The following is a 115,343-nucleotide window of genomic DNA, read 5'->3' as shown; positions in this document are numbered from 1 at the left end:
CGAAGTCGAGGAGCTGGGCATCCCGATCTACCCGTTCGACCTGGGCCGTACCGGTGTGAACCCGATTGAAGACCTGCGCACGACCTTCGCCCTGACCCAACTGATGCGCCGCCTGCGGCCGGAGGCCGTGTTCAGCTATACCGTGAAGCCCGTGGTGTACGGTTCTCTGGCCGCCCGCTGGGCCGGGGTCCCGCGGGTCTACGCGATGATTACCGGTCTCGGGCATGCCTTTACCACCGAGTCCTGGCGCACGCGCATCCTGCGCACGATCAGTTCCGGCCTGTATCGCCAGGCCCTGGCCCGCTGCGATCGCGTGTTCTTCCAGAACCCGGATGACCTCCAGGATTTCCTCGATCGAGGTGTGCTGCCGGATACCGAGCGGGTCGTCCGCATTAACGGCTCCGGGGTGGACGTGGACCGCTTCGCCCAGCATCCCCTTCCCGAAGGCGACCCGCTGTTCCTGTTTGTCGGCCGGCTGCTCACCGAGAAGGGCATCCTCGAGTTCGTGGAGGCCGCGCGCCAGGTTCACACGCAACACCCCAATGCCCGCTTCGTGGTGGTCGGCCCCCATAACCCGGACCTTCCGCACACGATCTCGGCGGAGCAGGTCGAGTCCTGGAAGCGCGAAGGCATCGTCGAGTTCGTCGGCGGCGTGGCCGATGTTCGACCCTGGCTCCAGAAAGCCTCCGCGTTCGTCCTGCCCTCCTACCGCGAAGGCACCCCGCGTTCGGTGCTGGAGGCGATGAGCGTGGGCCGCCCGATCATCACCACCGATGCCCCGGGCTGCCGCGAGACCGTCGTCGACGGCGAGAACGGCCTCCTCGTCCCGCCCCGGACCTCCGCGCCCCTGGCGGATGCCATGCAGAGGCTCCTCGACCACCCTGAGCTGCTGCCCCGCATGGCCCGGGCCTCGCGCGATCGGGTGGAGGCAAAGTACGAGGTGGGGCAGGTCAACCGCGTCATTCTTCGAACGATGGAGCTCGCATGAACGCCACCCTCAAACGCCTGTTCGACATCCTGTCCAGCATGGCGGTGCTGCTCGTGCTGGCCCCGTTGCTGCTGCTGATCGCCATTGCGATTCGCCTCGACAGCTCCGGGCCGACCCTCTTTCGTCAGCGACGCATCGGCTTCAACGGACAGCCGTTTCGGGTACTGAAGTTCCGCACCATGGTGGATCGCGATCCGGACGCGATCGACCAGCACCAGGAACAGGTGGTCAGCACCGGGGTCGACCCGCGCATTACCCGCGTAGGGCGCTGGCTGCGGGCGACCAGTCTCGACGAACTGCCGCAGCTGTGGAACATCCTGCGCGGCGACATGAGCGTGGTCGGTCCCCGCCCGATCCTGCCGGAACAGGTAGAGGTCGTGCCCCCCTCCTACGCCTCCCGGTTTTCGGTGCGTCCCGGCCTGACCGGACTGGCCCAGGTCCGCGGTCGCCGCACGCTGGGCTGGATCCAGCAGCTCGAGGCCGACACCGAATACGCCGCGCAGCACAACCTGCTGTACGACCTGGGGCTCATCATCAAGACGGTCTACGTCGTCCTGACCGGCCAGGGGATCTACGGCGAGGCCGGGATCAACTGGCGTACCTATCGCGATTCGTTGCGTAACCGACAGCAAGGGAACATGGAATGACTTCCACCCTGAAACACATGTTCATTACGGCCTCCGCCGATGTGGCCCGGCAGGCCGAGGCAGCGGGGATCGCACGGATCTTTGTCGACATGGAGACCCGCGGGAAGGCCGAACGCCAGGGCCATCTGGATACCCACAAGGCGCGCCACACGCTCGACGATGTCCGGCGCATCTCCAGCGTGCTCACGAGCGCAGAGCTGATGGTCCGCATCAATCCGCCGGCACCACAAACGCCCTCCGAGGTCCGTCAGGCGATCGAGGCCGGCGCCGACCGGCTGATGCTGCCGATGTTCACCCGCATCGACGAGGTGCAGCATTTTCTCGACGCCGTCGGCGGACAGGTGCCGGTGACCCTGCTGGTCGAGACCCCGCAGGCCCTGATCCGACTGCCGTCCTACCTGCCCCTGCTCGGGCCACAGGACCAGATTCATATCGGCCTGAACGATCTCAGCCTGGCGTCCGGGCTCGATTTCCTGTTCGAACCGCTGGCCGGCGGCATGCTGGAGGTGCCGGCCGCCCTGTGCCGCGAGGCGGGCATCGCGTTCGGGTTCGGGGGTGTCGGCGCGGTGGGCAAGGGCGAGGTCCCGGCCGAGTCCATCCTGGGCGAACACGTGCGCCTTGGGTCCGAATGGGTCATCCTTTCGCGCGCTTTCCGCGAGGTGGTCAGCCAGGAAGACCCGGCCACCGGGACGGCGCGCCTGCGCGGCGAGCTGGAGCGGCTACAGGCCGCGGAACAGCAGTTTCGCGCAGCCCCCGCGGAAGCACTGCTGAAGAACCGCGACGAGGTCCGCACCCGCATCTTCCGGCTGGCGGCCCGCATGCACAATCGGAGCCGTGCATGCGCCTGAGCCACACCCTGTTCCTGCAGAAACCGGAGGTTCTGGAGAAGCAGCAGGACACGATCGAGGCCCGCCTGCAGCAGGCGTTGCCCGGCACCACGCTGACCTTCGCCGGCCAGCCCGAGGCCATACCCGAGGGGCTTGAGGTCGATGCCGTGATCGCCCCCACCCTGCCCTGGCTGCCCGACGCCCTGGACCGCCTGTCGCGCTATGGCTGGGTGCACTTTCTGTCCGCCGGGGTCGAGAAGATCTGGGACATGCCATTCCCCAAGGATGGCCTGCTGATGACCAAGAGCAGTGGCGTCCACGGCGCCCCGATGAGCGAGTATGCGATCGGGGCCATGCTCTATTTCGCCAAGCACTTCGACCGCTTCAACGCACAAAGCCGCGAGAAGCGCTGGGAGCGCTGCTGGCTCGGGGAGCTGACCGGGCGCACCGCCATGGTGCTTGGCATGGGGCATATCGGTACCCAGGTGGCGCGCCGGGCCCGGGCGTTCGACATGCGCGTGATCGGTGTCCAGCGCAACCCGCGCCCCCATGACTGCGCCGACGAGGTCATTGCCCTGGATAGCGTGGAGGACCGCCTGCCGGAGGTGGACGACCTGATCGTATGCCTGCCGCTTACCCGGGACACCCGGCACCGGATCGGCGAAGCCCAGTTCCAGCGGCTCCAGCCGGGGGCCGTGCTGGTGGACATCTCGCGCGGCGGCGTTGTGGATCAGCAGGCGCTGACCCGGGCGCTGGATGCCGGACACCTGCGCGGTGCGGCGGTGGATGTCTTCGAGCAGCAGCCTCTTCCCGCCCAGTCACCGCTGTGGAACCGGGAGAACGTCCTCGTCACACCCCATGTCTCGGGCACCTCGCCGCACTATATGGAACGTGCGCTGGAGATCTTCATCCGCAATGCCCGCGCGATGGCGCAAGGCGAGCCCCCGGTGACCCCGGTCGACCCGGTCGCTGGTTACTAGGTCGGCGGTTACCAGCTCGACGGTTACCAGCCAAGCGCTGGAGTCCCATCTCCCCTTCCCCCACAATGCGCGGCATCCGGCCCGGGGCGGCATCAATCCGATTGCCTGCCCGGGGCCGCCAGCCGGGACCCATGGGGGATGCCTTACGTGATCGAGACCATCGGATTGCTGACCGCCTTCGCGCTGGTGGTGGTAATCACGGGCTGGATTCGCCGCTACGCCCTGGCGCAGCAGCTGGTCGACATCCCCGGCGCACGCAGCTCTCACCAGACCCCCACACCACGCGGTGCCGGCCTGGCACTGGTACTGGTCTTTCTGCTCGGAATCCTGCTCTCCGCCGGGATCGGCTGGGTCGACCTGCCGACCGCCGCCGCCCTGATCGGGGCTGCGGGCGCCGTCGCCTGGGTCGGCTGGCTGGACGACCACGGTCACCTGGCCGCACGCTGGCGACTGCTGGTGCATTTTCTTGCGGCCTCCTGGGGCCTGGCCTGGCTAGGCGGGCTGCCAACGGTGGCGATTGTCGGCGTCCAGATCGATGCCGGCTGGATCGGCCATGTACTCGCGCTTTTCTACGTTGTCTGGCTGCTGAACCTCTACAACTTCATGGACGGCATCGACGGTCTGGCCGGCATTCAGGCGATCACGGCCTGTCTGGCCATGGCCGGCCTGCTCTTTGGGTGGGGGGATGCGCACGCATGGTGGCTGCCGGCGCTGCTGGCCGCGGCAAGTACGGGATTCCTCGTCTGGAACTTTCCGCGGGCGCGGATCTTCATGGGGGATGTCGGGAGTGGCACACTCGGATTGCTGCTGGGTCTGCTGTCGATGCAAGCAGCGGGGCTGGACACGAACTTCCTGGCCGCCTGGCTGATCCTGCTGGGCGTGTTCATTGTCGACGCCACCACGACACTGGCCGTACGCCTGTTTCGGGGAATGCGGGTCTACGAGGCCCATCGCAGCCATGCCTACCAGCATGCCGCCCACCGGTTCGGGTCCCATATCCCGGTGGCCCTGGGTGTCGCCGCGATCAACCTGCTTTGGTTACTCCCCATTGCGGTCCTGGTCGTTGCCAACCAGCTACCGGGTGCCGCCGGTGTCGTGATCGGCTACCTGCCCCTGCTCCTGCTGGCCATCGCCCTGCGCGCCGGACGCGACTGATCCGGGTTTCGCCCAGGGAAACCCGGATCATCCTCCCCTCCTCCAGAGGGCTTCGCTTGCCCTAGCGTGGAACCGAATCGGCCACCCGTGCATAGGCGACTGCCGCCGGACGCACGGTCGGGGCAGGAGCCGGACGGGGCCGACCGACCGGTGCGGGGGTACTATGCGTGGCCTCTTCGTCGCGGCCCGGCTCGTAGCCATCGACGATCTCGCGAAGCACCTCGAACGCGGCCTGGGCATTGCGCTCGCGGTCGGCCTTCTCCAGCGTGCGCAGGGCGCGGGCGAGAACCGCCGGCTCCGCACAGGTTTCGCGTGCACGCATAATCTTGCTGTGCGGGGTCTCTTCCACGTTATCCCCGATCAGCAGTTCCTCGTAGAGCTTCTCGCCGGGACGCAGGCCGGTACAGGTGATGGCGATGCCTTCCCCTTCGGCCTCGTCCTCCCGGACCTGATGGCCATGCAGACGGATCATGCGCCGGGCCAGGTCGATGATGCGCACGGGTTCGCCCATGTCGAGCACATAGACCTCGCCCCCCTGCGCCATCGCCCCGGCCTGAATCACCAGCTCGGCGGCCTCCGGGATCGACATGAAGTAGCGGGTAATCTCCGGGTGAGTCACCGTGACCGGCCCGCCTTCGCGAATCTGGCGATGGAACAGGGGCACAACGGATCCGGAAGAACCCAGGACGTTGCCAAAGCGCACCATGCTGAACACCGTTGTGTTCTGACGGCGTGCGCGGTCCTGCAGCACCATCTCGGCCAGGCGCTTGCTCGCGCCCATCACATTCGTGGGCCGCACAGCCTTGTCCGTGCTCACCAGGATAAAGCGCTCGACGCCGGCCGCGATCGCCGCATCGGCCACCACGGCGGTACCCAGGCTGTTGTTGCGCAGGCCTTCCAGCAGATTGCCCTCGACCAGCGGCACATGCTTGTAGGCCGCCGCGTGGTAGAGCGTCTGCACGCCATACTGGTGCAGGACCTCTTCGACTCGCGCCTGGTTGGCGACCGAGCCCAGCACCGCGTGCACCTCGACACCCGACTGCATGGACGACCGGCGCTGCGTGATCTCCTGTTCGATCCGGTAGAGCGCGAACTCGTTACGCTCGAACAGTACCAGGGCGGCCGGCTCGAGACTGAGGATGCGGCGGCAGAGCTCCGAACCAATAGAACCCCCGGCCCCGGTGACCATCACCACGCGTCCGCGAATGCTCCGCGCCAGCAGGGCCTCGTTGGGCGGCACCGGATCGCGGCCCAGCAGGTCGGCGACATCCAGGTCCTCCAGCTGATCCAGCGGGGCCCGGCCCGAGACGACTGCCTCCAGCGAGGGCACCGACTGCACATGCAGCGGATAGGGCTCCAGCCATTCGAGGATGCGCCGGCGGTCGGCACGGCTCGCCGACGGCACCGCCAGCAACACCCGGCCCACGCCACACTGCTCCACCAGAGTACCCAGGGACTCGCGGCCACAGACCGGGATGTCATCGATCGAGCGGCCCTGGACCGCCGGGTCCTCGTCGATGAAGGCCATCACCCGGAAACGCCCGCTGGACTGCAGCCCGGAGGCCAGCTGAACTCCTGCCTCGCCGGCGCCAAAGATGACCACGCGCTCACTGCCGGTACGCGCATCGGACACGGCCTGGTACCAGCTGCGCACCGCAAATCGGCCCGCCGCCACCAGGGCAAAGGCCAGCAGGGCGAAGTTCACCGCGACCGCCCCGAAGAATCCAGGCGTCTGCGTCAGCTCGGCGGAGGCCCAGATCATCAGCGCCAGCGCGGAGACCCCGACGATCACCGCACGTACCGCCCGGGCCCCCATGAAACGCACGACCGTTCGATACAGGCCGAGGCGCGCAAACACCAGCGCACCAACCGCCGGGACCAGGGCAAACAGCCACCAGGCCTCGACCATCATGGGCGGCAGCGGCTGTCCCGTGCGAATCACAAAGGCCAGCCACAGCGCCAGCGGCAGCATCACGATGTCCGCCAGCACCATCAATCCCTGCTTCTTGCCGCGCGGCAGTCGCAGCAAGTTCTCCAGACTACGATCCAGTACCGCCATGATTCAGGCCTCCAATGTGTCAGCAACCGGGCGCGGTGTACTTGCCGAACCTTTCGGCTCGCCTTGCACCGCAAACGTGTGGGGAGGCTAGCACCTGAATGGCAGGCTAATTGGGGGGGAAATCACGCTGTCAGACGAACGACTGAGGGCGCCATCACGCTGTCGGTAGATCGCTACGAAATCAGCCGAAAAAGGTTGACCGAATACCGCCCGATACACCCGACAATCGAGTGCGGGTCAGCACCGACAGGCACAGCCGGACCCAAACAGACGAGACCGCCCGAGGGAACACAAAATACGGACCAAACGCGGAAGGTCAGACTTGGAGATGGTGGGCCGTGTAGGAATCGAACCTACAACCAATGGATTAAGAGTCCACTGCTCTACCAATTGAGCTAACGGCCCCCAAGAAAAAGGGGATGGGGTGACCGATGGGACTCGAACCCACGACAACCGGAGTCACAATCCGGGACTCTACCAACTGAGCTACGGTCACCACCGTGTCACTGTCCAGGCAACTGCCACAGGGCGGCTCTGGCGCGCCCGGCAGGACTCGAACCTGCAACCGTCGGCTTAGAAGGCCGATGCTCTATCCGGTTGAGCTACGAGCGCGTTACCGCCGAACGTCGAGGTGCCACGCCTGATCTCGAGCCTGCCTGCAAACCATTGGCCGGGAGGGGTGGTCGGGGTAGAGGGATTCGAACCCCCGACATCCTGCTCCCAAAGCAGGCGCGCTACCAGACTGCGCTATACCCCGTCGAGCCGTCCCCGCTAAAGGGCCTACACAGCGAGCGCAGGATGGTAGCGCTGCCACCGCCCGCGGTCAAGGTACAAGGGGTTAGAAACGTTGTTCTTTCATACACGTTTCCGTGGTACGTTGACGCACGCAAGCCGGGATTGCGTGCAGGGGACAGGGACATGCTCAACTGGATCGCCAACGGGGCCATCGTGCTGGGTGCAGCAGGGCTGATATATGCCCAGTGGAACCTCGCCCGCCTGCTGCACGAACTGCCAGAGAGCCGCGTCCGTACGGGCTGGCTGCTGATGTTCCTGCTGATCCCCGTCTTCACCCTCGGCTATCTCGGGTACATCCCGCTGAACTGGGGGATGTACCAGGCCATCCCCGACCTGCTGGTGCCGATCATCTTCCTCCTCGGGGGCTGTTTCGTCTGCAGCGTGGTGCGTCTGTCCTACAGCTCGGTCGAGAGTATCCGCCGCATCACCCGACTCGAGCACGAGTCGATTACCGACCCCCTGACCGGCCTGTGCAACCGCCGCCAAATGGACCGGCGCCTGGACGACGAAGTCGCGCGCGCGCGGCGCTACGGCCAGCCACTATCGGTGATAATGCTGGACATCGACCATTTCAAGGCCATCAACGACCGCCTGGGGCACTTGGCGGGCGACTACATCCTCCAATCGATCGCCCTGCGCCTGCAGCAAAACCTTCGCCGCGTAGACCTGGCAGCACGCTTCGGCGGCGAGGAATTCGTCGTCATCGCCCCACACACCCACCTGGATGCTGCGCTGCAACTGGCCGAGAAGCTGCGCAACGAGATCGCCCGGACTCCGGTCGTACTCAAGGGCCATGAACATGTACCGCCCTGCGCCCCGGACGAACTGTACGTAACGGTTTCGGTGGGGACCGCCAGTCTCGATACTGCGCCCGACTCCCGCGACAACGCGGATTTCCTGATCCAGCGGGCGGACGATGCCCTCTACCGTGCCAAGGCCGGCGGCCGCAATCGCTGCGAAGCGGGCAATGACCGATCGAACCTCACGGCGGTCGGCTGAGGCCGCTCCGACGCGGTACACAACCCGCCCGGCTTGAGGCGCTCCCGCGCGCGTGGGATGATCGCGGCCAGTTTCCGAGACAGAGCCTCCCATGACCGCCCAGCTCATCGACGGCCGCGCGATTGCCCAGACCCATCGCGCCCGCATCGCCACCGAGATCGAATCCATGACCGCCCGCGACCTGCGTCCGCCGGGCCTGGCCGTGGTGCTGGTCGGCTCCGATCCCGCCTCCCAGGTCTATGTGCGCAACAAGCGCAAGGCCTGCGAGCAGGTGGGGGTGGTCTCGCATTCCTATGATCTGCCCTCGGGCACGCCGCAGACGGACCTGCTGGCCCTGATCGACCAGCTCAATGCCGACCGCACCATCGACGGCATCCTGGTGCAGCTCCCCCTGCCCAGCCATATCGATCCGGAGACGGTGATCGAGCGCATATCGCCCGCCAAGGACGTCGACGGGTTCCACCCCTACAACGTCGGCCGGCTCGTCGCCCGGATCCCGCGCCTGCGCCCCTGCACCCCCTGGGGCGTGATCCAGCTACTGCGCCACCTGGACGAACCGTTCAAGGGCCGCACCGCCTGCGTGATCGGCGCCTCCAATATTGTGGGCCGCCCGATGGCCCTGGAACTCCTGCTGGCCGGGGCCACCCCGACCATCTGCCACCGCTTCACACCGGATACCGCCGGCATCGCGCGCCAGTCCGACATCCTGATCGCGGCGGCCGGCAAGCCGGGCCTGGTCAAGGGTGACTGGGTCAAGCCCGGCGCCACGGTGATCGACATCGGCATCAACCGTCGCGAGGACGGCACCCTGTGCGGTGATGTGGAGTTCGACGCGGCCGCCGAGAAGGCCGCCTGGATTACGCCGGTGCCCGGCGGGGTCGGACCGATGACCGTGGCAATGCTGCTGGACAACACCCTGCGCGCCCGCGCCTTCGGCACCCACGAGGCGAGTTAAACACCCTCCGACGCGGCGCAGGTTACTGCACGTAGCGCGAGACCCGGGGGACGGCCTCCAGCAGGTGCCGGGTGTAATCGGCACGCGGATTGGCCAGCACCTCGGCGGTGTTGCCGATCTCCTCCATGCGGCCATCGTGCATCACCAGCATGCGATCGGAGAAATACTCGACCACCCCCATGTCGTGGGTGATAAAGATCAGCGCCAGGCGGCGCTCGACCCGCAGCCGTCCGAGGATCTGCAGGACCTCCGCCTGCACCGAGACATCCAGCGCGCTGGTCACCTCGTCGCAAATGATCACGTCCGGGTCCAGCACCAGGGCCCGGGCGATGCCGATACGCTGACGCTGACCGCCCGAGAACTCGTGCGGATAGCGCCACAGCGTATCCGGCGGCAGCGCGACCTGGTCCAGGGTCGCCCGGGCACGTTCGATGCGATCTTCCTGATCCTCGCCGATCCCGTGGACGGCCATCGGTTCGGTCAGCAGGGTCATCACATTCAGGCGTGGGTTCAGCGACGAGGCCGGGTCCTGGAATACCACCTGCAAATGACGGCGCAGCCGCCGCAAAGGCTTGCGCGGCATCCCGGTCAGCGGCTGGTCGCGATAGCGGATCTCGCCGCCGGTGGGTTCGATCAGGCGCAGGATGGCGCGGCCCAGTGTGGTCTTGCCGCAGCCGGACTCCCCCACGACGGCCAGCACCTCGCCGTTTTCGAGCTGAAACGACACGCCGTCCACTGCACGCACGACATCCACCTGGCGGCGCATCAGGCCCTTGAGCACGGGGAAGTGCACCTGCAAATCGTGCACGTCCAGCAGCGTCTCGCGCCCGGCCCCCGGCACGGAGGGCAAGGCCGGCAGGTTCTCCGGCAGGGCCCCGATCAGCTTGCGTGTGTAAGCATCCTGTGGATCGCGCAGCAGCGGGTGGCACTCGCCCTGTTCCACCAGCCGGCCCTTGTGCATGACCGCCACGCGATCCGCCACCGAGGCCACCACGCCGAAGTCGTGGGTGATCAGCAGCACGGCCATCCCGTTCTTTTCGCGAAGCTGATCGATCAGCTTCAGGATCTCGGCCTGGATGGTCACGTCCAGCGCGGTGGTCGGCTCGTCGGCAATCAGCAGATCCGGCTCCGCCACCAGCGCCATCGCGATCATCACGCGCTGACGTTGACCCCCGGAGAGCTTGTGCGGATAGTCGTGACGCCGCTGTTCCGGGTTCGGAAGCTGGACCTCGCGCAGCACTTCAAGCACCCGCGCCTCGCGCTCGGCCGGGGTCATCTGCGGACGGTGCAGGCGCAGGACCTCGTCGATCTGGTCGCCCACGGTCAGCACCGGATTCAGCGAAGTCATCGGCTCCTGGAAGATCATGCCTACCCGGTCCCCACGGACCTGCTGCATCACGCGGTCCGGCAGGCCCAGCAGTTCCTGACGAGTGCCGTGGCCGGCCAGCCAGACCTCCCCCGTGGAAGGCTCGAAGCCCCCATCCAGCAGCCGCATGATCGCCAGCGCGGTGATCGACTTGCCGGACCCCGACTCGCCCACCAGCGCGAACATCTCGCCCGCGCGGATCGAGAAGCTGATGTCCTCGACCAGCGGTGCCTCGCTGTCGCGATGCCGAATGCGGAGGTTGCGTACCTCGAGCATGGCCTAGCGCACCCCCCCGCTGGTGGCGCCCGAGGCGGCCGGGCGGGCTGGCGCGGCATGGCTGGCCGCCTTGGCAGCCGAGCGCGAGTGCGGATCCACCGCATCGCGCAGGGCCTCGCCAATCAGGTTGTAGGCAAACACGGTCAGGAAGATCGCGCCCCCCGGGAAGGCCGCCATCCACCAATTGAAGGTCGAGCTCTGCACCGCCTGGTTCAGCATCTGCCCCCAGGAGGGCTCGTCCACCAGCCCCAGGCCCAGGAACGACAGCGTGGCCTCGGCGAGGATCGCGGAGGCCACGCCAAAGCTGGCCGCCACCAGGATCGGCGCGATCCCGTTCGGCAGCATATGGCGGAACAGGATCGAGGGCAGCGACAGCCCGGAGGCGATCGCCCCCTGCACGAAGTCCTGCTGGCGCAGGCGCAGGAACTCCGCGCGCACATAGCGCGCATAGCCGGACCACGACGTCAGGCCGATGATCAGCATCATCAGGTACAGCGATCGCCCGAAGAAGGCGACAAAGGTCAGCAGCAGGAACAGCGTCGGGATGGCCTCGAAGATCTCCACCAGGCGCATGCCGATGATGTCCACGATTCCCGAGAAATAGCCCATCAACCCGCCCAGGATCACCCCGATCCCCAGTGCGATCCCGGTGGCGATGAAGCCGATGGACAGGGCGATGCGCGAGGCATGGATCATGCGCGAAAGGGCATCCGCGCCATTGTCGTCAGTACCGAACCAGTGCACGCGATCGGGGGCCTCGCGCGGGGCCTCGAGCCCGGTGTCCGCGTAATCCCGCAGGTAGTCGCGCGGCGAATACGGGATCGGCGCTCGGATCACGGTCTGGTATTCGCCCTGCGCCTCGGCCTCGCGGTACTGCTCGTAGATCACCAGCGAGGGGGACGAGACCGTCTGCCAGGCCACCGCCCCCAGAATCGCACTCAGCACCCCCCAGAGCACAAAGCGCCGCCAGGGCCGGCCGGGCAACAGCCAGAACACGCCCGCCAGTACCAGCATCCCGAACAGCGTGACATCCGCCGCGGTCAGGTAGCGCAGAAAGGGCATGGACCAGCCGTCCGCCGTCTGTACCAGCAGCGGGTGCGAGCTGGCCAGCACGGGCGCCAGGATCGCGACCAGCGTCAGCAGCGCGATCCAGCCGATCCCCAGCCGCGCCCCCCAGCGCAGCAGTACCTCTCCGACCACGCGGCGTGCCCAGGAGCGGCTGCGACGGCCCTCGACCTGCTGCACCGACTCAGTCATAGCTCACCCGCGGGTCGACAATGGCATAGGCCAGGTCCGCCAGTAGATAGCCAACCAGGGTCAGCACGCCGGAGATCAGGGTGATCGACAGCACCAGTTCACGGTCGCGGGTCTGCACCGCCTCCACCGCGAGCTTGCCCATCCCGTCGATCGAGAAGATTGCCTCCACGATCACCGAGCCGGCCAGCAGCGACGGCAGCAGGGTGGCCGAGACGGTGATCAGCGGTAACAGACTGTTGCGGAACACATGCCGCCACAGCACCTCGTGCTCGGGCACGCCCTTGGCACGCGCGGTGCGGGCGTAGTCCGAGTTCAGGTTTTCCAGCACCGACGAACGCGAGAGTTTGGCCAGGAAGGCGAGCCCCCCATAGGACAGGCACAGCACCGGCAGCACCAGGTGCCAGGCGCGATCGAGCAGGAAACCCGGGACCATGCTGCCCGGCGCCAGGCCCAGCGCTATCGCGAACCCCGCGGCCAGGCCCACCGTGCCCAGGTAGAAGCCACGCAGCACGCCCCAGTCACTGTGCGCCATCAGCCAGCCCAGCACCACACCGATCGCCATGGCAACCGTCGTGCTGATCCAGCCCGCAGGCGCCAGGTCACTGAACATCAGCCAACCGCAGAAGGCCCCGACAGCCGCACCGAGCCCGCCCCGGATCAGCGCCGGCAGGTAGCGCGCCAGATAAATGCCGAGCGCCGCCCCCAGAAACGGCAGCACCAGCAGCAGCGGTATGGCCCAGGCCACCTCCACCGTTGGCAGGAAGGTCATGTCCAGCGCCGCACGCTGGCTCAACCCCCCGGTCGGGAACCATTGCCAGAACTGATCGGAGGCGAAGAAACCGATCAGCAGAACGCCCGCCAGCATCGTGGGCACCGACCACAGGGCCAGCAGCACCACCCCGGACTGGGAATCGAAGGCCTGTCCCTGCTGGGTGGCCGCCCGCACCCCGACAGCCACCGCCACGATGTAGATCAGTGGTATCGACAGCACATTCAACAGCAGGGTGATCGGCAGACGTTCGGCAATCAGGTCGGACACCGGCCGGCCAAAGCGAAAGCTGGTCCCGAGATTGGGGGCCTTCAGCTTGGGCCAGCCGGTCAGCGAGCCGTCCTCATCCTGGGCAAAGCCGACCGGCGAGATGTTGTTCAACCAGCGCCCGTACTGCACCGGCGGTGGCTGGTCCAGGCCATAGAGGCGGTTGTAGTACTCCTCCATCGCCTTTTGCGCCTGCGGCTCCAGGCCCTGCCCCTCGATCAGGGTCAGCGCGCTGATGCCACCGGGCGCGGCCGCCATCACGGCAAAGACCACGATCGTGATGCCGAACAGCGTCGGCACCATCAGCATCAGGCGGCGCAGGATGTAGGTCAGCATGGCGTGCGCGGGTTCTCTGGCACTCCGGCCCCGGTTGGCATGCGGCTACTGCCCGTACCGCTGCTGGTCGAACGGGACGTAGATCTCCACCGGCACAAACCCGAGGTTCAGGCCGAGCGCCGTCTGCTCCAGGTTCTGGATGCGTCGGTCGATGAAGGCGAGGGTCTGGCGCCGCATCAGGAAGGTATACGGCTGATCCTCCACCAGAATCCGCTCGGCCTCGCGCCAGTGTTCCATGCGCGCGTCCTCGTCCACCTCGCCGCGCGCGGCCTCGATCACGGCATCCAGCTCGGGGTTTTCGTAGTTGATGAAGTTGTCACCACCTGAGACCGTCTGACTGGAGTGGAACATCTGGTAGATATCCACCTCCACGCCGCTGGTCCAGCCCAGGGTAATGGCATCGAAGTCCTGGCGGCTGAGCTTCTCCAGCATCACCGACCACTCGGTCGGCTGCGGCCGCATATGGACCCCTGCGCGCGCGTACAGATCGCGCAGGAACAAGGCAATGCGGCGGGTGTCCTCGTTGTCCTGGAAGTACACGAGGTCGAACGAGAACGGCTCACCCTCCTCGTTGACCAGCACCCCGTCGCGGTTCTTCTCGGAGTAGCCGGCCTCGGCCAGCAGCTCCAGCGCGCGATCGACGTCAAAGGGGATGTGCTCGAGGTCGGGGTTGTGCTGGTCACTGCGCGGGCTGAACGGGCTGATCGCGCGCTCGGCATACCCCAGCATCACCTGCTCGATCAGGCGATCGACATCCGTCAGATAGCTCATCGCCCGGCGCACACGGGGATCGGCAAAGCGGGTCGGCTCACCATTGCGCTTCTGGTTCCAGCCGATGTAGGAATACCCGGCGGTGGGGCTCATGTACTCATGGGTATCCGCCCGCTCGCGCAGGGCCTCGTCATCACGCAACCGGGCATATTCGCGCGGCCGGGCGCCGTAGACATCGATATCGCGGTTGCGAAAGGTCGTCAGGCGCGCCGAGTCATTCTGGATCACGCGCCAGACGAGCCGGTCGAACGAGGGCTCCACCGGCCCCCAGTAGCGCGGATTGCGCTCCAGTTCGATCCGCCCGGCATCCGGCGTCCAGCCGGTCGGGTCCTCGAGCCGGTAGGGGCCGGAACCCAGCAGGATCCCGCGCGACTCGTTGAAGGTCTCGGGCTCGTCAAGATAGCGCTGGTAGAAATGCTTCGGCAGGACATCCAGGCCACCGGCGACTCGCAGGGCGTCGAAGTACGGTTCCTCGAAGGTGAATACGACGGTGCGCTCGTCCACCGCTTCCACCTTCTCGACCTTCTCCAGAAACGCCCGCGCGCGCGGCACCGCAATTGCGTCGGTCATCAGGAAGTTGAAGGTGAACTCCACATCCTCGGCAGTCAGCGGCTCTCCGTCGGAGAACTGCAGGCCCGAGCGCAGCTGGAAGGTCAGCTCCTGACCGGATTCATCAAAGTCCCAGGACGCGGCCAGCAGGCCCTGCCATTCCAGTGTCTCCGGATGGCGTTGCACCAGCGACTCCAGAACGTAGTTCTGGACCTCGGAGGCATAGGCGTCGCTTGAGACGTAGGGCGTGATCGTCGCCAGCCCGGTACCGAAGGCCTGCACCAGCCAGTCGCCCTCCGCGTAATCCTCGCGCCCCGCCACCTCGGCCGCCCGCTCGAATGCCGAGGGCACTTCCGTAACCCGCGGTGCGCGTTCGCCGTCGCCGGTCGTAAAACGTCCCTCGGCCAGATCCGATTCCAGGCTCTGCAGACTGCGGCGGAGAGCGCGCAGGTCGCGCGCCTGCTCGCTCATCATGTTCTGCATGGCGGCCATGCGCTGCCACTGGCGATCCACCTGGACCATGACCAGCAACAGCAGGATGCCCAGCACGATCAGGGTGACAATCCAACCAAAATGACGACTCACAAGGCCTCCGCTCTTGAGTGGCACCGACGTCCGCACTCCCCCAGGGACAACCGATGCAGACCGCACTTCGCGCACTATAGCAATCCCGTCAGCCGGTCTCACCGGCGTTGTCCCATTCTTGCTGGCCCGACCCGCGGCACATCGGTATGATCCCGAGACAGTCGCGTCGGCACTGGGTTCCCGCCCGGTCCGGCCGCCACGGGGCGGTCCTTTAAAAGGGGGCCGGCACGAACCAGATTCAAGGAGATTCACATGGGTTTTCTGAAGGGCAAGCGCGCGCTGATTGTCGGCGTAGCCAGTAACCGCTCCATCGCCTACGGCATTGCGTCGGCCATGCATCGCGAGGGCGCCGAGCTCGCGTTCACCTATCAGAACGAGCGGCTGCGCGACCGTGTGGAGAAGCTGGTCGCCGATTTCGACTCCGACATTCTCGTGCCCTGCAACGTCGAGGACGACCGCGAGATCGAACAGGTCTTCGAGCGCCTGGACGACTACTGGGATGGCGTCGATATCCTGGTGCACTCGGTCGCCTTCGCCCCGAAGGAGCAACTGGACGGCGACTTCCTCGATAACATGACCCGCGACGGCTTCCGCATCGCCCACGACGTCAGCTCCTACAGCCTCGCGGCCCTGGCCAAGGCCGGACGCGGCATGATGAAGGACCGCGACGCCTCCATCCTGACCCTGAGCTACCTCGGCGCCGAACGCTCCATGCCCAACTACAACGTGATGGGCCTGGCCAAGGCCAGCCTCGAGGCCAATGTCCGCTATCTCGCCTACACCCTGGGCCCGGAAACCACGCGCGTGAATGCGATCTCCGCCGGCCCGATCCGCACGCTGGCCGCCTCGGGCATCGGCGAATTCAAGCGCATCCTCGACCACGTCGAGGCGAACGCGCCGCTGCGCCGCAACGTGACCACCGAGCAGGTCGGCAATGCCGGGGCCTTCCTCTGCTCCGACCTGGCCTCCGGCATCACCGGCGAGGTGATGTACGTCGACTCGGGCTACAACACCGTCGGCCTGGGCGCCGCCGAGATCGGACTCGACAAGGACAGTTAAGCTCCCGCCCCGGCCGGCTGGCGGGGTACGCGACCCACGAAAAAGGCCCGGCCCGCTTTCGCGGACCGGGCCTTTTTACGTTCGGCGGTTCCGGTGAACCGCCCGCTGGGCGCGACTAGTCCAGGTTCTCCGGATAACGCTTGATATCCGCCTCGGACTCCAGCCAGGCCAGATAGGCGCGGAACTCGGCGCTGGCATAGGCATTGCGCATCAGCTCGCGGGCCTGCTGGCGCATCGCCTCGTCCGCCTCCTGCTCGTCCAGCCGGACTTCATGCAGGATCGCGACGGCAAAGTCGCCACTCCCCAGCCTCGTGCCGCTGATCTCGACGGCGTCCTCGCCCGGAGCCGACAGGCGGAACAGGTGCTGCTGCAAGCCACCGGGCACGCCGTTATCGCCATCTACCGGCGAATCCCGGCGCACCTCGCGCTCCATCTGCCAGGCGTCGTCGTCCTCGATGGCATCCGCCCAGTCGTCGGCGTCGCGCAGCCGTGCGATCAGCTCCTCACCCGCTTCGCGGGCGGCATCGGCGGCCGCCTCCCGCCGCAGACGCTCGCGGATCTCGTCCTCGACCTCGGCCAGCGGACGGACCTCGGACGGCTCGTGCTCCTCGATGCGCAGCACGATGGTCGAACCATCCTGCAGGTCGATCGCCTCGCTGTTGTGACCATCCTCCAGCACGCGGGGATCGAAGGCCGCATTGCGGATCGAACGGTGCTGAGCGATACCGTCGCCGGAGCCGCGGGTAAACCAGTCGCTGGTCTGGATCTCCAGACGGGTCGCCTCGGCGGCCGGCTCCAGGCTGTCCGGATATTCGGCGGCCTGTCCCATCAGGTCATCCAGGGCGTCGATCTGCATCTGTTCGGCGCTGCGGTCGCGCAGATCGCGTTCAACCTCGTCCCGCACGTCCTCGAACGGTTGCGGGCGGGCCTCCTGAATCGAGGTCACCTCGAGGATGAACCAGCCCCGGTCGGTACGCACCGGGCGGCTGATCAGCCCCTCGGGCAGTGTAAAGATGATGGTCTCGAGCGTGCGATCCAGGTCGCCCCGGGCGATCTCGCCAAGGCTGCCGCCTCGGTCGGCACTGAGGCTGTCCTCGGAATACGCTTCGGCCAGCTCGGAAAAGTCCTCGCCGTCGTCCAGGCGATCGCGCAATTCGTTGATCTTCGCCTCGCCTTCCTCGCCGGTGTCCTGAATCCGGATCTGGCGCACCGCACGCAGCTCCGGTTCTTCGTAGCGGCTGCGGTTCACCTCGTAGTGCTGGCGAATATCGTCCTCGGACACATCCACCGCGTCTTCCAGGGACTCGGGGTCGAGCTGCAGGTAGGCGATGCGCACGCGCTCTTCGGTGGTGAAATCGTCCTGGTTGGCCTCGTAATAGGCCTCGATCGCCTCGTCGTCGACCACGTCCGGCTGGTCGAAGTCATCGACCGGGAAGACGCGCCAGCTGGCCACACGCGTCTGGTTGCGCAAGCGGCTGAAGTCGTCCACCACTGCATCGGCCGGGAAGCCGGTGGCCTGGATGCCACCCTGGAGCTGCGACAGGATGATCGACCGGCCGATGTCGCGCTCGAAGTCCGACGGGCTCAGGCGCTGGGCATTGAGCAACTGGGCATAGCGCTCGCGACTGAACTGGCCACCTTCCTGGAACACCGGCATCCCGCGAATCTCGCGCAAGATGCTGTCCCCTGCGGCCTTGAAGCCCGCCGAATCGGCTGCCTGGCGCAGCAGTTCCTGGCGAATCAGGGTCTCCAGCGCCTGCATGCGGATGCCCTCCTCGTCGAGCAGGTCATCCGGGATCTGGCCACCGAACATGCGGGCCATCTGGTCCCGCTGTGCACGCGCCTCGTTGTGCACGTCACGTACCTGAATATCGGTCCCGTTGACCTCGGCCGCGACGAGCGGGCCGGAGCCACCGAAATATTCCCCGAGCCCCCAGACAGCAAAGGGGATGGTAATCAGGCCGATAATCACATAGGCGAGCCAGCCGCTCGCCCGGTCGCGAATTGCTTGCAGCATGGTGGTCTCTGCGTGCTCCGGGGTCGCCCCGGCGCTTGGGGCCGGGGGTTTCAGAATCAATCAACGATGGTAGCAGGAGCGGCGCCCCAAGTCTGCGGAAACCCGGAGAATCCGTGGTCAGACACGCGCCCGCCCCGACAGCAGGGCATCTACCCGGTCTAGGTCCTCCGGGGTATCGACACCCGGCGGATGCGCATCGCCGCGACGGCCGACCTGGATCCAGGCACCCATGGCCAGGGCCCGCAGTTGCTCGAGTTGCTCGAGCTGCTCGAGTGCAGCGGGTGCCTCCGCACTCATTCGGCGCAAAAAGCCGGCACGGTAGGCATAGACGCCGAGATGCCGGGTCGCCTGATCCAGCGCCGGGGCACGGCCTTCCCGATGGGCCTCGCGATCCCAGGGGATCGGGGCACGCGAGAAATACAGGGCGCGCCCTGACGCATCGGTGACCAGCTTCACCTGGTTCGGGTCGGCCAGGTCTTCTGGGCGGACGATCGGAACGCCGAAGGTCGCCATGTCCGCGTCCGGGGTGTCGGCCAGCAGGCGGGCCAGGTCATCCAGCAGCGGCCCCGGGGTCAGCGGCTCGTCACCCTGCAGATTGACCACGATGGACTCGTCGCCCCAGCCCTCGGCGGCCGCCACTGCCGCGATGCGGTCGGTACCGGAGGGCAGATCCGCCTCGGTGGGAAACGCCTCGACCCCGCACTGGCGCGCGACATCGAGGATGCGCTCGTCGTCCGCCGCGACGATCACCCGCGAGGCCCGGCTCTCCTTCGCCCGGGCGATCACATGGGCGATCAGGGGGCGCCCGGCGACGGCTGCCAGCGGCTTGCCCGGCAGCCGGCTGGAGGCCATCCGGGCCGGGATCACGACGTGGAAGGCGGCCATGGAACCCTCAGGCCTCGCGCCAGCGTTCCTTTTCCTCGTCCGACAGCGCGCGGGCCTCGTCCTCCAGCATCACCGGGATCTCATCGCGGATCGGATAGGCAAGACCGGCGGAGACGGAGATCAGTTCCTGGTTCTCGCGGTCGTACTTGAGCGGGCCCTTGGTCACCGGGCAGACGAGAATATCGAGCAGACGCTTGTCCATGTAATACCCCAATAGTAGTTGCGACGCGGTCAGATCAGCGTCTTCTTGATTCGGGCGACCGTCTCCAGACGGGCCAGCAAAGCCGACTCGAAGGCGGACGGCACGCGGGCCGCAATCGGCCAGTACCAGTGATTCTCCTGCGCGAACGCCCGGCATTTTACGGCATCCTTCTCGGTCATCAGAACCGGCAACCCGTCACCGAAGCGGATCTGGTGCGAACGAAAGCGGTGATGATCCGGAAACGGGTGGCGGATGATGTCGATATGGGCCGCCTCGAGCATGCGAAAGAAACGCTCCGGGTCGGCGATGCCGGCAATCGCATGGGCATCGCGACGGGCAAAGCGGTGCGGCTTGTAGCCCTCGCCCTGGCCATCCACGCGCTGCAGGCGACTGGACGGCACCAGCTCCATCGCAAACTCGCCGGGGCCAGGCTCGCCACTGGTCACCAGCACAAAGTCCGCCCGCTCCCGTGCGGTCTTCGGCTCGCGCAACGGCCCGGAGGGCAGGCACAGACCGTTGCCCAGCCGGCGCTTGCCGTCGATCATCAGGATGGTAATGTCACGCGGCAGACGGTGATGCTGCATCCCGTCGTCCGCGATCACCACATCCACGCCCTGGTCGGTCAGCGCCTGAGCCCCGCGCACGCGATCGCGGTCGACCTGTACCGGAACCCCGGTGCGCTGTGCGATCAGCAGGGGCTCGTCCCCGACCACCACGGGGTCGGAAAGCGGGGTCACGCGAATCCCTGCGACGTCCCCGCGCCCGCCGTAGCCCCGGCTGACGATCCCCGGCCGATACCCGGCATCCGCCAGCCGTTTCGCCAGCCAGATGGTCATCGGGGTCTTGCCGCTGCCACCCACCGTCAGGTTGCCGACCACGATCACGGCCTTGGCCGGGATCGTGATGCCCCGCCGGGCCTGCTCCAGCCGATGGCGATTCCACTCCACCGCTCCGGCATAGGCCAGCGACAGCGGATACATAGCCGCCGCGAACGGCCCGCGATGACACCACTGATCCCAGATGCGGGCGCCCAGCCACGCCTTGAACCGGCCCATGGCTACCAGTCCCAGACCCGCCGCAGCACGGCATCGAAGTTGGCGTCCACCTGCCGGCGCTCCTCCCAGAAGCGCCGACGGGCCGCGTCACCCTGCTGGCGCCGGGCGGCGGGGTCGTCCCGCAGGCGCGCCCAGGCCTCCAGCACGGCGGAGGCATCTTCCAGCACCGGGCATGGCACCTCGGTGGCCGGCGCCTCTCCCAGACTCACGGCCGCACCCCCCGCCAGTCCCTGCCAGAGGGCCTGACGGTCGGGGGCGGCCAGGTGTATCGCATGCGCGGCGCTGGCCGCTGCCGCAAACCAGCGCCGGTCATCCAGATGCAGGACGGTCCCCGGCGCCAGAGCCGAGCGATCCCAGTCCGAGACCCGCAGCCCGGCCCCCGGGAGATCGCGCGCGGTCGCCGCCGCCCCACCCCGGCGGCTGGCCAGCAGGATATCGGTCGCCCCCATGCCGGATGCCACCCAGGCCGCGCGCCATGCCGACCACTGGTCGTCACGTCCATGCCACCACCAAAGCCGCTGCACCTCCCCGCCGACCAGGGCGCGCAGGACCACGTCCGCCTGGGCCTCGACAAAACGCGCCTGGGGGTCGGCGACCGGCAGGACATCGGCCGCCGCACCGTCCGCCCAGCTCGTGGATGTGTTCAGGGGCCAACACTGGTCCACTGGCCGCGCGGGTTGCCACTGCGGGGGTCGCGTATTGACTGCGGTCACCGGGCATCGGGCCTGTGCCAGCAGGCTGCGCGGGGCACCGCCCCCGGCCAGGAGGATGCCGTGGGGCTGGAAGCGATCCAGGACACGGCGCACCACGCGCGGGCGATCGCTGGGCCCATAGCCCACGCCGACCTTCTTGAATGGCTGCATGTGGCGCTCGAACAGCTCGGGGTAGTCCTGCTCGAAGGTCAGCACGATGCGCACGTCCTGACGCTTGTCGCGCACCGCACCCAGCAGCTCGATGCCCAGACGTACATCCTCGGCGGTGCCACCAGCCTTGATCCAGACCAGACGCCCGCGCTCGGCGGGCGGGCTCAGAAAACCGCGGCGCGCCCGCGCCCGCGCTCCGTTGCCCTGGCGATAATCGCGCCAGACGGCACGCCAGACCGGCAGCGGGCGATCACCGTAGCCCGCCGCCTCATCTCCCATGCGCAGCCCCGAAGGCGGCATCTTCGCGTGGCCCCTCAGTCATCGTCGTCGCGTTCACCCAGGGTCGCGATCGAGACCGAGGTAATGCCCAGGCGCCCGACCACGTCGAGCGCGCGCACCACCGACTGATGCGAGGTATTGGCGTCGGCGCGGATCAGCACGGGATCATCCTCGCGCCCCTCGCGCGCCTCGGACAGCACGCGTTCCAGGGTCTCGGCGCGGCGGTTGACCAGCTCCTGGCCGTTGACGAAGTAGTTGCCGTCGGCATCCACCACGATATCCAGCCAGGCCCGCTCGACCACTTCGGCCTCGCGGTCGGCCGAGGGCAGGGTCAGTTCGATGTCCGCATGCTGATCGAAGGTGGTCGAGACCATGAAGAAGATCAGCAGCAGAAACACCACATCGATCAGCGGCGTCAGATTGACGCCCGGCTCGTCATGGTGCGGCCTGCGAAAGTTCACGCGGTGACTCCGCCTTCCGGCGTGGCGGCGGTTGCGTCCCGCTCGCCGTGGATCACCTCGACCAGCTTGGTCGCCTCCTGCTCCATCTCCAGCACCAGCTCGTCAATGCGGCCCCGGAAGTAGCGATGGAAGGCCAGTGCCGGGATCGCCACGCCGATGCCGGCGGCGGTGGTGATCAGGGCCTGGGAGATGCCCCCGGCCAGATCACGCGGGCTGCCCACGCCGATCTCGGTGATCACGGTGAAGACCTCGATCATCCCGACCACGGTGCCGAGCAGGCCCAGCAGCGGGGTGATCATCGCGATGGTGCCCAGCGTATTCATGTAGCGCTCGAGTTCGTGGGCCACCCGACGGCCGGCCTCCTCGATGCTCTCCTGGGTGATCTGGCGCGCACGGTCATGGGTGGCAAGACCGGCGGCCAGGATCGCGCCCAGCGGCGAACCCGCGCGCAGGCGCTGGATGTCGTCGAGCTTGAGGCCCTGCGTGCGCATCTGCTCCCACACCGAGGTCAGCAGGCGCGGCGGGACCACGCGCGAGCGGCGCAGCGTCCACAGCCGCTCCAGCACGATGGCCACCGCGAGTACGGAACACAGCAGGATCGGCAGCATCAGCCAGCCGCCCGCCTGTACGATCTCCAGCATTCAGTCTCTCCCTCTTGGCTCGTCGGGCCGGCGCGTCAGTCGCGCCGGAACACGGCCATGGATTCCACATGGGCGGTATGCGGGAACATATCCATGATTCCGGCCCGCTCCAGGCGATAGCCATGATGATGCACCAGGCGCTCGGCGTCACGGGCGAGCGTGGCCGGGTTGCAGGAAACATAGACCATGCGCTCGATGCCCTGCGGCGCCAGCGCCTCGATCGCCGCAGCCGCGCCGGTGCGCGGCGGGTCCAGCAGCACGCGGTCGGCGCGCTCGTGCAGCCATGCGGCGTTCTTCAGGGCCTCCACGTCGTCCAGGTCGGCGCGTTCGTAGCGGGTGTTGGCGATGCCCTGGTCGCGGGCATTGGCGCGCGCCCGTGCCAGCATCGCGTCGTCCACCTCGACGCCAACTACTTCGCCAGCCACCTCGCCATCCAACACGCTGCGCGCCAGCGGCAGGGTGAAGTTGCCCAGCCCGCAGAACAGATCCAGCACCCGCTGGCCCGGATGCAGGTCCAGCGCGGCCAGCGCCTGCGGGACCATCTTGCGGTTGATCCCGGCATGCACCTGGATGAAGTCCGTCGGCATGAACGGGACCGACACGTCGTAATCCGGGTGGCGATAGACCAGCGGCTCGATCGGCCCGGCCAGCGGTTCCACCGTGTCCGGGCCGCCGGGCTGCAGATACACCTGAATGCCCTCGGCCTCCGCCCAGGCGGACAGGCGCGCGCTGTCCGCCTCCGACAGTGGATCCAGGTTGCGAAAGATCAGCGCCACGCGCTCGTCGTCATCCACCGCCACCTCGATCTGCGGCAGGCGATCGCGCGCCTCGAGGCCGCCAATCAGCTCGCGCAGGGCCCGGATGCGCTGCCCCACGGCCGGGTGCAGCACCTCGCAGTGGGTCATCTCGGCCAGATACGGACTGCCGCGCTCGCGAAAGCCGACCAGCACCCCGCCCTTCTTCGGCACGTACTTCGCCCCCAGCCGCGCGGTGCGGCGGTAGCCGAGGGTGGTGTCGGTCAGCGGCTCGAAACGGGCCTCGGGGGTCACGTGGCCGATACGCTCCAGGGCATCGAACAGGGCCTGCTCCTTGATCGCACGCTGGGTCTCGATCGAGGCATGCTGCAGCTTGCAGCCGCCGCACAGGCCGAAAAACTCGCAGGGCGGCTCGACCCGGCCCGGGGCCGGCTCCAGCACCTCTACCACCTCGGCGCTGTCGAAGCGGCGCTTGCGCCCGGTCTGCTGGGCCATCACCCGCTCGCCCTTCAGCGCCCCGTGGATGAAGCAGGCCTTGCCATCGCGGCGGATCACGCCCTGGCCATCCAGCGTGACCTCCTCGATGGTGGCCTCGAACGGGGTCTTGTCGATGCGTGCCATCAGTCCGCGCGTCCGGCCGGCTGCCAGGCGTCGAGGAATTCGCGGTGGTGGGCCGCGCCGCTGGCCTCCAGGTACTCGGCCAGCTGCTGCTGCCGGCTGGCCAGGGCCGCGTCGGTCAGATTGCCGCGCATGTACTCGAAGCGCAGCCAGACCAGATAGGTGTTCAGCACGTCGTGCTCCACGTAGTCGTGGATCTCGCGGGCGCGGCCGTCGCGCCAGGCCGGCCAGACCTGGGAGCCGTCCATGCCCAGCTTGCCGGGAAAGCCGAGCAGGCTCGCCATCATGTCGAGGCTGGTGACCGCGCGGCCCTGGAAGCCGGCCAGCACGTCCATCAGGTCCACATGGCGCCAGTGGAAGCGCGACAGGTAGTTGTTGTAGCGAAACTCGCGGTCGTCGTCGCCCTGCTCCCAGTAGCGCGGGGCCTGCACACCGTTGACCAGCGCGCGGTAGTGCAGCACCGGCAGGTCGAAGCCGCCGCCGTTCCAGCTGACCAGCTGCGGCGTGCGCTTGTCGATTACATCGAAGAACTGGCGCAGCAGCTCGGCCTCGGTCGGCGTCTGGCCGTCCTCGCCCTCGCGCCCGAACGCGGAGAGCTTCAGCGCGTCGCCCCCCTGGTAGAGCACGCCGATGGAGACGATGCGGTGCAGCGGGTGCTTCAGGAACTCCGTGCCGGCCTGCGCGCGGCGCAGGGCGAACAGCGCCTCGGCCACCTCGTGATCGCTCAGGCCCTCGAAGTCGTGCAGGCGCCGGGCGCCGTCGATGTCGGGGACGGTCTCGAGATCGAAGATCAGGATCGGGGCGCTCATACGGGGAACACGCCGGTGGAGATGTAGCGGTCGCCGCGGTCACAGATGATCGCGACGAAGGTGCCGCCCTCGGTCGCGGCTGCAAGCTTCAGGGCCGCGGCCACGGAACCGCCGGAGGAGACACCCGCGAAGATGCCCTCCTCGGCGGCCAGCCGGCGCATGGTGTCCTCGGCCTCCTCCTGGGTCACATCCACCGTCTGGTCGACCCGCGAGGCCTCGAAGATGGTCGGCAGGTACGCCTCCGGCCAGCGCCGGATGCCGGGGATCGACGATCCCTCAGTGGGCTGCACGCCGACGATCTGCACGCTGGGGTCGCGCTCCTTCAGATAGCGCGACACGCCCATGATGGTGCCGGTGGTCCCCATCGCCGACACGAAGTGGGTCACCGTGCCCTCGGTGTCGCGCCAGATCTCCGGCCCGGTGCCGATGTAGTGGGCATCGGGGTTGTCCGGGTTGCCGAACTGGTTCAGTACCCGGCCCTTGCCCTCGGCCTCCATGCGGTCGGCCAGGTCGCGCGCGCCCTCCATGCTCTCCTCGCGCGAGACCAGCACCAGCTCGGCGCCAAAGGCCTTCATCGAGGCGCGCCGCTCGGCGGACATGTTGTCCGGCATCACCAGGATCATGCGATAGCCCTTCATCGCCGCGACCATCGCCAGCGCGATGCCGGTATTGCCGCTGGTCGCCTCGATCAGGGTATCGCCGGGCTGGATGTCGCCGCGGCGCTCGGCCGCCTGGATCATGTTCAGCGCGGGCCGGTCCTTGACCGAACCGGCGGGATTGTTGCCCTCGAGCTTCACCAGCACGGTGGACGGCAGATCCGCCGCCATGCGCTGCAGGCGCACCAGCGGCGTGTTGCCGACAAAGTGCTCGAGGGTCGGGAAGGATTCAGGGTGCAGGCGTTTCTTCATGCGCGCAGAGTATAACGACCGGGCCCCGTCCCTGCCCACGCACGCGACGGTCCGGCGTCGGGGCTTCCCATGGAGATTGCTTCGTCGCGCTGCTCCTCGCAATGACGCGAAGGGGGCACCGTCATCGCGAGATTCCGCCGGGGGCGCGGCAACTTCCGTCCGGAACCACCGGAACCGAATTTCGGGCGCCCCGCAAGCGTCAGGCGATTGCTTCGTCGCTTGGTTCCTCGCAATGACACCAAAAGGGCACCGTCATCGCGAGGCGCGCAGTGCCGTGGCGATCGGTGTGATCAGGCCGCCTGCGCAAGCTTATCTCGCAACCTTCCGGCTTCCGGCCTAAGATCCAGTCATGCTCGTACTGCTGGAATACCTCGTCGTCACCTTCCTGGCGGTGTTCGTGATCGTGAACCCGCTGACCACAGCGTTCATCTTCACGGCGATGCTGCCACGCGCCTCTGAGGAGAAACGGCGCGCGATCGCACTGCGTTCGGTGAAGGTAGCCACCTCCCTGCTGTTCGCCTTCGCCCTGCTGGGCGGGGTGATCTTCCAGTTGTTCGGAATCACCCTGGCCGCGTTTCGCATCGCCGGCGGCATCATCCTGTTCGGCATCGCGATCGGCATGATTCGGCAGAAGGGAGCGACCGAAAAGGAGACCGCCGAAGAGGTGAAGGCCGACAAGGGGCACGTGACCGAGGATATCTCGGTGATCCCGCTGGCGATCCCGTTCATGAGCGGTCCGGGTGCGATCGCCACGGTAATGATCCTGACCAGCGAGGCCCCGACGGTCTATCACACGGGGCTCGTGTTCCTCGGCGTACTGGCCTGCATGGTGGCCTGCTACTACGCGATGATCTATTCGCGCTACATCGTCCAGTACCTGGGCGACACCGGGAAGGACATCCTGACCAAGGTCTTCGGCCTGATCCTGGCGGTACTGGCCGTGCAATTCGTGATCAACGGCATCAGCGACGCCGCAATCGGCTTCATGCTGGACACCGAAATGCTGGACGAAAACGAGGTGGAGGACCCGCGCATCCCGGCCCGTGACCACGATTAGGGCAGCGCGACTGCCCTTCGAGTCAGGCCGTATCGGGCTCGCGGTTGCGCCGGGCGAGATGCAACGGAATCGAGGCCAGCAGCGCGGCCACGAACAAGAACAGACAGAACAGGATCGCATTGGCCAGCCCCAGCCAGGCCTGCAACAGGCCAATCCCGACCAGGCCAAAGATCGCGGCCGCCCGCGCCGACAGCGCCCAGAAGCCAAACCAGCGCCCCGCCTCGCGTACCGGCACCATCATGCCCACCAGAGCGCGCCCGGCCGACTGTGCAGCCCCAAGACACAGCCCGGCAATAATCCCGACCCCGAGAAACACCATCTGCGCCTCGACCGGCTGGCCCAGCAACGCGCTCAGCCACTGTGCAATGGCCGAGGTGCCGAAGATCGCCAGCACCGCCAGCGCCCACAGCACGAGGGTGATGCGGTAGATACGCACCGGTCCGACGCGGTCCATCAGGAAGCCAAACCCGATCGCCCCAATGATCGCCGTGACCTGGGTGATCACGAACATCGCGATGCGCACCGACTCCTCCCACTGGATCACCTGCGAGCCGTAGATGAAGGTGAAGGAGATGATGATGTAAATCCCGGCCATCATGAAGAAGATGGACACATACAGCGCGCGCAGCTCGCGGCGCTGCCCCAGGGTCACCAGCGCCTCGCGCACGCGGCGCCAGCCAAGCCCCAGTTGCAGCCGTCGGCGCATGCGCCGACGCGTACCACGCTCTTTCAGGAACAGGAAGGTCGGGATCGCGGAGATCAGGAAGAAGGCCGCGGCGAACGGTCCCACCCAGCGGATGCGCTCGAAGTTCTCCTCGCTGACGTCACCCAGCAGACCCAGGGCAAAGGCGGTGGCAATCAGCCCGCCGACATAGCCCATGCCCCAGCCGAGCCCGGAGATCCAGCCAAGCTTCTCCGGCGGCCCGAGACTGGGCAGGAAGCTGGCGATAAAGGACTCTCCAATCGCGTAGCCAAAGTTGGAGGCGATGATCAGCGCCATGCCGAAGACCACCAGCCCCGGCTCGACGAAGTAGAGCATCGCCGTGGCGATCACGGTCAGCATCCAGGAGGCCATCAGGAAGCGCTTGCGCGAGGCCGTGGCATCCATGATCGCACCGGCGAACGGGGCAGCGATCACCACCATCCCGTAGCTGATCGCCAGGGCCAGGCTCCACAGCAGATTGCCCAGCCGGTAGTCCGGCCCGTCACCGACGATGATGCGGGTGAACAGATCGCCGAAGATCACCGTGATGATCAGCAGCGTGTAGGCCTGGTTGGCGAAGTCGAACATCGCCCAGCCAAAGATCTCGCGGCGCGGGGCGGGGGCATCGACGGGGTGACGCCGGATCAGCGGCATAGGGGACCGGAGGCATGGTTTGCCGCATCCTAACGCGAATCCACCTGGCAGGGAGCTTACGGCCGGATGGTGTAGGCCCCGCCGTCGAACTCGACCTCGAAGGCATCCAGGAACGCCTGACCCAGACGCGAGCGCGGCAGGTCCTCGTCGGCCAGGACGATCACCGGGACGTCATCACGGGCCAGGTGCCCCAGTTGCAGGCGATCAACACGCAGCGAACGACCCTCGATCCTTCCGCGGGCGCGTTCGACACGGACCGACTCCCCGCGATCCGGATCGAGACCCGCGCGCCGGGCATCGCGTTCGCGCAGCAGCACCCACTCGGCCTCGGGATCAATCACGAAGGTCACCGCCTGACCGTTGACCCCGCCGGTAACCGCGTGCTCGCCCGCCGAATCCCGATGTACGCTGACCCCGGCGCCACGCCGGTCGACCTGGGGCGCACCGGCGCCGCGGGGGCGTCTTTCCACCTGAAGTTCGCGACGCTCGCCGGCGCGCTCGACCACCGCGCCACTGCCGGAGATGCGCAGTACCCGCACCCCGCCCGGCCCGGTCTCGCCCTCGCCGACCAGCGCGCGCTCGCCGTCGACCGACAGCACGACCTGATTGCCGAACACGGCATGCAGTTGCCAGTCCTCCGCCGATATCGGCACAGCGAGCAGACAAAGGAGAATAATGACGGCGATGCGTGGCATGCCCCGGTTATACCCTGACCACCTGAACCGCACCAGAACGGCTTCTTCCTGCATCGCGCGACGCCCGCGCTTGCTACCATCGGGAGACATCCCTTGCGGAGTCACGCATGTCCGCCACTGCCCCCGCCGCCGCGGTGCCCACCCGGGCGCCGGCCAATGCCGCCCGCCAGCTGTTCACGCTGGTGCTCCTGCTGATGGGGCTGTGGCTGCTCCACCTGAACCTGCGCGTGGCGCCCGAAGCGGTGATCCTGGCCCTGTGGATCGGGGCGACCCTGCTGATCGGCTACGGCGGCTTTCGCCGCCACCGGTTGCGCCGGGCGGCGTTCCTGCGCGGCTATCTGGATGCGGGCAGCCCGTGGAGCGAACGCCTGCGCGGGGGCCCGCTGATGGCATTGCGCCACTTGGTCGTGGGGGCTCTGTTGGGCGGGCTGCTGGTCCTGGCCTTGGCCCGCATCCAGACCCCGGCGGTGTGGGCGGTCCTGGTCGCGGGCGCGCTGGCACTGGTCGTGCTGGAGGCCGCCTTTGCCCGGCTGATCGCCGGTCATGCGCACCCGCGGCTGGCCCCGGAGCTGGCCCGGCGCGGCGCCTTGTGGATCACCGGCGGCGGGCTGACACTGGCGTTGCTGGTGCTGGCCCTGCGTGGCTGGTATCCGGACCTTTCCGGCGCCTCGCTGGAACAGGTGATCTGGTTCATGGTGGAGCACGAAGGGGCCCGAAGCGCCGTGCTGGAGATCGGGCTGCAACTGGCCGCGGCCCAGGACGGGCTGCGCCTGTGGCTTGGCCAGCAGTGGCTGCCGCCCGGCGCCCAGCCCCTGCCGGTGCTGGTGGCCTGGTCGCTGCTATTGATCGAACAGGCATTTTTGGCCGCCGGCTTCCTGCTGCTGGCCAACGGACTGCTCCCGCCCCGTGATCCCGGCGATGACCCCGCGCAACCGTAGACTCCTGCGGACCCTGGTCTGGTTCGCGCTGACCGCCCTTGCGGCGGCCGCGTTCCTGGCCCAGGTCGATCGCCACGAACCGCGCCAGTGGGATGACCAGGCGCATGTCGAACTGAAGTTCGAGGGCGAGCGCTATCGGCTCGACCGCGACCGGCTGAGCCGCCTGGAGCGCTTCTCGCTGGAGTGGCTGGAGGCCGGTGACGAGCAGGTCCGAGCCCAGTGGCAGACTCGGATTGATCACGAACTGGACCAGCACTTCCAGACCTTGCACGACCGCGTGCCAGAGGTCGCGGACTGGTACTTCTCGCTGGGTGCGGAGTATCAGCGCCTGTTGCTCCGCGGCGCCCAGTGGCTGGGCACGGCCGAAGAAGACGCAGCCACGCGGGCCCTGCGCGATCAGCTCCTGCCGGAAGACCTCTGGGACGGCCCCCTGCAGGCGCTTGCCGAACGGGCGCAATGGGGCCTGGACGAGGATCAGCGCAAGGTCCGGGATGCCTGGCGCATCGCCCTGACGCGCGAGATGGCCGACGCCCGCGTACCCGCCACGCCGGCGGCCCTGCAGTCGCCGATCGAACAGCACGCACGCATCGAACGCGCCCAGCAACTGGCCAGTGCAATGGATGCGGATCTCGCCCGGCTGGAACAGCGCGCGGGCCTGGCAGCCACGGCCGCCGCCGGGACGGGGCTGGCCACCCCGCTGATCGCCCGTGCGGTCCAGGCCCGTCTGGCGGCCCAGGCGGCGCGCAGTGGCGGCGCGGCACTGACCCGGGCCGGGCGTGCGGGGGCCCTGGGCGCGGGGGTCTGCGCCTGGAGCGGCCCAGTCTCGCTCGGCTGCGGGATCGCGGCCGCCGGCGCGGCCTGGGTCGGGACCGACTGGGTGCTGCTGCGGATCGACGAGGCGCGCCACCGCGAGGCCCTCGAGGCCGCCCTGCACGAGGCCCTGGACGCCCTGCACACCGAGACCCGCCTGACCTGGCAGCAGGCCATCGCCGAGCATGTCGAGGCACGCCACACGGCCAGCCGCGAGGCAATCGACCGGACCTTTCAGCCGTGGAAGGCGGCCCTGAATCCGTGAACTGCAGCAGCTACGGCAACCCCGTGCCGCCTGCGGCGTCTCGGCAGCGGGCGGGGCCTGCGTTACACTCCGCGCACCGTTATACCGCCCCCGCATAGCTCAACATGAACACGACCCCCACCCGCCGCAAGACCGTCCCCGTTCGCATCGGCCCTGTCACCGTCGGTGGCGATGCCCCGGTGATGGTGCAGTCGATGACCAACACCGATACTGCCGATGCGCTGCGCACCGCCGTGCAGGTGGCGGAACTGGCACGCGCCGGCTCCGAGGTCGTGCGCATAACGGTGAATTCCGAGGACGCGGCAAAGGCCGTACCGGAGATCCGCGAGCGGCTGGAGACCATGGGGCTGGAGGTGCCGCTGGTCGGGGACTTCCACTTCAACGGGCACAAGCTGCTGACCAAGTACCCGCAGTGCGCCGAGGCGCTGGCCAAGCTGCGCATCAATCCCGGAAATGTCGGCCGCGGCTCGAAGCGCGACGCCCAGTACGCCGCGATGATCGAGACCGCGATCCGCTATGACAAGCCGGTGCGCATCGGCGTGAACTGGGGCAGTCTGGACCAGGCCCTGCTCGCGCGGATGATGGACGAGAACAGCCAGCGCGCCGAGCCGGCCGCACCCGAGGCGGTGATGCAGGAGGCGCTGATCGCCTCGGCACTGGAGAGCGCGGCCGAGGCCGAACGCATCGGTCTGGCCCACGACCGCATCATCCTCTCGGCCAAGGTCAGTGGCGTGCAGCCGCTGATCAGCGTCTACCAGGACCTGGCCGCGCGCTGCGACTACCCGCTGCACCTCGGGCTGACAGAGGCCGGCATGGGCGCGAAGGGCATCGTCGCCTCCACCGCCGCCCTGGCCGTGCTGCTGCAGCAGGGCATCGGCGACACCATCCGCATCTCGCTGACCCCGGAGCCCGGCGGCGACCGCACCCAGGAGGTCCTGGTCGCCCAGGAGATCCTGCAGAGCATGGGGCTGCGCAGCTTCCTGCCGTCGGTGGTCGCCTGCCCCGGCTGCGGTCGCACCTCCAGCGAGTATTTCCAGCACCTGGCACAGGACATCCAGTCCTACATCCGCCAGCAGATGCCCAACTGGAAGCAACAGTACCCGGGCGTGGAGGAGATGACCGTCGCGGTAATGGGCTGCGTGGTCAACGGCCCCGGCGAGAGCAAGCACGCCAACATCGGCATCTCCCTCCCCGGCACCGGCGAGCAACCCGTGGCCCCGGTCTACGAGGACGGCGAGAAGACCGTGACGCTCAAGGGCGAACGCATCGCCGAGGAATTCCAGGCCCGCGTCGAGGCCTACATCGAACGCCGCTACGGCCAGACCGCCTGACGCACCACTATCTCGAGGCGCTACAGGAACGCCGTTTCGTTGAAGGAACGCAGCTTGCGACTGTGGATTTCCTCGATGGGCATGTCGCGCAGCGACTCCATTGCGCGAATCCCGATCTGCAGGTGGCGCGACACCTGTGTTCGGTAGAAGCTCGACGCCATGCCTGGCAGTTTCAGTTCACCGTGAAGCGGCTTGTCGGATACGCACAGCAGCGTCCCGTAGGGGACGCGAAAGCGGAACCCATTGGCCGCGATGGTTGCGCTTTCCATATCCAGGGCGATCGCCCGAGACTGGCTGAGGCGCTGCACCGGCCCGGACTGCTCCCGCAACTCCCAGTTCCGATTGTCGATGGTGGCTACCGTGCCGGTGCGCATGATCTGCTTCAGGTCGTAGCCTTCGAGCTGCGTGATCTCCGCCACGGCATCCTGAAGCGCGATCTGAATCTCGGCCAAAGCCGGAATCGGCACCCATACGGGCAGATCGGCATCGAGCACGTGGTCTTCGCGCAGGTAGGCATGGGCGAGAACGAAATCCCCCAGCGCCTGAGAGCTTCGCAGCCCGGCGCAATGACCCACCATCAGCCAGGCACGCGGGCGCAGCACGGCGATATGGTCGGTGGCAGTTTTCGCATTCGATGGCCCCACACCGATATTGACCAGCGTCACCCCCGCCCCGCCCGGACGCTGCAGGTGGAAGGCCGGCATCTGCGGCAAGCGGGGCCGTGCGGGGATCGGCGCGTCAGGGTCGGTGATCACGACATCCCCCGGCGCCACGAGCGCGGTGTAGCCGCTGCCGGGATCGCTTAGCTGTGCACGGGCGAAGGCCTCGAACTCGTCCATGTAGAACTGGTAATTGGTGAACAGGACGTGGTTCTGGAAATGCTCGGGCGCAGTGCCCGTGTAATGCGCAATCCGCGCCAGCGAGTAATCCACCCGCTGCGCGCTGAACAGGGCCAGCGGCAGGGAGCCGTCCTCGCGCGCCACGGCGTCACCATTGGCGGCCTCGTCATTCATGGTGGCCAGATCCGGCACATCGAAATGGTCGCGCAGCGAGCGCTCCTGCCCGTCATGCTCCAGCGGCTTCACCTCACCCCTGCCGGCCATGGCAAATTGCAGGGGTATCGGCGTTGTGGAGGGACCCACGCTGACCGGGACGCCATGGTTCTGCATTAGCAACGTGATCTGCTGATGCAGGTAATCCCGGAACAGGTCCGGGCGGGTCACCGTTGTCGTATACGTTCCCGGCTCCGTTACGTGGCCGAAGCTCAGGCGCGAATCGATCGGATCGAAGCGCGAGGTGGAAAAACGGATTTCCGGATAGCAAGCCCTGAAACGGGCCGCCGGCAGCTCACCTCTGGAAACACCATCAAACGCTTCGACAAGAAATCGTGTTGCGGTCGCGTAGAGCTCTTCCAGGCAGGCGACCGCCTGGTCGGCATCCGTAAAAGAGCGAAACTCGGGCACCGCAGGGGCCTGAATTGGAGGCAAGCTGTTCGGCGTCATCCGGATTCTCCTTTCTGTTTGGCCAGTGCCTCGGTGCCTGAATCGCATCAGCTCGGTAACAAGCATACTTACGTGTCCAGCGCCTCGACCTCCGGTTCGTTGCGGCAGTAGACGTACGCGACACCGCTCAGACGGCGATTGAGCTGCTGGAAGTCATCGAGGATCTCCCAGACCGGGTACGGCAGGCCGATCTGCGTGCGCTTCGCCTGGATCAGCCAGCGGCTGTTCTCCTGCTTGCGTTCCAGGATCTTGCGCCCGAACTCGGGGCGCTCGCGCATCAGCATCCGCGCCACGGTGTTCATCTGCTGCGAGAGCCGCGTCGCGGCCTCGGCCAACACCGGGCGCGCGGCGTCCAGCGCGTTGGGATGTGTCCGCACGAGGCGCTCGACATCCTCGTAGAGGTTCGGACCCAGCGTGCGCACGATGACCGGCAGTTCGCGCATGAAGTCGTCCAGAGTCTCCTTCAGGACCTGGTCGTCCTCATCCAGCGCGTCGTCGGGGATGCCGTCCAGGAACTCCACCAGTTCGTCGCGAACCTCCAGGATCTGCCAGCGCCGATGATCCATCTCCGTCTTGAGCCCGGGCGGAAGCGCACCCTCGGACAGCGCGAGCATCGCCCGCTCGCGGATCAGGTGCAGCTGATCGAACACCTTCAGTGTCTCACGCAGCACGGCGTTCAGGGCCAGGGCTGGATTCTGCAGGAGCAGCGGGTCGAGACTGGTCGCCGCGGAGGGCTCGGCGGCGGGCTTGGGAACCAGGACACGGACCCAGCGCCCGAGCAGAGGCGCGAACAGGATCGCCGCACAGGCAGCCAGATTGAACAGGGTATGGCCCCAGGCCGCCTGCTGCGGGAGGGTACCGGGCAGCGACTCCAGCGATGCCAGCGGAACGGTCAGCAACACGGCGGTGAGCGCGACCACCAGCGGCCCCTTGACCAGAAAATTGGCCAGACCGAGCCGGCGCCCCTGGCGATCGCCCCAGCCGGCAACCAACACCGTCAGCACCAGACCGATGTTCGCGCCCAGTACCCACAGCAGAAGCATCGTCAGGTCCACCTGCCCGCTTGCGACCAGCGCAAGCGCGAGCGCAATCGACGCCGTGGCGCTCTGCATCAGCAGCGTCAGCAGCGCAGCGCCGATCAGAAACAGCAGGGGGAGCTGCCCCAGCGCGGCGAAGAGATTGACCACGGCGGGATCATTGCCCAGCGAGCGAGCGGCCTCGCCCAGCAGCCCCATCCCCAGCAGCATGAAACCGAACGCCAGCAGCGCCTGCCCGATTCCCCGCGGCCGTGGGGCCTCGACGTACAGGAACAACGCCGCGCCCAGGGCGACGAACAGGCCCGCGAATGCCTGCAGGTCGAAGGACAACACCTGGATCAGCGCCGTCGTGCCCAGTTGCGCCCCCAGCAGAACCGCGAGCACGTTTTCCCAGGCGACATTCCCGCGGCGGGTCATCTGCACCGAGAGCAGGGCCGCGGCCGTCGACGAGGGCATTACGACCCCGCCCGCGACACCACCGACCCATGCGCGGGGGCGAGTGCGGGTAAAGCCCTGCAGCCAGTCGATCAGGTCACCGCCCATCGCCCGCGCGAAGCCCTTGCGCAGGAAGCGCAGGCCGAACAGGATCAGCAGGACGCCTGCTACGAGATTGATCATTTCCATCGCGGCACCTGTGCAGCGGTTCGCGCTCAGTTTGTGTACTTGCAGGCTCCGGGGCCCTGTCCCGGAGCTTCGGTTTTGGGAAACGGGTCTGCTCACCGCTGCCAGGCGGCTGGTTATCTGCCAGCCGTTCGGGCAGCAGGGAACGCTGCGCAATCTGAACGGCAGCTACGGGCCCGCCCTGGCAGTCACAACGCTCCTTTCCGGACTCGGATCCTGCAAAAGAAAACGGGCCGCCTCCCGGCTCGGAGTCCCGGAAGACGGCCCGCTGGTCAGTGTCCGGAGCGGACGCGTCAGAAGCTCAGAGTGTAGCCGGCCACGAAGAGGTCCTGAGCACCGCTCTCGTCGCGCGAGGCGTAGGTGAGCGAGAAGGTGCCGAAGTCGGTCGCGTGCGCCGCGCCCAGTTCCCAGAACTTCGCGCCGTTGTCATCGGCCGGATCGTCATAGCCGAGCCCGCCGAAGAGCTCGGTACGCGGGGCCACCTCGTGCCCGGCCCCGACGAACCAGACGCGGCTGCCCTCGGCATCGCGATCGTCGGCGTGGGCGACATACGCCACCTCGGCGAATAGCGGCCCCCAATCGGCGCCCAGGAACAGCTCACCCTCGTCTTCGTCATCCAGGCTGGAGTAATGGGAGTACTCGTAGCCGAATTCGATGCCGATCGGGCCAGCGTCGAAGCCATAGCCGACGAACGGGACGATCTCGGTGCCACGGCCACTGCCCAGGCTGGAGGCCTGCACACCGGTGAACACGCCGGTGGGGAAGCCCAGCTCGAAGCCGCCCTGCACCACCGGGTCGTTGTCGGACTTGGACGCACCGTCGTCGATGTAGTCGGTGAACACGCCGATGTTGAATTCGGCCTCGGTGGCCTGGGCCGCCGAGATGCCGAAGGCGAATACACTGGCTGCGGCCAGCACGCCGCGATGGAAGTTTCGATGGTTCATGTCAATTCCTCTTCTATCAAACGTTCGTTACGGGCGTGTTGCCGGATTCTGTCTCCGGCAACACGGTTCGGATTCCCCGGCATTCAGGCCGGCATGTGCGCACTCAGCAGCCAGGCGGCCATGCCGAAGTACACGGCCAGCCCGGTGAAATCCTTGATGGTCGTGATGAACGGGTCCGCGCCTGGCGCATGGTCCACACCGATCTTCAGCAGTACCCACGGAAGCAGGAAGCCCAGGATCGACGCGGTAAACACCGAGACAAACAGTGCCACGCCAACCACGATGCCCAGCTCCGGGATGCCGTTCGGCGCACCCTGCCAGAAGTGGGCGATGGTACCGGCGATGACGGCCATCACAACCCCCATGGCCAGGCCTACGCCCCCCTCTCGGACCAGATGCGCGCGGAAGAAGCGGCCCAGGTTGATATGCCCCAGGGCGAGCCCGCGGGCGAAGATCGTGGTCGACTGCGTGCCAACGTTGCCGCCCATGTCCATCACCAGCGGGATGAAGATGGCCAGCGCGACCACCGCCGCCAGGGTGTCCTCGAAGAAGTCGATCACCCCGCCTACGGCCAGACCACCCGCCAGCGTCACCATCAGGAAGGCCATGCGCACCTTGACCGCATAGCCGATCCCGCCGGAGGTCAGCTTCTCCGAGCGCACGACATCCTTCTGGTGCAGCAGGTCGCCGATCCCGGCCTTCTTGTAGAAGTCCTCCGAGGTGTCTTCCTCGAGCACGTCCATCGCGTCGTCGATGCGCAGCACCCCCACCAGCACGCCGTCGGCATCCACCACCGGCAGATACGGCAGATCCGTGCGCTGCAGCAGGCGGGCGGCCTCGACCTTGTCGCCGTCGGGCGTGGTGCAGAAGTCCTCCAGTTCGATCAGATCCCCAACCGTCTGGCCGGACTCCGCGCGGAACATCCGGCCCAGGCGCACCAGCCCCTTGTAGTGGTGGTCGCGATCGGTAATCAGCAGTGCGGCCCCGACATCGTCCGGCATATTGCGATCGTCGCGCAGGCGGGCGGTGACCTCGCTGACGGTCTCTTCCGGGGTCACCCAGAACACCGGGCGACGCATCACACGAGCCACGGTGTCCTCGTCCTGACGCCACAGGGCGCGCACCTTGTCGCGCTTGGCCCCGGGGAGGGCATCCAGGAGTTCGTCCGCCAGGGACTTGCCCACCAGCGTCAGAGACCGCGCCAGGGTGTAGGCCGGCAGGCTCTGGACCAGCTCGCGGGCCTCCGGCTCGGGCATGTGCTCGAACAGGATCGCCTGCTCTTCGTCATCCATCGCCAGGAAGATGGCGCGACGTTCGTTGGTATCCACGCCCTCCAGGATCACCCAGCGCGAACGCGGGTCCAGCTCGGACAGGCGGTTGGCGGTAATGGCCGGGACCGGATGGATCACCTCGTCGCGGGCAGCACCCACGTCACCGGCATGAATCATTTCCAGAATCTTGTCGTTCATTGCAATGCTCCTTGTGCTTAAAAAATAAAAAACGCACGCGGGGCATTACAAAAGACAAAAGAATCTCGTGACCGCTGGTGGCGGTCTCTTACAAAACCCCCATCAGCGAGACGAACACACTTTTACTTTTCTCACTGCCCCGCAGTGATGTTCCGGGTCTAGACCCGGGGTCGTCGTCTTCAGGCGCTGGCATGGCGGCCTCCTGCTGGTTATTCATGGATACAGTCCAATCCGTTACGCGCACGGCAACGTGCGCATCGGCCCGGAATCCGGGCAGAGGCGGAATATCATCGAATGGCATGGGGCAGCGCGCCACGCGCAAGGGCGGGCGCAATACGGGCTGAGGGGCTGGGGGGGCACCCGCGAGGGGCGCAAGGGGAAAGGCTTTCTGCCACCCCCCGGAGTCACGCATATCGCTGACACCGGGGGACACCACCGCACTACCGGGTGGCGGGACCCCGCTGGCAACGATATGCATGCTCGTACCGGCTACCGGCCCGACGCTCATGCATCCATCGACAACAGTCCATTGACAGACCTCTGCTACTCAAGATGGGCGCGATTGTAGTGACGACCATTCACTTTCGCAACCCCGAAAATAAAATTCTTATACGGCCTTTTGTTCAAAACGCTGGATCAGCGCCTTGAGTTCGGCGGCCTCGGCCAGCATGCGCGCGCTGGCGTCGCGCGCATGTGCGGAGACCGAACCGGTTTCGCTGGCGACATCGCGGATGGAGGTCACGTTGCGGTTGATCTCCTCGGAGACCGCGCTTTGTTCCTCGACCGCCGTGGCGATCTGGGTGTTCATCTCGGTGATCTGGGCGACGGCCTCGCGGATGGTAGTCAACGAATCCCCCGCCGCACGGGCCTTTTCAACCCCGTCGGCCGCCTGTTCCTGGCTGGCGCGCATGGCGGACATCGCCTCGCGGGCACCGTTTTGCAGGCTCTCGATCATGTTGCGGATGGTCACCGTGGACTCGTCGGTGCGCTGCGACAGTGAGCGCACCTCGTCGGCCACCACCGCAAAGCCGCGGCCGTGCTCGCCCGCGCGCGCGGCCTCGATCGCGGCGTTCAGCGCCAGCAGGTTGGTCTGTTCGGCAATCTCGCGGATCACACCCAGGATCTTGTCGATCTCCTCGGTGCTCGCCTCCAGCTTGCCCAGCTTCTCGGCAGTCGATTCGACCTCGGCCGCCATGCGGTTGATCACGGCAACCGTGTCGTTCACGACCTCCTGCCCGGCCCCGGTCTCCTGCTCGGCGTGGTTCGCGGCCTCGGCCGCGCGCGCGGAATTGCCGGCCATCTCCTGGATAGTCGAGCTCATCTCGTTCATCGCAGTGGCGACCTGGTCGATCTCGTTTTGCTGGCGCTCCACGCCCGAGGCCGTCTGATCGACGCTGCTGGCCATCGCCTGCGCGTCACCGGCCACCGCATCGGCCTTGTCCTCGATACGGCCCAGCACCGTGCGCAGCTTCGCCTCGTTGAAATGCTGGATCAACTCCAGCGACGCGCTGTCGTCGCGACGCCCGGTATAGATCGCCTCCATCACGGGGTTGTCGAACTGTTCGCGGGCGCGGTTAACCGCCTGCCGGATACCCGAGGTCAACGCCAGCGACACCACCCCACCGGCGACGAAGACCAGCGCCAGCAGGCCGGCCAGGACCAGCGGTGAAGGCGCCAGAAAGACCGCGGCCAGCGCCAGCAGGAAGCCCGCGAGCCAGGTCCCCGAAAGACGCCAGGTGAGGCTGTGATACCAGCGCCGCGCAAAACTCCGGCCCCGGTTGAGCGCGGCATAAACCTGCTCCGCGCGGGCGACATGCTCGCGCTCCGGGATGGCCCGCACCGACTCGTAACCGGTCTTGCGGCCGTGCTCGTAGGCAGGTGTTACAAAGGCATCCACCCAGTAGTGGTCACCGTCCTTGCGCCGGTTTTTGACGATACCCATCCACGGGTGGTCCGCCTTCAGGGTCTCCCACATGTTCGCGTAGGCGGCCTCCGGCATGTCCGGGTGGCGCACGATGTTGTGCGGCGAATGCTCCAGCTCTTCACAGTCGAAACCACTGACCGTCACGAAGTCATCGTTGGCATAGCGGATCCGGCCCTTCTCGTCGGTGGCCGAGATCAGGTCTCCGTGGGCCTCCAGGGAATACTCGGTCTGAGTAACGGGAAGGTTCTTGCGCATAAGGGACGATGTCCTATTGTTCCAGTGTCAGGGTGGAGCCGAAGCGGCAGACAGATGGCCTCGCCTTCATGCGGGACCATATATGCACCACCCGATATAACGGCCAGGGCCGTCGTAGCTTGAGGCACGGGCCAATTGATCGTGTGCGAGAAAAGACTAACCGGCGCTCGAGGCTGCCTGCACCACGCGGCAAAAACCCTTGAACGCGCGGTCATCGAGGGCATGCTGGCGACTGCGGCGATCGGCATACACCAGACCGACCACCTGGCCCTGGTCCCGCACCGGCGCATAAAAGGCATCGACCCCTCCTGTCAGGGCCTGGACCGCCTCCGGCAGCGCCACGCCCGGGTAGTGGCGCCCCCACCAGGTCGGCATGTCATCCTCCAGCACGGCCTCCAGCGGGCCCAGGGCCGAACGATGGATCACGAAGTGACTAAATTCCGGCTCGTGCAGTGTGCCGACCATGTGCTCGGCTCGCAGTGATTCGCCATCACGCGCAAGCCGGGCGAACACCACCCGGTTCAGTCCCAGCCCGAACTGCATCACGCGCAATATGCGCCGCAGCCGCGACACGCGGTTGGTGTCCTGTTGTAGTCGCACCAGCCCCTCCTCCAGCACATCCGCACGTGGGCAAAGCGCGAGGCGCGTGCGGTGGCGCACGCCGAGCCAGACCGACCCGGGTGTCGCGGGATTCAGGGGCTCGATGTGATACAGGTCGACGTCGTCATTGAAGCGATCGATGATCTCCGACAGCCGGTCCGCGACGACCTTCTCGTTGACTCCGGTCAGGCCGGCCAACAGGCGCAGATCGCGATCGCCCCGCACCGTGTCCATCCCGCGCATGATCTGCCAGGCCACCGCACTGGCGACCATGACCTCAAAGGCGCGCGGATGCGCGGCGTTGACCGCGCGCTGAGTCCCCACGACCAGTTCGGGCAGCTCCATCGCCTCGGTCATCGCACGCGACAGGTCGTCGGTCGCGTAGCCCAGCGCGGTATAGCTGGCCTCGTCGGGAAGGGCGTTGAGCTCCAGCATGGCAAGCAGGCGGCCCAGGCGTGGCTCACCAGCCACCAGGAGACCGAGCAGGCCCAGCTGATTCAGCAGGGCGGCCAGACCGACTTCCGCCGGCTCGGAGTCGCGTCGACGCTGGGCCACGTCGGCCGCGATCATCGCCGCCAGCCGCGACTGGGCCGCCACCTGCCGATATCGCTGCGGTTCACGCACGACCTCACCAACCGGCGGGGCCGTGCGGACTTCATCGCAGACGTTCTGCAGACCGAGCATGGCGATGGCATCGGGCACCGAATGCACCTCCTGGCGCATACCGCGGCGCGAGCCGTTCGCCCGCAGGACCAGACGCAGTGCAAGGCCGGGGTCGCGCTCCGCCCACTGGCCCAAATCCCGCAAGGAGCGCTGCACCAGCGCGTCCGGCTGGGAAAAGGCGACTGCACTGGCTTCCAGAATCGGCCAGTCGAGTCCAGCCAGGCGACGTGCCTGGTCGCTATAGGGCGCGCCCTCATCCTTGGCCATGCTGTACCTCGCGCGGGGGAGTCGTTATCGTTATGGCCGTCACTATATCAACAGCGAAAGCGTGACCGGCGTCACTTTCGCCCATCGACCAGCTCGGGGTTCCCGTTTCGTGAAGTATTTTCTTGGCATCGTCGTCGTATTCTCGTCGGTCTTCGGGGGGTACTACTTTCATGGCGGCGACCTTCGGGTCATGTGGCAGCCATACGAATACTGGATCATCGGGGGTGCAGCGCTGGGCGCATTCCTGATCGCCAATCCGCCTCGAGTCGTCATCACCGTCTTCAAGTCCATCCCCAGCCTGATGAAGGGTAGCAAGTACAAGTCGGACGACTACCTCGACCTGCTCGCACTGATGTACAAGCTCTTCACCAAGGCCCGCAAGGAAGGGCTGATGGGGGTGGAGAATGACATCGAGGAGCCGGAGAACAGCGAGATCTTTCAGGCCCACCCGCGGATCCTGCAGGATCACCACGCGATGGAGTTCATCACCGATTACATGCGCCTGATCATCTCCGGCAGCATGAACCCGCATGAACTCGATGCCCTGATGGATCTGGACCTCGAGACCCATCACGAGGAATCCCACAAGCCCGCCCACGCCGTGCACCGCGTTGCGGAGGCCCTGCCCGGCTTCGGGATCGTCGCCGCGGTGCTGGGGATCGTAATGACCATGGGCAGGCTCGACGGCTCGATCGAGGAGATCGGCTCGAGCGTGGCGGCCGCGCTGGTCGGTTCCTTCCTCGGGATCCTGCTGGCTTACGGCTTTGCCGGACCGACCTCGACGGCGCTCGAGACCCGCGCCCAGGAAGAAGCCAAGTTCCTGCAGTGCATCAAGGCCTGCATCCTGGCCAATGTCCAGGGCTACAGCCCGCAGGTCGCCGTCGAGTTTGGCCGCAAGACCATGGAAGGCGCCATGCGCCCGAGCTTTACCGAGCTCGAGGAGCACGTGAAGGGGGCCTGACCGCCTCCGGATCAGCCACATGGGCGTCGAGGACAAGACCCAGCCGATCATCGTCAAAAAGAAGGTGGTCAAGGGCGGCCACCACGGTGGCGCGTGGAAGATCGCGTTTGCCGACTTCACCCTCGCGATGATGGGTTTCTTCCTGGTGTTATGGCTGCTCGTGGCGCTGGACGACGAACAACGCGCCGGCATATCCGAGTACTTCCAGAACCCTTCCGCATTCGTCGGCGAGGCCGCCGCGCCCGGCCAGGCACCGGGCGATGGGACCGGGGTCGATCCATCGCTGATCGACTTCGAGGGCATGCCCGAGCTGATCCAGGACCCCGAGGCCATGGAGGCACCCATGGGGCTGGATGGAGAGGCGTTGGACGAGCTGGCCGAAGCCCGCGACCGCGAGGCCCTGGAGGCACTTCAGGAAGCCTTGGAGGAAGCCCTGGGCCAGAGCCAGGCCCTGGAGCCCTACAAGGACCAGTTGCTGCTGGATATCACTCCCGAGGGACTGCGCATCCAGATCATCGACCGCGAGAATCGCCCGATGTTCGACACCGCCAGCTCCACTCCTCTTCCGCACGCCGACGCGATCCTGCGCGAGCTCGCAAGCCTGATCAACCAGGTGCCGAATCGCATCTCGATCACCGGCCACACCGATGCCCGCCCCTTGCTGCGTCCGGACTACTCCAACTGGGAGCTTTCGACCGACCGCGCCAATGCCGCACGCCGTGCGCTGATTGCGGGCGGGGCCGAATCGGGACAGGTCGCGCGGGTCGTGGGCCTGGCCGACAGCGTACCGTTCACCCGCGACGACCCGGAGGCGGCCATCAACCGACGCATCTCCATCATCGTGCTCAACCAGGAGGCCGAAGAAGCGATGCGCAAGAGCCTTGAGGGCGAGACCTACGCACCAGAATCCACCCCCTCCCCTGAGAGCGAGAACGGCCCGGGCACACCGATCGATCCCCAAGCGCCCATCGACGAAACTCGCCCAAGCGACACCTGAGCGCTACGGCTCCCTCTCGCGCGCGCCCCAAGCAAGGTGCGCTCGCAGCAACAGCGCCGACCGCGTACCGAGCTCAAGCCAGGCCGTATGCGCCGCGGCAGCCCCTCTTTCCCGTGCACCAAAAGACAAAGGGTCGCTTCTCGCGAACGGGTGGGGGGCGGCCTGGGCTGTACGACAGGCAAAGAAAAAGGCGCCCGAAGGCGCCTTTCTCAGATATGGCGGAGCGGACGGGACTCGAACCCGCGACCCCCGGCGTGACAGGCCGGTATTCTAACCAACTGAACTACCGCTCCAAATTTTCTTCATGCAGCCAGTCAGGCTGCATGGTGGGTGCTGACGGGTTCGAACCGCCGACATTCGCCTTGTAAGGGCGACGCTCTACCAACTGAGCTAAGCACCCGATAAAGCGCACTAGTTTACGCGATCCTTGAGCGCTTTACCAGCCTTGAAAGAAGGCGTTTTGGAGGCAGCGATCTGGATGGACTGGCCAGTACGCGGGTTACGGCCGGTGCGGGCTTCGCGCTCGCGGACGAGGAAGGTGCCAAAGCCCACCAGGGAGACCTGGTCGCCCTTGGCCAGAGTATCGCCCACCACGGTCACCATGGCGTCCAGCATGCGGCCGGCCTGGGCCTTCGGGACATCGGCTTCTGCGGCGATCGCGTCGATCAGTTCGGATTTATTCATGAAGCGCTTCCTTATCTCAGTGGTGACTCAGGCTTACGGCCCGATGAAGGCCAAGCTTACACCAGCGCGGGGAGGGTTCTCCATCCTGTCGCGGGCTTGCCCAGCCGGGAATCAAATAATGCGATTGGGGTTATATCAAGGGGCTCGAAAAAGTGTCAAACAAGCGTTACACAACCCCTGCGGTTCACTGTACGCCACGGCGCAAAAAAACCGCGGCCGAAGCCGCGGTTTTGATTGCAAATCCGTTGCTTAGTGGTGCCGGACCCGGCGTCGGCCCGATTCCTTGGCCGGCTTCACGGCCTCCTCGACCTTGGCCGGTGTCTCGCCGCCCTTGGCCTCCGGCAGGTGCGTGAGCGCCACCTCGAACACCTCGTCGATCCAGCGTACCGGGCGGATATCGAGCTTGTTCTTGATGTTCTTCGGGATATCCACCAGGTCCTTTTCGTTCTCCTCGGGGATCAGCACCGTGCGGATCCCGCCACGATGGGCCGCCAGCAGCTTCTCCTTGAGCCCGCCGATCGGCAGCACCTGACCCCGCAGGGTGATCTCGCCGGTCATCGCCACGTCGGCACGTACCGGGATGCCGGTCAGCGCCGAGACGATGGCCGTGCACATCGCGATACCGGCCGAGGGGCCGTCCTTGGGCGTGGCGCCCTCGGGGACATGGATGTGCAGGTCTTTCTTCTCGTGGAAGTTCTCCTCGACCCCCAGGGACTCGGCACGCGAGCGCACGACGGTCAGGGCCGCATGGATCGACTCCTGCATCACGTCGCCGAGCTTGCCGGTCTGCTGGGTCTTGCCCTTGCCCGGGACGACCGTCGCCTCGATGGTCAACAGTTCGCCACCGACCTCGGTCCACGCCAGGCCAGTCACCTGGCCGATCTGATCGTTCTCCTCGGCCAGGCCGAAGCGGAAGCGCCGCACACCCAGGTACTTGTCCAGGGTCTTCGGGGTGACCGACGTGGTGCGGTCACGCTCCTTGCCCTTGGCCAGGAGACGCTGCTTGACCACCTTGCGGCAGATCTTGGCGATCTCGCGCTCCAGGGCGCGCACACCCGCCTCGCGGGTGTAGTAGCGCACGACGTCGCGCACCGCGGCATCGGAGATATTGATCTCGTCCGGCTTCAGGCCGTTGGTCTTGATCTGCTTCGGTACCAGGTAGGTATGGGCGATGTTGACCTTCTCGTCCTCGGTGTAGCCGGACAGGCGGATGACCTCCATACGATCCAGCAGCGGACCGGGGATGTTCATCGAATTGGCCGTGGCCACGAACATCACGTCGGAGAGGTCGTAATCGACCTCCAGGTAGTGGTCGCTGAAGGTATGGTTCTGCTCCGGGTCCAGGACCTCGAGCATCGCCGAGGCCGGATCGCCGCGGAAATCCATCGCCATCTTGTCGATCTCGTCGAGCAAAAACAGCGGGTTGCGCACCCCGACCTTGGACAGGTTCTGGACAATCTTGCCCGGGAGGGAGCCGATATAGGTCCGGCGGTGACCGCGGATCTCGGCTTCGTCACGGACACCGCCAAGGGCCATGCGCGAGAACTTGCGGTTGGTTGCGCGCGCGATGGACTGGCCCAGCGAGGTCTTGCCGACCCCCGGGGGACCGACCAGGCAGAGGATCGGGCCCTTCAGCTTGCGCACACGCGACTGCACGGCGAGGTATTCAAGGATGCGCTCCTTGACCTCTTCCAGGCCGTAGTGGTCCTCGTTGAGGATCTTCTCGGCACGGGCCAAGTCCTTGCTGACCCGGGTCTTCTTCTTCCACGGGACATTGACCAGCCAGTCGATGTAGCTGCGCACGACGGTGGCCTCGGCCGACATCGGCGACATCATCTTCAGCTTGTTCAGCTCGGCGGTGGCCTTCTTCTTGGCCTCCGCCGGCATGCCGGCCTGCTCGATCTTCTCGGCCAGGTCTTCCTGTTCGTTTGGCGCATCCTCGAGATCGCCCAGCTCCTTCTGAATGGCCTTCATCTGCTCATTCAGGTAGTACTCGCGCTGGGACTTCTCCATCTGCTGCTTCACGCGGCCGCGGATCTTCTTCTCGATCTGCAGCACGTCCATCTCGCCCTCGATCTTGGCGACCAGGTGCTCGAGACGCGCACGCACGTTGGCGATCTCGAGGACCTGCTGCTTCTCCTCGAGCTTCAGCGACATGTGCGCAGCAATGGTGTCAGCCAGACGCGAGGTGTCGTCGATCCCGGCCAGCGAGGTCAGGATCTCCGGCGGGACCTTCTTGTTCAGCTTGATGTACTGCTCGAACTGATTGAGCGCGGAGCGGCCGAGGACCTCGAGTTCCTTCTCCTCGGTGTCGTACTCCTCCTCGATCATGCGGATATCGGCGGTGAAGTAGTCCTCTTCCTTCTCGGCATTGCCGGTCGTGGAGACATCCATCACGCGCGCGCGCTGGGCGCCCTCGACCAGCACCTTGATCGTGCCATCGGGCAGGCGCAGCAATTGCAGGATGTTGCCGAGGGTACCGATCTCGTGCAGATCGCCGGCCTCGGGCTCGTCCACCTCGGCGCTCTTCTGCGCCACCAGCAGGACCTGCTTGTTCTGGGCCATGGCGGAATCCAGCGCGCGGATCGACTTCTCGCGACCCACAAACAGCGGGATGACCATGTGCGGATACACCACGACATCGCGCAGCGGCAGGACCGCGACGCGCTTCACGGGGGAATCCACCTCGTTCTGGGAGGAGTGTTGGTCGGTCATGTGGCCCCCTCAGGGCTTGACGAATGTACGGGAGAGATGGGGGCGCCCTGACCGTTTTTCAAGCCGGGGCCAGCCCCATGCCCGCCCCCTGTGCATGACCGCGAAGTTTCAGGAATCCGCAGCGGCCTGCTTGGAGAACGATGCGTTCTCGTAGATGAGGTAGGGCTCGGCGTCTCCGCGGATCACGGCTTCGTCGATCACCACCTTGCTGACGCCCTCCATCGAGGGCAGCTCGTACATGGTGTCGAGCAGGATGTTCTCCATGATGGTGCGCAGGCCCCGGGCGCCGGTCTTGCGCTCCATCGCCTTGTGGGCGATCGCGGCCAGGGCATCGTCCCGGAACTCGAGCTCCACGCCTTCCATATCGAACAGACGGGCGTATTGCTTGACCAGCGCGTTCTTCGGCTGGGTCAGGATGGTGATCAGCGCATCCTCGTCCAGTTCGTCCAGCGTCGCCTGCACCGGCAGACGACCGACGAACTCGGGGATCAGGCCATAGCGCACCAGGTCGTCGGCCTCCAGCTGTTTCAGCCACTGGCCGCCGCTCTTGCTCTCGTCCTTGGAGCTGACCTCGGCAGAGAAACCGATACCACCCTTCTCCGCGCGCTGCTGGATGATTTTCTCCAGGCCGGAGAAGGCGCCGCCGCAGATGAACAGGATGTTGCGGGTATCGACCTGCAGGAACTCCTGCTGTGGATGCTTGCGCCCGCCCTGCGGCGGCACGGAGGCCGTGGTGCCCTCGATCAGCTTCAGCAGGGCCTGCTGCACACCCTCGCCCGAGACATCGCGGGTGATCGAGGGATTGTCCGATTTGCGCGAGACCTTGTCGATCTCGTCGATGTAGACGATGCCGTTTTCGGCCTTCTCCACATCGTAGTCGCACTTCTGCAGCAGCTTCTGGATGATGTTCTCGACGTCCTCGCCCACGTAACCGGCCTCGGTCAGCGTGGTCGCGTCGGCGATGGTGAACGGTACGTTGAGCACCCGCGCCAGCGTCTCGGCCAGCAGCGTCTTGCCGGAACCGGTCGGGCCGATCAGCATGATGTTGGACTTGGACAACTCGACGTCGTCCTTGCCGGCTCGGGCCTCGAGGCGCTTGTAGTGGTTGTACACCGCGACCGAGAGGATCTTCTTCGCGGAGTTCTGCCCGATCACGTAGTCGTCGAGGATCTCGCGGATCTCGCGCGGCTTGGGCAGCGAATCGCGCTCGGTATGCCCCGCCTCCTGCATCTCCTCGCGAATGATGTCGTTGCAAAGCTCGACACACTCGTCGCAGATAAACACGGAGGGACCCGCGATCAGCTTGCGCACTTCGTGCTGACTCTTCCCGCAGAAAGAGCAGTACAGAAGCTTGCCGTCGGCGGAGGGGGTCTTGTCGTCGCTCATCCGTATGCCTCGGTTGCGCTATCAGGGTTTCTCAGAACATGCCCCGTTTGCAGCCACGTTGCAAACGGACCGGGCGCGAGTCCGGTATATCCCGCTCGCACCCAGCCTGGCTTGGATCAGGACTTGTCCTTCTTGCCGGCTTCCTTGTCGCCGGTGTCCGGCGCGCCGCGGCTGGAGAGGACGTTGTCCACCAGGCCGTAGTCCTTAGCCTCCACTGCGGTCATGAAACGGTCACGATCCGTGTCCTGCTCCACCTGCTCCACGGTCTGCCCGGTGTGGTGAGCGAGTACGCGGTTGAGCTCCTCGCGGATCTTCAGGATCTCGCGGGCGTGGATGTCGATATCCGATGCCTGCCCCTGGAACCCGCCCAGCGGCTGGTGGATCATGACCCGCGAGTGCGGCAGGGAGTAACGCTTGCCCGGGGCACCACCGGCCAACAGCACCGCGCCCATGCTCGCGGCCTGGCCGACACACAGGGTGCTCACCTGGGGCTTGATGAACTGCATGGTGTCGTAGATCGCCATGCCCGCGGTCACGGCCCCGCCCGGGGAGTTGATGTACAGGCTGATCTCCTTGTCCGGGTTTTCCGATTCGAGGAACAGCAGCTGGGCCACGATCACGTTGGCCATGTAGTCCTCGACCGGACCCACACAGAAGATGACCCGGTCCTTCAGCAACCGGGAGTAGATGTCATAGGCGCGCTCGCCGCGGGCGGTCTGCTCGACCACCATCGGGACCAGATTCAGCCCCTGGGCATGCTGCGCCCCCTGACCGGCCATGTCGTGGCTCATTCAGTCGACTCCTTATTCGGATTCATGACGTCCTGGAAGCTGGTCTTTTTCTCGGTGACCTTGGCCTGATCGACGATCCAGTCGACCACCTGGTCCTCGAGCACCAGCGACTCCAGGTTGCTCTTCGCCTGCGGGTTGGAGCGGTAGTACTGCTTGACCTCTTCCGGGTCCTCGTAGGTGGCCGCCATGTCTTCCAGGTCACGCTCGACCCGCTCCGCGTCCACCTCGAACCCCTTCTGGTCGATGATGGCGCGCAGGGACAGACCCAGGCGCACGCGGCGCTTGGCCTCCTCCTCGAACAGACTGTCGGGGAGCGGCTGGGTCTGCTGGGCACCACCGAAGCGCTTCTCGGCCTCCTCGCGCAGGCGATTGATCTCGGACTTCACCAGGGCATCCGGCAGGTCGAACCCATGGCGCTCGATAATCAGCTCCATGACCTGATTCTTGACCTTGCCCTTCAGCGCCTGGTTCAACTCGCGCTCCATATTGGACCGCACGTCGGCGCGAAGTTTCTCGACCGAGCCGTCTTCGATGCCGAATTTCTTCGCGAACTCTTCGTCCACCTCAGGCAGCTTGGGCCCCTCGACCTTCTTGATGGTCAGGGCGAACTGCGCGGTCTTGCCCTTCAGGTTCTCGGCCGGGTAGTCATCGGGGAAGGTGACGTCGATGGTCGGCTCTTCGCCGGTCTTCACGCCCTTGAGCTGCTTCTCGAAGTCTTCGATCAGACGGCCGGCACCCACTTCCACCTGGAAGTCTTCGGCCTTACCACCCTCGAACTCCTCGCCATCGATGCTGCCGACGAAGTCCAGCGTGATGCGATCGCCCTTCTTCGCCTTGCGCTTGACCTCCGCCCATTCCTTGTTCTGCTCGCGCAGGGAGTCGATCACGCGATCGATGTCCTCGTCGCCAATCTCGGCCACCGGGCGTTCGATCTCGGCATCGGAGAAATCGGCCACCTCGACCTCGGGAAAGACCTGAAAGCTCGCAACGAACTCGATCGGCTGCCCGCTTTCCACACTCTGCGGCTCGATACTCGGGTTCCCCGCAGGCTCCAGCCCTTCCTGCTGCACGGCCTCGCGGTAACTCTCCTGCAGGACTTCGCTCAGCACCTCCTGATAGACCCCGGCGCCGTAACGCTGGCGCACGACCTTCAGCGGGACCTTGCCCGGGCGAAAGCCGTCGAGCCGGACGCGCTTGGCCAGCGATTTCAGACGGTTGTCGACTTCGGTCTCGACGCGCTCGGGGGGGACCTGGATGGTCATCTTGCGTTCCAGGTTGCCGGTGGCTTCAACGGAAACTTGCATGAAGGGCCTCGCAATAGTTCAAAAATCGGTCATCCCTGCCGACCGCAGCACTCGCCGGCTGCCTGCCTGGGCGTTCACGGGACATTGGTGCGAAAGGAGAGACTCGAACTCTCACGGGTTTTACCCCACTGGGACCTAAACCCAGCGCGTCTACCAGTTCCGCCACTTTCGCGTGTGCATTCAATGGTTCGATAAAGGCGCGCATTCTAGCCTGTTCGCGCCCCATAAACACAAAAAGCCCGCGTAGGCGGGCCCTTGTGCCGGCCGCGCTCGCACGCGCCCGGGAATAATGGTGGGTCGTGTAGGATTCGAACCTACGACCAATTGGTTAAAAGCCAACTGCTCTACCAACTGAGCTAACGACCCATGTCTGAGGCCCGCATGGCACCCCCGCAGGGGTCCGCCGGCCTTGTCATTACGCGGCAGCACCTGAATCACCGCGCCGCGTAGTTTACGGCCCGCCGGGGAAAACGCAAGGCTCCCCCGGCGGCCGGCGATCAGATGGCCTCGAGCTTGCGCATGCCACCCGGCAGCAGCTTCATGTCCACCAGCGAGGTGACCAGGGCCTTGCCGAAGGTCGCCTCGTCTTCATAGACCATCTTGTAGTACTGGATCTTCATGGTCAGCGCGGACCCGAACACGATGAACGCAAAGGTAAAGAAGCCACCCAGCGCCAGCGTGGAAATCCCGGTGACCGCCTGACCGATGGTGCAACCCAGCGCCAGGATGCCGCCGACACCCATCAGGATGCCGCCGATGAAGTGGTTGACGAAGTCACGGAAGGACGAGAACCACTCGATTCGGAAGCTGCGCGACACCAGAGCCCAGAAGAACGAACCCAGGATCACGCCGGCCAGCGCCAGCACACCGAAGTACAGCATGGTGCGGTCAAAGCCGCTGGACACGTAGCCCACGCTCTGGCCCATCGGGTTGATAAAGGTAAACGACTGGTTGGCCCAGGGACCGGACAGCGCCGGACGCTCGCCATCGTCGTCATCGGCGACGAAATCCCATTCCTGGATGTATTCCTGGGCGCTGTACACGCCGCCCATGCCGTCGTCGATCTGGATGTTGCTGGTCAGCCACCAGGCCCCGATCACCACCAGGCCGATCACCAGACCGCCCAGGATGTTGTCGAAACTCTTGCGGAAATCCGCGGCCTTGAAGATCAGGGCCAGCAGCAGCACACCGATCACCAGACCCATCACCAGGCGGGCGCCCAGGGCGTTCTCGCCAGCGATAATGGAGCCAAGATCCTGGCCGCCTTCCATCTGGATGGACACCGCGTCCATCCAGCCAAACAGCAGCTGGAACAGCGTCTGGCCGGTGCCGAAGACAGTGGCGCGGCTGGTCAGCCAGAAGGCGATCACACCGATGATGATCATCACCATCACCGACTTGATGTTGCCGCCACCCACACGCACCAGCGTCTTGTTACCGCAGCCGGACGCATAGGTCATGCCGATGCCGAACAGGAAGCCACCCAGGACGTGCCCGAGCCAGTTGAAGTTTTCGCCGCGGTAGGGAGGGAAGGAACCCTCGGCGCTCAGCACCCCGAAGAATTCGAGCGCCGCCACACCCAGCATCGCCACGGCAATCGCCAGCAGCCAGGAGCGCATGCGCCCGGTATCACCCATGTTCACCCAGTCGGAGACGGCTCCCATGGTGCAGAAGTTGGTCTTGTTCGCGACCGCACCCATGATGAAGGCGAGGACGAACGTGCCGCCCAGGAACATCATTGCGGCGGTTGAAAAGCTGGAGAATTCCATCAACGTATCCTCTCACTGATCGGTTGTCGGGCACGCCTGCACCCATGGGGTGCGCAGCATACATCGGACGCAAGACGAGATCGACCCCCAATTCATTCCGGACCCGGGGCTGTCTGACGAGGGCGAACCGTCCGCCGTCAGGCCGTCCGGTAGAGAGTCGGGTCGGGGACACCAGCGGCCGCAAAACCCTCGCGACGGATACGGCAGCTGTCGCATCGCCCGCAGGCCCGGCCCTCGGGGTCGGCCTGATAGCAGCTCACCGTCTGGGCGTAATCGACCCCCAGGCGCGCGCCGGCACGGATGATCTCGGCCTTGCTCATGTGCATCAAGGGTGCACGCACCTCCCAGCGTACGCCCTCCACCCCGGCACGGGTAGCGACCTGCGCAAGGTCGCGGAAGGCGTCGATAAAGGCCGGGCGACAATCCGGGTACCCGGAGTAGTCGACCGCATTCGCACCGACATAGAGCAGCCGGGCATCAAGCGTTTCGGCCAGCCCCAGCGCCAGAGACAGGAACACCGTATTACGGGCGGGCACATAGGTCACCGGGATGCCTTCGCTCGACTCGGTGGGGACCGCGATCGCGTCATCGGTGAGCGCGGAGCCGCCGATCGCGGTCAGGTCGACCCGGACCACTCGGTGGTCCTGCACGCCCTGGGCGGCAGCCACGCGGCGCGCCGCGTCGAGCTCGGTACGGTGTCGCTGGCCATAGTCGATCGACAGGGCATGACAGTCGAGCCCGTCGGCCAGCGCCATTGCCAGGCAGGTTGCAGAATCCAGCCCGCCCGAGAGCAACACCACCGCCTTTTCCGGTTGCGACATCGACTAACGACCTGGTTGATCGCCCCACAGGAGCTTGTGGAGCTGAAGCTGAAACCGCACGGGCAGCCGTTCGGCCACGATCCAGTCGGCCAGCTCGCGCGGGGCGAGCTCGCCGAATACCGGCGAGAACAGGACCTCGACCTCGGGCGCAAGATCCAGGCGCCCGAGTTCCGCGCGGGCCCAATCGAAATCCGCTCGGTTCGCGAGTACGAACTTCAGCTGATCGCCGGCAGCAAGGTGAGGGATATTGGCCTCCAGGTTGCGGTCCTGCTCGTCGGAGCCCGGCGCCTTCCAGTCCATCACGACCGTGACGCGCGAATCGAGCCCGCCGATGTCGAGGGCGCCGCTGGTTTCCAACGACACCCGATAGCCTGCATCACACAGCCGCGCCAGCAGGTCGCGACAACCGGGCTGGGCCAGTGGCTCCCCACCCGTGACACAGACATGACGGACGCCCGTCTGACCGACCCACGCGAGGATCGAGTCCAGCGCGCGTGCCTCGCCACCCTCGAAGGCGTAAGCACTGTCGCACCAGCGGCAACGCAGCGGGCACCCGGTCAGCCGCACAAATGCGGTGGGCCAGCCGGAATCCGCCGCCTCGCCCTGCAGCGAAACGAACATCTCGGTGATACGGACCTGGGTCGGGCCATGCGAATCGCCCGTGGTCGGTGCGCGCCGGGCACGCACGGGGATCTCGGTCATTGCCCGTCGAGCCGCCGCAACCGCTCGCGTGCCAGGCGGTCCAGCGTCGTGCCGCCGTAATCGGCGCGCACCGCCTCCAGCGCCTCGCGGGCCTCGTCCTCGTTGCCCAGCTCGTAATGCGCATAGCCGATCTTGAGCAGGGCATCCCCGGACTTGTCGCTCTCCGGGTACTGCTCGCGCAAATGCTCGAAATCCTCTAGGGCCGCCTCGAAGTCGCCACTGGCATACTTGGCCTCGGCCAGCCAGTACCAGGCATTGGCGGAATAGTCGCTGTCGGGATAGCTCTCGATGAAGCGTTCAAGGCCGCTCATCGCGGCGTTGTAGTCACCCGCCATCAACTGCTCGAAGGCCTCCTGGTAGGCCGCCTGCTCGTCCGCCTCGGGAAGGTCGAACTCAATGACCTCGTCCGCCGGGGCAGCGGTATCCGCGGGCGCGGCCGCGCCGGTCTCGAACGTGGCCACACGCTCGTCCAGGTTACGGAACTGATCGCGCTGACGGGCGTTCAGACGCTCCAGCTCGTGGCGCAGCGTCTCCACTTCGCCCCGCAGCTCGCGCATCTCCCGGTTCATGGTTTCCGCACCCCGCAGGAGTTCCTGCATGGCGCTGGAGTCCAGCGTCCGCTCGATGCGGTCCAGCCTCCGCGAGAGGTCGCGGATCTGCGACTGGGTCGCGAACACGTCGTCCTGGGCGACGGCTTCGCTGGCAAGCGGGCCCCACGACCCCATCGCCAGGACCAACACCCCGGCGGCGACCGCCACACCCACCCGTGGAAAGAGAAATGCCCCCGGGGGGGCATTTCGGTTACTGCTACCTGTCAAACGCCGCATGGCGCCTCCCGTCGTCTAGCGCCGGGATTCGTAGACCAATTCGACCCGGCGATTCTTGGCCCAGGCCTCCTCGTTCTGCTCAAAGGCGACCGGCATTTCTTCACCATAACTGATGACCTCGATCTGGTCATCCGAGGCCCCGTTCAGGGTCAGGATACGGCGCACCGACTGTGCGCGGCGCTCGCCCAGCCCCAGGTTGTACTCGCGAGTACCTCGCTCGTCGGTATGGCCCTCCAGCCGCAGGCGGGCCCCGGAGTTCTGCGACAGATAGGCCGCATGCGCCTCGAGCATATCCATGTACTGCGACTGCACCTCGTCACGGTCGAACTCGAAATAGACCAGGCGCTCGGCCAGCGGGCTGTCCGGATCATCCAGCGCATCGGCATCGAACTGCCGATCGCGGCCCAGCGCGCGGGCCTCGGCTTCGGCGCGTTCGCGCTCCGCTTGCTCGGCCGCAGCCCGCTCGGCCTCGCGTTCGGCATCCTCGGCATCACGCGTCGGCGTCGCACACGCCGACAGCGCCCCAATCACCATGGCCACAAAAAACCAGCGAAAGATCGTGCTCATCACGTCATTATCCTCGAAAAGCGGTTGTTATTAGGAAGATCAATTCAAGGGTGACCAGGCCGGCTCACGGACCTCGCCCTCCCTGGCAGCGAGACGCTGATGGACCTGCCCATCCTGGCTCACCGAGCCCAGCACGCCACGCCCGCCATCTGTCATCGCATAGATAATCATGCTGCCATTCGGGGCAAAGCTTGGCGATTCCGCATCCCGCCCATCCGTGAGGCGGGTCACACGGCGGTCGTTCAAATCGAGACGGGCCAGTTGAAATCCGCCATCACCACCGTGCACGTAGACCAGATAACGCCCATCCGGGGACACCGTCGCCGCGGCCGCATAGCCGCTCTCGAATGTCAGACGCCGGGGGCTGCCCCCCTCTCGCGGCAGCGCATAGATCTGCGGCGCGCCTGCGCGGTCGGACGTAAAGTAGAGGGTTTCGCCATCGGGCGACCAGACCGGCTCGGTCTCGATCGAGCTGGTCTGGGTCATCTGGCGCATCTCGCCCGTCTCCAGCTCCATCAGGTAGATATTCGGCGCCCCATCGCGTGACAGGCTCAGCGCGAGATAGCGGCCATCGGGCGACCAGGCGGGCGCGCTGTTGATACCCGTGAAGCTGGCCACCCGTTCCCGACTGCCGGTCTCGACATTCTGGCGATAGACCTCGGAACGGCGGTTCTCGAACGAGACGTACACCAGTTCGCGTCCATCCGGCGACCAGTCCGGCGACATGATCGGCTTCGCGGAACGAAACAGGGTGCGCGGATTGGCCCCGTCGGAATCGGCGACCTCAAGGGCAAAGCGGCGCTCGTCGCCGTTACGCTCCACGCTCACGAACGCGATGCGCGCACTGAACGCCCCCGGGTCACCCGTGATCTGTTCGTAGATGATGTCCGAGATACGATGCGCCCCGCGCCGGAGCATGTCGCCGGGCACCGGAATGCGCCAGCCGCCCAGGCGTTCCTCGGACAGCACATCGAATACGTGAAACTCCACGAGGACGTCATCGCCATCGCGGCGCTGATTGCCCACGACCAGGTACTCGACCCCGGTGTCGGCCCAGGGCTCGGCAAGAAAGTCGGCCGGTCCGGACGGGGCCGAAGGCAGATCATCCTGTTCGACATTGAACAGCCCGCTGCGGGCCAGGTTGGCCGCGACGATCTGGGAGATGTCCTCGTCGAGCTCACCCTCCCCCTCGTAGGTAAACGGCGCAACGGCCACCGGTATCGCCCCGGTGACCCCCTCGGTGACCGTGACTTCCAGTACGGCCTGTGCCTGCGCTGCCCACATCAGCAGCATGGCCGGCAGCATCCAGTGAATCAGTCGTCGCATGAGCTCCTCGTCAAGCGGGCGTGGCCCGCGAATCAGTCCGGTTCAAATCGGATCCGCACCCCGCCCCGCACCGCGCTCGCATCCGGCGGGCGTGGCAGCGAACTCAGACGGTCCATGGTCTGGCGCACGGAGTCGCAGAACCGGCTGTCGCCGGAACAGCTTTCGATATCGAAGTCGATGATACGCCCGGTCTCGTTTACGCGCACGAGAACAATGGCACGGTCCGAGGAGTCAATATCCGACGGCTGACGCCAGCGCCGCTGGACCACCGACTGCACCTGGGCACGCCACTCATCCACTTCGCGATCCATCTGCGCCTGGCGCTCGGCGGCCTCGCGCCGTTCGCGCGCCTCCGCCAGGCGCTCCTGCTCGCGCTCCATTGCCTCGCGGCGGCGCTGCTCCTCCAGTTCGCGCTCCTGCTCGGCCCGGCGCTCGGCCTCTTCCTGCTCGCGGCGCTCCTGCTCTTCGCGGGCCTGGCGTTCGGCCTCTTCACGCTCGCGCCGCTCCGCCTCTTCGCGCTCGCGAGCCTCCTCGGCCTCCTGTCGTTCACGCTCCGCCGCCTCGCGTTCGGCACGGATCCGTTCACGCTCGGCCTCGGCCTCTTCCTGTGCGCGCTGACGCTCCTCTTCGGCCTCTCGGCGTGCCTGCTCGGCTTCCTCGATCGCCTGCTGCCGCGCCCGTTCTTCCTCTTCCTGGCGGCGTTGCTCTTCGGCCTGTCGGCGCTCTTCCTCGCGGCGGGCCTCTTCTTCGGCGCGCCGTTGCTCCTCTTCCTCGCGCAGCTGCTCGGCGACTTCTTCCTGGCGAGCGACCTCGCGTTGGTGCTCGACCTGATCGAACGCCTCGGCATCCACGGCCACCGCGTCGATCACCTCAATATCCTCCTGCACCGAGATCTCCACCGCGGCCTGCGAGGAGGTGGGGGATATCAGGCTGATATTGAACATCAACGCCGCAAACAGCGCCCCGTGCAACAGGAGCACGAGGAGGAAGCTGACAGGGTGGCGGCGGACAAGCTCGAACACGGCAGCGTGCGTCAGTCGCCGGTTTCGCGCGGCGGCTCGGTGATTAGCCCGACACGCCCGCCGCCCGCGCGCTGCAGGGCGATCATAGCGTCGATCACACGCCCGTAGTCCACATTACGGTCGCCACGCACGAAGGTCTGGGTGCCCGGATGCTCCGCCAGGAACTCGCGCACGATCTCGGTCATCTCCTGAGGCGCCAGCGGCTCATCGATGATTGGCCCCTGGTTCAGGCTCATGGCCCCACTGGCGTCCACGGTCACCACCAGCGGCTCGGCCGCCTGTTCGTCCCGGTCCAGGGCCTCGGCGTCCGCCTCCGGCAGGTCGACTTCCACACCCTGCTGCAGCATGGGCGCGGTGATCATGAAGATGATCAAAAGCACCAGCATCACGTCGATAAACGGCACGACGTTGATCTGGGACATGGGCCGCCGCAGGCGGCGACTGTTGCGGCGCTGCTCGGACATGGGTCAGGCCGTGGCCTCGGAGGCCGTATCCGTGGACTTGGCGTGAACCTGCCGGTTGAGCAGAGCCACGAACTCGTCATTGAAGTTCTCCAGGCGCACGGCCACGCGGTCGACATCCCCCGCAAAGCGGTTGTAGGCGATCACGGCCGGGATCGCGGCAAACAGACCCAGCGCGGTCGCGATCAGGGCCTCGGCGATCCCGGGAGCGACCATCGCCAGGGTCGCCTGCTGCACCCCAGACAGCCCCAAGAAGGCATGCATGATGCCCCAGACCGTGCCGAACAGGCCGATATACGGGCTGGTTGACCCCACCGTGGCGAGGAACTGCAGATAACGCTCCATCTCGTCAATCTCGCGCGCGATCGCCACACGCATGGCACGCTGGGCGGGCTCACCGGCCGGGATGCCATGCTGGCGCGCACGCAGAAATTCCTTGAACCCAGAGGAGAAGACGTGCTCCATGCCCGTCATTTCCTGCTTGCGCCGCACCCCTTCGTAGAGATGGGAAAGGTCGGCCCCCGACCAGAAGCGCTCCTCGAAATCGTCGCAGGCGCGGTGCGCCGCATTCAGGGACCTGGCCTTGACGACGATCGCCAACCAGGAGAGTACGGAGGCGAGCACCAGAATCACCATCACCAGCTGGACCACCAGGGTCGCCTCCATCACCAGCTGGTACATTGAAAAGTCGACTGCCACTTGTCCGTCTCCCGTTACAGCGTTACTTGGTTCCGGCTACGCGGTCAGCCGGCCCATGATCATGATGTCGGCGCAGGGCCTCCAGTACCGGACCGGGGATCGCGGCGGGCGCCTGGCGCGCCACCTCGACGCAGGCAATCCCCACCTCGCCGCTGGCCAGGGTCTCGCCGTCGCGCTCCACACCCTGATGGAACTCCAGGCTCGCCCGGCGCAACGAGTGCAGCCGGCAGGTCACCGTCAGGGCATCGTTGAAGCGCGCCGGGCGCCGCATATCCAGACAGCAGCGGCGCACCGCAAAAACGATCCCGTATTCCTCGCGCAATGCATCCTGCTCGAACCCCAGCGCGCGCAACCACTCGGTGCGCGCGCGCTCCATGAACTTGAGGTAGTTCGCGTGGTAGACCACGCCGCCGGCGTCAGTGTCTTCGTAATAGACTCGCACCGGCCACTCGAACGGGGCGTCGCCTTCCGTCACGGACGGCCTCCGCCCTGGCTGTCGACCGGCGCCAGCAGGTCGGGTTCCACCGACCCGGTCAGGCCGAACATCGCCAGCGTCCGCCGCGTGGCCTGACGCCCGCGCGGGGTTCGCTGCAGGTACCCCTGCTGGATCAGAAACGGCTCGACCACATCCTCCAGGGTACCGCGATCCTCGTTCAGCGCCGTCGCCAGGCTTTCCACGCCGACCGGCCCGCCGTCGAATTTCTCGACCAGCACCTCCAGCAACCGGCGGTCCTGGGCATCCAGGCCCGAGGCATCGATCGCCAGCAGGTCCAGCGCCTGACCCGCGACCTCGGCGGTAATCACGCCGGAGGCACGGACCTCGGCATAGTCGCGAACCCGCCGCAGCAGGCGATTCGCCAGGCGCGGCGTGCCCCGCCCGCGGCGCGCGATCTCCGCCGCCCCTTCAGGCTCGATCCCGACACCCAGCAATCCGGCGGCGCGCCCGACAATATGGGCGAGGTCTGTGACAGTGTAATGATCGAGTCGCTGAACGATGCCGAACCGGTCACGCAACGGCGCCGAAAGCAGGCCCGCGCGCGTAGTCGCGCCCACTAGTGTGAACGGGGGCAAGTCCACCTTGATCGAGCGCGCCGCCGGTCCCTCGCCAATCACGATGTCGAGCTGACCGTCTTCCAGCGCCGGATACAGGATCTCCTCGACCACGGTCGGCAGGCGGTGGATCTCGTCAACGAACAGGACGTCCTGGGGCTCCAGCGCGGTCAGGATCGCGGCCAGGTCGCCAGCGCGCTCCAGTACCGGGCCCGAGGTCTGGCGCAGCCCCACCCCGAGTTCGTTCGCCACGATATGGGCCAGGGTCGTCTTGCCCAGCCCCGGGGGGCCGGCCACCAGCGTATGGTCCAGGGCCTCCCCGCGCCCGCGCGCCGCCTCGATAAACAGGCCCAGTTGTTCAACCACCCGGGGCTGTCCGGTGTAGTCGTCCAGCCGCTTGGGACGCAGGCTGACCTCCACCCGCGTGTCCTCCGACTGACTCTGCATATCGACCAGGCGTGATTCCATGACCCCGCAGTATGCATCCGTCGCGATGGCGTTTATAGACCCCCGTACAACTTTAAAGGAAGCGTCTCAAAAGCTCCCGATTCAACCCGTATCAAAGCCTGCGGGCAACGGCTCCGGCGGGCTCACAACCTCCCTATCCAGTTCCTCCACGTGCGCCATGCGCGGTCCCTCCCAAAGCCATGCCTCCAGCCGCTCCAGGGCATCCGGGTCGCCGACCGCCAGCACCTCCACGCGGCCGTCCGGCAGGTTGCGCGCATACCCCGTCAGCCCGAGCGCCTGCGCCTGTTCCCGGGTCGAGGCGCGAAAGAACACGCCCTGCACACGCCCCCTGACATGCCAGCGGCGGGCATGGGTATCATGGGCCTTTGCCATCGATGACCTCCGGAGTCGATTCATGTCCGATGCCCCTACGCTGTATCACAACCCGCGCTGCAGCAAGTCGCGCGCGACCCTCGCCCTGCTGCGGGAGCAAGGTGTAGAGCCCGAGATCGTGGAGTATCTGAAGACGCCACCGGATGCCGCGACGTTGAAGGGCGTGATCGAGAAGCTGGGCATCCGCCCCCGCGACCTGCTGCGCACCGGCGAGGCGGAGTACCGCGAGCTGGGCCTGAAAGACGCGGAGATGGATGACGAGGCGCTGATCCAGACCATGGTCCAGCACCCGAAACTGATCGAGCGACCGATCCTGATCGTCGGGGGCGCGGCCCGCATCGGGCGCCCGCCGGAACAGGTGCTGGAGATCGTGTCGTGAGCACGGCACCGGAGATCCTGGTGCTGTACTACAGCCGCTACGGGGCGACCGCCGAGCTGGCCCGCCAGGTCGCAACCGGCGTCGAAAAGGCTGGCGCCACCGCGCGGGTGCGCACCGTACCCCCAGTCTCCACGAATATCGACGAGGACCGCCCGGCAGTACCCGAGGACGGGCCACCCTATGCCGAACTGCGCGATCTCGAGGAATGCGCGGGGCTGGTCATGGGTTCGCCGACCCGCTTCGGCAACATGGCCGCGCCGCTGAAATACTTCCTCGACGGCACCAGCGGGCTGTGGGCCAGCGGCGGGCTGGTGGACCGGCCCTTCGGCGTCTTCACCAGCACGGCCACCCAGCATGGCGGGCAGGAGACCACCCTGCTCAGCATGGCCCTGCCGCTGATCCATCAGGGCATGCTGTGGGTCGGCGTGCCCTATACCGTGCCGGAGCTGAACAGCACCACCAGCGGCGGCACGCCCTACGGCGCCAGCCATGTGGCCGGCACCCAGGGCGAGCAGGCGGTCACCCGCGACGAACAGCGCATCGCAGCAGCCCTTGGGGAACGCGTCGCGCGCATCGCCTTGCGCCTCGAAGCAGCACCTGGCGCCCCGGCATGATCGCGCTGTCCCGTGCCCTGGCTCTGGCCGGCTTTCTTGGACTGCTGCTGCTAATCCTGGTCTGGACCACCTGGATCGCCCCGCCGGAGATCGTCCCGGTCTGGCTGGCGTTGATCGTACTGGTCATGCCGCTGCTGTTTCCGCTGCGCGGGATGCTGCACGGAAGGCGCTACACCCACGCCTGGTCCAGCCTGCTGGCGCTCGCCTACATCACGCTCGGGATCACCATCGGCGCGGCCGCGGAGGACCGGCTCTATGGCCTCCTGATGACCGGAGCCAGCCTCGCCTGGTTCGCGGGCAGCCTGCTGTTCGTGAAACTGGACGCCCGGCGGGCCCGCGCGGCGGCCGAGTAACCTCAAGCAACCCCGGGTTCAGCCCATACGGGCCAGCTGTTCGCGCACGAACGGGATGGTCAGGCGCCGCTGCTGGGCTAGCGCAGCCAGATCCAGGCGGTCCAGCAGCGCCAGCAGCGTGGACAGGTCACGCGAGCAGCGGCGCAGCAGGTAATCCGCCACCGGCTCCGGCAGCTCCAGCCCGCGCAGGGCCGCACGCTGTGCCAGGATCTCCTTGCAGGCCGCATCATCCGGCCGCTGCATGCGGAACACCGGGCCCCAGGCCAGGCGCGAGGCCAGATCCGGCAACTGGACCGGTAGCCCCTCGGGCGGTGCCGCGGCCGCCAGCAGCACGCGGCAGCCGGCATCACGCAGCCGGTTGATCAGCCCGAACAGGGCCTCGTCCCAGTCCCCGCGGCCCACCACGGCCTCCAGATCATCCAGCGCCACCAGACGCGAGCGCTCCAGACCATCGAGCACGGCCATCGGTGGCGCATCACGTACCTCGCCAAGCGGCAGGTAGCTGACCGGTTCCCCGCGCTCGTGTCCCTGGTGACAGGCAGCCTGCAGCAGGTGCGTCTTGCCGGAGCCGGGCGGCCCGTGCAGCAGGATCTGCGGCTCCTGTATCCCGGTCCCGACGCTCAAGGCCCGCACGGCATCCCGCGCCAGGGCATTGCCTGCCACGCAAAAACCGGAAAAACGCGAGGCGTCGCGCAGGCGCAGGTCCAGCGGCATCTGGCGCTCCAGCGGGCTGTTGCCTTCGGGTCTCACGGGACATCGGCCCCGGCTGCGTTCATGTCCCGATAGCGCGCCATTGCCTGACGCACCGCAACTGCGAGCACCGCCGCCACCGGCAACGCAAGCAGGACCCCGAAGAACCCGAACAGCTGACCGCCGGCGAGCACGGCAAAGATCACCGCCACCGGATGCAGCCCGGTCCGGTCCCCCACCAGCCACGGGGTCAGCACCACCGACTCCAGCACCTGCGCCACCGCGAAGATCACCAGCACCACCAGCAACAGCGTCCAGCCATCGCCCTGGAACAGCACGGCCGCCGTGGCCAGCACGATGCCCACGATCACGCCCACATAGGGGATGAAACTGACCAGTCCGGCAATCAGGCCGATGGCCAGCCCCATCTGTACGCCCGCCACACTCAGGGTGATCGCGTAGAACAGCCCCAGCGCCAGCATTACCAGTAGCTGCCCGCGCAGGAACGCCCCCAGGGTATGGTCCGATTCCACCGCAAAACGGCTGACCGGGTCACGCCAGGCTCGCGGCAGCAGGTCATGCAGACCCGCGACCAGCCGCGGCCAGTCCCGCAGCAGATAGAAACTGACCACCGGGATCAGCACCAGATTGAGCACGCCCAGGACCAGGGCGCCGGTCGAGCTGCCCAGCCAGTGCAGCAACCCGCCCGCCAGACCGCCGGCCTCGCGCCAGTGCTCGGCCAGCAGTTCCTGCAGTGCCGCCGGCTCCAGAGCCGGCAGGCGATCGCCCGCCTGCTGCTCGATCCAGGGACGAACCCGCTCGTCGAACCAGGCGATCACCTCGGGCAACAGCAGCATCAGGCGTTCGAACTGGGCCATGGCCAGCGGGATCAGGACCAGCACCAGCCCCGCCATTCCCAGCATCACCAGCACGAAGATCACCAGCGTGGCCAAGGTGCGCGAACCGCCCATGCGTACCGCCAGGCGCGTCACCAGGGGGTTGAACAGGTAGCCGATCAGCAGCGCGATCAGAAACGGCGTAAGAATCGGCGCTAGCAGATAGAGCGCCACGCCCAGGACCACCAGCCCGACCAGGGCCGCCAGCGTGGCAGCAGAGAATGGCGCCAGCGGGTTCACTCGCGGCGCAGCCAGGCCTTCGCCTCGGAGTCACCGCGCGGATCCTCCGCCGCGCCATAGCCGCTGGCGTGCAGCAGGTCTACCAGGTCATCCGGGGCCAAACCCGTGCGCACCTCGAGGGTCACCGCGTTACCACCCAGCGAATCCAGCCTTGCGCTCTCAATAGCCTCGATCTGCGCCAGCTCCCGCCGCAACGCCTCGAACGCGGGAAAGCCCTCGACCCCGACAAAGCCCAGCTTCACCCACTCGGGCTCGGCGGCGACGCGGGCCAGCGGTGCCACGACCTGGTCAAGGCCATCCTCGACCGCCGCGCGCGCCGCGGCGGCCGGAGATTCACCGCGGCCCTCACTACGGTACTCGCGCCCACCATGCACGGTAATGGCACGCGCCTCGGCGCCACCCCCAACCGAGCGTACATGCAGCGCCACGATACCCGTCGGCCCGTAGCGCCCGGCCGCTTCCTGCAGCGGCTCGGTCACGCCACCAATCACATCCCCCGCCTGCGCGGCCCGGCGATCCTCCAGATCCCCCAGTGGCAGCACGAAAGGCATCCCGCGATCGCGCCCCAGCGCGTCAATCCCGGCCAGCACATCGGCCTCGTCCTGGGTGGAGCCCAGCAGGTGGCGGCGCCCGTCCGCCTCGTATACCGCCCAGACCAGCAGTTGCGGGCGCGCGCCCAGCACCACGGGCACCTCGGCGGCATTTAGAGCGTTGCGCAGGCGGCCCCGATCGAACTCCAGGCGATATTCGCCGTTATCCACCTCCTGCCGCCGACGCAGGGCCTCAATACGCCCCTCCTCGTCCAGTTCCAGCAACAGGAGCTGCGCCAGTTCGCTCAGCTCCGGCGAACGCTGCCCGGCCACGCGCACCAGCGCCTGTTCCAGGCCCTGCGCCAGCGCGGTCGTTTCGTCCTCCGCATGGACGTTCACCACCACGGCATCATCCGCCAGCAATGGAGAGACCCCCAACAGCAGACACAGGAGTAGGCACGCAGCCAGGGCGCGGGACGGGCGAAAGAGGCGCAGCATAGGGTTGAATGGCGTTTTCGACAGGCGCCCAAAATACCACAGCGCCCCAGGGAAACACTGATGAATGTACACGCTCGCGTTGGCACCCCAGGTTTTCCGAGACAAGGCGCGGTGCGCAGCCGGTAGTGGCTCTACCGGCAAGGGCCGCAACGCAGGATCGGGGAACCTGGGGTGCCAACCCCGAAGGGGCTCGGCCTCTTTTGGGTGGGAACGGCGTTGCGGCTCCCTTGTGCAGAATGACTGCACGGCAGTCACCGCGCATTGTTCGCACGCAAAAGCGACTCGAGCGCGAGCGCGTACATTCATCAGTGTTTCCCTAACCTGCAGCGCCCGGCTTTTTGCACGCCCCCCGGCGCCTCGCTACCATGCCGGATTCCGCGAGCGCCGCCGGATACCGGATGCGGCCATCAACCACCCAGGGTACCCATGTCCGAAACCCGTTCAGGCCTGACCTACCGCGAAGCAGGTGTCGACATCGAGGCCGGCGCCGAGCTGGTCGAACGCATCAAACCGCATGCCGCCCGCACGCAGCGCCCTGGCGTCATGGCCGGGCTGGGCGGCTTTGGTGCCCTGTTTGAGCTTCCGATGGACCGCTTCAAGCAGCCTGTGCTGGTCTCCGGCACCGACGGCGTAGGCACCAAGCTGCGCCTGGCCCAGGAGACGGGGCGCCATGACAGCATCGGCATCGATCTGGTGGCGATGTGCGTGAATGACATCGTGGTGCAGGGAGCCGAGCCGCTGTTCTTCCTCGACTACTACGCCACCGGACACCTGGACGTCGATATCGCCGCGGATGTCGTCACCGGTATCGCCACCGGCTGCGAACAGGCCGGCTGCGCCCTGATCGGGGGCGAAACGGCCGAGATGCCGGGCATGTACCAGGGCGAGGACTACGACGTCGCGGGCTTCGCGGTCGGCATTGCCGAAAAGGAGGCCCTGATCGACGGCACCCGGGTCAGCGCGGGCGATGTCGTGCTCGGGCTGGCCGCCAGCGGCCCGCACTCCAATGGCTATTCTCTAATCCGGCGCGTCCTGGAACACTCCGGCGCGGCCCTGGATGCCCCGCTTCCCGGGGCCGACGGCACCACATTGGGCGACGCCCTGATGGCCCCGACCACGATCTACGTGCGCCCGCTGCTGGATCTGATGCAGCAGTTTCCGGTACACGCGGCGGCCCACATCACCGGTGGCGGCCTGACCGAAAACCTCCCGCGAGTGCTGCCGGAGCAGCTGTGCGCCCGCATTGATCCGCAGGCCTGGCAATGGCCACCCGTGTTCGACTGGCTGCAACAGGCCGGCGACATCGCGCCTGAAGAGATGCTGCGCACGTTCAACTGCGGGATCGGCATGACCGTGATCCTGCCCGAAGACCGTGTCGAGGCCGCCAGCTCGGCACTGGCCCGGGCGGGCATCCCGAGCTGGCCGATCGGCGTGATCGAGAACTGCGAAGACACGGCCCCCGGGGTGGTCTACGCCGCACGATGAGCAGCAACGCCGGCCCCTCCAGCCCGGATTCCCTGCCACGCCTGGTCGTCCTGATCTCGGGGCGCGGCAGCAATCTGGGCGCCATGATCGAGGCCTGCAACACTGGCCACATCCCGGCCCGGATCGTCGGCATCATCAGCAATCGCCCCGATGCAGGGGGGCTGGCCTACGCGGAAGAGCACGCGATCCCCGCACGTGTTCTGAACCACCGCGACTACCCCTCGCGCGAGGCCTTCGATGCAGATCTGGCCGAGGCGATCGAGGCCTTTGACCCCGATCTCGTGATCCTGGCCGGCTTCATGCGCATCCTGACCCCCGGTTTCGTCGATCGCTTCACGGGAAGGCTGTTGAACATTCACCCCTCCCTGTTGCCGAAGTACCGTGGGCTGGACACACATGCCCGCGCGCTGGCCGACGGGGAGGACGAACACGGCGCCAGCGTGCATTTTGTCACCCCCGAACTGGACGGCGGCCCGGTGATCATGCAGGCCCGCGTGCCGGTCCTGCCCGATGACACGCCCGAGAGCCTCGCCACCCGCGTCCAGCGCGCCGAACACCGGCTGTATCCCGAGGTCGTGCGGCGCCTGTGTTCAGGGGAAATTCAGTGGCGCGACCGCATCGTGACCGGGGACAACACCCCGTTGACGGTCCCGCTGCAGCTCGAAACCAATGAGGTAGTACCCGATGTTGAAGCTCCCGAGGAACGGAGCCCTGTGCCGCGCGACGCGGACTAGCCTGCTGACCGCCCTGCTCCTGCTGGGACAGGTCCTGCTGGCGTCCGCTGCCGCCAATGAGCCCCAGGAGGGTCCGCGCCTGCCGCCATTCACGGCCAGCTACGAGGCCCAGGCCATGGGCAACACCCTGAATGCCAGGATCACCCTGAACCACGAAGACGTACAAACACGCATGGCCATGGATGCCCATGTATCCGGCTTCCTGCGGATCCTCGGGCGCTTCGAGCTGAGCCGCGAGGCGCTGATGAACGCCAACGACGTCGGACTGCAGCTGGTCACCTCGCGCAGCCGCGAGGTGACACCCCGCCGCGAACGCAAGGTCGAGACGCGCTTCGACTGGGAAGAAGACCGTGCGATCGGACACGTAGACAACGAGCGATTCGATATCGAGGTTCCCCCGCATACCCTCGACTTCCTCGGCTCGCTGTACTTCATGATGCAGCGCCTGGAAGCGGGCGACCTCGCCAGAGAGGGCGACGGCGAAACGGTACAGACCCTGGAACGCGACCGCCTGCGCGAGTATCGCTTCGAGTACGCCGATACGGAGACGATCGAATCCCCGATGGGGCGTATCGAGACGGTGCGCGTCGTGCGCAAGAGCCAGGACAGTGACATCGAACTCTCTGCCTGGTTCGCCCCCGACCTCAGCCACCTGCCGGTAAGGTTCGATTACGAGGCCGACGGCCGCGTGTTCGAACTGAAGCTGACCCGGCTGGAGTGGCACGACCCGATCATTGACCTGACCGAGTAGACACCATGAGCGAGACCTTTGACCTGGCCATCATCGGAAGTGGCCCCGGGGGCTATCGTGCCGCCGTTCTGGGCGCCCTGCGCGGGCTCAACGTCGTCATCGTCGAAAAGGGCGACTGGGGCGGCTGCTGCCTGAACCGCGGCTGCGTGCCGAAAAAGGACTGGTACCACACCGCACGCACCGTCGCCGCGCAGCGCCACTTCGAGGGCCGCGGCATCAGCGGCAGCCTCACGGCCGACATGGACCGCGCCTGGGACCACCAGAAGGACGTGGTCACCGAGGTCCGCAACTCCTACCTCGGCTACATGAAGCACCTGAAGATCCAGTACCGTCACGGCACTGCCCGCTTCCGCGATGCCGAGACCCTCGAGGTCGCGACGGAGGATGGAACCGAGACCATCCAGGCCCGCCATACCATTATCGCCACCGGCGCCACCGCTACTGTCCCGGCCCCGTTCACGACCGAACCCGGGCGCGTACTGACCACCGACATGCTGTTCGACGACAAGCCGCCGGCAGGCAAGCGCGTCGCGATCATCGGCTCCGGCGTGGTCGCCACCGAGTTCGCCTGGATCTTCCATCACCTCGGCAAGAAGGTGACCTGGCTGTCGCGCTCCAAGCCGCTGTCCACCCAGAAGTTCAGCCCGCAGGCGCTGGGCACGCTGAAGGAGCAGCTGGCCGCGGACGGCATCGAGCCGGTGCGGGTCAAGGGATATGACCAGGTCGAGACCTCCGATAACGGCGTCACCATCACCGACAGCGAGGGCAACAGCTTCGAGGTCGACTGGGTCCTGCTCGGCACCGGGCGCACCCCGCATACCGAGGGCCTGAACCTCGACGAAATCGGGGTGAAGATCGATGCCCGCGGCTTCGTGAAGCGCCGCCCCACCCTGCAGACCGATGTCGACAACATCTACGCCATCGGCGATGTCGCGAGCGAATGGCAGACCGCGAACCACGCGCTGGCGGACGCCACCATCGCGGTGGAAAACATCCAGAACGGCAATACCCGCGAGCAGGACGAGCGCTTCGTGCCGATCGCGATCTACTCCGCGGTGGAGATGGCGCGCCTGGGGATGGACGAGGACGACGCCGAGGACGATGAGCTGGAGCCGGCGGTCGGCTTCGCCGCGTTCGAGACCTCCCCGCGCGCGCTGGGCCAGGACGAGCCGGAGGGCTTCGTACGCCTGATCGGCGACATGGACACCGGCGCCCTGCTGGGCGGCGAGGTCATCGGCAGCGACGCCGGCGAACTGATTCACATCCTTTCGCTGGCCCCCGACCGCGACACCGCACTGGCCTGGCTCGCCCGCGGCCAGTGGAACCACCCGGCCCGCGCCGAGGAATTCCTCAACGCAACGGAAACCCTCGCCTCGAAGTGGAACCTGAAGTCCGAGATCTTCGGGCTTTAGTGGACACGGGCGGCACAAGGATGTGCCCCCATAGCCGCCTTAGCCGGGAACGCAATCAGCGCAGAAACAGCGAGTAGGCCGGGTTGGCCGTCTCCTCGTGCCAGGGGTAGCCGACTTCCTTCAGGAAATCGCGAAAGCGCGCGCGATCCTCGGCCGGGATCTGCATCCCCACCAGCACGCGCCCGTAGGCGGCCCCGTGGTTGCGGTAGTGGAACAGGCTGATGTTCCAGGTCTGGCCCATGTGGGTCAGGAAGTTCAGCAACGCTCCGGGGCGCTCGGGAAACTCGAAGCGGTACAGGCGTTCGTTGCGGACCTCGCCGCCATGACCACCGACCATGTGCCGCAGGTGCAGTTTGGCCACCTCGTTCTCGGTCATGTCCATGACCTCGTAGCCCTGCGCCTCCAGCGTCTCGCGGATCGCCTGACGTTCGCTGTCGCCGCCTTCCAGCTTGATGCCGGCAAACACGTGCGCACGCTCGTCGTCCGCGTAGCGGTAGTTGAACTCCGTGATGCCCCGCTTGCCGATGGCCTGGCAGAACTGGCGAAAGCTCCCCGGGCGCTCGGGGATGGTCACCGCGAACAGGGCCTCGCGGTGCTCGCCGATCTCGGCGCGCTCGGCCACGTGGCGCAGACGGTCAAAGTTGATGTTGGCACCGCTCAGAACGGCGGCGAAGTCGCCCCCCGTGATCCCCTCGCGCGCGATGTACTGCTTCATCCCGGCCACCGCCAGCGCGCCTGCCGGCTCCGCCAGTACGCGGGTGTCGTCGAACACATCCTTGATCGCGGCGCAGATCGAGTCGGTATCCACCAGCAGGACCTCGTCGACCAGTTCGCGCACCAGGCGAAAGGTCTCCTTGCCCACCTGGCGCACGGCGGCGCCGTCGGCAAAGATCCCGACCTGCTTCAGCGTGACGCGACGATTCTGCTGCAGCGCCTTGTACATGGACGGGGCGTCGTCCGGCTCGACCCCAATCACCTTGATCTCCGGACGCAGGCGCTTGATATAAGCGGCCATGCCCGCCGCCAGACCACCCCCGCCGATGCAGACGAACACCGCATCCAGCGGTGCGGAGTGCTGGCGCAACAGTTCCATCGCCACGGTACCCTGGCCGGCGATTACGTCCGGATCGTCGAACGGGTGGATAAACGTATAGCCGTGCTTTTCCTGCAAGGTCCGCGCATGCGCGGCCGCCTCGTCGAAGGAATCGCCGTGCAGCACCGCCTTGCCGCCATAGCGGCGCACGGCGTCGATCTTGATCGACGGCGTGGTCACCGGCATCACGATCACCGCCTTGATCCCCAGATGGGCCGCGCCCAGCGCCACCCCCTGGGCATGGTTGCCGGCGGAGGCGGCGATCACGCCTTTCTTGCGCTGCTCGGGCGTAAGTTGCGCGATCTTGTTGTAGGCCCCGCGCAGCTTGAACGAAAACACCGGCTGCAAGTCCTCGCGCTTGAGCCAGATACTGGACCCCAGGCGCTGCGAAAGCGTCGGCATCGGCTCCAGCGGCGTCTCGCGCGCGACATCGTAGACACGCGCCGTGAGGATCTTCTCGAGGTAGGGGACTGTCATGGCCGGAACGATAGCACGGCGCGAATCATGCTTGTCTCGCTTGCGCGCCAGTCGGTATCCTCGGCGGGTTATAGACATCACAGACGAGACAGCGTAATGACTCAGGACGAAATGAAGAAGGCGGTCGCCGAGGCCGCGCTCGCACGCATCGAAAGTGGCTGGATCGTGGGGGTCGGCACCGGCTCGACCGCGAATTACTTCATCGATGCCCTGGCCGGTATCAAGGGCAAGATCGACGGCGCGGTGGCCTCCAGCGAGGCCAGTGCAGAGCGTCTGCGCGGCCACGGGATCGAGGTCCTGGATCTGAACTCCGCCGGCCCGCTGCCCATCTATGTCGACGGCGCCGACGAGGCGACCCGCCACCTGCACCTGACCAAGGGTGGGGGCGGCGCGCTGACCCGCGAGAAGATCGTCGCGGCGGCCTCGAAGACCTTCGTCTGCGTCGTCGACGAGACGAAGGTCGTGGACTACCTCGGTGCATTCCCGCTGCCGGTCGAGGTCATCCCGATGGCCCGCAGCCACGTGGCCCGTGCGCTTTCGAAGCTGGGCGGCAATCCGGAGCTGCGCGAGGGCTTCAAGACCGATAACGGCAACGTCATCCTGGACGTGCACAACCTGCGCATCATGAACCCGGTGGAACTGGAGTCCGAGCTGGACCACATCGCCGGCGTGGTCACCAACGGGCTGTTCGCCCGCCGCCCGGCGGACGTGATGCTGGTCGGCTCGCCCTCTGGCGTCGAGGAAATGACCGCCTAGTGAGCGAAACCGGCAAGTGGCTGATCGTCATCGGCGGGCTGATCGTTCTGATCGGCCTGCTGTGGCCCTGGCTGGGCAAGGTCCCCTGGGGTCGTCTGCCGGGCGACATCGTGATCGAACGCGAAAATGCCCGCTTCTATTTCCCGATCACGACGATGATCATCGTAAGCGTGGTGATCTCGATTATTCTCGCACTGTTTCGGCGTTAGCCACGCAACAAAAAGGCCGGGGGTGTCCCCGGCCTTTTTGTTTGTGAGAGCCATGCAAAGCGGCTCTCGGCCACAGTCGCTAGCGCGCCATGACCTCGTCGTAGAAGCGCTGCAGGCCGCCTTCCAGGAAGTAGTAGTCATCCACCCCGCGTTCTTCCAGGTGGTACTGCAGCCAGCGAGCCTGCTGCCCGTACTGGTCGAAGATCAGCAGGGTCTGCTCGTTGCGCCGGGCCTGGTCCACGATACGGTCCAGGGCGCTGATGTCCGACAAGGGCGCGCCGACCTCGCGGCCACCAAACAGCGAGATCTCGTCGCGTTCGCCGCGGCTGCGGATATCCACGACCACGACATCCTCACCCTGGCGGGCGCGCCGGGAGAAGGCGTCGGCCGCCAGCACGCGGGCCTCGAAGTCGTCCCCGCTGATCAGTTCGTCCTCGGCCTCGTTGGCCGGCTCACCACGGAAACGAGCCAGCCCTGGGTAGCGCTCGACCCAGTCCTGCATCCCGGCGTCATAGGCCTGGGCCGAAGCCACGCCGAGCTCGTTGGCGCGCGCGGCGGCGCGATAGCCGGCGTAGCTCTGGCGTCCGTTGCAGTAGAACACCAGTGGGCTGCCATGTTCCTCTTCCAGCGCCAGGATCTGCTGATCGAAGTCTTCGCTGTCGAGATCGACGTGATGAGCGCCCTCAATATGCAGGATGTCGTATTCCAGCCGGGGGCGAACGTCGACCAAGGTGGAGCCCGACAACTGGCCGCGCAGGTCGAACAGATCCACCGCCTCGACCCCAAAGCGCTCATAGAGCGGGCGGCCAGGGAATTCCACAAAAGGTTGCTGGGCCGAGGCCACGATGGGCGCTCCGGCCAGACTCAGGCACAGGGCCACCAGGGCCACTCGGGGGCGAGCGAAACGAACGATCATGCGAACTCCCTTGGTTGACGATGGGCGTCCGCGAACTGCGGCCCACGAATCGCCCCTTTAGCCCTCCGGGTCCCGACCCGGAACGCACATCGCACGATGCACGTTTTGGCAGGGTACCCGGTTGCCCCGATTGTAGCCAACCATACGCGGCTTTCCAGGCGCGGGCCTTGCCGCCCGTCCTGGCGCCGCAGCGTCGCCCCTACAGGAGAACCTTCTCGATGCCGCCCTCGCGCGCCCGGTCGATGAAGTCCTTCTGCCAGCCGTCGCCCATCAGGCGATTGGCCATCTCGACCACGATGTAGTCGGTATCCATGCCGGTGTCCTCGCGGTAGCGCGACAGGCCCTGCTGGCAGGCCGGGCAGGAGGTCAGCAGCTTCACGTTGCCGTTTTCGGCCTTGTCCTCGCCGGTAAGCTGGCGAATCCCCTTGTGCAGTTCTTCCTGCTTGCGGAAGCGTACCTGGGTCGCGATATCCGGACGGCTGACCGCGAACGTGCCCGCCTCGCCGCAGCAGCGGTTGGACTGCAGCACCTCCTGCCCCAGCAGCTTGGCGGCCACATCGGTCGGCTTGTGCGACTTCATCGGCGAGTGGCAGGGGTCGTGGTACATGTACTGCACCCCGTTGAGCCCCTCCAGCTTCACGCCCTTCTCCATCAGGTATTCGTGGATGTCGAGCAGTCGGCAGCCCGGGAAGATGCGCTCGAACTCGTATTTGAGCAGCTGATCCATGCAGGTGCCGCAGGAGACCACCACGGTCTTGATGTCCAGGTAGTTCAGCGTGGTCGCCACGCGGTGGAACAGCACCCGGTTTTCGGTGGTGATCTGCGAGCCCTTGTCGAAGTCGCCATTGGAGTTCTGCGGATAGCCGCAACACAGGTAGCCCGGTGGCAGCACGGTCTGTGCGCCGACGTCGTAGAGCATAGCCAGGGTCGCCAGCCCGACCTGACTGAACAGGCGCTCGGACCCACAGCCGGGGAAATAGAACACCGCGTCGGAATCGAGATCGGTCTTCACCGGGTCGCGCAGGATTGGCACATAGCGCGAATCCTCGAGCCCGAGCATCTGGCGGGTGGTCTGGCTCGGCAGACCGGCCGGCATCGGCTTTTTCACGAAGTGCACGACCTGTTCGTGCATCGGGGCCTTGCCGGTGGTCGAGCGCGGGCGCTTGCCCTCGCCGGTCAGGTTGAGCTTCTTGAACGCGTAGTGGCCGAGGCGCTGGGCGGCATAGCCCATCTGGATCGCCCCCTTGCGGATGCCCTTGATCTTGGACGGATCCTTGGTGTTCAGGAAGGCCATGGACATCATCGTCGCCGGCGTGGCCTTGCGCTTGCCCTTCTTCTTCAGAATCGAGCGCATGTGCATGGTCACGTCGCCGAAGTCGATGTCGACCGGGCACGGATTCAGGCACTTGTGGCAGATCGTGCAGTGGTCGGCCACATCGTTCATCTCGTCGAAGTGGTGCAGCGACAGCCCGCGCCGGGTCTGCTCCTCGTAGAGGAAGGCCTCGACGATCAGCCCGGTGGCCAGGATCTTGTTGCGCGGCGAGTAGAGCAGGTTCGCGCGCGGGACATGCGTGTTGCACTCCGGCTTGCACTTGCCGCAGCGCAGGCAGTCCTTGATCTCGTCGTTGAGATCGCCCAGCTCGCTCTGCTCCAGGATCAGTGCCTCCTGCTTCACCAGGCGCAGGGACGGCGTATAGGCGTTGGACAGCCCGGAGCCCTCGAGCAGCTTGCCGGCGTTGAACACGCCATTGGGGTCGACCTGCTTTTTGTACTTCGCGAACGACTCGATGCGTTCGGGCTCGAGATACTGCATTTTGGTCAGCCCGATCCCGTGCTCGCCGGAGATCACGCCATTCAGCTCGCGCGCCAGGCGCATCACGTCATCCACCAGACGCTCGGCCTGGTGCATCATCTGGTAGTCGTTGGAGTTGACCGGGATGTTGGTGTGCACGTTGCCATCCCCGGCGTGCATGTGCAGGGCGATGAACAACCGGCTGGTCAGCACGCGGTCGTGGATCGCGCCCAGGCGCTTGCGCACCGACTCCATCTGGTGACCGTCGAAGATCTCGAACAGCGGGCGCTCCACCTCCGCACGATAGGAGATGCGCAGGCTGCGTCGCAGTAGCAGGTTGATCAGCTTGTCGTGGTCACGGCGATCGGCGCGGGCGGGTTCGTCCAGCAGCTCGTCGCACTCGGAGGCCAGCGTAAAGTAGTTGTCCGCGATCGCCTTCCAGCGCTTTTGCACCGCCTCGAGCTTCTCGACCGCGCGTTCGCGCTTGGCCTCGAACCACTGCTGCCCTTCGCCACCGGTGTCCTCCAGTAGCTCGCGCAGCTCGGGGTGGTCGCCGCGCATGCACTCCAGCACCTCGTCGATCATCGCCAGCTTGTTCTTCAGCGATTCGCGCACGTTCAGGGTCTCGATCCCCTCGGTGTACTCGGCGAGCCGCTCCAGCGGGATCACCACGTCCTCGTTGATCTTGAACGCGTTGGTGTGGTGCGCGATCGCGGCAGTGCGCGCGCGATCGGCCCAGAAACGCTTGCGTGCCTCCGGGCTCACGGCGATGAAGCCCTCGCCGTTGCGGGCGTTGGCCGCGCGCACCATCTTGGCGGCGAGCTTGCCCAGGGCATCCTCGTTGTCGGAGACGATGTCGGCGATCAGCACCATCTTCGGCTGCTCGCCACGGGCGCCCTTGGGGGTGTACTTGACGGCGCGCACATAGCGCTCGTCCAGGTGCTCCAGACCCGCCAGCAGGACGTCGTCCTCGGCATCCACCGCATCCTTGATCTCGACGATCGCCGGAACCGCCTGATGCAGATCGGTACCGTAGAACTCCAGGCACACGGTGCGGATGTTGTCCGGCATCCGGTGCAGGATGAACTCGGCCGAGGTAATCAGGCCGTCACAGCCCTCTTTCTGGATGCCCGGCACGCCCATCAGGGTCTTGTCGGTCACGTCCTTGCCCAGACCGAGCTTGCGGAAGCGTGCACCCGGCATCTCCAGCGTCTCGGGTTCGCCCTTGGGGGTGCGACCGTCGGGGCCAAAACGTGTAATGCGAAAGCGCACGGTCTCGGCATCATGGATCTTGCCGAGGTTGTGGTCCAGGCGCTCGACCCGCATCCAGTCGGCCTCGGGGGTGACCATCGTCCAGGAGGCGAGGTTGTCCAGCGCGGTCCCCCAGAGCACGGCCTTCTTGCCCCCCGCGTTCATGGCGACGTTGCCGCCGATGGTGGAGGCGTCCTGCGAAGTGGGATCCACCGCGAACACGAGTCCATTCTCGGCGGCCAGCTCGGAGACGCGCTTGGTCACCACGCCGGCCTCCACACGCACGACAGCCACGTCCTGATCGACACCCGGGAGCGGACGTCGCTCGACCGGACCGATCCCTTCGAGCTTTTCGGTATTGATCACGGCGGAACGCTTGGACAGCGGCACCGCACTGCCGGTATAGCCGGTACCACCACCACGCGGGATCACGGTCAGGCCGAGTTCGATACAGGCGGCGACCAGCGGCCCCATTTCGTCCTCGGAATCCGGCGTCAGCACGACGAACGGCAGTTCCACGCGCCAGTCGGTGGCGTCGGTGACGTGGGAGACGCGGGCCAGGCCACCGAACTGGATGTTGTCCTTGTGCGTCAGGCCCTTCAGGCGTTTGCGCACACGCTCGCGCAGCTCCAGCGTCTGCTGGAACTCGTCGGAAAAGGCCGTGACCGCGGCCTGGGCACGGCGCGCCAGCGTCAGCGCCTTCTCGTTGCCGTCAGCACGCTTGCGAATCTGGTCCAGGCGATGCTGCATCGCATCGATCAGCGACTTGCGGCGCTTCTTGTCGTCCAGCAGGTCGTCCTGGATATACGGGTTGCGGGCGACCACCCACATGTCGCCGAGCACCTCGAACAGCATGCGCGCAGAGACACCCGTCTGGCGTTCCCCACGCAGTTCGTTGAGGAGGTCCCAGGTATCGGAACCCAGGAAGCGGATGACAATTTCGCGGTCGGAGAATGAAGTGTAGTTATAGGGTATTTCTCGAACGCGTTCGGCGGTCATTGAGGCTTGGCCCCCCGATCAGAATGAGCGCAAAGAGTAACGGCTCCGTGCGGGATGCGCACGAAGTCGCACTCTTCGTCCATGCTTTTGGGCACCAAAGTACCTGCCGATCCCCGCGCCGTTCGGTACCCGGCTTCTGGTTACCCGGCGTTACAGGTAGGTCAGCAGCCCCACCGCACCGATTACGATCAGGTAGATTGCCACGATGTAGTTCAGCAGCCGGGGCCAGACCAGAATCAGGATGCCCGCACCCAGCGAGAGGATGGCCGTCAGCAGGCCGGGGTCGATATGCAGTGTCATGCGGATACTCCTTTGCCGGGCGCTACGGCCCGGCATACCGCGAGTGATCGAGATCAGAAGAGTTTTTCTTCCATCTCCAGATAAACGGCATTGGCGTTGCTGCGATTGGTCTGCTCGAAGGCCGGCAGGTCCTCATAGTCGGACCAGTCCATCGCCGCATAGGCCTCGTCGAAGGAATCCATATTCTCGACTGCCGCGCCCATGTGTTCACGCAGATAGGCGATATAGTCACGGGTGAACTTCACCGCGCGAGCTGCCTCGTCGGTGGCGTCGCCATGCCCCGGGACCAGGAACTTCAGGTCCATCTCCATCAGTTCTTCCAGACGTTTGACCCAGTTTTCCGAGTCCAGCGCGTCATCACCCATGAACGGGATGCGGCCGTCGAACACGATATCGCCGGCAAAGACCACGCCGGTCTCCTCCACCACCATGATGATGTCATCCGGCGAATGGGCCGGGCCTGCGTGCACGCAACGAAACGTCTTGCCGCCCAGCTTGATCACGTACTCGTCATCGAAGAACTCGTCCGGCGGGATGATCTGGGTGTCCTCGTCGACCCAGGGAGCCAGCACACCTCGGCGCTGCTCGAGCCGTGCGGAGGCCCCGGGGCTGTCAAGATAGTCCTGCGCGCGCGACTGGCCGATGATCTTCGCGTCCGTGTGATCGGCGAAGGCCTGCAGGCCATAGATGTGATCCGCGTGGTAATGCCCGGCAATCACGTACTTGATCGGCTGATCCGTCACCTCCTTGATCCGCCGGATCATCTCGAACCCGAGCGGCGGCGTCCCCAGGGCGTCGTAGACCACCACACCCTCGTCCGTCACCACAAAGCCGGCGTTCGAGGTATGCCCCTCGTTGTCCGGGTCGGGGATTCCGGATATCCCGATCATGTACCAGGTATCCGCGCCCTCGACCTCGTGGGCGGTGGTATCGACGCTGACCGGCTCGTAGGGGTTGTCAGGTACCGACATGGACTCTCTCCTCTCCTGTTTTTTGGTTTTGTCTGGCGCACATCGAGTCGACATTCGCGCCATTCCTGAAGGGTTCGACGCAGAGGGGCCGCAAGAATTCCCGCTGGCTGCGGGTGGCGAGGCGTCGATCAGGGAGTGTAGCGAGTTTGGGACGCGGGGAGGGAAAGCCAGCGGCAGAGATCGCCGCATCGCCATGCTCGACCCGCAAGGGCCGATAGCGGCTCCAGGCGGGGATGGCTGGGGGACCAGGATGATTCGGCGGCTACGCCGCCTCACCCCTTCGGGGCTGCACGCGCAGCGCGCGTGCAGTGCTCCGCCTCGCTGCGCCGAACCTTCCAGGTTCGAACCCCGGACTCGCTCAAATATCCATAGAAAAGGGCCCCGCGAGGGGGCCCTTCTCTATGGATGGCTGGGGGACCAGGATTCGAACCTGGGTTGACGGAGTCAGAGTCCGTAGTCCTACCGCTAGACGATCCCCCAGTAAACCGGGTGCCGTACGCGCCGGCACTCGAGCGCGGTTTAGCGCTTCGAGTACTGGGTCGCGCGGCGAGCCTTGCGCAGGCCGACCTTCTTGCGCTCGACCTCGCGGGCGTCACGGGTCAGATGACCCCCACGACGCAGCGATGGGCGCATCTCTTCGTTGAACTGCACCAGCGCACGAGCGATGCCCAGACGAATGGCGCCGGCCTGGCCGTTGCCACCCCCGCCTTCCACGGTCGCGATCACGTCGAAGTTCTCGGTGGACTCGGTGGCCTCCAGCGGCTGACGCACGACCATGCGCGAGGTCTGACGGCCGAAGAACTCGTCCAGCGGCTTGTCGTTGACCGTGATGTTGCCCGTACCCGGGCGCAGGAACACGCGGGCCGAGGAGGTCTTGCGACGGCCAGTGCCGTAGTATTGATTGGTAGCCATACGGATCGATTTCCCTTGCTGTTGAGCCGTCAGATGTCGAGCGGCTGCGGCTGCTGCGCGGTGTGGCGATGCTCGGTACCGGAGTACACCTTGAGCTTCTTGAACATGGCGCGGCCCAGCGGGTTGCGCGGCAGCATGCCCTTCACGGCGAGCTCGAGCACCTTCTCCGGATGACGGTCAATCATCTGGTTGAAATTGGCTTCCTTGATACCACCCGGGTAGCCGGTATGGCGGAAGTACATTTTGTCGCTGGCCTTGTTGCCGGACACGCGAATTTTTTCCGCGTTGATCACGACGATGTAATCGCCAGTGTCCACGTGCGGCGTGTAGACGGGCTTGTGCTTCCCGCGCAGGCGACGCGCGATTTCCGTGGCGAGGCGGCCGAGGGTCTTGTCCGCGGCGTCGACCAGGAACCAGTCGCGTTCGACTTCAGCCGGCTTGGCGCTGATGGTGCTCATGTCTTGATGCTCCGATGTCGGGGCGATTCAGAAAGCGCGCAAGAATAGCGCTTCCCGGCGTCTGATTCAAGCGGCGCGCGGATTAATCTGCACGCCCCACGAGAACCTGTGCGCGATCACACCCATGAGATATCCCGTAATAGAAAACAATAAAAAGGCCGGCACGAAGGCCGGCCCTTTCTGGACCCGGGCGCGAGGCCCGGGGTCCGGAGCGGGGATGGATTACATCTCCGCTTCGGCGCGCTCCTGGACTTCCTGCATCAACTCGGGATCGTTCTGCAGAGCCATGGCCACTTCGTTGTATTCCTCGACGGACATGCCGGCGTCTTCAACAGCGCTGACCATTTCGTCCTGGGCTTCCTGCTGCATGGACTGGGCCTCGGTTTCATCCTCGGCTTCCTGCAGGCGGTTGGCGAAGTCTTCGCGCACTTCCTGGACGGCCACAAAGGCACCTACGAACGTGTCGATATCTTCTTCGCTCAGGTCCACTTCAGGGGCCTGCTGAGCGGGCGGCGCACCAGCAGCACCACCTTCCGGCGGAGCGCCACCTTCAGGCGGCTGACCACCCTGGGCACCACCTTCCGGCGGCTGGCCACCCTGCGGCGGAGCACCACCTTCGGCACCACCCTGCGGCGGGGCACCCTCAGCGCCACCCTGGGCACCACCCATGTCGCCGGTCTGCGCGGTCGCCACGCCACCGATCGCGAACATGGAAGTCAAAGCAAATGCGAGTGCGGTCTTGCGAAAGCTCATAATGTCTACCTCTTCCTCTGGGTGAAAAAACTCGAGGCTCCTGCCTCAGAGATGGGGGCCGGGCAGACGAACACTGCCCGGCTTGCCCGTTAGCCCCTTACCAATCCGGGGCGTCGTCTTCGTCGTCGTCATCATCGCCAGCCGGGGCTTCAGCGCCGCCCGCCTGGGCCATCTGCGGCATACCGCCTTCGCGGTCGTCATCATCATCGTCCGCGGGCGGGGCAGCCGGCTCACCAGCCTGAGTCATCTGCGGAGGCATACCGCCGTTGCCCTCGTCCTCGTCGTCATCCGCGGGCGGGGCAGCCGGCTCACCAGCCTGAGTCATCTGCGGAGGCATACCGCCGTTGCCCTCGTCTTCGTCGTCATCCGCGGGCGGAGCAGCCGGTTCACCGGCCTGGGCCATTTGCGGAGGCATGCCACCGCCGTCCCGATCCTCGTCGTCATCATCGGCCGGCGGCGCGGCAGGCTCACCCGCCTGGACCATCATCTGGGGCGGCATACCACCCTGTTCTTCCTGCGCCTCTTCTTCATCCGGCGCCTCGGCACCTTCGCCCATGGCTTGGGCGGCGCTCAGACCACCGAGGGCAAAAAGGGAACTCATCGCGATTGCTAGAGCAGATTTACGAAAAGTCGACATTGTGCTTCTCTCCTTCATTTAAGGTTTCAGCACAGTCAACGGAACGGCTCGATTGGCTTTCGGTTGACTGCACCCAAGGAATTAGCAGAAGCCGTGCCAAAAACGACCAAAAGAGAACAAAACTATAATCTTCAATGTGTTACGAATACCCAAAGGGCCTGCAGGTGGGCCTGGGTCACAATGAGATGCGGGTCAAAACGACACATGGGTCAGGGCGACCCGGGTCAGTACGGCCCATCAGGGGCTGGGAGGGGTGAAAAGGGTCACGATAGAGCCGACCGTGAACGGTGGAGAGGCGCCGAGCAGAGGCACTCGGGAAACACTGATTAATGTACACACTCGCGTTGGTACCCCAGGTTTTCCGAGACCAGGCGCGGCGCGCAGCAGATAACGCCGGTCACGAATCCGACTCGCTCTCGCCCAGCTTGCGATAAAGCGTCTTGCGGCCGATCCCCAGGATACGCGCGGCGCGTTGCTTGTTGCCCTCGACATGCTCCAGGACCCGATGCAGATAGGCCTGCTCCACCTCGGCGAGGCTGGGCCAGTGGCTGTCATCACCGGCGCCGGGTATCGGCAGGTCGGCTCCAGAGACATTCCCGGACGATTCACCCGAGCCGCTAGCGGCCCCGGACTGGCGCACACGCTCGGGCAGATCGCGTAGCTCGATCACCTCCCCGGATGCGAGCGTCGCCGCGCGTTCCATCAGGCTGGCCAGTTCGCGGACGTTCCCGGGGAAGCCGTAGCGCAGCAGGGCACGCATGGCCTCCGGGCTGAGTTCGCGCACGGGCAGCCCGCGCGCCAGCGCCTGCTCGCGCAGGAACTGCTGCGCCAGGCGCTCGATGTCATCACCGCGATCGCGCAGGGGCGGGATCTCGATACGAAAGGTCTCGAGACGGTAATAGAGGTCCTCGCGGAACTGCTCGTGACGAATACGCTCCTGCAGATCCTGGTGGGTGGCGGCCACAATGCGCACGTCCGTCTCGATCTCCTCGTTGGAACCCACCGGCCGGACACGCCCGTCCTGCAGCAAACGCAGCAGCTTGCTCTGCATGGCCACCGGCATCTCGGCGATCTCGTCGAGGAACAGTGTGCCGCCGTCGGCCTCGGTAAACAGGCCACGCCGCGCGCCCTTGGCGCCACTGAACGCCCCGGCGACATGCCCCAACAACTCCGACTCCAGCAAGGTCTCCGGGATGCCCGCACAGTTCAGCGCGATGAATGGGCCATCGGCGCGGGCACTCTCCGCATGCAGCGCGCGGGCCACCAGCTCCTTGCCCGTCCCCGATTCGCCGGTGATGAGTACGCTGCCATCGGCCGCGGCGATCCGACGGATCAGGTCATGCAGCTTGAGCATCGCCGGGCTCTTGCCCTGCATGCCATGAAAGCTCTCGTCGCCCGCAAGGACCTCGCGATACTGGCGTACCTCGGCCCGAAGGCGGCGGGCCTCGGCCACCCGTTCGGCCGCCAGACGCAGATGCTCCAGATCGACGGGCTTGGTCAGGAAGTCGTCCGCACCCGCCTTCAGCGCCGTCACGGCCTGATCGATCGTGCCGAAGCCCGTGAGCATGATGAACCCGGGCACCGGCACCGTGTCGCGCGCCACCTCCAGCACATGGAAGCCATCGGCACCGGGCAGCCGCAGATCGCTGACCACCAGGGAAACCGTTTGCTGCCGCAGGACCTGCTCGGCCTCCTCGGCCGTCTCCACCGCAGTGACCGCGTAGCCCACTTCGGCCAGCTCTTCGGCCAGGAGCTCGCGATGGCCCCGGTCGTCTTCGACGACCAGCACGCGATTGTTCAGCTCGTCACCCCGGGCCACGCTCATTCCGCTCCTCCACCTGTTGCGTGCCCGTCCTGGACCGACTCCGCCCCGGACGGTTCCGATTGCCTGTCGCGACAGGCGCCGGACGCGAGCGGGAGCGTGACCACAAAACGCGTGAGCTGCGGATCGTTGCGATCCAGCCTTACCTGGCCACCATGGTCCTCCAGCGCCACTTGTGCGACCGCCAGCCCCAGGCCGGTCCCCTCGCCCGTCGGCTTGGTCGTAAAAAAGGGCTCGAACAGGCGCTCAGCCTGCTCATCGGAGATTCCGCGCCCCGCGCGCGGGGCATCGTCCGCAATCACACATTCGAGCGTGTCGCCCTGGCAGCGCCAACTCACCCGCACACATTCGGCAGCAGCCTGCGCAGCGTTGTCGATCAGATTCTCCAGCGCCTGCCCCAGACGCAACCGGTCCGCCGCCACCGTCAACGCCCCGCCATCCAGATCAAAGCGCACCTGTTCGCGCCCTTTGCCACGTTCCTGTACGCGCGCCACGATCTCGCGGACCAGGCCCTGCAGCTCCAGCGGGCGCTGCTGCAACGGATTCCGGCGCGCGAAATCCAGGAGCTGGCGGACGATGGTCTCCACGCGCTCGAGCTCCGCCTGCAGCTCCTTCATCTCCTTGTGCGCGGGGTCGTCCGCGGGCAAGCGCCGCGCGGCACGCTGGGCCCGGCCGGCGATAATACCCAGAGGTGTCCCCAGCTCATGCGCGACCCCGGCCGCCAGTTGACCAATGGCAGCCAGCTTTTCCGAGTGGCGCAGCTTTTCCTCGAGCCGTGCCTGCTCCTCGCGCTGCGCCTGCAATGCCGCCTCTGAGGCCTCGCGGCGCTCCAGCATCCCGTTCATCGTGATCGCCAGACGGCGCAGTTCCCAGGGTCCCTTCTCCGGGGCGCGCAGCCCCCGCTGCCCGTCGCCAATATCTCGCATGGCACCGATCAGGCGCGCCACATGACGCCCGACCGCTCGATGGTGACCAATCAGGACCACCAGCAAGAACAGCACGCTGACCGCCAGCATCACCATGCCCCCCTGCCAGCGCAGCTGCGACACATAGGCCCGGAACGGCGAGACGTCACGCGTCACCTGCAACAGGCCGACGATCCGCCCGGCGGAATCCGACAGTGGCAGGAAGAACGAGAAGACCTCGCGCCCCTGATGTTCGTCGAAGGCGCCAAGGCTGCCCGTCTCGCTGATCGCCTGGGCCTCGCCCGGGTGGCGAATGGTGGGGCTGGGCGGCCCGCTGGTGGCGACCATGTCGCCCTGGGCGTCGTAGACGTAGACGCCGAACACCTGGTCGATCTGGAACAACGAGTCCAGCGACTGCTGCACCGTGGTCACGTCCTGGTCAATCATCGCGGTGGCCACAGGCAGGCGAATGGAACGCGCAACCAGCTCGATATCGGCCTGCATGCGATTTTCCATCTGCGTCTGGAACTCCTGCAGCCCGAGCGTCACCGTGCCGCCGACCACCAGCAACAGGGGCAGCAGGACAAACAGCAACACCGCATTGCGCAGACTGTTCAGACGTGTGGGCATCAGGCGTTCGGGGATCCGGACATCGCCGTCATGTTAGGCAGGGCTTTGTCGGGATGCGAATTCCGGGCAAAAAAAAGCGCGGGTCGAAGCCCGCGCCAAGAAAACCACCAAAGGAGGATGGAGGAGTCTGCTGACGCTACCAGGGGGGGGGTAGCAATCAGCATATGCAAATCTTCTAATATAGCGATCTTCTTGTCAAGCAGCCTCGTACGCAGGGGGTCGTACTCTTGGGCTGCTCCGCTCGACCGCTTTTTCTAAAGATCTGCACACCCTTTAAGACGCAGGCGCGCGCGTTCTATTCCCGAATTCCCGTCACGAATCAAAAACGGGCACAATCCGCGTTCTCGTCACCGATCTTCACAGCCCATATGCTCCAGCACCTGAGCCACCCCGTTACCGCACTCGCGCAGAACGCCACCTTGATCTGGTGCGACCAGACCCGCGCCGCCGCCTGGGTGGACCCCGGCGCCGAGGCCGACACGCTGATCGAGATCGCACGACGGCAGGATGTCCGGCTGGACTGCATCCTGCTGACCCATGGCCACCTCGATCATGTCGGGGCCGCCGCCGAGATGGCGCGCCGCTGCAATATCCCGATCCTGGGCCCTCAGGTTGAAGATGCCTTCTGGCTCGATCAGCTGCCGATGCAGTGCCAGATGTTCGGTTTTCCCGAGATGCCTGCGCTGGTTCCGGATCGCTGGCTGCACGACGGCGAGAATCTGCCGCTGGGCGAGGTCACGCTCGAGGTGCTGCACTGCCCGGGGCACACCCCGGGTCATATCGTGTTCTTCGACCGCGAGAGCCGCCTCGCCCTGGTGGGCGATGTCCTGTTCCATGGCGCCATCGGCCGCAGCGACTTCCCGCGCGGCAACGGGCCGCAACTGATCGAATCCATCACCCGGCGCCTCTGGCCGCTGGGCGACGATGTGCGCTTTGTGCCCGGCCACGGCCCGGAGTCGACGTTCGGGGAAGAGCGCCGCAGCAACCCTTTTGTGGGCGATGCCGCTCTCGCTGCTGGCGGTCAGCCCGGGCGCGGACGCTATTATTGATGCGTCTCGCTGCGCTCAACGCATCCTACGAGTAACCAGCCTCCCAACGAAGAAGGCCGCCCTGTCGGCGGCCTTCCGCGTTCCTGCCCCTGGTGCTGGAGGTGAATCAGCTGTTCGCACGCAGCGACGCGATGCGCTCCTCGATCGGCGGGTGGCTCATGAACAGCTTCTTCAGCCCCTGGGCCATGCCCCCGCGAATGCCGAAGGCCGCCATCTGATCGGGCATGTCCACCTGGCGCCCGGAGGCGCGCGCCAGCGACTCCAGTGCACCGATCATTTTTTCGCGTCCGGCCAGCTTCGCTCCCGCCTCGTCGGCCCGGAACTCGCGCTGGCGCGAGAACCACATGACGATGATCGAGGCCAGGATCGCCAGGATGATCTCCGTCACGATGGTGGTAATCCAGAACGCCGGGCCATGACCGGACTCGTTCTTGAAAACCACGCGGTCGACGAAATGCCCAGCCACACGCGCCAGGAAGATCACGAAGGTATTCACCACGCCCTGGATCAGCGCCAGCGTGACCATGTCGCCGTTGGCCACGTGCCCGACCTCGTGGCCCAGCACCGCCTCGACCTCGCCCTGACCCATGCTTTGCATCAGCCCGGTGCTGACCGCAACCAGCGCATTGTTCTTGCTCATGCCAGTGGCGAAGGCATTCGGGTCCGGCGAGTCATAGATGCCCACCTCCGGCATGCCGATCCCGGCCTCACGGGCCTGGCGCTGAACGGTCTCCAGCAACCACTGCTCGGTGGCATTGCGCGGCTTGTCGATGACGTGGACCTTCATGGTCTTCTTGGCCATCCACTTGGAGATGGCCAGCGAGATAAAGGACCCGCCAAAGCCGAACACCGCGGCAAAGATCAGAAGCGCATTGAGGTCGAGGTGGACCCCCTCCTCGTCGAGAATGCGCTCCACACCCAGCAGGCGCAGGGTGATACTGAGCACGATGATGATGGCGAAGTTTGTCGCCAGAAACAGCGCAATACGTTTCATGAAGCCTTCCTGTACCCCATCAGTCGGAATCGGTGGATGCGTATTAAATGGTTGCCACGCGCCGGAATTCAAGGCTCGCCGGCGGTATTTCATCACCACCGGCGGGATACCGCGCCGCTTTAAGGAAACACTGATGAATATACACGCTCGCGTTGGTACCCCAGGTTTTCCGAGACAAGGCGCGTCGTGCAGCGGGTAGTGGTTCTACCCGCAAGCGGCGCAACGCAGGATCGGGGAACCTGGGGTGCCAACCCCGAAGCGTGGGAACAGCGGCGTTGCGCCTCCTTTGTGCAGAATGACTGCACGGCAGTCACCGCGCCTTGTTCGCACGCAAAAGCGACGAAGCAGCGAGCGTGTATATTCATCAGTATTTCCTTAAGGACCACATTCCGGCGCTGCGGTTCCCAGCCCCCAACCCTGCCGGCCCCCTCCCATCAACGCCATTCTTCCCGCATACTGCCAGGCCATTCCTACGGTCCCGGCCGATGCCCTCCGCACCCTTGCCCGAAAACGAGCAGGCACGTCTGGAGGCAGTGCACCGCCTGCCCCTGGAAACCAGCGACCACGACCTGTTTCGGCCGCTGACGCGGCTCGTCGCGCGCCACTTCGACGTCCCCATGGCCACGGTCACGCTGGTCGACGAGCAATGCCAGTGCTTCATCGCGCCACAGGGTCCGCTCGGGGCCGGCACGGAGCGCAGCATCTCCTTTTGTGCACACGCTCTGGCCCGGCCGGATGAACTGCTGATCATCGAGGATGCCACCGCAGACCCGCGTTTTACCGACAACCCGCTGGTCCTCGACGAGCCCGGCATCCGCTTCTACGCCGGGATCCCGCTGACACCCGAGCCCGGGCTTGCAGTCGGCAATCTGTGCATCATCGACACGCAACCACGCCGCTTCCGTTCAGAGGAGGCGACGGATCTGCGCGAATTCGGCGAAATCGCCACCTCGTTGCTGCGCGAGTACCTCGCGCGCCGCGACCTGGGGCACAGCCGCAGCGCACTGGATGCTCAGGGCCAGCGTCTCGCCGCCGTACTCGAAACGGCCGCGGCCGGCATCATCCAGATCGACCACACTGGCCATATCGAGCAGTTCAATTCGGCGGCCGAACGACTGTTCGATTACCCGGCGGATCAAGTCCTCGGGCACAACGTATCCATGCTGATGCCGTCACGCTGGGCCCACGAACACGACGACTACCTGCGTCACTACCGCGAAACGGGGCAAGCGCGGGTGATCGGCAGCGGGCGCGAGGTCGAAGGGCTGCGCCGCGACGGTTCCACCTTTCCGATGCAGCTCGCGGTCAGCGAGGTTCGAATCGAAGAGCAGCCCCACTACATCGGTATCGTCACGGACCTCACCGACCTGCGCGAGAGCCAGCGCCGCGAACTGGCGGAGGCCGAACGGGCCAATCGTGCCAAGTCCGAGTTTCTCTCAAACATGTCCCACGAGCTGCGCACCCCACTGAACTCCATCCTGGGGTTCTCCCAGCTGATGCGGGCCGACCGGGCCCACCCACTGCCCGAGCGCCAGCAGCGCCAGGTCGAGCACATCGAGCGCAGCGGACACCACCTTCTGGCCCTTATCAATGACATCCTGGACCTGTCCCGCATCGAGGCCGGGCAAATCGCGTTGTCACTGGAGCCTACGGATCCCGCCATGACCCTCGCGGAGTGCCGCGGCATGATCGAGGGCGCGGCCAGCGAACGGGGCATCCAGCTGGACTTTCCGCCTCCGGAACCCGCCCTGCCCGCCGTACAGGCCGACCGCACACGGCTCAAGCAGGTACTGCTGAACCTGTTCAGCAATGCGATCAAGTACAACCGCGACGAGGGCATCGTGCGCGTCCACGTGACCCCCATGCCCGACGGACGCGTGGAATTCCGTGTCCGGGACACCGGCCTGGGGATCCCCGAAGACCGCCGCGCCGAACTGTTCCGGCCCTTCAGCCGCCTCGGGCACGAGACCGGCGCCATCCAGGGCTCCGGAATCGGACTGGTCATCACTCGGGAGCTGGTGCGACACATGGGTGGCGAACTCGAATACCGAAGCCAGGAGGGCGAAGGCACGGAATTCTTCTTCACCCTGCCCATGACCAGCGCCGCCGAGCGTCCAGCGACCCAGGAACACACAACCCGGTCGCTCGACGATGCACCGAGAACGGACTTGTGCCGGCGGGTGCTGTATGTCGAGGACAATCCAGCCAATGTCAGCCTGATGCAAGAGATCCTGGCGCTTCGCGACGGGATCGAACTACAGACGGCGGGAAGCGCTGAGGAGGGCCTGATGCTCGCCCGGGAGAACCCCCCGGATCTGGTGATCATGGACATCCACCTGCCCGGGATGAGCGGGACCGCGGCCGCCCGCCTCCTGCGCGCGCGTCCGGAGACCCGGGAGGTCCCGATCATCGCCCTGAGTGCCGATGCCACGCGTGAGGCCGTCGATGACGGGAACCAAAACCCGGATTTTGTGACTTACTTCACGAAGCCCTTGGATATAGCGCGGTTCCTCGCGGCCCTCGACCCACTGCTCGAGCCTTCCGCGAGTCGCACGGACGCCGATGATTACACCCGCTGACAGCCCCCGCGATGCCCGCATTCTGATCGTGGACGACAACCGGATGAACGTGGATCTGCTCGGGGCCATCCTCGAGGGGGCCGGGTTCCGGGATGTCGCCAGCGAAACCAGCGGGGAACGCGCGGTGGAGCGCTGGCGCGAAGAACCCTTCGACCTGGTGCTGCTGGACATCCGCATGCCCGGTATCGACGGCCACGAGGTGATGCGCCAACTGAACGGCGACCTGGCGGAGGGCGACTGGCTGCCGGTCATCGTCCTGACCGCGCAGATCGACCCCCAGACCCGGGAACAGGCCCTCGCCGCCGGGGCGCTGGATTTCATTACCAAGCCGTTCAACACCACCGAGGTGGTGCAGCGGATCGACAATCTCCTGCGGGTCCGGGCGCTGCACAACGCCGCCCACGATCGCGCCGAAGACCTGTCGCGCAGCCTGGCCGACCGTGTGCGCACCCTGCAACGCACCGAACAGGACCTCGAGCACCTGGCCCACCACGACCCGGCTACCGGCCTGCCAAACCGGCATTCACTGCTGCGTTTCATTGACGGGACCATCGAGACCGGCAGCGCCCTGGACCTGGTCATGGTGCACGTCCGTGGTCACGAGGCAGTGGAACGTCTTGAGGGCTATGCCGCGGCCGACCTGATGCTGCGCGAGATCGGCCAGCGGCTGCGCCTGGCCCTGGAAGATCAGACCCCGGGGCGAGTACTGTGCGGCATCTGGGGCAGTTCCACATTGCTGCTCGCCGTGGCCAGCAGCGAGAGCATTGCCACCAGCACCCTGCAGGACTGCCTGGATGCCTCGATGGCGCACCTGCGCCTGGGGCGCTACGAGATCACCCCCAGTGCCTCCGCCGGACACGTCCGGGCCCCCGATCATGGTCGCGACACTGAGGAACTGATCCGCCGGGTCTCGCTGACCCTGGCCAAGGGCGAACGCCGCGGGAGCGAGTGGCTCAGCTTCGACCCCGTACTGGAGCAGGCTGCACGCCGACGCCACCAACTGGAATACGGTCTGACGGTCGCCCGCGAGCAAGACCAGTTCCACCTGCTTTACCAGCCAAAGATCGAGCTCGCCAGCGGCTGCCTGGTCGGGTTCGAGGCCCTGATGCGCTGGGAGCATCCGCGTCTTGGGCTCATCTCGCCGGCGGAGTTCATCCCGCTGGCGGAGAACACCGGGCGTATCGCCGAGCTGGGAGAATGGGCCCTGCACGAGGCACTGGCCGCCGCCCGCCGCTGGCGCGAGGCCAGCGGGCACTGCCCGCCGATCGCGGTCAATGTCTCCACCCAGCAATTCGCCGCCCTGACCCGATCCGGCAGATCGCTGGTGGATGCAGTGGAAAGCGCGCTGAAGGCCAACGGCCTGAACGGCAGCGCACTGGAGATCGAGATTACCGAGACTGCGGTAATGCACGACGTGGACGCGGCAGTAGAGGAACTTCGGGCCCTTAGGGCCCTCGGGGTATCGATCGCGATTGATGACTTCGGTACCGGCTACTCATCGCTGGCGTACCTGCGTCGCCTGCCGGTTACGGCCATCAAGATCGACCGCAGCCTGATAGACGGCGTATCCGCGAACCCGAGCATGGACACTCTGGCCCGCGCCATCCTGTCGGTGGGGCGCGGGTTCGGCCTGACCACCGTCGCCGAGGGCATCGAGACCGAGGCCGACGCACGACACCTGGCGAAGCTCGGATGCCCGATTGGCCAAGGATATCTCTACCACCGCCCGCTCGCCGAGACGGACGCAAGCGGTCTGCTGGGCCGAGCCTGCGCCTGACATCCAGCCGCTCCCCCGCGCTTGGCGGTAGACGGCCACGCTTGCCAATCAGGCGCTGCGCACTTCCAGGCGATCGGCGTTCTGGTAGCCGCGCGGCAGCTGGCGCCCGCGCCGGGCGCGCTCGCCCACGTACTCCGCCCACTCCGTCGGGGCCAGCGCCTTGAAGCGCTTGCCGGCATGCACGACCAGGGTGTCCTGCGGGCCCAGCACGGCCACGCCGAGCACCCGCTCGGAGCCGTCCTTGAGGGCGGCGGACGGGATGCCAATCAGCTTGTTGCCCTTGCCGCGCGCCAGTTCCGGCAGCTCGGTGGCCGGGAACAGCAGCAGGTAGCCACGCGTGGTGACGACGGCGATGTGATCCTCGTGCGGGTTGCGCACCGAGGCCGGCTGCAGCACGGCGGCCCCGTCAGGCACGGTCAGCACGTTCTTGCCCGCCTTCTGCCGGCCCAGCAGATCACCCAGCTTCGCGACGAAGCCGTAGCCGTGATCCGAACCCAGCAGCCAGCGATCTTCCTCCGCCCCGGTGGCCAGGCCGACAAAGCGCGCGCCCTCCGGCGGGTTCACACGGCCGGACAGCGGCTCGCCCTGCCCGCGCGCGGACGGCAGGGTGTGAGCGGGGATGGTATAGGTGCGGCCGGTGGAGTCGATGAACGCGACCGGCTGGTTGCTGCGCCCGGTGACCGCGGCCTGGAAGGCATCCCCGGCCTTGTAGCTGAGCCCCTGGGCATCCACGTCGTGACCCTTGGCCGCGCGTGCCCAGCCCTTCTCCGACAGCACAATGGTCAGCGGCTCGGTGGGCACCAGCGCGGACTCGTCCAGGGCCTGCGCGGCGGCGCGCTGAACCAGCGGCGAGCGACGCTCGTCGCCGTAGTCCGCGGCGTCCTTCTCAATCTCGCGGCGCACCTGGGTGCGCAGGCGGCGCTCGGACCCGAGGGTCTTCTCCAGCTGGTCGCGCTCCTTCGCCAGTTCGTCCTGCTCGCCGCGGATCTTCATCTCCTCGAGCTTGGCCAGGTGGCGCAGCTTCAGCTCCAGGATCGCCTCGGCCTGGATGTCCGACAGGCCAAAGCGGCTCATCAGCTCGGGCTTGGGCTGGTCGTACTCGCGGATGATCGCGATCACCTCGTCGATATTGAGATACGCGATCAGCAGGCCTTCCAGCACATGCAGCCGCGCCTGCACCTTTTCCAGGCGCCACTGCAGGCGCCGGCGCACGGTCTCGATGCGGAAGGTCAGCCATTCGCCCAGCAGCCCGGCCAGGTCGCGCACCTGCGGGCGCCCGTCGAGGCCGATCACGTTCATGTTTACGCGGTAGGTCTTTTCCAGGTCCGTGGTCGCGAACAGATGCGCCATCAGCGCCTCGACGTCCACGCGGTTCGAGCGCGGGGTGATCACCAGGCGGGTCGGGTGCTCGTGGTCGGACTCGTCTCGCAGGTCCTCGACCATCGGCAGCTTCTTCGCGCGGATCTGGCTGGCGATCTGCTCCAGCAGCTTGGCCCCGGAGACCTGATGCGGCAGCGCGGTCACCACGATGTCGTCACCTTCGCGTTCATAGCGCGCCCGCGCGCGGATCGAGCCCTGGCCGGTCTCGTAGACCCGGCTCAGTTCGGCGGGCGGGGAGATGATCTCGGCCTCGGTGGGAAAGTCCGGCGCCGGCAGATGCTCGCACAGCTCCGCGACAGTCGCCTTCGGGTGCTCCAGCAGATGCACGCAGGCCGCGGCCACCTCGCGCAGGTTGTGCGGCGGGATGTCGGTGGCCATGCCCACGGCGATCCCGGAGCCGCCATTGAGCAGCACGTTGGGCAGCCGGGCCGGCAGCACCTTCGGCTCGTCCAGCGCGCCGTCGAAGTTCGGCACCCAGTCCACCGTGCCCTGCCCCAGCTCCGAGAGCAGCAGCTGCGCATAGCGCGACAGGCGCGATTCGGTGTAACGCATCGCGGCGAAGGACTTGGGATCGTCCGGCGAGCCCCAGTTGCCCTGCCCGTCGACGAACGGGTAGCGGTAGGAGAAGGGCTGCGCCATCAGCACCATCGCCTCATAGCAGGCCGAGTCGCCGTGCGGATGGAACTTGCCGAGGACGTCACCTACGGTGCGCGCGGACTTCTTGTATTTGGCCGTGGCCGAGAGCCCCAGCTCGCTCATCGCGTAGATGATGCGGCGCTGCACGGGCTTGAGCCCATCGCCGATGTGCGGTAGCGCACGGTCCAGGATCACGTACATGGAGTAGTCCAGGTACGCCTTCTCGGTGAAGTCCTTCAGCGGCAGCTGCTCGCCACTGTTGGCGAACAGGCTGGGGGTCTCGATATCGGTCATCGGCTCTCTCGAAGGGCGAATGGATCACCATGGCGGCCTTTTACCGCTCGCCCGGCCCGCGTACTGTAGCGATCACACCGCCACCATTCCATTCCCGGGGAGAATGCCGTGCTGGGTACCGGCTGGATTGCCAGTATCACTGCCGTCGCCGCCTTTGCACTGGCCGCCGCCAGTGTGATGCACGCATTGCTCCAGCGCCGCGAGACCGGGACCGTGATCGCCTGGGTCGGGCTGATCGTACTGCTGCCGGTGGGGGGCTCGATCCTGTACTGGATGTTCGGGGTCAACCGCATCCGCCGCCGCGCCCACGCCCTGCGCGAGGGCCATCTGCTGGTCGACCCCGCGGCGCGCGACGCCGACGGCCCGGGCATTCCGCCCCGCTGGAGTCGCCTGCTGGGCTGTGGCGACCGGCTCGCGCCGTTTCGCGCCAGCGCCGGCAATTCGGTCCGACCGCTGACCGATGGGGACCAGGCCTATGCGGCGATGCTCGAGGCAATCGACCGCGCGTCCCGCAGCATCACCCTGGCGACCTATATCTTTGACTACGACGTGGTCGGGCAGCGATTCGTGCGCCACCTGAACGCCGCCCGCGACCGCGGCGTCGAGGTGCGCGTCCTGATCGATGGGATCGGTGCCCGCTACAGCCGCCGCAACACCCTGCGCTTCCTCAAGCGGGCCGGCATCCCGGCCGCCGCCTTCATGCCCGTACACCACCTGCCGCGGACGCTCGCGGCATTCAATCTGCGCAATCACCGCAAGATGCTGCTGGTGGATGGCGAGCACGGCTTTACCGGGGGCATGAATATCCGTCGCGGCCACAGCGCGAGCGACCCGGGCCCACACCCGATTCAGGACCTGCACTTCGAGGTCCGCGGTCCGATCTGTCTGCAGTTGCAGCGGGTGTTCGCGGAAGACTGGCAATTCAGCACGCAGGAGGCGCTGGAAGGCCCGCCCTGGTTCCCGGAGGAGACGCGCCTGGCAGGTGCCCAGTTGTGCCGCGCCCTGCCGGACGGCCCCGATGAAGACTTCGAGGTGCTCAAGTTCACCCTGTTGGCCGCGATCGCGGAGGCGCGCGAGCACGTTACCGTGGTCACGCCCTACTTCCTGCCTGACCTGGAACTGCTGGGCGCGCTCAAGGCCGCGGCCCTGCGCGGCATCGAGGTCGATCTACTGCTGCCGGAACGCAACAACCTGCGCCTGGTCGAGTGGGCCGCCCGTCCGCTGCACGGCGAACTCCTGACCCGCGGCTGCCGCATCTGGTTGACGCCGCCCCCGTTCAATCACTCCAAGCTGATGCTCGTCGACGGGGAATGGGCCCTGGTGGGATCGGCCAACTGGGACCCGCGCAGCCTGCGCCTCAACTTCGAGTGCAACCTGGAATGCGTGGACCGCGACCTGGGGCAACAGCTGGCCGACTGGGCCGAGGATCTGCGCTCGCGCTCCCATCGACTGACCCTGGAGGATGTCCACGCCCGCCCCTTGCCCGCTCGTCTGCGCGACGGGGCCGCGCGGCTGCTGACGCCGTACCTCTAGATGCCCCAGCGCGCGCAACCCGACGCTGCTTGTGCTTAACTCGAACACAGAGAAAGGGATTTCCGCCATTTCAGGGGGTCGATGGTGAATGGTCCACTGATCGCAGCGCTCTACCTGCTCGCCGGGCTGTGTGTGTACGCCACAGCCAGCCACCTCCTGCATGCGGCCCACAGCCTGCGCCGCGTGGAACACCTGCTGTTCGCCGCGATGTGCCTGTTGATGACGGGCGCCGCGATCAGCATTGCCCTGACCTACCAGGCGACGTCCATCGAGGCCTATGCTGGCCCAATCAAGGTGTACTACGCCCTGATTGCGCCGCTGTATGTGCTGTTCGCGGCCTTCATCGCCCGCTATACCGAGACCCCGGCACGCGGCCTGCTCGCAGTCCTGGGCGTGCTAATGCTCGCCGTCTGGATCGCGAACACGCGCCAACCGTACGGGCTGCAATTGAGCGAGATTTCCGAGCTACGTACAGTCGCCATGCCCTGGGGCGAAACACTGTCGCTTGGGATGGGGCCGCCGAGCCCTTGGTTCCTGCTGGCTCTGGCGGGCTTGCTGCTGGTGTTCGGCTTCGCCCTTTGGGCACTGCTGCGGCAGTGGCGCCGTGAAGGAGGCAGCGGCCCGCTGATCCTTTTCGCAGCGATCATTGTCTTCCTCGCGGCCACCGTCCAGGGCGCACTGGTACGCCTCGGCATCACCGAGTCCGTTCCACTGGGGGTGTTCGGTTATCTGGGCATGATCCTGGTGATGAGCCTGGTGCTGCACCGGGAGACTCAGGAGCGCATCCGCGAATCCGAGCACCGCTTTCGCGACCTGGTGCACCAGGCTCCGATGGCCGTGGAGGTCCTCACGCCCGAGGGCCGGGTGCGCCAGGTCAACGCGGCCTGGGAGGCGATGCACGGCCGCAAGGGCAAGCGCGTGCAAGATTCCAGCGTGCTGCATCTCCCAGACACTATCGACGGACGCATCACCGACGCGATCCGCGCCGCCGCGCTGGGCGAGCGGCAGCTCGTCGGCCCGTTCGCGTATCACGCGAGCTCCGACCCCGCGGCCAAACAGGCGGGCAACCACTGGCTGAAGGGCTGCGTCTATCCCCTGAAGAACCACCGCGATGAGGTGCAGGACATCGTCGTGATGCAGGAAGACATCACGCTCGCGCGGCGCAGCGAAGAGGCCCTGCGCGTGATCGCCCAGGGCTTTCGCGCCGACAACCGCCAGAGCTTCTTCGAGAATCTGGTGTTGCGGCTGCGCGAGGTCTTTCGTGCCGACTACGCCCTGGCGGGCGTGAACGTCCCGGACACGCCCGGGCACATTGAAACCGCCGCGCTTTGCCAGGATGGCGAACTGGTGGACAACATCCGCTACGCCCTGGCCAGCACCCCCTGCGACGAGGTGCTCTCGCGCGGCATGTGCGTCTATCCGGACCGCGTCCAGGAGCTGTTCCCGCATGACCATCTCCTGGGCGAGATGGGGGCACGCAGTTACCTCGGCACCCCCATGCTCGACAGCCAGGGGCGCGAGCTCGGCCACATCGCCATCATCAATCGTTACCCGCTGGACGAAACCGAACAGGCGGCCGGCATCCTCGAGATTTTTGCCGACCGGGCGGCCGCTGAACTCGAGCGGCTGGAGGGCGAAGAGCACATCCGCCAGCTCGCCTACCACGATCCGCTGACCGGGCTGGCCAATCGCACCCAGCTGCACGACGCGCTGACACGAGACCTTGAGCTGGCTCAGCACGGGGATCAGCAGGGTGGCCTGATCCTGATCGACCTGGACCACTTCAAGACGATCAACGATGCCCTGGGGCATGCGGTCGGTGACACTGTACTGGCCGCAGTCGCCGACCGCCTGCGGCAGAATGCGCCCGCCCAGGCACTGGTGGTGCGCCTGGGCGGGGACGAATTCGCCACCCTGATCCATCCTCGGCGCGCATCGCGTCAGGCGATCGAGGCGACAGTCAACGACGCGGCCCATCGGCTGCTGGATGCCCTGCAGCACCCGATCGTGGTGGGGGAGCGCACCTTCAGTGTCGGCGCCAGCCTGGGCTGCGTGCTGTTTCCGGACGCGGGTCAGACCTCATCGGATGCCTTGCGCCATGCCGACATCGCGCTGTATCAGGCGAAACGGGCCGGACGCGGCGGGGTGCAGTTCTACCGCCATGCGCTGCAGGACGAGGCCCGCGCCCGGCTGCAGATCGAGGAGGGGCTGCGCCAGGCCCTGGTGAATCACGAGATGCACCTGAGTTACCAGCCGCAATTCGATGCCCAGGAGAACATGATCGGTGCCGAGGCGCTGCTGCGCTGGACACACCCCGAGCTGGGCTCGGTCGGGCCGGCGCTGTTCATCCCGATCGCCGAGGAGACCGGGCTGATCCACCCTATCGGGACCTGGGTGGTCGAACATGTACTGGAAAATCTGCGGGACTGGCGCGCGCGGGGTCTGCCGCTTCCGCCCCACGTGGCCATCAATATCTCGCCCTGGCAGCTGGCCCGCCCCGATTTCGTCGAGCAGCTCAGGGAGCGCGTGCAGGCCGCCGACCTGGAACCCAGCCGCATCACCCTGGAAGTGACCGAGTCGGGACTGCTGCGTGACCTGTCCGATGCCATTGGGAAACTTCGGGTGCTGCGCGAGTTCGGCGTCCAGGTGGCACTGGATGACTTCGGCACGGGGTATTCGTCTCTGGCCTACCTGCGCGATCTGCCACTGGACGAACTCAAGATCGACAAGTCGTTCATCGATGAACTCGTGGACAAGGGCGAGCAGATGCTCATCGAGAACATCCTCGATATCGGCCACAACATGGGCCTGCGCGTGATCGCCGAGGGCGTGGCCCAACAGACCCAGCGCCAGCGGCTCCTGGCACTGGGTTGCACGCATTTCCAGGGATTTCTCTACGGCCAGCCGATCGCGGAAGACGAGTTCCCGGCCTGGCTGGAACGAAACTCCAGCCCGGCAGCGCAACGCCAGAGCTGACCCAGCGCTGACTACGGGGCTTCCAGCCCAAGACCGCAGCCCAGCGGCCCGCGCCGCCGATGCCGTGTGTTCGACCGGCTGGCGAGGCTGGTATCGACCTGCTCGTACAACACGATCCCGCCGCCCCCGGCCTCCTTGGCCGCATACATCGCACGATCCGCCTGCAGCAGCAGACCTTCCGCGTCGGCACTGTCATGCGGGTACAGAGCTGCTCCCATGCTCAAGCCCACCTGCACGGCCTCGTGGTTGACCTCGATGGGCTCGGCAAAGCGTTCGATCAGCTTCAGACCGACCCCGAGCAAGGCATCCGGGCCATCCATGTTTTCCAGCAGAATCACGAACTCGTCTCCCCCCATGCGGGCGACCACATCGCACTCGCGCACCCCCTCGCGCAGACGCCCGGCCACCGTCACCAGCACCACATCGCCCGCGTCATGGCCAAGCCGGTCATTGATTGGCTTGAACCCGTCCAGATCGCAGACCACCAGGGCCAGCCCCGTGTTGTTGCGCTGGGCACGGCGCAGCGCATGGCACAGGTGCTCGTTAAAGAGACTGCGATTGGCCAGCCCGGTCAGCGAGTCATGATGGGCCTGATGCCACAGGCGCTCCTCCGAGGCCTTTTCCAGGGTGACATCCCGCACCATCCCCAGGACCTGCAGGGGGCGGCCGGTGTCGTCACGGGCGATCTCGCCTTCCACGCGCACATGGCGCACCCCGCCATCCGGCCGCACGACCCGGTGATCGACACGATAGACCGCTTCGCTGGCAAGGGCCTGGTTGATGGTCCGGCGCACGCGGGTGCGGTCATCCGGGTGCACGGCGTGGATGTAGGACTCGAAACCCGCCTGGTCCAACCCGGGGTCCAGCCCGAACAGCTCGAACACATGAGCGGACCAGTTCAGCTGCCCATTGCGTATGTCCCAGTCCCAGAACCCTGCGCCCGCACTGCGCTGCGCCTCCTCCAGGCGCGCCGTGGTCTCCTCGAGCTCCGCCGTTCGACGCGCCACGGCGGCCTCGAGACCCCCCTGGGTCTCGCGCAGGCGCGCCTCCACTCGTTCGCGCTCGCGCAACTCGTCCTGTAGTGCCTGGTGATTGCGCTGCAGGCGGTGGCGTACGCGAGCCCCCAGCAGCATGATCAGCAACGCCGCCAGACCGGTGGCCCACAGCATCCATTCCTGGCTTTGTTCATGGCGTTGCGCCATGACCTCGATCGCACGCGTATTGTCCCGGTGGAAAGCCTCCAGTATGCGCTCCATCTGACCCAGGACTTCTTCCTGCACCGGCATCAAGTCGGCATACAGCATGCCCAGGGCCTCGTTACGGTCCCCGACCAGGGCGAGATCGACGATGTCTTCCAGAAGCGGGGCGCCGATGGAAGTCAGCTCGCGCAATTCCTGCATGCGCTGGCGCTCCGCGGTCTCGGTGGTCTGGGCCTCCGCCGCCGCCAGTGTCTCCACGAACTGGGGCGCGAGGTCGCGAAACTCCCGGTGATAGCGCTCCTGCAGGGCGGTGTCCTCCGCGCTCACCACCAGCGATGCGCGCAGCACACGCTCGCGCACCAGGCTGCGCATGCGGTGGACATGATCAACCCTCTGGATGTGTTCTTCGGTGAGGGTCTGGATATCCTGCTGCAGGTGTTGCACCCGCAGCCAACTGAACACCGCGATCGCCGCGACCAGCAGAATCACCAGCGCAAACACGCTGGTGATTCCCGGGACACGCGGGCGATCGACGGACACGATCAGCCCACCGACCTTCCGGCTGCCAGTGCCTTCGCCCGCGTGATCGTCGGATCGTCACCGACCGTCCGGCAGGTCTGAGTCCAGTCCTTGACGCGCATGCTGTCTCCCTGTGTGATCGTGAGTCCGCACGACCACACGCGAGAGTGCCCCGGGATGGCGCCAAACTCAAGAGGGGACAGGACACCCATCGATAACCCCGAGACCCGGGCGGCGCTGTCCCGGGCCTACACTGCCACGCACTATTGCATCGAGGCCCCCGGGCAGACGTTGCTCCTGCGCATCGGTCAGCGCGATCCGCGTCTCGAGGCCGCCGTGCAGGCACAGGGGGTGAAGCAGGCCAGCTTGCTGACCGCATGGAACCCGCGCAGCGACCCCCTGCCGGAACCGGAGAACCGCGCACGCCAGGCCCGTCTCGAGCGCGAGCTGGCGCAGGCCGGCTGGCGCTGCTGGCCCACGGTCCACCGGGACCCGGCCGGCCGCTGGCCCGACGAACCCGGCTGCTGTGTGCTGGGGATGGGCGCCGCCGAGCTGGATACCTGGATGGTCGGGTTCGACCAGAACGCGGCTGTGGTAATCGAACCTCCCGGCACGTCGCGTCTGGTCTGGCACCCGGCCCTGCGATCGGCCGGCTGAGCCCCGGCCGCTCCCGACTGCCCGACCGGCAATGACCCTACTGCGGCATCAGCGGACCACCGGAGGCCACGATGATGGTGACCAGCCCGATCAGGGTGTTGATACCCACCAGCCGGCGGATCTGGCCCAGACGGCGCAGGCCTTCCGCGGTGTCACTGGCCGCGATCGCCTGGCGCATACGGCGGTACGGGGCGAATACCACATGGGCGAAGATCGCCATCATGATGAGGCCCAGCGCCAGCATCGTGTGCACACTGGGATGCACGCTGTCCATGCCGCCAAACACCAGGAAGATCATGTGGAAGCCGGTGATCAGCAGCGCCACGACGGCCGCCCATACCCAGGGGAAGAAGCGCTGGAACACCTCTTCCCACAGGCGCAGCCGCGCCATGTCGTCGAGCTGCCGTGCCGCCGTCGGCCGCAGGAACATCCAGGCGAAGAACATCCCGCCAACCCAGATCACGACCGCCAGCACGTGCACCACGGTGGCCAGTGCATACCCTTCCATATTCCGCTCCTTGTCCGTTTCGGATGATTCCGTGGCGCAGTGTAGCCGGGCACAGCGGACTCTGCCGACCCCTGTCTCGCCAGTCACCATCCGGCGCTGCCCTCGCGGACTCTTGCAGCGGCGACGTCCCAAGACGACGATCGACCAATGATCGCCGCGATCCTGAGCGCTACGCTGGAACTCGCCCTGACGGCCGCCCCGTGGCTGCTGCTGGGCCTGGCCGCGGCCGGACTGGTCAAGGCCTTCCTGCCAGAGGCGGTGCTGCAGCGCTGGCTGGGCGGCACGGGTCTGGCACCGACCGCCCGCGCCGCCATTGCCGGGGCACCCTTGCCGCTTTGCTCCTGCGGGGCGATCCCGACCGCCCTGGCACTGCACCGGGGCGGCGCCGGACGGGGCCCGACCACGGCGTTCCTGATCGGTACCCCGGGCGTGGGCGTCGACTCGGTGGCGATCAGCTATGCCCTGCTCGGCCCCCTGATGACCGTCGCCCGGGTCGCCGGCGCCGTGGTGACGGCCATCGCCACGGGCCTGCTGGTCGGGCGCACGCGCGCTCCCGCGGCGCATGCGGACAATACGCGGACGTCACAAGACTGCTGCACCGCGGCTTCCTGCGATGGAGGGGGCTCACCATCCGCCACGGCGCCGGGCCCATGGACGCGCCTGCTGGAGGGCCAGCGCTACGCATTCGGCGACGTGCTGGATGACATCCGTCTCTGGCTGGTGATCGGACTGTTCGTTGCCGGGGCGCTGCTGGCCCTGGTGCCACCGGCCGCACTGGCGGAATATGGCAGCGGGCTGCCGGCAATGCTGCTGCTCGCCGTGATCGGCATCCCGATGTACCTGTGTGCGACCGCGGCCACCCCCATCGCGGTCGCCCTGCTGGCGGCTGGAGTTTCTCCTGGCGCCGTGCTGGTGTTCCTGCTGGCCGCCCCGATCACCAGCCTGGCGACCCTGGGGGTGTTCCGGCGGGAACTGGGCAACGCGGCCCTGAGTCTTTATCTATTGGGGATCGGCGCCAGCACCGTGGCGCTCGGGCTGGCACTGGATGCCGGACTGGGCATGAGCGGGTTGAGCCCCGCGATCACCCCGGGCAAGGCCACCGAATGGATACCGCCCACCGTCGAATGGGTGGCGCTGGCCGTGCTGGTGGTGCTCGCCCTGCATCCGCTACGCTGGCGCCTGCCTGCCCATGCCTAAGGAGCCGTGATGTCCAACCGTTCAATCGGGCTCGATGACCGCCTTCAGGCCTATGTACTGGATCGCTCGCTGCGCGAGTCCAGCCTGCTTGCGGAGCTGCGCGCCGAGACCGCGGGGCTGCCGGAGCACAACATGCAGATCGCCCCCGAACAGGGACAGTTCATGGCCCTGCTGGCGCGCCTAGTCGGGGCCCGGCGCTACCTGGAAGTCGGCACCTTTACCGGCTACAGCGCGCTGGCGGTGGGGCAAGCTCTCCCCGACGACGGCGAGGTGGTCTGCCTGGATCACAGCGAGGCCTGGACCGCGATCGCCAGGCGCTACTGGGACCGGGCCGGTCTGGCCGCGCGCATGGACCTGCGCCTGGGCGATGCGCGCGCCAGCCTGCGCCAGCTGGAGGCTGAAGGACAGAGCGATCGCTTCGATCTTGCGTTCATCGACGCCGACAAGACCGGTTACCCGGAGTACTTCGAGGCCTGCCTGCGACTGGTCCGCCCGGGCGGACTGATCATGGTGGACAACACCCTCTGGCATGGTCAGGTGGCCGACCGCGACTGCGATGACGAAGACACCCGGGCCATCCGCGACTTCAACCAGGCGCTGCATCGCGACGAGCGCATCGACCTCTCGCTGGTACCGATTGGTGACGGCCTGTCCCTGGCGCGCCGCCGCTGATCGTCAGGCCGCGCGCGAATCAGGCGATCAGCGACAAAGCCCGTCGCCAGACAACCCCCGGCGACAGATCACGCGCCGCTCCACCCCGGTCACCGCCCAGCCATCGTCGCGTTCACGAAGTGTCAGCCGGTATTCATGGTCGCGCACGGCGTCATCGCGCAGGTTCTTGACGAAGACCTCGGCCCGCTCGCGGCGCTGATGGTGGATCTCCAGACTGGAGTAGTCCGTACCCAGGCCCTCGCGCCAGCCGCTGGCCTCCACCCAGTCCATCACCGCGCCCCCCGGCGTGGCGGCCGGTTCGAGCTCCGGGATCTCGAGCGTCTTGCGCTCGGTCGGCTGCGGCTGGAACACGTCCGTCGCTCGCTTTTGCTCAGAGGGGAATGGCGCACAACCCGCCAGCAGCCCGCCCAGCAGAAGCGCCCCGATTAGTCGTCTGTCTATCATGGCTGGTACCCCATCACGTGTCTCGCGTCGCAAATCCATCATCCACTGCAACAAATTCCACCGCACGAACGTCTTATCATCACATGACCACAAGCCCATTCCCACGGGGGATACGATGATGGACCACATCCGCACGACAGGACTCGCCCTGGTGGCCGCGGCCGCGCTGGCACTCAGTGCGCCGCTCGTGCTGGCCGAGGAGCAGGCCGCCGAGGACGAAACCGCAACCGAAATGGAAGAGCTGCGCGACGACTGGGCGCAGACCCGCGAAGAAATCCAGGCCGATGCCGAACGCGACGACGAAGCAACCCGCTCGCGCACCCGCGAAACCCTGGATGCAATGGACCAGCAGCTCACCACCCTGCGCGAACGCACGCGCGAGGGCTGGGATGACCTGAGCGATGCCACCCGCGAGCGCCGAGAACGGGCCTACGACGGACTGGTACGCGAACGCGACAACCTGGCCGAATGGTCCGCCGAGACCCGCGAACGTTCCTCCGGTGCCTGGCAGGGTGTGCGCGAAGGCGCCCGCGATGCCTGGGGTGGCGTTCGCGATGGCTCGCGCAAGGCCTGGGGCTCCGTTCGTGATGCCGTCCGCGGGGATCGCCCGCCGGCCGAGCAAGGCGAACCGGGCACGCAGGAAAATCCCGCGGACCCGGACGACCCGGCCATGCAGACGGATTGAACCAACGGACGGACTGAAATGGTACTCGTCACAATGAGGGTTGAATGAAGCCAAGCCGACACGGACGCCGGCCCGTCATGTTCCTTCCGGCCCTGGCCGCGCTGCTCGCCGGCGCGGTCCTGGTCGGTTGCGACGGTCTGCCAGGCCTGGACGCGACCCCGGAACACCACCAGCGCGACTGGGACAACGAGACCCTGCAATACGGCGAACGGCTGTACATGCAGAACTGCGCGGTATGCCACGGCGAGAATCGCGAGGGCGCGGAGAACTGGCGCCAGCGCGACGCGGACGGCTACATGCCGCCCCCGCCCCTGGATGGCAGCGCCCACACCTGGCACCACCCCTACTGGCAGCTCAAGGACATGATCCGCTACGGCGCCGAAGCGCGCGGCGGGGCCATGCCCAGTTTCGAGGACACCCTGTCCTACGACGACGTAGAAGCGATTATCGCCTTCATACAGGCGCAGTGGCCCGACGAGATCTTCGAGGCATGGATCCGCTACGACCAGAACCACCCGACCCAGGAGGCCTGGGAGGAAGAGATGGGCGAGCCCTGGGTCACTCACGTATCCGATCCGCGCAACCCTTCGACCGGGCACGAACATCACTAAACAGTGCTCAACCGGGACCTCACGCAAGCCACACCGCCCCCAGGAATTACGCTCACTCGGGAATAGCCGCTAGCGCCACGGCGTCTGCCTACATAGCAAGCCTCAAACGGGTTATGATCCGCCGCGTTCACACCCAGGGTATGGAAGACCGGGGAAGCCCATGCATGACGCAGCCAGTGGTCGCCGCGAACACGGAAACCACCAATGAATCGCCGCCGTAGCGACGTCCTCCCGGACGAGGAGCGCGCGCGCCTCGAGGGCCTGATTCGCGAGGAACGCGAGGCCCGACGACATGCAGAATCCCTGGCCGACACCCGCCTGCAGGACCTCTACGCGAAGCAGCAGCAGATCGAACTGCTCAACACGATTGCCTTCGCAGCCAATCAGTCCGACTCCATCGCCGAAGTCCTGCGCACGGCCCTGAATGCCATCGGGGAGTTTCTCGACTGGCCGGTCGGCCATGCCTACCTTGCGCGCAAGAGTTCAGATGGCGAACTGGAGCTGGGCCCGACGGGCATCTGGCACCTGCGGACACTCGACCCGGTCGAGGCCTTTCGTGAATGTACGGAAGACACGATCTTCCGTTCCGGCCAGGGCCTGCCCGGCCGCGTTCTCGAACAGCGTGCCCCGGTGTGGATCGAGCACCTGGATCAGGACCCCCATTTCCCCCGGCGCGCGGCAGCGGCCTTGAGCGGCCTGCGCTCGGGCTTCGCCTTCCCGGTCATGGTCGGGCACGAGGTCGCCTGCGTACTGGAATTTTTCGCCGCCGAGACCACGCCCGAGCAGCCGGAGGTACTGGCCCTGCTGGCACAGGCCGGTGTGCAACTGGGGCGCGTGGTCGAGCGCAACCGCCACGCCGAACGGCTGATCCACCACGCCTCCCATGATCCGCTGACGGGCCTGCCGAACCGGCGGCTCTTTCACGACCGCCTGGAGCACGCGATCGCGCGCTATGCGCGCGAGCCGGAGTCACTGTTCGCCGTGCTGTTCGTCGATCTCGACCGCTTCAAGCTCGTCAACGACAGCCTCGGCCACACGGCCGGCGACGAACTGCTGGCCCAGGTCGGCCAGCGTCTGCTGACGACGCTACGCCAGAACGACACGGTTTCTCGTCCCGGCGTTGACCACAATGCGCGACCGGACGACACCCTCGCCCGACTGGGCGGTGACGAATTCACGATCCTGCTGGAGGGCCTGCACGAACCGGTGGATGCGCTGCGCGTCGCCGAGCGCCTGCAGGCCGTCCTGCACGAGCCCTTCGCGGTCGCCGGCCAGACGGTGTATGTCACGGTCAGTATCGGCATCGCCACGCGCCCCTATGGCCAGGCCTGCCCAGTCGCCAGTGCCGATCAGGACGGCCCGAGCTGTGCCGAGGATCTGATGCGCGAGGCGGATATGGCGATGTATCGCGCCAAATCGCTCGGCAAGGCCCGCTGCGAGTTCTGCGACCCGGGCATGCAGACGCAGGCGCTCGAGAGCCTGCGTCTGGAGACCAGCCTGCGCGAGTCGGTGGAGCGCAATGCCTTTGTCGTGCATTACCAGCCGATCATGTCCCTGGCGGACAATCGCATTACCGGGTTCGAGGCCCTGGTGCGCTGGGAACGGGAAGGCGAACTCCTGCCCCCGGATCGCTTCATCCCGATCGCGGAGGATGCCGGGCTGGTCCACCTGATCGACATGCAGGTGCTGTATACCGCGTGCTGCCAGCTACAAGCCTGGAATGCACAACGCAGCGGCCCGCCGCTGACGATCAGCACCAACCTCTCCGCGCGGCAACTCACCCGCCCCGAGCTGGTGGACGAGGTCGCCACGATCCTGTGCGGTACCGACACCCCGCCGGAACAACTGCGCCTGGAGATCACCGAGACCGCAACGCTGGGCAACCTCGAAGAACTGATCGCCACCCTGAAGGGACTGAAGGCCCTCGGCGTCAGTCTGGCGATGGATGACTTCGGCACGGGCTACTCGTCGCTCAGTTATCTTCACCGCCTGCCGCTGGATATCCTGAAGATCGATCGCGCCTTCGTGGCCGGGCTGGACCGCGACGAATACAGCCAGCGCCTGGTGCAGACCGTGATCAACATGGCGCGCAACCTCGGCCTGGAGGCGGTCGCCGAGGGCGTCGAGAGCAATACCCACGCGGCCACCTTGCGCGCACTGGGGTGCACCCGAGCCCAGGGGTACTACTACTCCCGCCCCGTACCCGCCGACCGGGCCGGCGACCTCCTGGTTGCCGATCAGCTCCCGCTGGTCACCACCTGAGCCCAGCGGCCGGCCTGGAGGCTACACCGCCGTCGGGGCAATTCCTCGACGGCGGGCCAGCACCTGGCGCACCACCAGTTTCTCCAGCTCCACGATCACGAACACCGCAAGGCCGAAGGCCAGGATGCGCAGCCAGTCGCCCAGGCCGATCGTGGTCGTGCCGAACAGGGTGTGCATCACCGGGGCATAGGTGAAGGCCAGTTGAAGCAGGATCAGGACCCCAATCGCGATCCACATGCTGTGCGAGCGAAACAGCTCGAATCCCGGCAGCACCGGCTGGTGGATCAGGCGCAGATTCAGGAGATAAAAGGCCTGCCCGGCCACCAGGGTATTGATCGCAATGGTACGCGCCAGCTCCTCGTTTACGCCGACCACCGTCTCCATGTAGACGAAATGTCCGAAGGTCCCGAGCCACAGCAGGACCGCAACAAAAGGGATACGCCATAGCAGAAAACCGGACAACAGCGGCGTGTCGGGGTCACGCGGCGGACGCTGCATCACCCCCGGCTCGGCACGTTCGAAGGCCAGCGCCATCGCCAGGGTCACCGAGGTCACCATGTTCACCCACAGTACCTGCACCGGTGTCAGCGGCAGGGCCAGCCCCATCAGGATCGCCATCATGATGGTCAGCGACTGCCCGGCGTTGGTCGGCAGCATGTGCAGGATGGCCTTGCGGATGTTGTCGTAGACCGTGCGCCCCTCCTCGACCGCGTGGGCGATCGAGGCAAAGTTGTCGTCCGCGAGCACCATCTCCGAGGCCTCCTTGGCGGCCTCCGTGCCCTTGCCGCCCATCGCGACGCCGACATCCGCGCGCTTGAGTGCCGGGGCATCGTTCACCCCATCCCCGGTCATGGCGACGATCCGGCCGCGGCCCTGCAGGGCCCGCACCAGACGCAGCTTGTGCTCGGGCGAGGTGCGTGCGAACACATCGGTGGCCTCGGCCATCTGCGCCAGGCGCTCGTCGTCTACATCATCCAGCTCGTGTCCCGCGTGCGCCTCGGCATCGCGCCCCAGTCCCAGTTGCTCGCCGATGGCCCGCGCGGTCGCCAGGTGGTCCCCGGTGATCATCTTCACGCGAATACCGGCCTCCCGGCACTCGGCCACGGCCTGAATTGCCTCTTCCCGCGGCGGGTCGATAATCCCCACCAGGGCGAGCAGGGCGAACCCGCCCTGCTCGACATGATCGAAATTCAGTTCGCGCTGATCGGGCCCCACCTCGCGGCTCGCAATGGCCAGCAGACGCTGGCCGCGAGCCGCGATGGCTTCCAGCGCCTGGTGCCAGGCTTCGCGGTCAAGGTCATCGGTATCCTCACCCGCACGCACCCGGTCGCACAGCTCCAGCACCCGCTCCGGGGCCCCCTTCAGAAAGATCTGCGCATGCCCGTCGTGATCATGGTGCAGGGTCGCCATGTAGCGATGATCGGACTCGAACGGGATCACATCGGCACGTGGAAGCCGCTCCGCCTCCAGGTGCGGGTCGAGCCCCGCCTTGCGCGCGGCCACCACCAGCGCCCCCTCGGTCGGGTCGCCCTCCATCACCCACTCGCCCTCGCGTTCGAACACCTGGGCGTCGTTGCACAAAAGGCCCGCGCGCAGCACCTCCAGCAGCGCCGGCTGCTCGTCGGCCTCCACTTCCTGCTGGCCCACGGAGAAATGCCCGTGCGGGGCATAGCCCACGCCGGAGACGCCGTACTCTTCGCCCGCCGTGCACACGGTCTGCACCGTCATCTCGTTGCGGGTCAGCGTGCCGGTCTTGTCGGAGCAGATCGTGGAGACCGAGCCCAGCGTCTCCACCGCCGGCAGGCGACGGATGATGGCATTGCGCCGCGCCATCTTCTGCACGCCGATCGCCAGGGCGATGGTCATGATCGCCGGCAGACCCTCGGGGATGGAAGAGACCGCCAGACTGGCCGCTGCCAGGAACATCTCGTCCAGCGGGTAACTGCGCACCCAGTAGCCAAAGGCGAACGTCGCAGCGGAGATAACCACGACGACGCCGGCCAGCCAGCGGCCGAACTGCTCCATCTGGCGTACCAGCGGCGTCTGCAGGCTTTCGACCTCGCCCAGCATCGAAGATATGCGACCGATCTCGGTGTGCTCGCCGGTGGCCACCACCACGCCGTGCCCGCGCCCGAAGGCGACCAGCGTGCCGGAAAAGGCCATGCCGGTGCGGTCCCCCAGGTCCGCCTCGCGGTCCACGGCTTCGGGGGATTTTTCCACCGCGACCGACTCCCCGGTCAGCACCGCCTCCTCGACCCGCAGGTTCTTGACCTCGAGCAGGCGCAGGTCCGCCGGCACACGGTCGCCCGCCTGCAGATAGACGATATCGCCCGGGACCAGCTCCTCGGCCGGAATCTCGCGCCGGTGCCCATCGCGCAGGGCCAGCGCGTGCGGCGAGAGCATCTTGCGGATCGCATCCAGCGCCTTTTCCGCCTTGCCCTCCTGGACAAAGCCGATCAGCGTGTTGATCAGGACCACGGCCAGGATCACGCCGGTGTCGACCCAGTGACCGAGCAGGGCCGTACCGGCCGCCGCGGCCAGCAGAATGTAAATCAGGATGTTGTGGAAATGGCGAAAGAAACGCCGGATCAGGCCCGCCTGCTCCGGCGGGCGCAGCTGGTTCCTGCCGTACTGGTCCAGGCGTTCCCGGGCCGCGTCAGTGGACAGCCCCTCGCGGCGACTGTCGCGCTCGTTCAGGGCGGCATCGGGATCAAGGGCATGCCAGGCGATGGTCTCGTCCCTGGGAGACTGCGCGTTTTGCGATTCGTCCATTCGGTATCGGTGCCGAGAGATGGACCCCCATCCTCGAACAAGACCCCGCGACCGGCAAGCCTCGGCGGGCAGGTCGCGGGGCCTGATTCAGCCCCGCCGTTCAGCCGATGGTCGGCTAGCCTGTGGCCGGCTAGAAATGCACGCCCAGCTTGGCCATCACCCGCAGATTGTCGACGTCCTCGCGACCGCGGCCGCTACGGAAGCGATCACTCTCCGTGAACTGATAGCGGGCCTCGACGCCAAGAAACATATTGTTGTCCATGGTGTACTTCAGGCTGCCGCCGAACTGAGCCGCCCACAGGCCGTTGGTGTCATCACCCAGTTCCGCACGCACGTAGCCCAGGCCGGGACCGAAACCCAGCTCGAGGTTCGGTGCGGTCTCGAACATCCAGTGGGTATTCAGCTCGGTGCTGGTCATGCGCAGCGGGCTCTCGGAGTATCGGGAAACGCTCAGCTGGTGGCGCAGGACACCGGTGCGCGGCTGGAGCAGCTGGCAATTTGCACCCAGCTCGATGCCATAGCCCCAGTCCGTCGAGGCCCCCGACGCGTCCGGCGAGACCGAGCCGAGCATGACGGCGATACTGGGTTCCATGCCCACGCGTTCCTGCGCCTGGACCGTCGTTCCGGCCAGCGCAAGAGAACCAGCGGCCAACATAGCAAGGGACGTACGTAGCTTGAGCATGGGACACCTCCAGTGAGTCATTGACGGGGACCTGAAGCCCCGCTGGCGCGTCGTGCCGCCACCGCCAGCAGGAACTTCAGCACCTACTGATATTAGTTGATCCCCGAGTCCATAGAAACCGGGTCGGGCCACCAGGGAACGGAATTTTTTCGCCGCCCGATGCATCGAAGGGTGCGGAGCGTGTCTTTGAATCAGGCAGAAGTTGCCCACCACGGGAACATCTGGATATTCCCTCGCTCTAATCCAGCGATCCGTCCGGCATGCTTCAACCATGCCTCGGGTCAAATTAAGCGCTAAAAAATTCATATGATCTACGGAGGTCACTCCATGTCCGATCAACCGAACGCGAACCGCCGAGCCTTTCTCCGCCGCGCCTCCATGGCTGTGGCAGCCGTCCCGCTCGCAAGTCTGACCACCTTCGGCGTTGCCTATGCCAAGCCGAAGGCCGAAGACGGTCACGCCCATGACTACGTGAACGATGCGTCCGACGCATCCGGCCACGACGCCTACGAAGACGGTGCCGTGTGCGACAACTGCGCCTTCTGGGCGGGCGAAGAGGACAACGGCTGGGGTGGCTGCCACCACCAGGCCTTCCAGGACGTCCTGGTCAACGCCGACGGCTGGTGCGATGCCCATGTCCGTGGCGGCTGATCACCACACCGCCTGACGGCACCTGCGAACACCGCCTCCGGGCGGTGTTCGCGTTTATAGCCTCCGCAATTGAACGGTACGACTTGCGGACTGGGTCACAAACCGGTCACGCTTACGCCGCAGCGCCTCAAATTTTTGGCCTTCTGGACGTTATCGGACGATGAACCGCCCGTTTAAGGAGCTCCGCGTGCCCCACTCCCGTTCGAGCGCCTGCCCCGGCCCCGAGCAACATCGTTCTCCAATCAGAGCCCACCTCTAGCCAGTGGGCCTGGACACCACGCCACTGACGCTGCTGTACGCGCTCAACGGGCTCGCGTTCTTCACCCTCGGCATCGTGGCGCTGATGCTGCCGCGCCGCGAACGGTTTGTACCTTTCGCCGCTCATGTCGGGTGGCTGGTGCCGTTCGGTCTTCTGCACGGGACCTATGGTTTCCTCAACGCGATCGGCCTGCATCACGAACTGGGCATAGTGTCCGATCGCTGGTTCATGGCCACCTGGCTCGCGATCTCCTATCTGCCCCTGCTGGAGTTCGGTCGGCGCGCGCTGCTCGATATCCGCCCCGGCCTGCACCTGCCAGCCTGGGGGATATACGGGGGTCTCGCTATCGGCCTGAGCACAATGCTCCTGGTCGTCGTTGAGCCGGCAACGGGCCTCGCCAATGGCGCCCGCTACCTGATCGGATTACCCGGCGCGCTCCTCACAGGGCTCGCGTTCCTGCTGCACGTTCGCCCCCCGGAGGCGCAGCCGGAGATGCAGCGGCATATCCCGGCGCTGGGGATCGCAGCCTTCGCGTTCCTGGCCTATGCCGCGTTTCTGCCTTTCCCGGCACAGGTTGATTTCGGCCTCCCCCCATGGCTGCCCACGCAGGGCGATTTCCTGGCCGCAACCGGGGTCCCGATCCAGTCACTGCGCACCGGTGCCGCGATGCTCTTCACCCTGGCGCTGATCAGCCTCGCACGCAGTCTCGGCGCGCAGCACAGCGACGACCTGCTACGGGTGCTGGACACGGTCAATGGCTTTGTCTACCGCTGCCGCAACAACCCGCAGTGGGACGTGATCTTCGTCGACGGTGGGGTGCATGAGCTGACCGGCTACGAGGCCCGCGACTTCTATCGTGGCGACATCACCTTCGCCGCCTGGGTCCACCCGGACGATACCGACTATACCTGGGAGGGCGTGCAGGAAGGGCTCAAGCGAGACGGCAGTTATCAGATCCAGTATCGAGCGGTAAACCGGGACGGATCTTTGCGCTGGGTCTTCGAACGCGGGACCGGCGTGTACGACGCACACGGGCGGCTCATCTATCTTCAGGGTCACGTGATCGACGCCCACGAGCTGGTCACCACCTCCCACGAACTCGAACGCCGCAGCGAGGAGCTCGAGGCCTTTCGCAGCACGCTGGACCTGACGCTGGATGGCGTCTTCCTGTTCGACGTGGACAGCCTGCAGTTCATCTATGTCAACCAGGGCGCAATGGACCAGACCGGGCGTACTCGCGACGAGCTCTTGCAACTGCACCCTTACGACATCAAACCGGAGTTCCCCGAGACCCGTTTCCGCAGCATGCTGGAACCCCTGCGGCGAGGGGAGCGCGACCAGTTGCTGTTCGAGACCACGCACCAGCACATCGCCGGCCATCTGATCCCCGTACACATCTCCCTGCAGCTGGTCGCCCCCCGGGGTGAACGCCCGCGCTATGTCGCCATCGTGCACGACATCAGCCAGCGCAGGCGCAATGAAGAAGCACTTCTGGAGGCACTGGAAAGCCTGGAGACCTCGCGCGACGAGCAGGCCCGGCTGCTGGAACTTACGCGGCGCGAGCAGGGACGCATGGCCTCGCTGCTGTCGGCCATGAGCATCGGCATCCTGTTCGAGGATCGCGAGGGGTACATCGAGTACGTGAACCCGGCATTTCGCCGCATGTGGGCGATCGCCGACGAAATCGACCTGGTCGGCCAGCCCTCACGTGCCGTGCTGGAACATTCCACTCACCGCTTTGCCCGGCCCGACCATGCCTCGAGGCACGTGCTGCACGTCCTCGACACCCACGAGATCAGCGAACGCTTCGAGGTGGATCTCTACGACGGCCGGATCCTCACGCAGCTGTCCTATCCGGTACACGATGCCGACGAGCGCTCTATTGGTCGGCTGTGGCTGTACGAGGACGTCACCCACGAGCGCCAGACCGCCCAGCAGCTGGTCTATCTGGCCGAGCACGACCCGCTCACGGGCCTGTACAACCGCCACCGCTTCCAGCGCCAGCTGGAGCATGCGATCCACAACGCCCGCCGCCGCGAGACCCAGCTCGCGTTGATCTACTTCGACCTCGATGAGTTCAAGACCATCAACGACACCTTCGGCCACCGCGCCGGGGACACGGTCCTGGTACGCGCGGCGGGCGAGATCGCAAGCCTCGTACGCGAGGAGGAGATCTTTGCCCGCCTTGGCGGCGACGAGTTCGCGATCCTGGTCGACCAGGCATCCGAACGGGAACCTGAAGGGCTAGCTGAACGCGTGGCCCGCGCGATCTCCGCGATTCCGTTCCGCTTCCGCGGCCAAAACTACCGCCTGACCGCGAGCATCGGGATCGCGCGCTACCCCGAGCACGGTGACAATGTCGAAGACCTGGTGGCGCATGCCGATGCCGCGATGTACCAGGCCAAGGACTCGGGCAAAAACACCTGGGCGGTATTCGACGCCAGCCGCAACACCGCCGAACGCATGCTCGAGCGAATGAGCTGGAGCCAGCGCATTGGCAACGCGCTGGAGGGCGGGCAGTTCGAGCTGCATTTCCAGGGGATCTACCAGTTGGACAGCGGGGCGCTCAATCACATGGAGGCCCTGGTCCGCATGCGCGACCCACTGGCGTCCGACGAGGTCGTGATGCCGGGGCAGTTCATCCCTGTGGCCGAGAAGACCGGGCAGATCCTCGATATCGACCGATGGGTGATCCGCGAGAGCATCGCGCACCTGGCCGGCCACCCTGAACTCCCGGGGATCGCGATCAACATCTCCGGTCGCAGCTTCGACGAACCCGGGCTGCCGCAATACATCACCAACGAGCTGAGCCAGCAGGGTGTCAATCCCCGGCGGCTGATCATCGAACTGACCGAAACGGCAGCCGTCTCCGAGATGCAGGACGCCCAGCGCTTCATCGAGGCGTTGCAGCAGGCCGGCTGCCTCGTCTGCCTGGACGATTTTGGCTCCGGCTTCTCCACCTTTGCCTACCTCAAGTACCTGGGCGTACAGGTGCTCAAAATCGACGGCATGTTCGTGCGAGATCTGCCGAACAACCGCGACAACCAGGCATTCATCCGCGCGATGGTCGACGTCGCTCGCGGACTGGAAAAATGGACCGTGGCCGAGTGCGTCGAAGACGGCGACACCCTTGCGATGCTGGCCGACCTGGGGGTCGACATGGTCCAGGGCTACCATCTGAATCGCCCCTCCCCGGACTTCCCTCCAGACCGGGCCCCGTAGGTGTGCAGCCCGCGGCACCCCACATCCTGCTGCTGTCCGCCTACCGTGCGGACAGCCATGCCGCCTGGGCCGACTGGCTAACCCGGCAATTCCCCGAGTTCGACTGGGATCGCCGGGAATTACCGGGGCGCCACTTCCGCTGGCGCATACGGGGCAACCCGCTCTCCTGGCTCCGCAGCCTCGGCGACGCCCAACCCGACGCCATGGTTGCGACCTCCATGGTCGATCTCGCCACACTGCGCGGCCTGCACCCGGCACTCGCGCAATCACCTGCGCTGTACTACTTCCACGAAAACCAGTTCGCCTACCCGACCAGCCCCGGCCAGAACCCCTCGGTGGATCCGCAGATGGTCCAGCTCTACGGCGCCCTGGCGGCCGACCGCATCGCGTTCAACTCGCACTACAACCGCGATACCTTTCTCGACGGCGTCGACCGCCTGCTTGCACGTATGCCAGACAAGGTACCCCCGGGTCTGCGCACGACGCTCGACGAGCGCAGCGAGATCCTGCCCGTTCCGATCCAGGCCATCACCACCACCGACCACGCAGAGCGCGACCCGAACCTGATTTTGTGGAATCACCGCTGGGAGTACGACAAGGCCCCGGACGACTTCGCGGAAGCCTTGCTGCAACTGGCCCGTGAGGGAATCGATTTCCGACTGGCCCTGCTCGGCCCTCGGCCCGCCAGGATTCCGGACGCCCTCACACGACTCCGCACGCATCTGGCTGACCGCATCATCGTGGACGCCAAGTGCTCGCGCGAGGAATACGAATACTGGCTGTGCCGGGCGGGGATCGTGGTCAGCACTGCCCGCCACGAGTTCCAGGGTCTTTCGCTGCTGGAGGCCACCCGCGCGGGCGTACTGCCACTGGTGCCGGATGCCCTGGTATACCCCGAGCAATACCCGGCCACCTGCCGTTACCCCGCCGGTGATACCCAAGCACTGGCCACGCGTCTCGGCGCATGGCTGACCGGCGCGCGACCGCCCGTCCCCGATATCGGCCAGTGGCACAGCAAGAGGGTGGAACCGCAATGGCGGCGTCAGATCGAAGACCTGCTGGAGACCCGGCGAGGCGCCGCCTGAGGGAAACGCTGAACGGGGCCGCTCAGGGAAGGAAGTCGCCGCGATCGAGGAAGTGCAGGGTCTCGCGGGCCACCGTGGCATCGAACAGCATCCCCGTATGCGAGATCGGCAGTGTCAGGTGGCGCGTGACATCCGGGCCGCGTGTCTCGTCGACGGCGACGAAACCGTCATGCGGGGGCGGCATCTGCGCGAACAGCGGTGCCGGACCCAGTGGGCGGCTGCCGGCGATCATCCCGATTTCGCGTCCGCGCAAGACGGGGCTGCCCCCCAACAGACCGCGGTCCAGCGCGGCCCCCAACCACCAGCGGCCAAGCCGGTTGCGTGCCAGGCGCGCGGCCACCCGGCTGCCCGCCAGCGGCGAACCCAGCATCACGATCCGACCGGGGCGCTGGACCGGGGCCACGGTGAACAGATGGCGGACGATGATGCCGCCGAGGCTGTGGGCCA

Annotated in this window: 99 protein-coding genes and 9 tRNA genes (2 of these 108 only partly in view); 37 read left to right on the top strand and 71 right to left on the bottom strand. The window is 66.4% G+C overall.

Annotated features, from left to right (window positions below):
- The 5 genes from F468_RS0104015 to F468_RS0103995 all read left to right on the top strand — a co-directional run.
- On the top strand, window positions 1-988 hold the 3' portion of the coding sequence (locus F468_RS0104015; RefSeq protein WP_018174682.1) for a glycosyltransferase family 4 protein. 227 nt of this gene lie to the left of the window's left edge; only the last 988 of its 1,215 coding nucleotides appear in the window; its start codon lies beyond the left edge, outside the window; its stop codon occupies window positions 986-988.
- Complete coding sequence (locus F468_RS0104010; RefSeq protein ID WP_018138749.1) at window positions 985-1,635, top strand: sugar transferase; 651 nt, start codon at window positions 985-987, stop codon at window positions 1,633-1,635. The genes F468_RS0104015 and F468_RS0104010 overlap by 4 nt, the downstream gene beginning before the upstream one ends.
- Window positions 1,632-2,483 carry an aldolase/citrate lyase family protein gene (locus tag F468_RS0104005; protein ID WP_018993714.1) on the top strand — a complete coding sequence of 284 codons (852 nt, stop codon included), beginning with the start codon at window positions 1,632-1,634 and terminating at the stop codon, window positions 2,481-2,483. Before F468_RS0104010 ends, F468_RS0104005 begins: the two co-directional genes overlap by 4 nt.
- Window positions 2,474-3,442 (top strand): D-2-hydroxyacid dehydrogenase, encoded by a 969-nt coding sequence (locus F468_RS0104000; RefSeq protein WP_018138751.1) that lies wholly within the window; start codon window positions 2,474-2,476, stop codon window positions 3,440-3,442. The genes F468_RS0104005 and F468_RS0104000 overlap by 10 nt, the downstream gene beginning before the upstream one ends.
- 138 nt (window positions 3,443-3,580) lie before the next feature.
- Window positions 3,581-4,597: a glycosyltransferase family 4 protein gene (locus F468_RS0103995; RefSeq protein WP_018994651.1), complete on the top strand. Its 1,017-nt coding sequence runs from the start codon at window positions 3,581-3,583 to the stop codon at window positions 4,595-4,597.
- A 61-nt stretch (window positions 4,598-4,658) separates the two neighbouring features.
- On the opposite strand, the gene F468_RS0103990 is transcribed toward F468_RS0103995, so the two are convergent.
- The 5 genes from F468_RS0103990 to F468_RS0103970 all read right to left on the bottom strand — a co-directional run bounded on the left by F468_RS0103990 (window position 4,659) and on the right by F468_RS0103970 (window position 7,413).
- On the bottom strand, window positions 4,659-6,656 hold the full coding sequence (locus tag F468_RS0103990; RefSeq protein WP_018994650.1) for a nucleoside-diphosphate sugar epimerase/dehydratase: 1,998 nt from the start codon (window positions 6,654-6,656) through the stop codon (window positions 4,659-4,661).
- A 329-nt stretch (window positions 6,657-6,985) separates the two neighbouring features.
- A tRNA-Lys gene (locus F468_RS0103985) sits at window positions 6,986-7,061 on the bottom strand.
- A 15-nt stretch (window positions 7,062-7,076) separates the two neighbouring features.
- Window positions 7,077-7,152 (bottom strand) — tRNA-His (locus F468_RS0103980).
- A gap of 39 nt (window positions 7,153-7,191) precedes the next feature.
- Window positions 7,192-7,268: transfer RNA gene (locus F468_RS0103975), tRNA-Arg, on the bottom strand.
- Between the two features lie 68 nt (window positions 7,269-7,336).
- Window positions 7,337-7,413 (bottom strand) — tRNA-Pro (locus F468_RS0103970).
- Window positions 7,414-7,574: 161 nt separating this feature from the next.
- Here F468_RS0103970 and F468_RS0103965 point away from each other — a divergent pair.
- Both F468_RS0103965 and folD read left to right on the top strand, forming a co-directional pair.
- The gene (locus F468_RS0103965) at window positions 7,575-8,450 is read left to right on the top strand and encodes a GGDEF domain-containing protein (protein WP_018174677.1); all 876 of its coding nucleotides are present in this window, start codon (window positions 7,575-7,577) and stop codon (window positions 8,448-8,450) included.
- Between the two features lie 91 nt (window positions 8,451-8,541).
- Window positions 8,542-9,405 (top strand): bifunctional methylenetetrahydrofolate dehydrogenase/methenyltetrahydrofolate cyclohydrolase FolD, encoded by an 864-nt coding sequence (gene folD, locus F468_RS0103960; RefSeq protein WP_017925872.1) that lies wholly within the window; start codon window positions 8,542-8,544, stop codon window positions 9,403-9,405.
- A 22-nt stretch (window positions 9,406-9,427) separates the two neighbouring features.
- On the opposite strand, the gene F468_RS0103955 is transcribed toward folD, so the two are convergent.
- Genes F468_RS0103955 through F468_RS0103940 form a run of 4 tightly spaced genes read right to left on the bottom strand, consistent with a single transcriptional unit; the run spans window position 9,428 to window position 15,581 of the window.
- Window positions 9,428-11,047, bottom strand: a complete 1,620-nt coding sequence (locus F468_RS0103955) for an ABC transporter ATP-binding protein (protein ID WP_018649048.1) — start codon at window positions 11,045-11,047, stop codon at window positions 9,428-9,430.
- Between the two features lie 3 nt (window positions 11,048-11,050).
- A complete protein-coding gene (locus F468_RS0103950; protein WP_018649049.1) occupies window positions 11,051-12,304 on the bottom strand; it encodes an ABC transporter permease in 1,254 nt (417 codons plus the stop codon).
- Complete coding sequence (locus F468_RS0103945) at window positions 12,297-13,676, bottom strand: ABC transporter permease (protein ID WP_018138757.1); 1,380 nt, start codon at window positions 13,674-13,676, stop codon at window positions 12,297-12,299. The genes F468_RS0103950 and F468_RS0103945 overlap by 8 nt, the downstream gene beginning before the upstream one ends.
- Before the next feature lie 45 nt (window positions 13,677-13,721).
- Window positions 13,722-15,581, bottom strand: coding sequence for a peptide-binding protein (locus F468_RS0103940; protein ID WP_018138758.1), 1,860 nt, complete (start codon window positions 15,579-15,581; stop codon window positions 13,722-13,724).
- Between the two features lie 252 nt (window positions 15,582-15,833).
- Here F468_RS0103940 and F468_RS0103935 point away from each other — a divergent pair, with 252 nt between their 5' ends.
- Entirely contained in the window at window positions 15,834-16,640 is an 807-nt protein-coding gene (locus tag F468_RS0103935; RefSeq protein WP_018138759.1) for an enoyl-ACP reductase, read from the top strand.
- Window positions 16,641-16,755: 115 nt separating this feature from the next.
- Here F468_RS0103935 and F468_RS0103930 read toward each other — a convergent pair whose 3' ends face one another.
- The 10 genes from F468_RS0103930 to cysM form a co-directional block, all read right to left on the bottom strand.
- Window positions 16,756-18,657, bottom strand: a complete 1,902-nt coding sequence (locus F468_RS0103930) for a SurA N-terminal domain-containing protein (RefSeq protein ID WP_018993720.1) — start codon at window positions 18,655-18,657, stop codon at window positions 16,756-16,758.
- 117 nt (window positions 18,658-18,774) lie between these two features.
- Window positions 18,775-19,542, bottom strand: a complete 768-nt coding sequence (gene kdsB, locus F468_RS0103925; RefSeq protein ID WP_018994649.1) for a 3-deoxy-manno-octulosonate cytidylyltransferase — start codon at window positions 19,540-19,542, stop codon at window positions 18,775-18,777.
- A gap of 7 nt (window positions 19,543-19,549) precedes the next feature.
- On the bottom strand, window positions 19,550-19,744 hold the full coding sequence (locus tag F468_RS0103920) for a Trm112 family protein (RefSeq protein ID WP_018138762.1): 195 nt from the start codon (window positions 19,742-19,744) through the stop codon (window positions 19,550-19,552).
- 29 nt (window positions 19,745-19,773) lie between these two features.
- A complete protein-coding gene (gene lpxK / locus F468_RS0103915) occupies window positions 19,774-20,799 on the bottom strand; it encodes a tetraacyldisaccharide 4'-kinase (protein WP_018138763.1) in 1,026 nt (341 codons plus the stop codon).
- Between the two features lie 2 nt (window positions 20,800-20,801).
- Entirely contained in the window at window positions 20,802-21,941 is a 1,140-nt protein-coding gene (locus tag F468_RS0103910) for a glycosyltransferase N-terminal domain-containing protein (RefSeq protein ID WP_018994648.1), read from the bottom strand.
- Between the two features lie 35 nt (window positions 21,942-21,976).
- Window positions 21,977-22,402 (bottom strand): biopolymer transporter ExbD, encoded by a 426-nt coding sequence (locus F468_RS0103905; protein ID WP_018994647.1) that lies wholly within the window; start codon window positions 22,400-22,402, stop codon window positions 21,977-21,979.
- Window positions 22,399-23,043, bottom strand: a complete 645-nt coding sequence (locus F468_RS0103900) for a MotA/TolQ/ExbB proton channel family protein (RefSeq protein ID WP_018138766.1) — start codon at window positions 23,041-23,043, stop codon at window positions 22,399-22,401. Before F468_RS0103900 ends, F468_RS0103905 begins: the two co-directional genes overlap by 4 nt.
- Before the next feature lie 35 nt (window positions 23,044-23,078).
- Complete coding sequence (gene rlmD / locus F468_RS0103895; RefSeq protein WP_018174668.1) at window positions 23,079-24,419, bottom strand: 23S rRNA (uracil(1939)-C(5))-methyltransferase RlmD; 1,341 nt, start codon at window positions 24,417-24,419, stop codon at window positions 23,079-23,081.
- Window positions 24,419-25,225, bottom strand: a complete 807-nt coding sequence (locus F468_RS0103890; protein WP_018174667.1) for a 3'-5' exonuclease — start codon at window positions 25,223-25,225, stop codon at window positions 24,419-24,421. The genes rlmD and F468_RS0103890 overlap by 1 nt, the downstream gene beginning before the upstream one ends.
- Window positions 25,222-26,133 (bottom strand): cysteine synthase CysM, encoded by a 912-nt coding sequence (gene cysM, locus F468_RS0103885; RefSeq protein WP_018174666.1) that lies wholly within the window; start codon window positions 26,131-26,133, stop codon window positions 25,222-25,224. Before cysM ends, F468_RS0103890 begins: the two co-directional genes overlap by 4 nt.
- Before the next feature lie 349 nt (window positions 26,134-26,482).
- On the opposite strand from cysM, the gene F468_RS0103880 reads away from it, so the two are divergent.
- Window positions 26,483-27,190 carry a MarC family protein gene (locus F468_RS0103880; RefSeq protein ID WP_018138770.1) on the top strand — a complete coding sequence of 236 codons (708 nt, stop codon included), beginning with the start codon at window positions 26,483-26,485 and terminating at the stop codon, window positions 27,188-27,190.
- A 22-nt stretch (window positions 27,191-27,212) separates the two neighbouring features.
- Here the strand turns inward: F468_RS0103880 and F468_RS0103875 are convergent, their stop codons facing one another.
- Together F468_RS0103875 and F468_RS0103870 are read right to left on the bottom strand one after the other, a co-directional pair.
- Window positions 27,213-28,547, bottom strand: coding sequence for an MFS transporter (locus F468_RS0103875; RefSeq protein ID WP_018138771.1), 1,335 nt, complete (start codon window positions 28,545-28,547; stop codon window positions 27,213-27,215).
- Between the two features lie 56 nt (window positions 28,548-28,603).
- Entirely contained in the window at window positions 28,604-29,242 is a 639-nt protein-coding gene (locus F468_RS0103870; protein ID WP_018994646.1) for a TIGR02281 family clan AA aspartic protease, read from the bottom strand.
- Window positions 29,243-29,349: 107 nt separating this feature from the next.
- Here F468_RS0103870 and F468_RS0103865 point away from each other — a divergent pair, with 107 nt between their 5' ends.
- From F468_RS0103865 to ispG, 3 genes are all read left to right on the top strand, one after another.
- The gene (locus F468_RS0103865) at window positions 29,350-30,180 is read left to right on the top strand and encodes a hypothetical protein (protein WP_018174664.1); all 831 of its coding nucleotides are present in this window, start codon (window positions 29,350-29,352) and stop codon (window positions 30,178-30,180) included.
- Window positions 30,161-31,255 (top strand): hypothetical protein, encoded by a 1,095-nt coding sequence (locus F468_RS0103860; RefSeq protein ID WP_038048953.1) that lies wholly within the window; start codon window positions 30,161-30,163, stop codon window positions 31,253-31,255. The genes F468_RS0103865 and F468_RS0103860 overlap by 20 nt, the downstream gene beginning before the upstream one ends.
- A gap of 104 nt (window positions 31,256-31,359) precedes the next feature.
- Entirely contained in the window at window positions 31,360-32,586 is a 1,227-nt protein-coding gene (gene ispG, locus F468_RS0103855) for a flavodoxin-dependent (E)-4-hydroxy-3-methylbut-2-enyl-diphosphate synthase (protein WP_018994644.1), read from the top strand.
- A gap of 20 nt (window positions 32,587-32,606) precedes the next feature.
- On the opposite strand, the gene F468_RS0103850 is transcribed toward ispG, so the two are convergent.
- The 6 genes from F468_RS0103850 to F468_RS0103825 all read right to left on the bottom strand — a co-directional run bounded on the left by F468_RS0103850 (window position 32,607) and on the right by F468_RS0103825 (window position 41,868).
- Entirely contained in the window at window positions 32,607-34,088 is a 1,482-nt protein-coding gene (locus F468_RS0103850; protein WP_018138776.1) for an AMP nucleosidase, read from the bottom strand.
- A gap of 68 nt (window positions 34,089-34,156) precedes the next feature.
- A complete protein-coding gene (locus tag F468_RS0103845; RefSeq protein ID WP_018138777.1) occupies window positions 34,157-35,749 on the bottom strand; it encodes a Na/Pi cotransporter family protein in 1,593 nt (530 codons plus the stop codon).
- 290 nt (window positions 35,750-36,039) lie between these two features.
- A complete protein-coding gene (locus F468_RS0103840; RefSeq protein ID WP_018994642.1) occupies window positions 36,040-36,690 on the bottom strand; it encodes a TorF family putative porin in 651 nt (216 codons plus the stop codon).
- Window positions 36,691-36,773: 83 nt separating this feature from the next.
- Window positions 36,774-38,159 (bottom strand): magnesium transporter, encoded by a 1,386-nt coding sequence (gene mgtE, locus F468_RS0103835; RefSeq protein ID WP_018138779.1) that lies wholly within the window; start codon window positions 38,157-38,159, stop codon window positions 36,774-36,776.
- Between the two features lie 607 nt (window positions 38,160-38,766).
- Window positions 38,767-40,338, bottom strand: a complete 1,572-nt coding sequence (locus F468_RS0103830) for a PAS domain-containing methyl-accepting chemotaxis protein (RefSeq protein ID WP_018994641.1) — start codon at window positions 40,336-40,338, stop codon at window positions 38,767-38,769.
- Window positions 40,339-40,494: 156 nt separating this feature from the next.
- On the bottom strand, window positions 40,495-41,868 hold the full coding sequence (locus F468_RS0103825; RefSeq protein WP_018994640.1) for an HDOD domain-containing protein: 1,374 nt from the start codon (window positions 41,866-41,868) through the stop codon (window positions 40,495-40,497).
- Between the two features lie 109 nt (window positions 41,869-41,977).
- Between F468_RS0103825 and motA the strand changes: the two genes are divergently transcribed.
- Window positions 41,978-42,829 (top strand): flagellar motor stator protein MotA, encoded by an 852-nt coding sequence (motA, locus tag F468_RS0103820; protein ID WP_018138782.1) that lies wholly within the window; start codon window positions 41,978-41,980, stop codon window positions 42,827-42,829.
- A gap of 19 nt (window positions 42,830-42,848) precedes the next feature.
- The gene (gene motB / locus F468_RS0103815) at window positions 42,849-43,826 is read left to right on the top strand and encodes a flagellar motor protein MotB (RefSeq protein ID WP_018174654.1); all 978 of its coding nucleotides are present in this window, start codon (window positions 42,849-42,851) and stop codon (window positions 43,824-43,826) included.
- Between the two features lie 216 nt (window positions 43,827-44,042).
- Here the strand turns inward: motB and F468_RS0103810 are convergent.
- The 21 genes from F468_RS0103810 to F468_RS0103710 all read right to left on the bottom strand — a co-directional run bounded on the left by F468_RS0103810 (window position 44,043) and on the right by F468_RS0103710 (window position 60,790).
- Window positions 44,043-44,119 (bottom strand) — tRNA-Asp (locus F468_RS0103810).
- A gap of 31 nt (window positions 44,120-44,150) precedes the next feature.
- Window positions 44,151-44,226: transfer RNA gene (locus F468_RS0103805), tRNA-Val, on the bottom strand.
- 11 nt (window positions 44,227-44,237) lie between these two features.
- On the bottom strand, window positions 44,238-44,510 hold the full coding sequence (locus tag F468_RS0103800) for an HU family DNA-binding protein (protein ID WP_012981989.1): 273 nt from the start codon (window positions 44,508-44,510) through the stop codon (window positions 44,238-44,240).
- Between the two features lie 249 nt (window positions 44,511-44,759).
- A complete protein-coding gene (gene lon, locus F468_RS0103795; protein WP_018138784.1) occupies window positions 44,760-47,225 on the bottom strand; it encodes an endopeptidase La in 2,466 nt (821 codons plus the stop codon).
- 108 nt (window positions 47,226-47,333) lie between these two features.
- Window positions 47,334-48,611, bottom strand: a complete 1,278-nt coding sequence (gene clpX / locus F468_RS0103790) for an ATP-dependent Clp protease ATP-binding subunit ClpX (RefSeq protein WP_018138785.1) — start codon at window positions 48,609-48,611, stop codon at window positions 47,334-47,336.
- Between the two features lie 116 nt (window positions 48,612-48,727).
- Window positions 48,728-49,402 (bottom strand): ATP-dependent Clp endopeptidase proteolytic subunit ClpP, encoded by a 675-nt coding sequence (clpP, locus tag F468_RS0103785; protein WP_018138786.1) that lies wholly within the window; start codon window positions 49,400-49,402, stop codon window positions 48,728-48,730.
- Window positions 49,399-50,706, bottom strand: coding sequence for a trigger factor (tig, locus tag F468_RS0103780; RefSeq protein WP_018174653.1), 1,308 nt, complete (start codon window positions 50,704-50,706; stop codon window positions 49,399-49,401). The genes clpP and tig overlap by 4 nt, the downstream gene beginning before the upstream one ends.
- Window positions 50,707-50,791: 85 nt before the next feature.
- Window positions 50,792-50,878, bottom strand: a tRNA-Leu gene (locus F468_RS0103775).
- 118 nt (window positions 50,879-50,996) lie between these two features.
- Window positions 50,997-51,072 (bottom strand) — tRNA-Lys (locus F468_RS0103770).
- A 131-nt stretch (window positions 51,073-51,203) separates the two neighbouring features.
- Window positions 51,204-52,475, bottom strand: a complete 1,272-nt coding sequence (locus F468_RS0103765; protein WP_018138788.1) for a YeeE/YedE family protein — start codon at window positions 52,473-52,475, stop codon at window positions 51,204-51,206.
- A 137-nt stretch (window positions 52,476-52,612) separates the two neighbouring features.
- The gene (gene queC, locus F468_RS0103760) at window positions 52,613-53,296 is read right to left on the bottom strand and encodes a 7-cyano-7-deazaguanine synthase QueC (RefSeq protein WP_038048905.1); all 684 of its coding nucleotides are present in this window, start codon (window positions 53,294-53,296) and stop codon (window positions 52,613-52,615) included.
- A gap of 3 nt (window positions 53,297-53,299) precedes the next feature.
- Window positions 53,300-53,998 (bottom strand): 7-carboxy-7-deazaguanine synthase QueE, encoded by a 699-nt coding sequence (gene queE / locus F468_RS0103755; protein WP_018138790.1) that lies wholly within the window; start codon window positions 53,996-53,998, stop codon window positions 53,300-53,302.
- Window positions 53,995-54,762, bottom strand: a complete 768-nt coding sequence (ybgF, locus tag F468_RS0103750) for a tol-pal system protein YbgF (protein WP_018138791.1) — start codon at window positions 54,760-54,762, stop codon at window positions 53,995-53,997. Before ybgF ends, queE begins: the two co-directional genes overlap by 4 nt.
- A gap of 78 nt (window positions 54,763-54,840) precedes the next feature.
- Window positions 54,841-55,392: a peptidoglycan-associated lipoprotein Pal gene (gene pal, locus F468_RS0103745; protein ID WP_018994639.1), complete on the bottom strand. Its 552-nt coding sequence runs from the start codon at window positions 55,390-55,392 to the stop codon at window positions 54,841-54,843.
- 39 nt (window positions 55,393-55,431) lie between these two features.
- A complete protein-coding gene (gene tolB, locus F468_RS0103740; protein ID WP_018138793.1) occupies window positions 55,432-56,718 on the bottom strand; it encodes a Tol-Pal system beta propeller repeat protein TolB in 1,287 nt (428 codons plus the stop codon).
- 32 nt (window positions 56,719-56,750) lie between these two features.
- Entirely contained in the window at window positions 56,751-57,740 is a 990-nt protein-coding gene (gene tolA, locus F468_RS0103735) for a cell envelope integrity protein TolA (protein ID WP_018138794.1), read from the bottom strand.
- Between the two features lie 11 nt (window positions 57,741-57,751).
- On the bottom strand, window positions 57,752-58,204 hold the full coding sequence (gene tolR / locus F468_RS0103730) for a protein TolR (RefSeq protein WP_018138795.1): 453 nt from the start codon (window positions 58,202-58,204) through the stop codon (window positions 57,752-57,754).
- Between the two features lie 3 nt (window positions 58,205-58,207).
- Window positions 58,208-58,882, bottom strand: coding sequence for a protein TolQ (gene tolQ / locus F468_RS0103725; protein ID WP_018138796.1), 675 nt, complete (start codon window positions 58,880-58,882; stop codon window positions 58,208-58,210).
- Window positions 58,883-58,922: 40 nt separating this feature from the next.
- The gene (gene ybgC, locus F468_RS0103720; protein WP_018174647.1) at window positions 58,923-59,375 is read right to left on the bottom strand and encodes a tol-pal system-associated acyl-CoA thioesterase; all 453 of its coding nucleotides are present in this window, start codon (window positions 59,373-59,375) and stop codon (window positions 58,923-58,925) included.
- The gene (gene ruvB, locus F468_RS0103715) at window positions 59,372-60,418 is read right to left on the bottom strand and encodes a Holliday junction branch migration DNA helicase RuvB (RefSeq protein WP_018138798.1); all 1,047 of its coding nucleotides are present in this window, start codon (window positions 60,416-60,418) and stop codon (window positions 59,372-59,374) included. Before ruvB ends, ybgC begins: the two co-directional genes overlap by 4 nt.
- Before the next feature lie 81 nt (window positions 60,419-60,499).
- The gene (locus F468_RS0103710) at window positions 60,500-60,790 is read right to left on the bottom strand and encodes an acylphosphatase (RefSeq protein ID WP_018993738.1); all 291 of its coding nucleotides are present in this window, start codon (window positions 60,788-60,790) and stop codon (window positions 60,500-60,502) included.
- 22 nt (window positions 60,791-60,812) lie between these two features.
- On the opposite strand from F468_RS0103710, the gene arsC reads away from it, so the two are divergent.
- From arsC to F468_RS0103695, 3 genes are read left to right on the top strand one after another with little or no spacing between them, the layout of a single operon-like run.
- Window positions 60,813-61,169 (top strand): arsenate reductase (glutaredoxin), encoded by a 357-nt coding sequence (arsC, locus tag F468_RS0103705; protein WP_018138800.1) that lies wholly within the window; start codon window positions 60,813-60,815, stop codon window positions 61,167-61,169.
- Entirely contained in the window at window positions 61,166-61,783 is a 618-nt protein-coding gene (wrbA, locus tag F468_RS0103700; RefSeq protein WP_018138801.1) for an NAD(P)H:quinone oxidoreductase, read from the top strand. The genes arsC and wrbA overlap by 4 nt, the downstream gene beginning before the upstream one ends.
- The gene (locus F468_RS0103695; RefSeq protein ID WP_018138802.1) at window positions 61,780-62,136 is read left to right on the top strand and encodes a DUF2069 domain-containing protein; all 357 of its coding nucleotides are present in this window, start codon (window positions 61,780-61,782) and stop codon (window positions 62,134-62,136) included. Before wrbA ends, F468_RS0103695 begins: the two co-directional genes overlap by 4 nt.
- An 18-nt stretch (window positions 62,137-62,154) precedes the next feature.
- Here the strand turns inward: F468_RS0103695 and hda are convergent, their stop codons facing one another.
- From hda to F468_RS0103680, 3 genes are read right to left on the bottom strand one after another with little or no spacing between them, the layout of a single operon-like run.
- Window positions 62,155-62,850 (bottom strand): DnaA regulatory inactivator Hda, encoded by a 696-nt coding sequence (gene hda, locus F468_RS0103690; protein ID WP_018174644.1) that lies wholly within the window; start codon window positions 62,848-62,850, stop codon window positions 62,155-62,157.
- A gap of 32 nt (window positions 62,851-62,882) precedes the next feature.
- Window positions 62,883-63,962 (bottom strand): AI-2E family transporter, encoded by a 1,080-nt coding sequence (locus F468_RS0103685; RefSeq protein ID WP_018174643.1) that lies wholly within the window; start codon window positions 63,960-63,962, stop codon window positions 62,883-62,885.
- Window positions 63,959-64,990 carry a DUF2066 domain-containing protein gene (locus F468_RS0103680; RefSeq protein WP_038038633.1) on the bottom strand — a complete coding sequence of 344 codons (1,032 nt, stop codon included), beginning with the start codon at window positions 64,988-64,990 and terminating at the stop codon, window positions 63,959-63,961. The genes F468_RS0103685 and F468_RS0103680 overlap by 4 nt, the downstream gene beginning before the upstream one ends.
- 426 nt (window positions 64,991-65,416) lie before the next feature.
- Between F468_RS0103680 and purM the strand changes: the two genes are divergently transcribed.
- Genes purM through F468_RS0103660 form a run of 4 tightly spaced genes read left to right on the top strand, consistent with a single transcriptional unit; the run spans window position 65,417 to window position 69,372 of the window.
- Entirely contained in the window at window positions 65,417-66,475 is a 1,059-nt protein-coding gene (gene purM, locus F468_RS0103675) for a phosphoribosylformylglycinamidine cyclo-ligase (RefSeq protein WP_018994638.1), read from the top strand.
- Entirely contained in the window at window positions 66,472-67,209 is a 738-nt protein-coding gene (gene purN, locus F468_RS0103670; RefSeq protein ID WP_018138807.1) for a phosphoribosylglycinamide formyltransferase, read from the top strand. The genes purM and purN overlap by 4 nt, the downstream gene beginning before the upstream one ends.
- Complete coding sequence (locus F468_RS0103665; RefSeq protein ID WP_018138808.1) at window positions 67,160-67,960, top strand: DUF3108 domain-containing protein; 801 nt, start codon at window positions 67,160-67,162, stop codon at window positions 67,958-67,960. The genes purN and F468_RS0103665 overlap by 50 nt, the downstream gene beginning before the upstream one ends.
- A 5-nt stretch (window positions 67,961-67,965) precedes the next feature.
- Entirely contained in the window at window positions 67,966-69,372 is a 1,407-nt protein-coding gene (locus tag F468_RS0103660; protein WP_018174638.1) for an NAD(P)/FAD-dependent oxidoreductase, read from the top strand.
- Window positions 69,373-69,427: 55 nt separating this feature from the next.
- Here F468_RS0103660 and ilvA read toward each other — a convergent pair whose 3' ends face one another.
- Complete coding sequence (gene ilvA, locus F468_RS0103655; protein WP_018174637.1) at window positions 69,428-70,942, bottom strand: threonine ammonia-lyase, biosynthetic; 1,515 nt, start codon at window positions 70,940-70,942, stop codon at window positions 69,428-69,430.
- Window positions 70,943-71,038: 96 nt separating this feature from the next.
- On the opposite strand from ilvA, the gene rpiA reads away from it, so the two are divergent.
- Both rpiA and F468_RS0103645 read left to right on the top strand, forming a co-directional pair.
- Complete coding sequence (rpiA, locus tag F468_RS0103650; protein WP_018174636.1) at window positions 71,039-71,698, top strand: ribose-5-phosphate isomerase RpiA; 660 nt, start codon at window positions 71,039-71,041, stop codon at window positions 71,696-71,698.
- Entirely contained in the window at window positions 71,698-71,907 is a 210-nt protein-coding gene (locus tag F468_RS0103645; RefSeq protein ID WP_018138812.1) for a DUF2905 domain-containing protein, read from the top strand. The genes rpiA and F468_RS0103645 overlap by 1 nt, the downstream gene beginning before the upstream one ends.
- Before the next feature lie 79 nt (window positions 71,908-71,986).
- Here F468_RS0103645 and F468_RS0103640 read toward each other — a convergent pair whose 3' ends face one another.
- The 11 genes from F468_RS0103640 to F468_RS0103590 all read right to left on the bottom strand — a co-directional run bounded on the left by F468_RS0103640 (window position 71,987) and on the right by F468_RS0103590 (window position 84,253).
- A complete protein-coding gene (locus F468_RS0103640) occupies window positions 71,987-72,823 on the bottom strand; it encodes a rhodanese-like domain-containing protein (protein ID WP_018138813.1) in 837 nt (278 codons plus the stop codon).
- 199 nt (window positions 72,824-73,022) lie between these two features.
- Entirely contained in the window at window positions 73,023-76,865 is a 3,843-nt protein-coding gene (locus F468_RS0103635) for a DUF3683 domain-containing protein (protein WP_018138814.1), read from the bottom strand.
- Between the two features lie 150 nt (window positions 76,866-77,015).
- On the bottom strand, window positions 77,016-77,165 hold the full coding sequence (locus F468_RS14090) for a DUF3096 domain-containing protein (RefSeq protein WP_018138815.1): 150 nt from the start codon (window positions 77,163-77,165) through the stop codon (window positions 77,016-77,018).
- Between the two features lie 53 nt (window positions 77,166-77,218).
- On the bottom strand, window positions 77,219-78,136 hold the full coding sequence (locus F468_RS0103625; RefSeq protein ID WP_018138816.1) for an MBL fold metallo-hydrolase: 918 nt from the start codon (window positions 78,134-78,136) through the stop codon (window positions 77,219-77,221).
- A gap of 406 nt (window positions 78,137-78,542) precedes the next feature.
- Window positions 78,543-78,616: transfer RNA gene (locus tag F468_RS0103620), tRNA-Gln, on the bottom strand.
- Window positions 78,617-78,655: 39 nt separating this feature from the next.
- Window positions 78,656-79,048 carry a 30S ribosomal protein S9 gene (rpsI, locus tag F468_RS0103615; RefSeq protein ID WP_018994637.1) on the bottom strand — a complete coding sequence of 131 codons (393 nt, stop codon included), beginning with the start codon at window positions 79,046-79,048 and terminating at the stop codon, window positions 78,656-78,658.
- A 29-nt stretch (window positions 79,049-79,077) separates the two neighbouring features.
- Entirely contained in the window at window positions 79,078-79,506 is a 429-nt protein-coding gene (rplM, locus tag F468_RS0103610; RefSeq protein ID WP_018138548.1) for a 50S ribosomal protein L13, read from the bottom strand.
- Window positions 79,507-79,728: 222 nt separating this feature from the next.
- Window positions 79,729-80,259, bottom strand: a complete 531-nt coding sequence (locus tag F468_RS0103605) for a DUF4168 domain-containing protein (RefSeq protein WP_018138549.1) — start codon at window positions 80,257-80,259, stop codon at window positions 79,729-79,731.
- A gap of 97 nt (window positions 80,260-80,356) precedes the next feature.
- Complete coding sequence (locus F468_RS0103600; RefSeq protein WP_018994636.1) at window positions 80,357-80,896, bottom strand: hypothetical protein; 540 nt, start codon at window positions 80,894-80,896, stop codon at window positions 80,357-80,359.
- A 397-nt stretch (window positions 80,897-81,293) separates the two neighbouring features.
- The gene (locus F468_RS0103595; protein ID WP_018994635.1) at window positions 81,294-82,721 is read right to left on the bottom strand and encodes a sigma-54 dependent transcriptional regulator; all 1,428 of its coding nucleotides are present in this window, start codon (window positions 82,719-82,721) and stop codon (window positions 81,294-81,296) included.
- Window positions 82,718-84,253: an ATP-binding protein gene (locus F468_RS0103590; protein ID WP_018174631.1), complete on the bottom strand. Its 1,536-nt coding sequence runs from the start codon at window positions 84,251-84,253 to the stop codon at window positions 82,718-82,720. Before F468_RS0103590 ends, F468_RS0103595 begins: the two co-directional genes overlap by 4 nt.
- Before the next feature lie 368 nt (window positions 84,254-84,621).
- Here F468_RS0103590 and F468_RS0103585 point away from each other — a divergent pair, with 368 nt between their 5' ends.
- Complete coding sequence (locus F468_RS0103585) at window positions 84,622-85,302, top strand: MBL fold metallo-hydrolase (RefSeq protein ID WP_018174630.1); 681 nt, start codon at window positions 84,622-84,624, stop codon at window positions 85,300-85,302.
- A gap of 106 nt (window positions 85,303-85,408) precedes the next feature.
- Here the strand turns inward: F468_RS0103585 and htpX are convergent, their stop codons facing one another.
- On the bottom strand, window positions 85,409-86,296 hold the full coding sequence (gene htpX / locus F468_RS0103580) for a protease HtpX (protein WP_018174629.1): 888 nt from the start codon (window positions 86,294-86,296) through the stop codon (window positions 85,409-85,411).
- 485 nt (window positions 86,297-86,781) lie between these two features.
- On the opposite strand from htpX, the gene F468_RS0103575 reads away from it, so the two are divergent.
- The gene (locus F468_RS0103575; RefSeq protein WP_018138554.1) at window positions 86,782-88,875 is read left to right on the top strand and encodes an ATP-binding protein; all 2,094 of its coding nucleotides are present in this window, start codon (window positions 86,782-86,784) and stop codon (window positions 88,873-88,875) included.
- Entirely contained in the window at window positions 88,859-90,652 is a 1,794-nt protein-coding gene (locus tag F468_RS0103570; RefSeq protein WP_018138555.1) for a bifunctional diguanylate cyclase/phosphodiesterase, read from the top strand. Before F468_RS0103575 ends, F468_RS0103570 begins: the two co-directional genes overlap by 17 nt.
- 48 nt (window positions 90,653-90,700) lie before the next feature.
- On the opposite strand, the gene parC is transcribed toward F468_RS0103570, so the two are convergent.
- The gene (parC, locus tag F468_RS0103565; protein WP_018138556.1) at window positions 90,701-92,962 is read right to left on the bottom strand and encodes a DNA topoisomerase IV subunit A; all 2,262 of its coding nucleotides are present in this window, start codon (window positions 92,960-92,962) and stop codon (window positions 90,701-90,703) included.
- Between the two features lie 108 nt (window positions 92,963-93,070).
- Between parC and F468_RS0103560 the strand changes: the two genes are divergently transcribed.
- Window positions 93,071-94,495, top strand: a complete 1,425-nt coding sequence (locus F468_RS0103560; protein WP_018993746.1) for a phospholipase D-like domain-containing protein — start codon at window positions 93,071-93,073, stop codon at window positions 94,493-94,495.
- Between the two features lie 81 nt (window positions 94,496-94,576).
- Window positions 94,577-97,471: an EAL domain-containing protein gene (locus F468_RS0103555; protein WP_018994634.1), complete on the top strand. Its 2,895-nt coding sequence runs from the start codon at window positions 94,577-94,579 to the stop codon at window positions 97,469-97,471.
- 11 nt (window positions 97,472-97,482) lie between these two features.
- On the opposite strand, the gene F468_RS0103550 is transcribed toward F468_RS0103555, so the two are convergent.
- On the bottom strand, window positions 97,483-99,210 hold the full coding sequence (locus F468_RS0103550) for a diguanylate cyclase domain-containing protein (protein WP_018994633.1): 1,728 nt from the start codon (window positions 99,208-99,210) through the stop codon (window positions 97,483-97,485).
- Window positions 99,211-99,480: 270 nt separating this feature from the next.
- On the opposite strand from F468_RS0103550, the gene F468_RS0103545 reads away from it, so the two are divergent.
- On the top strand, window positions 99,481-99,846 hold the full coding sequence (locus F468_RS0103545) for a DUF3293 domain-containing protein (protein ID WP_018993749.1): 366 nt from the start codon (window positions 99,481-99,483) through the stop codon (window positions 99,844-99,846).
- Window positions 99,847-99,883: 37 nt separating this feature from the next.
- Here the strand turns inward: F468_RS0103545 and F468_RS0103540 are convergent, their stop codons facing one another.
- Window positions 99,884-100,354 carry a CopD family protein gene (locus F468_RS0103540; protein ID WP_018138561.1) on the bottom strand — a complete coding sequence of 157 codons (471 nt, stop codon included), beginning with the start codon at window positions 100,352-100,354 and terminating at the stop codon, window positions 99,884-99,886.
- 147 nt (window positions 100,355-100,501) lie between these two features.
- Here F468_RS0103540 and F468_RS14635 point away from each other — a divergent pair, with 147 nt between their 5' ends.
- Together F468_RS14635 and F468_RS14630 are read left to right on the top strand one after the other, a co-directional pair.
- Complete coding sequence (locus tag F468_RS14635) at window positions 100,502-101,551, top strand: SO_0444 family Cu/Zn efflux transporter (RefSeq protein ID WP_018138562.1); 1,050 nt, start codon at window positions 100,502-100,504, stop codon at window positions 101,549-101,551.
- 9 nt (window positions 101,552-101,560) lie between these two features.
- A complete protein-coding gene (locus tag F468_RS14630) occupies window positions 101,561-102,223 on the top strand; it encodes an O-methyltransferase (RefSeq protein WP_018138563.1) in 663 nt (220 codons plus the stop codon).
- Window positions 102,224-102,250: 27 nt separating this feature from the next.
- Here F468_RS14630 and F468_RS13725 read toward each other — a convergent pair whose 3' ends face one another.
- Window positions 102,251-102,667 carry a hypothetical protein gene (locus tag F468_RS13725; RefSeq protein WP_038038635.1) on the bottom strand — a complete coding sequence of 139 codons (417 nt, stop codon included), beginning with the start codon at window positions 102,665-102,667 and terminating at the stop codon, window positions 102,251-102,253.
- Between the two features lie 115 nt (window positions 102,668-102,782).
- On the opposite strand from F468_RS13725, the gene F468_RS0103520 reads away from it, so the two are divergent.
- From F468_RS0103520 to F468_RS0103510, 3 genes are all read left to right on the top strand, one after another.
- Window positions 102,783-103,352, top strand: coding sequence for a hypothetical protein (locus F468_RS0103520; RefSeq protein ID WP_018993752.1), 570 nt, complete (start codon window positions 102,783-102,785; stop codon window positions 103,350-103,352).
- A 77-nt stretch (window positions 103,353-103,429) separates the two neighbouring features.
- The gene (locus F468_RS0103515) at window positions 103,430-103,963 is read left to right on the top strand and encodes a cytochrome c (protein WP_018138566.1); all 534 of its coding nucleotides are present in this window, start codon (window positions 103,430-103,432) and stop codon (window positions 103,961-103,963) included.
- 204 nt (window positions 103,964-104,167) lie between these two features.
- Window positions 104,168-106,225, top strand: coding sequence for a bifunctional diguanylate cyclase/phosphodiesterase (locus F468_RS0103510; RefSeq protein ID WP_018994632.1), 2,058 nt, complete (start codon window positions 104,168-104,170; stop codon window positions 106,223-106,225).
- Window positions 106,226-106,246: 21 nt separating this feature from the next.
- Here the strand turns inward: F468_RS0103510 and F468_RS0103505 are convergent, their stop codons facing one another.
- A complete protein-coding gene (locus tag F468_RS0103505) occupies window positions 106,247-108,997 on the bottom strand; it encodes a cation-transporting P-type ATPase (RefSeq protein ID WP_018994631.1) in 2,751 nt (916 codons plus the stop codon).
- A 130-nt stretch (window positions 108,998-109,127) separates the two neighbouring features.
- The gene (locus F468_RS0103500) at window positions 109,128-109,679 is read right to left on the bottom strand and encodes an outer membrane beta-barrel protein (protein WP_038038639.1); all 552 of its coding nucleotides are present in this window, start codon (window positions 109,677-109,679) and stop codon (window positions 109,128-109,130) included.
- A gap of 327 nt (window positions 109,680-110,006) precedes the next feature.
- On the opposite strand from F468_RS0103500, the gene F468_RS0103495 reads away from it, so the two are divergent.
- The 3 genes from F468_RS0103495 (at window position 110,007) to F468_RS0103485 (ending at window position 114,896) form a co-directional block, all read left to right on the top strand.
- On the top strand, window positions 110,007-110,330 hold the full coding sequence (locus tag F468_RS0103495) for a high-potential iron-sulfur protein (RefSeq protein ID WP_018138570.1): 324 nt from the start codon (window positions 110,007-110,009) through the stop codon (window positions 110,328-110,330).
- A gap of 262 nt (window positions 110,331-110,592) precedes the next feature.
- Complete coding sequence (locus F468_RS0103490) at window positions 110,593-113,811, top strand: EAL domain-containing protein (RefSeq protein WP_018994630.1); 3,219 nt, start codon at window positions 110,593-110,595, stop codon at window positions 113,809-113,811.
- A 2-nt stretch (window positions 113,812-113,813) separates the two neighbouring features.
- Entirely contained in the window at window positions 113,814-114,896 is a 1,083-nt protein-coding gene (locus F468_RS0103485) for a DUF3524 domain-containing protein (RefSeq protein ID WP_018994629.1), read from the top strand.
- A 22-nt stretch (window positions 114,897-114,918) separates the two neighbouring features.
- On the opposite strand, the gene F468_RS0103480 is transcribed toward F468_RS0103485, so the two are convergent.
- Window positions 114,919-115,343, bottom strand: partial view of a triacylglycerol lipase gene (locus tag F468_RS0103480; RefSeq protein WP_018993758.1) — the 3' portion only. It continues 205 nt past the right edge of the window; the window shows 425 of its 630 coding nt (coding positions 206-630); its start codon lies beyond the right edge, outside the window; its stop codon occupies window positions 114,919-114,921.

The sequence above is a fragment of the Thioalkalivibrio sp. ALJ2 genome (genome assembly GCF_000378325.1).
In the GTDB taxonomy this organism is placed as follows: Bacteria; Pseudomonadota; Gammaproteobacteria; order Ectothiorhodospirales; family Ectothiorhodospiraceae; genus Thioalkalivibrio.
The sequence above is the reverse complement of the archived record's forward strand: the minus strand, read 5'-3'. Positions and strand labels throughout refer to the sequence as shown.

Bases quoted from the DNA above. Each gene is read 5' to 3' on its own strand.
- F468_RS0104010 (WP_018138749.1), top strand. From the start codon at position 985: ATGAACGCCACCCTCAAACGCCTGTTCGACATCCTGTCCAGCATGGCG.
- F468_RS0104005 (WP_018993714.1), top strand. From the start codon at position 1,632: ATGACTTCCACCCTGAAACACATGTTCATTACGGCCTCCGCCGATGTG.
- F468_RS0104000 (WP_018138751.1), top strand. From the start codon at position 2,474: ATGCGCCTGAGCCACACCCTGTTCCTGCAGAAACCGGAGGTTCTGGAG.
- F468_RS0103995 (WP_018994651.1), top strand. From the start codon at position 3,581: ATGCCTTACGTGATCGAGACCATCGGATTGCTGACCGCCTTCGCGCTG.
- F468_RS0103990 (WP_018994650.1), bottom strand. From the start codon at position 6,656: ATGGCGGTACTGGATCGTAGTCTGGAGAACTTGCTGCGACTGCCGCGC.
- F468_RS0103965 (WP_018174677.1), top strand. From the start codon at position 7,575: ATGCTCAACTGGATCGCCAACGGGGCCATCGTGCTGGGTGCAGCAGGG.
- folD (WP_017925872.1), top strand. From the start codon at position 8,542: ATGACCGCCCAGCTCATCGACGGCCGCGCGATTGCCCAGACCCATCGC.
- F468_RS0103955 (WP_018649048.1), bottom strand. From the start codon at position 11,047: ATGCTCGAGGTACGCAACCTCCGCATTCGGCATCGCGACAGCGAGGCA.
- F468_RS0103950 (WP_018649049.1), bottom strand. From the start codon at position 12,304: ATGACTGAGTCGGTGCAGCAGGTCGAGGGCCGTCGCAGCCGCTCCTGG.
- F468_RS0103945 (WP_018138757.1), bottom strand. From the start codon at position 13,676: ATGCTGACCTACATCCTGCGCCGCCTGATGCTGATGGTGCCGACGCTG.
- F468_RS0103935 (WP_018138759.1), top strand. From the start codon at position 15,834: ATGGGTTTTCTGAAGGGCAAGCGCGCGCTGATTGTCGGCGTAGCCAGT.
- F468_RS0103930 (WP_018993720.1), bottom strand. From the start codon at position 18,657: ATGCTGCAAGCAATTCGCGACCGGGCGAGCGGCTGGCTCGCCTATGTG.
- kdsB (WP_018994649.1), bottom strand. From the start codon at position 19,542: ATGGCCGCCTTCCACGTCGTGATCCCGGCCCGGATGGCCTCCAGCCGG.
- F468_RS0103920 (WP_018138762.1), bottom strand. From the start codon at position 19,744: ATGGACAAGCGTCTGCTCGATATTCTCGTCTGCCCGGTGACCAAGGGC.
- lpxK (WP_018138763.1), bottom strand. From the start codon at position 20,799: ATGGGCCGGTTCAAGGCGTGGCTGGGCGCCCGCATCTGGGATCAGTGG.
- F468_RS0103910 (WP_018994648.1), bottom strand. From the start codon at position 21,941: ATGGGAGATGAGGCGGCGGGCTACGGTGATCGCCCGCTGCCGGTCTGG.
- F468_RS0103900 (WP_018138766.1), bottom strand. From the start codon at position 23,043: ATGCTGGAGATCGTACAGGCGGGCGGCTGGCTGATGCTGCCGATCCTG.
- rlmD (WP_018174668.1), bottom strand. From the start codon at position 24,419: ATGGCACGCATCGACAAGACCCCGTTCGAGGCCACCATCGAGGAGGTC.
- F468_RS0103890 (WP_018174667.1), bottom strand. From the start codon at position 25,225: ATGAGCGCCCCGATCCTGATCTTCGATCTCGAGACCGTCCCCGACATC.
- cysM (WP_018174666.1), bottom strand. From the start codon at position 26,133: ATGAAGAAACGCCTGCACCCTGAATCCTTCCCGACCCTCGAGCACTTT.
- F468_RS0103880 (WP_018138770.1), top strand. From the start codon at position 26,483: ATGCTCGTACTGCTGGAATACCTCGTCGTCACCTTCCTGGCGGTGTTC.
- F468_RS0103875 (WP_018138771.1), bottom strand. From the start codon at position 28,547: ATGCCGCTGATCCGGCGTCACCCCGTCGATGCCCCCGCCCCGCGCCGC.
- F468_RS0103870 (WP_018994646.1), bottom strand. From the start codon at position 29,242: ATGCCACGCATCGCCGTCATTATTCTCCTTTGTCTGCTCGCTGTGCCG.
- F468_RS0103865 (WP_018174664.1), top strand. From the start codon at position 29,350: ATGTCCGCCACTGCCCCCGCCGCCGCGGTGCCCACCCGGGCGCCGGCC.
- F468_RS0103860 (WP_038048953.1), top strand. From the start codon at position 30,161: ATGACCCCGCGCAACCGTAGACTCCTGCGGACCCTGGTCTGGTTCGCG.
- ispG (WP_018994644.1), top strand. From the start codon at position 31,360: ATGAACACGACCCCCACCCGCCGCAAGACCGTCCCCGTTCGCATCGGC.
- F468_RS0103850 (WP_018138776.1), bottom strand. From the start codon at position 34,088: ATGACGCCGAACAGCTTGCCTCCAATTCAGGCCCCTGCGGTGCCCGAG.
- F468_RS0103845 (WP_018138777.1), bottom strand. From the start codon at position 35,749: ATGGAAATGATCAATCTCGTAGCAGGCGTCCTGCTGATCCTGTTCGGC.
- F468_RS0103840 (WP_018994642.1), bottom strand. From the start codon at position 36,690: ATGAACCATCGAAACTTCCATCGCGGCGTGCTGGCCGCAGCCAGTGTA.
- mgtE (WP_018138779.1), bottom strand. From the start codon at position 38,159: ATGAACGACAAGATTCTGGAAATGATTCATGCCGGTGACGTGGGTGCT.
- F468_RS0103830 (WP_018994641.1), bottom strand. From the start codon at position 40,338: ATGCGCAAGAACCTTCCCGTTACTCAGACCGAGTATTCCCTGGAGGCC.
- F468_RS0103825 (WP_018994640.1), bottom strand. From the start codon at position 41,868: ATGGCCAAGGATGAGGGCGCGCCCTATAGCGACCAGGCACGTCGCCTG.
- motB (WP_018174654.1), top strand. From the start codon at position 42,849: ATGGGCGTCGAGGACAAGACCCAGCCGATCATCGTCAAAAAGAAGGTG.
- F468_RS0103800 (WP_012981989.1), bottom strand. From the start codon at position 44,510: ATGAATAAATCCGAACTGATCGACGCGATCGCCGCAGAAGCCGATGTC.
- lon (WP_018138784.1), bottom strand. From the start codon at position 47,225: ATGACCGACCAACACTCCTCCCAGAACGAGGTGGATTCCCCCGTGAAG.
- clpX (WP_018138785.1), bottom strand. From the start codon at position 48,611: ATGAGCGACGACAAGACCCCCTCCGCCGACGGCAAGCTTCTGTACTGC.
- clpP (WP_018138786.1), bottom strand. From the start codon at position 49,402: ATGAGCCACGACATGGCCGGTCAGGGGGCGCAGCATGCCCAGGGGCTG.
- tig (WP_018174653.1), bottom strand. From the start codon at position 50,706: ATGCAAGTTTCCGTTGAAGCCACCGGCAACCTGGAACGCAAGATGACC.
- F468_RS0103765 (WP_018138788.1), bottom strand. From the start codon at position 52,475: ATGGAATTCTCCAGCTTTTCAACCGCCGCAATGATGTTCCTGGGCGGC.
- queC (WP_038048905.1), bottom strand. From the start codon at position 53,296: ATGTCGCAACCGGAAAAGGCGGTGGTGTTGCTCTCGGGCGGGCTGGAT.
- queE (WP_018138790.1), bottom strand. From the start codon at position 53,998: ATGACCGAGATCCCCGTGCGTGCCCGGCGCGCACCGACCACGGGCGAT.
- pal (WP_018994639.1), bottom strand. From the start codon at position 55,392: ATGAGCACGATCTTTCGCTGGTTTTTTGTGGCCATGGTGATTGGGGCG.
- tolB (WP_018138793.1), bottom strand. From the start codon at position 56,718: ATGCGACGACTGATTCACTGGATGCTGCCGGCCATGCTGCTGATGTGG.
- tolR (WP_018138795.1), bottom strand. From the start codon at position 58,204: ATGTCCGAGCAGCGCCGCAACAGTCGCCGCCTGCGGCGGCCCATGTCC.
- tolQ (WP_018138796.1), bottom strand. From the start codon at position 58,882: ATGTACCAGCTGGTGATGGAGGCGACCCTGGTGGTCCAGCTGGTGATG.
- ruvB (WP_018138798.1), bottom strand. From the start codon at position 60,418: ATGGAATCACGCCTGGTCGATATGCAGAGTCAGTCGGAGGACACGCGG.
- F468_RS0103710 (WP_018993738.1), bottom strand. From the start codon at position 60,790: ATGGCAAAGGCCCATGATACCCATGCCCGCCGCTGGCATGTCAGGGGG.
- arsC (WP_018138800.1), top strand. From the start codon at position 60,813: ATGTCCGATGCCCCTACGCTGTATCACAACCCGCGCTGCAGCAAGTCG.
- F468_RS0103695 (WP_018138802.1), top strand. From the start codon at position 61,780: ATGATCGCGCTGTCCCGTGCCCTGGCTCTGGCCGGCTTTCTTGGACTG.
- hda (WP_018174644.1), bottom strand. From the start codon at position 62,850: ATGCCGCTGGACCTGCGCCTGCGCGACGCCTCGCGTTTTTCCGGTTTT.
- F468_RS0103680 (WP_038038633.1), bottom strand. From the start codon at position 64,990: ATGCTGCGCCTCTTTCGCCCGTCCCGCGCCCTGGCTGCGTGCCTACTC.
- purM (WP_018994638.1), top strand. From the start codon at position 65,417: ATGTCCGAAACCCGTTCAGGCCTGACCTACCGCGAAGCAGGTGTCGAC.
- purN (WP_018138807.1), top strand. From the start codon at position 66,472: ATGAGCAGCAACGCCGGCCCCTCCAGCCCGGATTCCCTGCCACGCCTG.
- F468_RS0103665 (WP_018138808.1), top strand. From the start codon at position 67,160: ATGTTGAAGCTCCCGAGGAACGGAGCCCTGTGCCGCGCGACGCGGACT.
- F468_RS0103660 (WP_018174638.1), top strand. From the start codon at position 67,966: ATGAGCGAGACCTTTGACCTGGCCATCATCGGAAGTGGCCCCGGGGGC.
- ilvA (WP_018174637.1), bottom strand. From the start codon at position 70,942: ATGACAGTCCCCTACCTCGAGAAGATCCTCACGGCGCGTGTCTACGAT.
- rpiA (WP_018174636.1), top strand. From the start codon at position 71,039: ATGACTCAGGACGAAATGAAGAAGGCGGTCGCCGAGGCCGCGCTCGCA.
- F468_RS0103640 (WP_018138813.1), bottom strand. From the start codon at position 72,823: ATGATCGTTCGTTTCGCTCGCCCCCGAGTGGCCCTGGTGGCCCTGTGC.
- F468_RS0103635 (WP_018138814.1), bottom strand. From the start codon at position 76,865: ATGACCGCCGAACGCGTTCGAGAAATACCCTATAACTACACTTCATTC.
- F468_RS14090 (WP_018138815.1), bottom strand. From the start codon at position 77,165: ATGACACTGCATATCGACCCCGGCCTGCTGACGGCCATCCTCTCGCTG.
- F468_RS0103625 (WP_018138816.1), bottom strand. From the start codon at position 78,136: ATGTCGGTACCTGACAACCCCTACGAGCCGGTCAGCGTCGATACCACC.
- rpsI (WP_018994637.1), bottom strand. From the start codon at position 79,048: ATGGCTACCAATCAATACTACGGCACTGGCCGTCGCAAGACCTCCTCG.
- rplM (WP_018138548.1), bottom strand. From the start codon at position 79,506: ATGAGCACCATCAGCGCCAAGCCGGCTGAAGTCGAACGCGACTGGTTC.
- F468_RS0103605 (WP_018138549.1), bottom strand. From the start codon at position 80,259: ATGAGCTTTCGCAAGACCGCACTCGCATTTGCTTTGACTTCCATGTTC.
- F468_RS0103600 (WP_018994636.1), bottom strand. From the start codon at position 80,896: ATGTCGACTTTTCGTAAATCTGCTCTAGCAATCGCGATGAGTTCCCTT.
- F468_RS0103595 (WP_018994635.1), bottom strand. From the start codon at position 82,721: ATGAGCGTGGCCCGGGGTGACGAGCTGAACAATCGCGTGCTGGTCGTC.
- F468_RS0103590 (WP_018174631.1), bottom strand. From the start codon at position 84,253: ATGCCCACACGTCTGAACAGTCTGCGCAATGCGGTGTTGCTGTTTGTC.
- F468_RS0103585 (WP_018174630.1), top strand. From the start codon at position 84,622: ATGCTCCAGCACCTGAGCCACCCCGTTACCGCACTCGCGCAGAACGCC.
- htpX (WP_018174629.1), bottom strand. From the start codon at position 86,296: ATGAAACGTATTGCGCTGTTTCTGGCGACAAACTTCGCCATCATCATC.
- F468_RS0103575 (WP_018138554.1), top strand. From the start codon at position 86,782: ATGCCCTCCGCACCCTTGCCCGAAAACGAGCAGGCACGTCTGGAGGCA.
- F468_RS0103570 (WP_018138555.1), top strand. From the start codon at position 88,859: ATGATTACACCCGCTGACAGCCCCCGCGATGCCCGCATTCTGATCGTG.
- parC (WP_018138556.1), bottom strand. From the start codon at position 92,962: ATGACCGATATCGAGACCCCCAGCCTGTTCGCCAACAGTGGCGAGCAG.
- F468_RS0103555 (WP_018994634.1), top strand. From the start codon at position 94,577: ATGGTGAATGGTCCACTGATCGCAGCGCTCTACCTGCTCGCCGGGCTG.
- F468_RS0103540 (WP_018138561.1), bottom strand. From the start codon at position 100,354: ATGGAAGGGTATGCACTGGCCACCGTGGTGCACGTGCTGGCGGTCGTG.
- F468_RS14635 (WP_018138562.1), top strand. From the start codon at position 100,502: ATGATCGCCGCGATCCTGAGCGCTACGCTGGAACTCGCCCTGACGGCC.
- F468_RS14630 (WP_018138563.1), top strand. From the start codon at position 101,561: ATGTCCAACCGTTCAATCGGGCTCGATGACCGCCTTCAGGCCTATGTA.
- F468_RS13725 (WP_038038635.1), bottom strand. From the start codon at position 102,667: ATGATAGACAGACGACTAATCGGGGCGCTTCTGCTGGGCGGGCTGCTG.
- F468_RS0103520 (WP_018993752.1), top strand. From the start codon at position 102,783: ATGATGGACCACATCCGCACGACAGGACTCGCCCTGGTGGCCGCGGCC.
- F468_RS0103515 (WP_018138566.1), top strand. From the start codon at position 103,430: ATGTTCCTTCCGGCCCTGGCCGCGCTGCTCGCCGGCGCGGTCCTGGTC.
- F468_RS0103510 (WP_018994632.1), top strand. From the start codon at position 104,168: ATGAATCGCCGCCGTAGCGACGTCCTCCCGGACGAGGAGCGCGCGCGC.
- F468_RS0103505 (WP_018994631.1), bottom strand. From the start codon at position 108,997: ATGGACGAATCGCAAAACGCGCAGTCTCCCAGGGACGAGACCATCGCC.
- F468_RS0103500 (WP_038038639.1), bottom strand. From the start codon at position 109,679: ATGCTCAAGCTACGTACGTCCCTTGCTATGTTGGCCGCTGGTTCTCTT.
- F468_RS0103495 (WP_018138570.1), top strand. From the start codon at position 110,007: ATGTCCGATCAACCGAACGCGAACCGCCGAGCCTTTCTCCGCCGCGCC.